The sequence below is a fragment of the Corallococcus macrosporus genome (genome assembly GCF_017302985.1).
GTDB lineage: Bacteria > Myxococcota > Myxococcia > Myxococcales > Myxococcaceae > Corallococcus > Corallococcus macrosporus_A.
This window is the reverse complement of the sequence record NZ_JAFIMU010000017.1, coordinates 572338-687107: the sequence shown is the minus strand read 5'-3', so window position 1 is coordinate 687107 and position 114770 is coordinate 572338. Positions and strand designations below refer to the sequence as shown.

General features: G+C 70.7%; 95 protein-coding genes (2 of these 95 only partly in view). 64 read left to right on the top strand and 31 right to left on the bottom strand.

Annotation, left to right across the window (positions count from 1 at the left end; all coding sequences use genetic code 11):
* From JYK02_RS39100 to JYK02_RS39085, 4 genes are all read left to right on the top strand, one after another.
* Positions 1–1199 carry the 3' portion of a serine/threonine-protein kinase gene (locus JYK02_RS39100; protein WP_207058101.1) on the top strand. The gene continues 409 nt to the left of window position 1, outside the view, so only the last 1199 of its 1608 coding nucleotides appear in the window; its start codon lies beyond the left edge, outside the window; its stop codon occupies positions 1197–1199.
* Positions 1196–3757, top strand: coding sequence for a TonB-dependent receptor domain-containing protein (locus JYK02_RS39095; RefSeq protein WP_207058099.1), 2562 nt, complete (start codon positions 1196–1198; stop codon positions 3755–3757). The genes JYK02_RS39100 and JYK02_RS39095 overlap by 4 nt, the downstream gene beginning before the upstream one ends.
* Positions 3754–4926: a hypothetical protein gene (locus JYK02_RS39090; protein ID WP_207058091.1), complete on the top strand. Its 1173-nt coding sequence runs from the start codon at positions 3754–3756 to the stop codon at positions 4924–4926. The genes JYK02_RS39095 and JYK02_RS39090 overlap by 4 nt, the downstream gene beginning before the upstream one ends.
* Positions 4927–5052: 126 nt before the next feature.
* On the top strand, positions 5053–5535 hold the full coding sequence (locus JYK02_RS39085; RefSeq protein ID WP_207058089.1) for a response regulator: 483 nt from the start codon (positions 5053–5055) through the stop codon (positions 5533–5535).
* Positions 5536–5544: 9 nt separating this feature from the next.
* Here JYK02_RS39085 and JYK02_RS39080 read toward each other — a convergent pair whose 3' ends face one another.
* The 4 genes from JYK02_RS39080 to JYK02_RS39065 form a co-directional block, all read right to left on the bottom strand.
* Positions 5545–6162 carry a sulfite oxidase heme-binding subunit YedZ gene (locus tag JYK02_RS39080; RefSeq protein ID WP_207058087.1) on the bottom strand — a complete coding sequence of 206 codons (618 nt, stop codon included), beginning with the start codon at positions 6160–6162 and terminating at the stop codon, positions 5545–5547.
* A 4-nt stretch (positions 6163–6166) separates the two neighbouring features.
* A complete protein-coding gene (gene msrP, locus JYK02_RS39075) occupies positions 6167–7156 on the bottom strand; it encodes a protein-methionine-sulfoxide reductase catalytic subunit MsrP (RefSeq protein ID WP_207058085.1) in 990 nt (329 codons plus the stop codon).
* A 34-nt stretch (positions 7157–7190) separates the two neighbouring features.
* A complete protein-coding gene (locus JYK02_RS39070) occupies positions 7191–7916 on the bottom strand; it encodes a fatty acid desaturase (protein WP_207058069.1) in 726 nt (241 codons plus the stop codon).
* A gap of 75 nt (positions 7917–7991) precedes the next feature.
* The gene (locus JYK02_RS39065; RefSeq protein WP_207058066.1) at positions 7992–9701 is read right to left on the bottom strand and encodes a dipeptidyl-peptidase 3 family protein; all 1710 of its coding nucleotides are present in this window, start codon (positions 9699–9701) and stop codon (positions 7992–7994) included.
* A gap of 133 nt (positions 9702–9834) precedes the next feature.
* Between JYK02_RS39065 and htpG the strand changes: the two genes are divergently transcribed.
* Positions 9835–11802, top strand: coding sequence for a molecular chaperone HtpG (gene htpG / locus JYK02_RS39060; protein WP_207058064.1), 1968 nt, complete (start codon positions 9835–9837; stop codon positions 11800–11802).
* A gap of 52 nt (positions 11803–11854) precedes the next feature.
* Here htpG and JYK02_RS39055 read toward each other — a convergent pair whose 3' ends face one another.
* The 4 genes from JYK02_RS39055 to JYK02_RS39040 form a co-directional block, all read right to left on the bottom strand.
* Positions 11855–12871: a 2-dehydropantoate 2-reductase gene (locus tag JYK02_RS39055; protein ID WP_207058062.1), complete on the bottom strand. Its 1017-nt coding sequence runs from the start codon at positions 12869–12871 to the stop codon at positions 11855–11857.
* 24 nt (positions 12872–12895) lie between these two features.
* Complete coding sequence (locus JYK02_RS39050) at positions 12896–13549, bottom strand: CPBP family intramembrane glutamic endopeptidase (protein WP_242589636.1); 654 nt, start codon at positions 13547–13549, stop codon at positions 12896–12898.
* Positions 13550–13626: 77 nt separating this feature from the next.
* A complete protein-coding gene (locus JYK02_RS39045) occupies positions 13627–16089 on the bottom strand; it encodes a S8 family serine peptidase (protein WP_207058061.1) in 2463 nt (820 codons plus the stop codon).
* Between the two features lie 125 nt (positions 16090–16214).
* Positions 16215–17465: an NAD(P)/FAD-dependent oxidoreductase gene (locus JYK02_RS39040; protein WP_207058049.1), complete on the bottom strand. Its 1251-nt coding sequence runs from the start codon at positions 17463–17465 to the stop codon at positions 16215–16217.
* 188 nt (positions 17466–17653) lie between these two features.
* On the opposite strand from JYK02_RS39040, the gene aroF reads away from it, so the two are divergent.
* The 7 genes from aroF to trpA are packed head-to-tail and all read left to right on the top strand — an operon-like array spanning position 17654 to position 23378.
* Entirely contained in the window at positions 17654–18679 is a 1026-nt protein-coding gene (gene aroF, locus JYK02_RS39035) for a 3-deoxy-7-phosphoheptulonate synthase (protein WP_207058047.1), read from the top strand.
* 3 nt (positions 18680–18682) lie between these two features.
* Positions 18683–19699 carry an anthranilate phosphoribosyltransferase gene (trpD, locus tag JYK02_RS39030; protein WP_207058046.1) on the top strand — a complete coding sequence of 339 codons (1017 nt, stop codon included), beginning with the start codon at positions 18683–18685 and terminating at the stop codon, positions 19697–19699.
* On the top strand, positions 19696–19929 hold the full coding sequence (locus JYK02_RS39025; protein ID WP_207058045.1) for a hypothetical protein: 234 nt from the start codon (positions 19696–19698) through the stop codon (positions 19927–19929). The genes trpD and JYK02_RS39025 overlap by 4 nt, the downstream gene beginning before the upstream one ends.
* Positions 19926–20744: an indole-3-glycerol phosphate synthase TrpC gene (locus tag JYK02_RS39020; RefSeq protein ID WP_207058044.1), complete on the top strand. Its 819-nt coding sequence runs from the start codon at positions 19926–19928 to the stop codon at positions 20742–20744. Before JYK02_RS39025 ends, JYK02_RS39020 begins: the two co-directional genes overlap by 4 nt.
* On the top strand, positions 20741–21373 hold the full coding sequence (locus tag JYK02_RS39015) for a phosphoribosylanthranilate isomerase (protein WP_207058043.1): 633 nt from the start codon (positions 20741–20743) through the stop codon (positions 21371–21373). Before JYK02_RS39020 ends, JYK02_RS39015 begins: the two co-directional genes overlap by 4 nt.
* An 11-nt stretch (positions 21374–21384) precedes the next feature.
* Complete coding sequence (gene trpB, locus JYK02_RS39010; protein WP_207058042.1) at positions 21385–22590, top strand: tryptophan synthase subunit beta; 1206 nt, start codon at positions 21385–21387, stop codon at positions 22588–22590.
* Positions 22587–23378: a tryptophan synthase subunit alpha gene (gene trpA / locus JYK02_RS39005; RefSeq protein ID WP_207058041.1), complete on the top strand. Its 792-nt coding sequence runs from the start codon at positions 22587–22589 to the stop codon at positions 23376–23378. The genes trpB and trpA overlap by 4 nt, the downstream gene beginning before the upstream one ends.
* Before the next feature lie 12 nt (positions 23379–23390).
* Here trpA and JYK02_RS39000 read toward each other — a convergent pair whose 3' ends face one another.
* A complete protein-coding gene (locus JYK02_RS39000; protein WP_207058040.1) occupies positions 23391–23891 on the bottom strand; it encodes a hypothetical protein in 501 nt (166 codons plus the stop codon).
* Positions 23892–23923: 32 nt separating this feature from the next.
* Here JYK02_RS39000 and JYK02_RS38995 point away from each other — a divergent pair, with 32 nt between their 5' ends.
* Positions 23924–24475: a GNAT family N-acetyltransferase gene (locus JYK02_RS38995; RefSeq protein ID WP_207058038.1), complete on the top strand. Its 552-nt coding sequence runs from the start codon at positions 23924–23926 to the stop codon at positions 24473–24475.
* Positions 24476–24489: 14 nt separating this feature from the next.
* Entirely contained in the window at positions 24490–25086 is a 597-nt protein-coding gene (locus JYK02_RS38990) for a histidine phosphatase family protein (protein WP_207058036.1), read from the top strand.
* Positions 25087–25090: 4 nt separating this feature from the next.
* Here the strand turns inward: JYK02_RS38990 and JYK02_RS38985 are convergent, their stop codons facing one another.
* From JYK02_RS38985 to JYK02_RS38975, 3 genes are all read right to left on the bottom strand, one after another.
* Positions 25091–25654, bottom strand: coding sequence for a glutamine amidotransferase-related protein (locus JYK02_RS38985; RefSeq protein WP_207058035.1), 564 nt, complete (start codon positions 25652–25654; stop codon positions 25091–25093).
* Positions 25651–27147, bottom strand: a complete 1497-nt coding sequence (locus tag JYK02_RS38980; RefSeq protein ID WP_207058369.1) for an anthranilate synthase component I family protein — start codon at positions 27145–27147, stop codon at positions 25651–25653. Before JYK02_RS38980 ends, JYK02_RS38985 begins: the two co-directional genes overlap by 4 nt.
* Positions 27148–27217: 70 nt before the next feature.
* Positions 27218–28129, bottom strand: coding sequence for an SH3 domain-containing protein (locus JYK02_RS38975; protein WP_207058368.1), 912 nt, complete (start codon positions 28127–28129; stop codon positions 27218–27220).
* A 202-nt stretch (positions 28130–28331) separates the two neighbouring features.
* Here JYK02_RS38975 and JYK02_RS38970 point away from each other — a divergent pair, with 202 nt between their 5' ends.
* The 17 genes from JYK02_RS38970 to JYK02_RS38890 all read left to right on the top strand — a co-directional run bounded on the left by JYK02_RS38970 (position 28332) and on the right by JYK02_RS38890 (position 47777).
* The gene (locus tag JYK02_RS38970; RefSeq protein WP_207058034.1) at positions 28332–29354 is read left to right on the top strand and encodes a ligase-associated DNA damage response exonuclease; all 1023 of its coding nucleotides are present in this window, start codon (positions 28332–28334) and stop codon (positions 29352–29354) included.
* A gap of 3 nt (positions 29355–29357) precedes the next feature.
* Positions 29358–30956, top strand: coding sequence for an ATP-dependent DNA ligase (locus JYK02_RS38965; protein WP_207058033.1), 1599 nt, complete (start codon positions 29358–29360; stop codon positions 30954–30956).
* A gap of 19 nt (positions 30957–30975) precedes the next feature.
* On the top strand, positions 30976–33501 hold the full coding sequence (locus JYK02_RS38960) for a ligase-associated DNA damage response DEXH box helicase (protein WP_347402687.1): 2526 nt from the start codon (positions 30976–30978) through the stop codon (positions 33499–33501).
* Positions 33471–34124: a ligase-associated DNA damage response endonuclease PdeM gene (pdeM, locus tag JYK02_RS38955; protein WP_207058031.1), complete on the top strand. Its 654-nt coding sequence runs from the start codon at positions 33471–33473 to the stop codon at positions 34122–34124. The genes JYK02_RS38960 and pdeM overlap by 31 nt, the downstream gene beginning before the upstream one ends.
* A gap of 6 nt (positions 34125–34130) precedes the next feature.
* Entirely contained in the window at positions 34131–34496 is a 366-nt protein-coding gene (locus tag JYK02_RS38950) for an HNH endonuclease (RefSeq protein WP_207058030.1), read from the top strand.
* Between the two features lie 448 nt (positions 34497–34944).
* Positions 34945–35607 carry a cytochrome c3 family protein gene (locus JYK02_RS38945; RefSeq protein ID WP_207058029.1) on the top strand — a complete coding sequence of 221 codons (663 nt, stop codon included), beginning with the start codon at positions 34945–34947 and terminating at the stop codon, positions 35605–35607.
* A complete protein-coding gene (locus tag JYK02_RS38940) occupies positions 35604–38819 on the top strand; it encodes a TAT-variant-translocated molybdopterin oxidoreductase (RefSeq protein ID WP_207058367.1) in 3216 nt (1071 codons plus the stop codon). The genes JYK02_RS38945 and JYK02_RS38940 overlap by 4 nt, the downstream gene beginning before the upstream one ends.
* A gap of 5 nt (positions 38820–38824) precedes the next feature.
* Entirely contained in the window at positions 38825–40264 is a 1440-nt protein-coding gene (gene nrfD, locus JYK02_RS38935; RefSeq protein ID WP_207058028.1) for an NrfD/PsrC family molybdoenzyme membrane anchor subunit, read from the top strand.
* Between the two features lie 4 nt (positions 40265–40268).
* On the top strand, positions 40269–40814 hold the full coding sequence (locus JYK02_RS38930; protein WP_207058027.1) for a DUF3341 domain-containing protein: 546 nt from the start codon (positions 40269–40271) through the stop codon (positions 40812–40814).
* Positions 40811–41371, top strand: coding sequence for a c-type cytochrome (locus tag JYK02_RS38925; RefSeq protein WP_207058026.1), 561 nt, complete (start codon positions 40811–40813; stop codon positions 41369–41371). Before JYK02_RS38930 ends, JYK02_RS38925 begins: the two co-directional genes overlap by 4 nt.
* Positions 41368–42567 carry a hypothetical protein gene (locus JYK02_RS38920; protein ID WP_207058025.1) on the top strand — a complete coding sequence of 400 codons (1200 nt, stop codon included), beginning with the start codon at positions 41368–41370 and terminating at the stop codon, positions 42565–42567. Before JYK02_RS38925 ends, JYK02_RS38920 begins: the two co-directional genes overlap by 4 nt.
* Positions 42564–43049, top strand: coding sequence for a hypothetical protein (locus JYK02_RS38915; RefSeq protein WP_207058024.1), 486 nt, complete (start codon positions 42564–42566; stop codon positions 43047–43049). The genes JYK02_RS38920 and JYK02_RS38915 overlap by 4 nt, the downstream gene beginning before the upstream one ends.
* 40 nt (positions 43050–43089) lie before the next feature.
* Entirely contained in the window at positions 43090–43965 is an 876-nt protein-coding gene (locus JYK02_RS38910; RefSeq protein WP_207058023.1) for an SCO family protein, read from the top strand.
* Positions 43962–45008, top strand: a complete 1047-nt coding sequence (gene coxB, locus JYK02_RS38905) for a cytochrome c oxidase subunit II (RefSeq protein ID WP_207058022.1) — start codon at positions 43962–43964, stop codon at positions 45006–45008. The genes JYK02_RS38910 and coxB overlap by 4 nt, the downstream gene beginning before the upstream one ends.
* Entirely contained in the window at positions 44992–46671 is a 1680-nt protein-coding gene (locus JYK02_RS38900; protein WP_207058021.1) for a cytochrome c oxidase subunit I, read from the top strand. Before coxB ends, JYK02_RS38900 begins: the two co-directional genes overlap by 17 nt.
* Positions 46664–47326 carry a cytochrome c oxidase subunit 3 family protein gene (locus tag JYK02_RS38895; protein WP_171421749.1) on the top strand — a complete coding sequence of 221 codons (663 nt, stop codon included), beginning with the start codon at positions 46664–46666 and terminating at the stop codon, positions 47324–47326. The genes JYK02_RS38900 and JYK02_RS38895 overlap by 8 nt, the downstream gene beginning before the upstream one ends.
* Before the next feature lie 10 nt (positions 47327–47336).
* Complete coding sequence (locus JYK02_RS38890; RefSeq protein ID WP_207058020.1) at positions 47337–47777, top strand: cytochrome C oxidase subunit IV family protein; 441 nt, start codon at positions 47337–47339, stop codon at positions 47775–47777.
* 96 nt (positions 47778–47873) lie between these two features.
* On the opposite strand, the gene JYK02_RS38885 is transcribed toward JYK02_RS38890, so the two are convergent.
* Complete coding sequence (locus JYK02_RS38885; RefSeq protein WP_207058019.1) at positions 47874–48941, bottom strand: DUF481 domain-containing protein; 1068 nt, start codon at positions 48939–48941, stop codon at positions 47874–47876.
* A gap of 169 nt (positions 48942–49110) precedes the next feature.
* Here JYK02_RS38885 and JYK02_RS38880 point away from each other — a divergent pair, with 169 nt between their 5' ends.
* Together JYK02_RS38880 and JYK02_RS38875 are read left to right on the top strand one after the other, a co-directional pair.
* The gene (locus JYK02_RS38880; protein WP_207058018.1) at positions 49111–49782 is read left to right on the top strand and encodes a hypothetical protein; all 672 of its coding nucleotides are present in this window, start codon (positions 49111–49113) and stop codon (positions 49780–49782) included.
* Between the two features lie 43 nt (positions 49783–49825).
* A complete protein-coding gene (locus JYK02_RS38875) occupies positions 49826–50782 on the top strand; it encodes a GNAT family N-acetyltransferase (protein WP_207058017.1) in 957 nt (318 codons plus the stop codon).
* Between the two features lies 1 nt (position 50783).
* Here the strand turns inward: JYK02_RS38875 and JYK02_RS38870 are convergent, their stop codons facing one another.
* Positions 50784–51731, bottom strand: coding sequence for a ferritin-like domain-containing protein (locus JYK02_RS38870; RefSeq protein ID WP_207058016.1), 948 nt, complete (start codon positions 51729–51731; stop codon positions 50784–50786).
* 94 nt (positions 51732–51825) lie between these two features.
* Between JYK02_RS38870 and JYK02_RS38865 the strand changes: the two genes are divergently transcribed.
* From JYK02_RS38865 to JYK02_RS38855, 3 genes are read left to right on the top strand one after another with little or no spacing between them, the layout of a single operon-like run.
* A complete protein-coding gene (locus JYK02_RS38865) occupies positions 51826–52965 on the top strand; it encodes a hypothetical protein (protein WP_207058015.1) in 1140 nt (379 codons plus the stop codon).
* Between the two features lie 23 nt (positions 52966–52988).
* The gene (locus tag JYK02_RS38860) at positions 52989–53291 is read left to right on the top strand and encodes a YkgJ family cysteine cluster protein (RefSeq protein WP_207058014.1); all 303 of its coding nucleotides are present in this window, start codon (positions 52989–52991) and stop codon (positions 53289–53291) included.
* On the top strand, positions 53288–54265 hold the full coding sequence (locus JYK02_RS38855; RefSeq protein WP_207058013.1) for an alpha/beta fold hydrolase: 978 nt from the start codon (positions 53288–53290) through the stop codon (positions 54263–54265). The genes JYK02_RS38860 and JYK02_RS38855 overlap by 4 nt, the downstream gene beginning before the upstream one ends.
* Here JYK02_RS38855 and JYK02_RS38850 read toward each other — a convergent pair whose 3' ends face one another.
* Positions 54266–54787, bottom strand: a complete 522-nt coding sequence (locus tag JYK02_RS38850; protein WP_242589634.1) for a hypothetical protein — start codon at positions 54785–54787, stop codon at positions 54266–54268.
* A gap of 1199 nt (positions 54788–55986) precedes the next feature.
* On the opposite strand from JYK02_RS38850, the gene JYK02_RS38845 reads away from it, so the two are divergent.
* Both JYK02_RS38845 and JYK02_RS38840 read left to right on the top strand, forming a co-directional pair.
* Positions 55987–57078: a hypothetical protein gene (locus JYK02_RS38845; RefSeq protein ID WP_207058011.1), complete on the top strand. Its 1092-nt coding sequence runs from the start codon at positions 55987–55989 to the stop codon at positions 57076–57078.
* Complete coding sequence (locus JYK02_RS38840; protein WP_207058010.1) at positions 57075–57680, top strand: outer membrane beta-barrel protein; 606 nt, start codon at positions 57075–57077, stop codon at positions 57678–57680. The genes JYK02_RS38845 and JYK02_RS38840 overlap by 4 nt, the downstream gene beginning before the upstream one ends.
* Positions 57681–57701: 21 nt before the next feature.
* On the opposite strand, the gene JYK02_RS38835 is transcribed toward JYK02_RS38840, so the two are convergent.
* On the bottom strand, positions 57702–58112 hold the full coding sequence (locus JYK02_RS38835) for a response regulator (RefSeq protein WP_120552676.1): 411 nt from the start codon (positions 58110–58112) through the stop codon (positions 57702–57704).
* 295 nt (positions 58113–58407) lie between these two features.
* Between JYK02_RS38835 and JYK02_RS38830 the strand changes: the two genes are divergently transcribed.
* The gene (locus tag JYK02_RS38830) at positions 58408–59811 is read left to right on the top strand and encodes a DEAD/DEAH box helicase (protein ID WP_207058362.1); all 1404 of its coding nucleotides are present in this window, start codon (positions 58408–58410) and stop codon (positions 59809–59811) included.
* On the top strand, positions 59798–61012 hold the full coding sequence (locus tag JYK02_RS38825) for a DUF790 family protein (RefSeq protein ID WP_207058009.1): 1215 nt from the start codon (positions 59798–59800) through the stop codon (positions 61010–61012). The genes JYK02_RS38830 and JYK02_RS38825 overlap by 14 nt, the downstream gene beginning before the upstream one ends.
* Positions 61013–61026: 14 nt before the next feature.
* Here the strand turns inward: JYK02_RS38825 and JYK02_RS38820 are convergent, their stop codons facing one another.
* Complete coding sequence (locus JYK02_RS38820; RefSeq protein ID WP_120528580.1) at positions 61027–61392, bottom strand: helix-turn-helix transcriptional regulator; 366 nt, start codon at positions 61390–61392, stop codon at positions 61027–61029.
* A gap of 129 nt (positions 61393–61521) precedes the next feature.
* On the opposite strand from JYK02_RS38820, the gene JYK02_RS38815 reads away from it, so the two are divergent.
* The 4 genes from JYK02_RS38815 to JYK02_RS38800 all read left to right on the top strand — a co-directional run bounded on the left by JYK02_RS38815 (position 61522) and on the right by JYK02_RS38800 (position 65546).
* The gene (locus JYK02_RS38815) at positions 61522–61884 is read left to right on the top strand and encodes a response regulator (RefSeq protein ID WP_207058008.1); all 363 of its coding nucleotides are present in this window, start codon (positions 61522–61524) and stop codon (positions 61882–61884) included.
* Positions 61885–61961: 77 nt separating this feature from the next.
* Positions 61962–62801, top strand: a complete 840-nt coding sequence (locus tag JYK02_RS38810; protein WP_207058007.1) for a metallophosphoesterase family protein — start codon at positions 61962–61964, stop codon at positions 62799–62801.
* 84 nt (positions 62802–62885) lie between these two features.
* Entirely contained in the window at positions 62886–64190 is a 1305-nt protein-coding gene (locus JYK02_RS38805) for a DUF418 domain-containing protein (RefSeq protein ID WP_207058006.1), read from the top strand.
* A gap of 66 nt (positions 64191–64256) precedes the next feature.
* Positions 64257–65546 (top strand): DUF418 domain-containing protein, encoded by a 1290-nt coding sequence (locus JYK02_RS38800; RefSeq protein ID WP_207058005.1) that lies wholly within the window; start codon positions 64257–64259, stop codon positions 65544–65546.
* A 97-nt stretch (positions 65547–65643) separates the two neighbouring features.
* On the opposite strand, the gene JYK02_RS38795 is transcribed toward JYK02_RS38800, so the two are convergent.
* Positions 65644–67902: a M4 family metallopeptidase gene (locus JYK02_RS38795; RefSeq protein WP_207058004.1), complete on the bottom strand. Its 2259-nt coding sequence runs from the start codon at positions 67900–67902 to the stop codon at positions 65644–65646.
* Between the two features lie 364 nt (positions 67903–68266).
* Here JYK02_RS38795 and JYK02_RS38790 point away from each other — a divergent pair, with 364 nt between their 5' ends.
* The gene (locus tag JYK02_RS38790; protein ID WP_207058003.1) at positions 68267–69241 is read left to right on the top strand and encodes an NADPH:quinone oxidoreductase family protein; all 975 of its coding nucleotides are present in this window, start codon (positions 68267–68269) and stop codon (positions 69239–69241) included.
* A gap of 9 nt (positions 69242–69250) precedes the next feature.
* Here the strand turns inward: JYK02_RS38790 and JYK02_RS38785 are convergent, their stop codons facing one another.
* Positions 69251–69670 carry a hypothetical protein gene (locus tag JYK02_RS38785; protein WP_207058002.1) on the bottom strand — a complete coding sequence of 140 codons (420 nt, stop codon included), beginning with the start codon at positions 69668–69670 and terminating at the stop codon, positions 69251–69253.
* A 393-nt stretch (positions 69671–70063) separates the two neighbouring features.
* Here JYK02_RS38785 and JYK02_RS38780 point away from each other — a divergent pair, with 393 nt between their 5' ends.
* Positions 70064–73072, top strand: coding sequence for a non-ribosomal peptide synthetase (locus JYK02_RS38780; RefSeq protein ID WP_207058001.1), 3009 nt, complete (start codon positions 70064–70066; stop codon positions 73070–73072).
* Positions 73073–73090: 18 nt separating this feature from the next.
* Here the strand turns inward: JYK02_RS38780 and JYK02_RS38775 are convergent, their stop codons facing one another.
* The gene (locus JYK02_RS38775; RefSeq protein ID WP_207058000.1) at positions 73091–74362 is read right to left on the bottom strand and encodes an endonuclease/exonuclease/phosphatase family protein; all 1272 of its coding nucleotides are present in this window, start codon (positions 74360–74362) and stop codon (positions 73091–73093) included.
* A gap of 287 nt (positions 74363–74649) precedes the next feature.
* Here JYK02_RS38775 and JYK02_RS38770 point away from each other — a divergent pair, with 287 nt between their 5' ends.
* On the top strand, positions 74650–75762 hold the full coding sequence (locus JYK02_RS38770; protein ID WP_207057999.1) for an XdhC family protein: 1113 nt from the start codon (positions 74650–74652) through the stop codon (positions 75760–75762).
* Positions 75759–76346: an NTP transferase domain-containing protein gene (locus JYK02_RS38765; protein WP_207057998.1), complete on the top strand. Its 588-nt coding sequence runs from the start codon at positions 75759–75761 to the stop codon at positions 76344–76346. Before JYK02_RS38770 ends, JYK02_RS38765 begins: the two co-directional genes overlap by 4 nt.
* Here JYK02_RS38765 and rpiA read toward each other — a convergent pair.
* The 4 genes from rpiA to JYK02_RS38745 form a co-directional block, all read right to left on the bottom strand.
* Complete coding sequence (rpiA, locus tag JYK02_RS38760) at positions 76321–77028, bottom strand: ribose-5-phosphate isomerase RpiA (RefSeq protein ID WP_207057997.1); 708 nt, start codon at positions 77026–77028, stop codon at positions 76321–76323. The two genes, JYK02_RS38765 and rpiA, sit on opposite strands and share 26 nt — an antisense overlap.
* A 25-nt stretch (positions 77029–77053) precedes the next feature.
* Positions 77054–78241 carry an AI-2E family transporter gene (locus tag JYK02_RS38755; protein ID WP_207057996.1) on the bottom strand — a complete coding sequence of 396 codons (1188 nt, stop codon included), beginning with the start codon at positions 78239–78241 and terminating at the stop codon, positions 77054–77056.
* A 119-nt stretch (positions 78242–78360) separates the two neighbouring features.
* Positions 78361–79506: a TPM domain-containing protein gene (locus tag JYK02_RS38750; RefSeq protein WP_207057995.1), complete on the bottom strand. Its 1146-nt coding sequence runs from the start codon at positions 79504–79506 to the stop codon at positions 78361–78363.
* Positions 79500–80126 carry a LemA family protein gene (locus tag JYK02_RS38745; protein ID WP_207057994.1) on the bottom strand — a complete coding sequence of 209 codons (627 nt, stop codon included), beginning with the start codon at positions 80124–80126 and terminating at the stop codon, positions 79500–79502. The genes JYK02_RS38750 and JYK02_RS38745 overlap by 7 nt, the downstream gene beginning before the upstream one ends.
* A 155-nt stretch (positions 80127–80281) precedes the next feature.
* Here JYK02_RS38745 and JYK02_RS38740 point away from each other — a divergent pair, with 155 nt between their 5' ends.
* From JYK02_RS38740 to JYK02_RS38715, 6 genes are all read left to right on the top strand, one after another.
* Positions 80282–80635, top strand: a complete 354-nt coding sequence (locus JYK02_RS38740) for a VOC family protein (protein ID WP_242589633.1) — start codon at positions 80282–80284, stop codon at positions 80633–80635.
* Positions 80636–80756: 121 nt separating this feature from the next.
* Complete coding sequence (locus JYK02_RS38735) at positions 80757–82100, top strand: hypothetical protein (RefSeq protein ID WP_242589632.1); 1344 nt, start codon at positions 80757–80759, stop codon at positions 82098–82100.
* 64 nt (positions 82101–82164) lie between these two features.
* The gene (locus tag JYK02_RS38730) at positions 82165–83106 is read left to right on the top strand and encodes a vWA domain-containing protein (RefSeq protein WP_207057991.1); all 942 of its coding nucleotides are present in this window, start codon (positions 82165–82167) and stop codon (positions 83104–83106) included.
* Positions 83106–84089: a VWA domain-containing protein gene (locus tag JYK02_RS38725; protein WP_207057990.1), complete on the top strand. Its 984-nt coding sequence runs from the start codon at positions 83106–83108 to the stop codon at positions 84087–84089. The genes JYK02_RS38730 and JYK02_RS38725 overlap by 1 nt, the downstream gene beginning before the upstream one ends.
* Before the next feature lie 21 nt (positions 84090–84110).
* On the top strand, positions 84111–86798 hold the full coding sequence (locus JYK02_RS38720) for a heavy metal translocating P-type ATPase (RefSeq protein ID WP_207057989.1): 2688 nt from the start codon (positions 84111–84113) through the stop codon (positions 86796–86798).
* Between the two features lie 165 nt (positions 86799–86963).
* Entirely contained in the window at positions 86964–88376 is a 1413-nt protein-coding gene (locus tag JYK02_RS38715) for an L-serine ammonia-lyase (RefSeq protein WP_207057988.1), read from the top strand.
* A 1532-nt stretch (positions 88377–89908) separates the two neighbouring features.
* On the opposite strand, the gene JYK02_RS38710 is transcribed toward JYK02_RS38715, so the two are convergent.
* Positions 89909–92725, bottom strand: coding sequence for a protein kinase domain-containing protein (locus JYK02_RS38710; protein WP_207057987.1), 2817 nt, complete (start codon positions 92723–92725; stop codon positions 89909–89911).
* A 170-nt stretch (positions 92726–92895) separates the two neighbouring features.
* On the opposite strand from JYK02_RS38710, the gene JYK02_RS38705 reads away from it, so the two are divergent.
* Both JYK02_RS38705 and JYK02_RS38700 read left to right on the top strand, forming a co-directional pair.
* Positions 92896–93906 (top strand): hypothetical protein, encoded by a 1011-nt coding sequence (locus JYK02_RS38705; protein ID WP_207057986.1) that lies wholly within the window; start codon positions 92896–92898, stop codon positions 93904–93906.
* A gap of 445 nt (positions 93907–94351) precedes the next feature.
* Positions 94352–95545, top strand: coding sequence for a FadR/GntR family transcriptional regulator (locus tag JYK02_RS38700; protein WP_207058360.1), 1194 nt, complete (start codon positions 94352–94354; stop codon positions 95543–95545).
* A gap of 219 nt (positions 95546–95764) precedes the next feature.
* Here the strand turns inward: JYK02_RS38700 and JYK02_RS38695 are convergent, their stop codons facing one another.
* Positions 95765–97123: an alginate lyase family protein gene (locus tag JYK02_RS38695; protein WP_207057985.1), complete on the bottom strand. Its 1359-nt coding sequence runs from the start codon at positions 97121–97123 to the stop codon at positions 95765–95767.
* A 31-nt stretch (positions 97124–97154) separates the two neighbouring features.
* Positions 97155–98606 (bottom strand): glycoside hydrolase family 6 protein, encoded by a 1452-nt coding sequence (locus JYK02_RS38690; protein ID WP_207057984.1) that lies wholly within the window; start codon positions 98604–98606, stop codon positions 97155–97157.
* A 215-nt stretch (positions 98607–98821) separates the two neighbouring features.
* Between JYK02_RS38690 and JYK02_RS38685 the strand changes: the two genes are divergently transcribed.
* The gene (locus JYK02_RS38685) at positions 98822–99709 is read left to right on the top strand and encodes an HNH endonuclease (protein WP_207057983.1); all 888 of its coding nucleotides are present in this window, start codon (positions 98822–98824) and stop codon (positions 99707–99709) included.
* Positions 99710–99718: 9 nt separating this feature from the next.
* Here the strand turns inward: JYK02_RS38685 and JYK02_RS38680 are convergent, their stop codons facing one another.
* Positions 99719–100690: a YybH family protein gene (locus JYK02_RS38680; RefSeq protein ID WP_207057982.1), complete on the bottom strand. Its 972-nt coding sequence runs from the start codon at positions 100688–100690 to the stop codon at positions 99719–99721.
* A 181-nt stretch (positions 100691–100871) separates the two neighbouring features.
* Between JYK02_RS38680 and JYK02_RS38675 the strand changes: the two genes are divergently transcribed.
* Complete coding sequence (locus JYK02_RS38675) at positions 100872–103322, top strand: acylase (protein ID WP_207057981.1); 2451 nt, start codon at positions 100872–100874, stop codon at positions 103320–103322.
* A gap of 9 nt (positions 103323–103331) precedes the next feature.
* Here the strand turns inward: JYK02_RS38675 and JYK02_RS38670 are convergent, their stop codons facing one another.
* A complete protein-coding gene (locus tag JYK02_RS38670) occupies positions 103332–103919 on the bottom strand; it encodes a regulatory protein RecX (protein WP_207057980.1) in 588 nt (195 codons plus the stop codon).
* Positions 103920–104012: 93 nt separating this feature from the next.
* A complete protein-coding gene (locus tag JYK02_RS38665; protein WP_207057979.1) occupies positions 104013–104918 on the bottom strand; it encodes an AraC family transcriptional regulator in 906 nt (301 codons plus the stop codon).
* A 100-nt stretch (positions 104919–105018) separates the two neighbouring features.
* Between JYK02_RS38665 and JYK02_RS38660 the strand changes: the two genes are divergently transcribed.
* From JYK02_RS38660 to JYK02_RS38640, 5 genes are all read left to right on the top strand, one after another.
* Entirely contained in the window at positions 105019–105777 is a 759-nt protein-coding gene (locus JYK02_RS38660; RefSeq protein ID WP_207057978.1) for an SDR family oxidoreductase, read from the top strand.
* A 49-nt stretch (positions 105778–105826) separates the two neighbouring features.
* Entirely contained in the window at positions 105827–106741 is a 915-nt protein-coding gene (locus JYK02_RS38655; RefSeq protein WP_207057977.1) for an SMI1/KNR4 family protein, read from the top strand.
* 82 nt (positions 106742–106823) lie between these two features.
* Positions 106824–107252 (top strand): YciI family protein, encoded by a 429-nt coding sequence (locus JYK02_RS38650; RefSeq protein ID WP_207057976.1) that lies wholly within the window; start codon positions 106824–106826, stop codon positions 107250–107252.
* A gap of 79 nt (positions 107253–107331) precedes the next feature.
* Positions 107332–108522 carry a hypothetical protein gene (locus JYK02_RS38645; protein ID WP_347402683.1) on the top strand — a complete coding sequence of 397 codons (1191 nt, stop codon included), beginning with the start codon at positions 107332–107334 and terminating at the stop codon, positions 108520–108522.
* A gap of 80 nt (positions 108523–108602) precedes the next feature.
* A complete protein-coding gene (locus JYK02_RS38640) occupies positions 108603–110189 on the top strand; it encodes an SDR family oxidoreductase (protein ID WP_347402682.1) in 1587 nt (528 codons plus the stop codon).
* Between the two features lie 10 nt (positions 110190–110199).
* Here JYK02_RS38640 and JYK02_RS38635 read toward each other — a convergent pair whose 3' ends face one another.
* Positions 110200–111372 carry a glycosyl hydrolase gene (locus JYK02_RS38635; protein ID WP_207057975.1) on the bottom strand — a complete coding sequence of 391 codons (1173 nt, stop codon included), beginning with the start codon at positions 111370–111372 and terminating at the stop codon, positions 110200–110202.
* A gap of 166 nt (positions 111373–111538) precedes the next feature.
* On the opposite strand from JYK02_RS38635, the gene ileS reads away from it, so the two are divergent.
* Positions 111539–114770, top strand: the 5' portion of a protein-coding gene (ileS, locus tag JYK02_RS38630; protein WP_207057974.1) for an isoleucine--tRNA ligase. Its footprint extends 512 nt past the window's final position; only the first 3232 of its 3744 coding nucleotides appear in the window; its start codon is at positions 111539–111541; its stop codon lies beyond the right edge, outside the window.

The following is a 114770-nucleotide window of genomic DNA, read 5'->3' as shown; positions in this document are numbered from 1 at the left end:
GCCAGCAGGTGGCCCGCTCGCTGCGCGAGGCGCACAAGGTCGGTCTCATCCACCGCGACCTCAAGCCCGCCAACGTGATGATCCTCAACCAGGAGGCGGACCACGACGTGGTCAAGGTCCTGGACTTCGGCCTGGTGAAGTCGTTCACCGGCGACGCCGCCATGAAGGAGGACACCACCCTCACGCAGGCGGGCGTCATCCTGGGCTCGCCGCAGTACATGGCGCCGGAGCAGGCGCGCAACATCGCGGATCCGCGCAGCGACGTGTACAGCCTGGGCGTGGTGCTCTACCAGACGCTGATGGGCCGGCCGCCCTTCCAGGCGGCGCAGAGCATCGACGTCATCGTCAAGCACATCAACGACCCGCCGCCGCCCTTCCACACCGTCTGGCCGGACCACAACGTGCCCGCGGAGGTGGAGTCGCTGGTGATGAAGTGCCTGGCCAAGCGCCCCGTGGACCGCTACGCGTCCATGGACGCCGTGCTCCAGGGCATGCGCACCGCGGCCTCCGCGTCCGGCGTCAGCGGCGTGTTCGCCACGCGCACCGGCCTCAACGCGGTGGGCTCCGGCCCCCACAGCGGTCCGCACAGCGGCATCCACAGCGGGGCCCACTCCGCGCTGGGCTCCGGCCCCACGCCCGCGCCCAACACCATGGCGCTGGACATCTCCGTGGACGAGGCCGGCGGCCTCCCGCAGAAGAAGTCCAACAAGGGGCTGGGCATCGCCCTGTTCGGGGTGTCCCTGCTGCTGGGCCTGGTCGCCGCGGGCCTCATCGTGCTGCGAGGCGCCCAGAATCCCCCCGTGGAGCCGGCCGTCACCGCTCCCGTGGCGCGCGCGCCCGTCGCGGCGCCGCCGCCCGCCGCCGTCGAGAAGGCCCCGGCGGCGCAGCCCGCGGCCACGCCCCTCCGGCCCGTCCGCTTCGACGTGGACAGCGAGCCGCAGGGCGCGGAGGTGCTGGTCGACGGCAAGGTGCGCGGCACCACGCCCATGACCATCACCCGCACTCCGGACGGACCGGGCCTCGCGGAGCTGCAGGTGACGTTCGCGCTGGACGGCTACCAGTCCCAGAGCAAGACCTTCGCGGGTGAGCCGGGGCACACCGTCCCCGCGACCATCAAGCTGAGTCGCATCAAGAAGCAGCCGGGACCCAAGCCCCCCAAGGCCCCGAGCTCCCAGTACAAGGACGATCCGTACCAGTGAATCCCCCGACAGCCTTCCGACGTGGAGCGCTCCTCGCGCTGTGTCTTTGCGCGACCGAGGCCCTGGCGGACGCGCGCCTCGAAGCGCGCCGCCACTTCCGCAACGGCATGAACCTCATCGAGCAGAAGCAGTTCGATGAGGGCATCGCCGAACTGGAAGAGGCCTACAACATCAAGCCGCACCCCAGCGTCCTCTACAACATCGCCCGGGCGTACCAGGACGCGGGCCGGTTCGACGAAGCGTTGGACCGGTACAAGCGCTACCTGGCCACCAACCCGCCGGACGCCGCCAACGTGCAGGCCCAGGTGACGCGCCTGGAGGCCACGCGCCAGGCCGCGCAGGCGGAGGCCCCCGCCCCCGGCGCCGAACCCGGCACGTCGGGCACGGGCACCACCGGGCTGCCCATGCCCCCGCCGCCCCCCACGAGCATCCAGGCCCAGCAGCAGCTGGCCTCGCTCATGGAGCGGCTGGAGAAGGCCGTCAACCGCGCGGAGTCGCTCACCGCCCAGCCCCAGGCCCCGCAGCGGCCCGCGGCCACGCCGGGCCCCACCAGCGCCTCCAGCGACAACGCCGGCTCGGGTGACACCTCCGGCGACGAGGGCCTGGTGCCCTACGAGGAGCGCGTGGTGACGGCGAGCCGCCGCGCCCAGTCCTCGCTGGAAGCCCCCAACGCCACCACCGTCATCACGGCGGAGGACATCCGCCTGTCCGGCGCCACCACGCTGCCGGAGCTGCTGCGCCGCGTGCCCGGCGCGGACGTGATGGCCATGGGCGTGGGCAGCGCCAACGTCAGCCTGCGCGGCTTCAACCAGCGACTGGCCAACAAGGTGCTGGTGCTGGTGGACGGCCGCACCGAGTACCAGGACTTCCTCGGCCTCACGGTGTGGGCGGGGCTGCCCATCGGCCTGGAGGAAATCGACCGCATCGAGGTCATCCGCGGTCCGGGCAGCGCGCTGTACGGCGCCAACGCGATGCTGGGCGTCATCAACATCATCACCCAGGCCCCCGGCACCGGCCGGCGCGCGCGCTTCGGCGCCATGGCGGGCGGTGGCAACACCGTGCAGGGCTCCTTCGTCAGCCACGGCCAGAACGGCGCCCTGCGCTACCGCGCGTCCGCCGCCTACCGGCAGGAGGACAAGTGGAGCCGCGATTATGCGTCCGGCCGCCCGGACTTCGCGCTGGAGGGGCCCGCGGATCCGGACCTGGGCCAGCGCGGCGCTCGCGCCAACCTGTCCACCGTGTACTCGTTCGAGGAGGGCCGCGAGATCGGCCTCTCCGGTGGCGTGCACCGCTACCTCACGGAGATCTACCCGCTGGGCCTCTTGCGCAACTACTACATCGACGGCCTGGGCGCGTACGCCAAGGCCGACGTGGAGCTGGGCGCGGTGAAGCTCAAGGCGTTCTGGAACCACCTGTCCGGTGACGCGGGCCCGCAGTACGAGGCCATCGGGCAGCGCTCGCTGGGCATCCAGGTCGCGTCCAACGTGTTCAACGGCGAGGCGCTGTACGCGCGCAGCTTCGAGCTGGCCGGTGAGCACCAGGTGAACATCGGCGTGGAGGGGCGCCTGAAGCGCGTGGCCTTCACGTACCTGGACGGCCTGCGCGAGGAGTTCCACGCGGCGGCCTTCGTCCAGGACGAGTGGCGCATCGTGCAGCCCCTGCGCCTCATCGTCAGCTACCGCGTGGACCGCCACCCGCTGCTCGACAAGGGCAACCCGGGCATCGCGCAGTCGCCGCGCCTGTCCGCGGTGTTCCAGCCCATTGAAGGGCACGCCTTCCGCGCGTCCGTGGCCACCGCCTTCCGCGAGCCCACGTTCCTGGAGAGCTACACCCGGCTGCCCGTGCCCGTGCCGGGCGTCAACGGCGTGAGCCTCTTGACCACCGGCAACCGGACGCTGCGCCCGGAGCGCCTCAACGCGCTGGAGCTGGGCTGGCGCGGTGAGTCCCCGCGCCTGGGTCTGGACTGGGACGTGGCCCTCTACCAGAACACGGTGAAGGACCTCATCGCGCTATCGCCCGTGCAGCCCCTGCCCGCCGGCGAGTCCTACGACAGCGGCAGCGGCAGCTACCTCCTGGGCCGCTCGCTGTTCACCAACGAGGCCGCCATCTACACCGCGCGCGGCGTCGAGGCGGGCATCAACGTGTCCCCCATCGACGGCCTGGGCGTGAAGGCGAGCGCCGCGTACCAGCACATCAGCTCCGACCTGCGGGACGAGGGCCAGTGCGGCACGTGCAGCCAGACGCCGGCGTTCCGGCTCTTCGGCGGCGTCACCTACCGCACGCGCACGGACCTGGAGTTCGGCATCGAAGCGGCGTTCACGTCCTCCACCACCTGGGTGGAGCGCGAGCCCTCCGCGTCCGACCCGACGCGCGTGGACCTGACCGCCAACAACCTCCCCGCGTACACCGTCGTCAACGCCCGCGTGGGCTACACCGTGGTGAAGGACTTCGTCTCCGTGGCGCTGCAGGGCAGCCAGCTCGGCGGCAACCACTCGGAGCACCCCTTCGGCAACCGCATCGAGCGGCGCGTGTTCGCCAACCTCACGGTGACCCCATGAAGCGCCCCCTTTCCCTCCTCGCCTTCGCGCTCGCGTCGCTGCTGTCGGGCGGCTGTGACTCCCCGGACGTGGTGCCCACGGCGGACGGCCGCCAGAACACGCGCTCGGCCCGCATCGAGGGCAGCCTCGTGGTGCAGTCGCGCGCGCGCGGCAACGCCATCGTGTTCCTCTACGACGCGGCCAACCCGCCGCCGCCCGCGGGCTCCGGCCGGCCGCTGGCCTTCACCGTCGTCACCGCCGCGGAGCTGTTCGGCGCGTCCCTGGGGGACAACACCCCGGGGCCGTTCACCGCGCCGTTCTCGCTGAGCCTCGTGGACCCGGGCCGCTACCTCCTGCGCGGCTTCATTGACGCGGACACCTGCCGCAACGTGCCGCAGCCCTGCCACGTGTCCGACTTCAACCCCTGGTACGGCGTCACCTCCGAGCCCAACGCGGGCGACGTGGGCGGCGGCGCCGTGGACCCGGCCACCGGCGCCACGCGCATCCTGGAGGTGACGACGGACGCGGACGGCTGGCCCCAGCCCCTCACCGGCGTCTCCGTGTCCTTCGCGGACTCGGCCACCGTGCCCTTCGACCGGCCGGCCTTCCAGACCGCGGACGCGCGCGAGTTCAACACCGCCGGCACGGCCACGAAGCTGGTGACGCTCACGCCGCAGCCCCTCACCGGCGCGGTGGACCAGCGGCCCCCGGGCTTCTGGGTCCAGTTGGGGGACGCCAACAAGGACGGCGTCCCGGACGACGCCAACGCCGACGGCAAGCCGGACGTCGTCTGGCCACGCGTCGTCGTGCGCAAGCTGGCGGACGGCGTGACGGGCCACGTGGACGACACGGACTACGACCGCGACGGCAAGGCGGACACCGTGGTGCTGGCGGCCGGCCTGGTGCCCGACGGCCCGCTCGCCGCGCTGCTGGACGCGGAGGGCAAGCCCCGCCCGCAGCCCGTCTTCGTGCCGCAGCTGACCGTGGCCATCCGCGCGCAGGCCCTGGACGCACACGACCCCGCCGCGCCCGTGCCGCTGACGGCCGTGCCCCCGGGCCGCTACAGCGTCATCCTGCTGCAGTCCACGGGGCAGACGTGGCGGCTGCCCAACGAGCTGGACCCGGCGCTCGCCGAGGCCGTGGGGCTGCCAGGCGTGCCGTCCCAGGCCTTCGTGCTGGAGGTCCGCTGAGGTCGTTTCGCCCCTCCTGAAATCGCGGCGTGGAGCCCTGGGTTGCTTTGACTTCGCAGGGCCCATCCGCGACCATGGGGTGGAGCTGCTGGAGGCGTTCCCCCCTCCGTGAGGTTTTTGATTCCGATGAAGGCCGGCCCCCTCTCCGCCCCCGAATCCGCGCCCTCCCGTCCCACGGGAAGCACGCCCACGGTCCGCCCGGCCGGGAGCACTGGCCCGCAGCGCGTGCTGCTGGTGGACGACAGCCGCTCCATCCGGACGCTGCTGAAGATCTACCTCATGGCCCGCAGCTTCGAGTTCCTGGAGGCCGAGTCCGCCGAGGAGGGCCTCAAGGTCGCCGAGGCGGAGCACGTGGACCTCATCCTCACCGACTTCCACATGGACGGGATGAACGGCGCGGACTTCGCCGGGCAGATCCGCGCCAGCACCAACGCCAGGCTGTCCAAGGTCCCCATCCTGATGATGACGGGCGACCCGAACGTGGCGGAGGTCCGCGCCCTGGGCCAGAAGGCCGGCATCAGCGCCTTCGTGCGCAAGCCGGTGAGCTGCGCGCAGCTCATGACGCTGGTGGACACCATCCTCCCGCTGCCCCGCGCCGCCGCGAAGTAGCGCCCCGCTTCAGGCCGGGCGCTGCTGAGCCAGCGCCCGCCGCTTGCGCACGGCCTCTCCCACGCGCACGGCGAACAGCAGCGCCAGGACGGCCCCGTAGAGCACCGGCTCCGTGACGTCCTTCTTCACCCGCCACACGAAGTGCACCACGCCCAGCACCGCGGCCACGTAGGCCAGCCGGTGCAGGCGCTGCCACGTGGGGAAGCCCAGCCTGCGCACCCACTTGTTGGTGGACGTGACGGCCAGCGGCACCAGCAGCATCAGCGCGGTGAAGCCCACGGTGATGAAGGGCCGGGTGAAGACGTCCTCCGCCATGGCGCGCACGTCCAGGCGGTGATCCAGCACGGAGTACGTGAGGAAGTGCGCCGCCGCGTAGGTGAAGGCCAGGAGGCCCAGCGTGCGGCGGATGCGCGCGGGCCACGTCCAGCCCGTCACCAGCCGCACGGGCGTGCACGCCAGCGACGCGATGAGCACCGCCAGCGCGAAGAGGCCCGTCTGGTTGAGGGCGAACTCGATGCCGTTGGCCCCCAGCTCACCCCGGGCCCCCAGCACCGCGAGCTGCACGAGCGGCGCCAGGCCTCCGACGGCGATGGCGGGGTTCAGCCAGGGGAGCTTGGAGGAGGCCATGGTTTTAGAAGTCCCGCTTCAGGTCCATGCCGCGGTAGAGGCCGGCCACCGCGTCCGCGTAGCCGTTGAAGGGCAGCGTGGGCCGGCGTGAGCCCTCGCCGATGCGGCGCTCCGAGGCCTGGCTCCAGCGCGGGTGGTCCACCGCCGGGTTCACGTTGGCGTAGAAGCCGTACTCGCGCTTGTTGGCGAGGTTCCACGTCGTGGGCGGCTGCTCGCGCGTGAGCGTGATGCGGACAATGGACTTGATGCCCTTGAAGCCGTACTTCCACGGCACCACCAGCCGCAGCGGCGCGCCGTTCTGCGGCGGCAGCTGCTTGCCGTACAGGCCCGTGGCCAGCAGCGTCAGCGGGTGCTGGGCTTCATCCAGCCGCAGCCCCTCCACGTAGGGCCAGTCCAGCACCGGGCTCTTCTGGCCGGGCATCTGCTCCGGGTCCTCCAGCGTGGTGAAGGCCACGTACTTCGCGAAGGACGTGGGCTGCACGCGGTCCAGCAGCTTGCCCAGGGGCAGGCCCAGCCACGGAATCACCATGGACCAGGCCTCCACGCAGCGCATCCGGTAGACGCGCTCCTCCAGCGGGAAGGCGGAGATGAGCTGATCCACGTCCACCGTCCACGGCTTGTGCACCTCGCCGTCGATGACGACGGTCCACGGCCGCGTCTTCAGGGTGTGGGCGCGGCGGGCCGGGTCGTTCTTGTCCAGGCCGAACTCGTAGAAGTTGTTGTAGGTGGTGATGTCCTCGTAGGGCGTGCGCGGCTCGTCCGTGACGAAGACGCCCTGGGCGGGGGCCACCGGCTGCTCCACCACGCCCGCGTCCGGCACGAAGCCGTCCATGGGCCGGGTGCGCTTCATGCCCAGCAGGTACAGGCCGCCGCCCACCACGGCGGCGGTGCCCGCGAACAGGCCCGCGTTCTTGATGAACTCGCGGCGGCGCAGGTAGAGCTTCTCGGGCGTCACTTCGGAGCCGGGGGGCTCGGGAGGGAGCTTGTCGCGCATGGCTCCCTCTATAACGCTCCAGGGCCTTTTCCGGTTACCGCCGGGCGTCCTTCACCCGCCACAGCCGCCACCAGGGCGTCCCGGGGGACTGATGGTGCTCCCAGTGGTAGCCGAAGAAGAAGCACGACAGCAGGGCCCACAGGTGGTTGCGCGGCAGGGTGCGCGCGTGGTGCGGCGCCATGGCTTCCGTGTCCGGACGCCGGTGCGGCAGGTACGTGCCGAAGTAGAACAACTGCACGGTGGCCAGCACCGACGGCAGCACCCAGAAGGCCAGGATGCGCGCCTGGGACACGCCCAGGAGCAGCAGCAGGTTGAACTTCAGGGCCATCACCGCGATCTGCGGCCACGTGGTGTAGCGGACCATGAAGGCGCCGAACCACGGCCAGAAGGACCGGCCGTGCGCCGCGAAGTCCGGGTCGTGTTCACCGGTGGGGTCCGCGTGGTGCGCGCGGTGGTTCACCACCAGCCGGCGGTAGGACAGCCCCGCGAAGAGGAAGCAGGCCAGCGTGCCCACCGCCGCGTTCACCCGGCGGTGCAGGGACACGGTGCCGTGCATGGCGTCATGGCCGGTGATGAAGAGGCCGGTGGACAGCCACATCTGCAGGGCGACGTGCAGCCAGGGGAGCGGTGAAGCCCACGGCAGGTCCGGACCGGCCAGGAGCCACGCCAGGTGCCCGCCCCACGCGCCCACCACCGCGAGCGCGAGCACGACGCCCCACGGGTCGGGGGGAACGGGACGGGCTGGGGACTCGGACGCCATGGCTCCCTTACTGGCCATGCCCCGTCCCCCGCGCATGGGAAAAGCACGCGGGTGGGACGGGGTGTGGCCGGGACGCTACTTGGACCCGGCCGGAGCGCCGAAGTCCTTCACCAGCGAGTCGGCGGTGACGTAGCGCGGCTCGATGTCCACCGGCACGTTCTTCAGGCGCTCCAGCACCTTCTGCACGGGGGGACGCACCACGCCCTGCTTCGCGAGCAGCGCCTCCGCGGCGGCGCGGTCGCCCTTGGCCTGGAGGGACATGAGCTGGCTCGTCAGCGACGCGACGGACGCCTGCATCTTGTCCGGGACCACCTCGAACGTGCCGTCCGCGTTCACCTTCACCGCGCCGGTGTCCAGGAAGTGGTTGAGCTGCAGCGCGATGCCCTTGCCGTGCGCCTCGTCGATGCCGAAGCGGATGGAGCGGAACGCGGACGCGAGGAACGTCGTGTACATGGTCCGCTGCAGCCCCTTGTCCAGCGTGCCCTTGTCCACCAGGCGCTGGAGCGCCCACAGGCCGGAGATGTCCGCCTTGGCCTCTTCGATGGCGCTGGAGGACGCCTGCAGCGCCTGACGCACCGTCGTCTGCTTCCCGGCCACGGTGACGTTGTGGGGCCCCAGGCCGTGCATCAGCTCGTGCATGAGGATGTGCGTGAAGAAGGCGTCGAAGGACACGTCCTTGCGGTCCTTCGCGGGCAGCGCCACCTTCGCGATGGGCAGCAGCACGCGCTGGAACTTCGCCTCCTGGATGTTCTTCAGCATCACGCGCTTGGTGCCCTTCTCCGCCGCCACGCGCTCGTCGTTGGGCAGGTTGAAGGCCGCCGTCTGCACGCCGCGGTTGCCGTCACCGGAGGAGTACAGGCTGTTGATGACGCGGATGGGGGCCAGCGCGCCCAGCTTCGGGTTGCGGAGGCCCGCGTCGATGGGGAGGTTGTTCTCCAGCTCCTGGAGCTCCGCGCTGAACTTCGCCAGCTTCTGCGTCTCCGCGTCGTCGCGCACGCCGATGAAGGCCTCGAAGGCTGCCTTGTAGTTGAACCAGCCGTCCTCGTAGACCTCGTAGGGCCCGATGGTGGGCTCCACGCTCGCGTCCAGCTCCATCCACGCGACCTCGCTGGCGTAGTAGTCGTTGGACAGGAACGCCGCCGCGCGCGTCTCCAGGAAGCGCTTCAGCGTGGGCTGCTGGGTGAGCGCCGCCGCCTCACGCAAGAGCTGCGCGGCCTGGCCCAGCTCGCCCTGGTACTCCACGCTGTAGGGCACGCTCACGAACTTGCCGTCCGGCCCTTTGCGCAGCGTGGTGAAGAAGCCCGTGGCCGCGTGCTGCTGCGCCTCCGGCAGGCCCTTCACCCACGTCTCCACCTCCGCCTTGGTGGCGCCGGCGGGATAGAAGTTGCCCTCGTCCGGCTTGGCCGGCACGCCGGGGATGAACGGCTTCGCCTCGTCCAGGCGGGACCAGGGGCCCTTGTTGAGCAGGAACGCGTGCAGCCGCTCCTTGCCCAGGGGCGAGGTGTCCTCCACCAGGTCCAGGAGCAGCGTCTCGTTGCCCGCCCACGCCTGGCGCAGGAACAGGGGGTCCATGATCTTCGCGGCCTGGAGCACCTTGGCCAGGGCGCGCTTCTCCGCGTCCGGCAACTGGGAGACGTCCACCTTGACGTCCACGGGGGCGAAGCGCGCGGTCATCCGCTTCAGCGTCGGGGCGTCAGGCAGGCGGGCGGGGGCCTCCTGGGCGGGCGCGGCGCCCGACAGGAGCAGCGCCCCGAGCAGGGGCAGGAACGTCGTGGACTTGGGCATGCCCCCTTCCCTACCCCAACCCGCCCCCGTCTCCCAGCAACCGGTGGGGGCGGATTCTCTCTTCTCGACAAGTCGGCGGGCATGGTTATGGGGAAGGGCATTGGCGCGTGTCCCTCGGCGCCCGGAGGCCTTCATGTCCGCAGAGACCCACCCCCAGCGGGAAACCCATTCATTCCAGGCGGAGATCCAGCAGCTCCTGAGCCTGGTCATCAACTCGCTCTACAGCCACAAGGAGATCTTCCTGCGTGAGCTGGTGTCCAACGCCTCCGACGCGCTGGACAAGCTGCGCTTCCGCTCCATCACGGAGCCGGAGCTGCTCAAGGACGAGCCCGCGCTGGAGCTTCGCATCGTCCCCGACGCCGACAAGGGCACCCTCACCATCGAGGACACCGGCATCGGCATGACGCACGACGAGCTGGTGAAGAACCTGGGCACCATCGCGCACTCGGGCTCGCGCGAGTTCATCCAGGCGCTGGCGCAGAAGGGCAAGACCGACGTGCAGCTCATCGGCCAGTTCGGCGTGGGCTTCTACAGCGCGTACCTCGTGGCGGACCGGGTGGAGGTGGTGAGCCGCGCCGCGGGTGAGACGGCCGCGTGGAAGTGGTCGTCGGAGGCGCACGGCACGTTCACGGTGGAGCCGGCGGAGCGCTCCTCGCGCGGCACCGCCATCACGCTGCACCTGAAGGAGGACCAGAAGGAGTTCCTGGACGAGTGGAAGCTGAAGCAGCTCATCACCCAGTACTCGGACTACGTGGGTCACCCCATCAAGCTCCAGGTGACGAAGCACGTGGGCAGCGGGGACACGCAGGCCACGGAGACCGCGCTGGAGGTGGTGAACAAGGCGAGCGCCCTCTGGCAGCGCGCGAAGAGCGAAATCACGGACGAGCAGTACCAGGAGTTCTACAAGCACCTGACGCACGACTTCGACAAGCCGCTGGCGTGGACGCACTTCAAGGCGGACGGCACCCAGCAGTTCACCGGCCTGCTCTTCGTGCCCAAGCACCCGCCGTTCGACCTGAACTCGCAGCAGCAGCGCGGCGTGCGGCTGTTCGTCAAGCGCGTGTTCATCATGGACCGCTGCGAGGACCTGGTGCCGCAGTGGCTGCGCTTCGTGCGCGGCGTCATCGACTCGGACGACCTGCCGCTCAACGTGTCACGTGAGATGTTGCAGGACTCGGCGGTGGTGCGCGCCATCCGCAAGCACGTGGTGAAGAAGTCGCTGGACCTGCTGGAGAAGCTGGCCAAGGACAAGCCGGACGACTACCGCACGTTCTGGGAGTCCTTCGGCACGGTGGTGAAGGAAGGCCTGACGCTGGAGACGGAGTACCGCGAGAAGCTGGGCGCGCTGGTGCGCTACGAGTCCTCGCGCGAGGAGGGCCTGACGTCGCTGGCGGACTACGTGGGCCGGATGAAGGAGGGCCAGGAGGCCATCTATTACGTCTACGGCGAGAGCCGGAAGGCGGTGGCGGACAGCCCGCACCTGGAGGCGCTGAAGCAGCGCGGCTACGAGGTGCTCTTCATGACGGACCCGGTGGACGAGTGGGCCGCGCAGGGCCTGCGCGAGTTCCAGGGCAAGCCGCTGGTCTCCGCGCTCAACGCGGACCTGAAGCTCCAGTCCACGGAGGAGGAGAAGAAGGCGAAGGAGCAGGTGTCCGAGGGGCTCAAGGGCCTGACGGAGAAGATGAAGGACGTGCTGAAGGAGGACGTGCGCGAGGTGCGCGTGTCCGACCGCCTCACGGATTCGCCGGTGTGCCTCGTCGTGTCGGAGGGCGGCACGCCCGCGTACCTGGAGCGCCTGCTGAAGGAGCGCGGAAAGGGGATGCCGCGCATCAAGCGCATCCTGGAGGTCAACCCCAAGCACCCGGTCATCGAGCACCTGCGCGGCCTCATCGCGAGCAACCCCTCCGCGCCGCAGGTGGGGGAGTGGATTGAACTGCTCCACGACCAGGCCCTGCTCACCGAAGGAAGCCCGCTGAGCGACCCGAACCGCTTCGCCCGCCGCATGACGGCGCTGCTCACGCAGGTGGCCATGGGGAGCAGCATCCCGGCCGCCCAGGTGCCGCAGCCTGCCGCGACGGCGACGCAGACTCAGACCAGCTGATCAGGGGTGCGCGGCGTGGCGGGAGCAACGAACCCGCCACGCTGTACGTCATCTAGGCCTTCGTCAGTTCCGCCAGCAGTGCCTCTCCGGTCCACTGGCGGCGCTTGCCCTCCTCCGCCTCACGGATGAGCGCCACGAGCCGTGAGTTCACCGGCGTGGACACGCCGTGCTGCTGGCCCAGGCGGACGACCTCGCCGTTGAGGTAGTCCACCTCCGTCTTGCGCCCCGCGTGCAGGTCGTCCCACATGGACGAGCGGGCCTTCGGATCAATCGCCAGCATCTTCTTCGCCAGCACTCCGAACACCGCGTCCGGTGCCCCCAGCAACAACGGAATCCATCCCGGCGGCAGCGGCGTCAGCTTCGCGGGCTTCACCCCGGCACGCCCCAGCACCGCCAGCGCCTCCTGCTGCGCGAGCGCCAGGCACCGCCTCCACGCGCGCTGCGACAGTTCCTGCTTCAGCGGCAGGTCCGCCAGCGCATTGAGCGAGTTGTTCAGGTTGAACAGCAGCTTCGCCCACTGCACCGCGACGATGTCCGTGTGCTGCTTCAGCGGCAGCCCCGCGCGGTTGAAGGCCTCCACGAACGGCGCGAGCACCGCGTGCTGCTCCACCTCCAGCGTCCCCTCCGAACCCGCGTGGAAGTGCCCCTGCCCCTGCGCCGCGACGTTGAAGGGCACCATCCCCGTGAGCACCGTGCGGCCGGGCAGCAGTCCTCGCAGCACCTGCGCGTTGTGCAGCCCGTTCTGGAAGCTGATGACGATGGCCCCCGGCTTGAGCCGCGACGCGAGCGTCCGCCCCGCCTCCTCCGTCGCCGCGGACTTCACCGTCACGAGCACCAGGTCCGCCGTGGCCAGCGCCTCCGGCTCCGTGTCGATGCGCGCGTCCGATGCGGGCACCTTCAGGTCCGCGTCCTGCCAGTCCGTCAGGTGCAGGCCATGCGCGCGAACCTCCGACACCACCCGCTCGCGGCCAATGAAGCGCACCGCCGTGCCCGTCGCGGCGAGCCGCCCACCCACGTAACAGCCGATGCTGCCCGCGCCGAAGACACAGATTTCAGGAGACGAAGCCATGGGCGCGCATTGTGGCACGCACGCTCACGTCGCGGGCCACACGACGACGATGAGCACGTCCCACAGCGCATGGCTCACCCAGGAGGCCACGGGCGTCCGGCGCCACTCGGCCAGCGCGCCCCAGGCGAGCGACGTGGGCAGCGCGGCCAATGCCAGCAACGGCTCTCCGAAGGCCAGCAGGACGATGCTCGACAGCAGCGCCGACCCGGCGACCGCGCCCCACCGCCCCATCCGGGGACGCAGCGCGCCCTGCACCCACCCGCGCCAGAACAGCTCCTCCGCGGGAGTGAGCAGCAGCACCAGCGCCAGCGCCGTCCCCAGCGCCCCCGTGCCGAACGTCGCGTAGATGGATTGCAGCGGCCCGCAGAGCGCGTCGGTGAAGCCGCCGCAGAAGGCCCACAAGAAGGCCCTCGCGCCCGCGTACAGCACCACCGCCTGGGCTCCCGCCCACGCGGCATCCGGAAGGGACAGGGAGGGAGGCGTCCTCCGCCAGGGGCCCATCGCCCGCCACGTCACCGCGAGCCAGAGGGCGCAGAAGGCGGAGGCGACGGCGAAGAAGCGCGGCGGATGCACGTGCACCAGCGCCGTCCAGGCCAGCACGCCGCCCACGGCCGCGGCCCTCCACAGAGGCAGGGCCGCGTCACGCGCCAGCGGCGGTTCCACGGGAGAAGCGGTCATCGCGCCCGGCAGCGTACCCCGGCGCGACGAAGGCTGGCGGGCACGTTCATCCGCGCACCGCCAGCCCGGACGTCACCTCACGGGGTGAGGCACACGCCGTTGCCCGAGCCGTCGTCGCCGCACACGTAGCCGGAGCGGCACGCCCCCGGAGCGCCCGGCGTGCAGGACGCGAAGCAGAAGGCGCTGGTGCCGGTCGAGTTGGCGTAGCAGGCCGAACCCGACGGGCACTTCGCCGACAGGCAGTCCTGGGTGCAGTAGCCCCCCGGGAAGTACTCGCCCGTGGCGCACAGGCCGCCGCTGCCGCACTCGCTGCTGCTGGTGCAGGGCTTGCCGATGTTCGAGCTGGGAGCGGGGTCTTCTTCCGACTGGTAGGGCACCAGCGTGAAGCTGATGCCGCTGGTCGTCTTGCCCTTCGTGACCGACACCGTCTCCACCTGGGTGGTGTCACGCCAGAAGCCCACGCGGTCGCCGTCATCGAAGTAGTCGCCCTCGCCCGTGTCGTCGATGGACGCCAGCACCAGGTAGTCGCGAGGCGTCAGCTTCAGGCTGTAGTCGTACCCGCCGGACGCGGACACCGGGGCGATGCCGTCGTCGTCGATCTGCACCTCGCCCGCGGCGTCCAGGTACGCGAACGCGATGTACGCGTCCTTCTCATCCGAGGCGCCCACGCGGAACTTCACCAGCACCTGCGCGTTACCCGCGCCGGACGCACCCGTCAGGTCGATCTGCGCCACGTAGCTGCCCGCCGGCAGCGAGCCCGGCGTGACGCTCACGTTCAGCGACCCGGACTTGTACGCGGGGATGGACAGCGACGTGTTGGAGACGGACACCGAGGAGGCGTTGGCGCCGGTGACGGCCACGCCCACCTGCAGCGTGCCACCGCCGTTGTTGCGCACCGTCAGCGTCTGCGACGCCGTGCCGGTGAAGGACAGCTGCGTGGTGCTGATGGCCAGCTTCGGCGGCAGCGACGGGTCCCCACCGCCCTTGGCGCGCAGCACCGCGGCGTACGCGTCCACCAGGCCCGCGCCGCAGCCCTCGGAGCACTGGCTGGTCGTATCCGAGGTGTCGCGCAGGATGCCCTCCACGTCCGCCACCTTGAGGTCGGGGTTCTGCGCCAGCATCAGCGCCACGATGCCCGCCACGTGCGGGGTGGCCATGCTGGTGCCCTGGTACCAGTCATACGAGGGCTGGTTGCTGCTGTTGGGCAGCGTGGACAGCACGCCGTCCGGGAAGCCGTCGCCGTTGCGGTCCTCGCTCGTCTGGCCGCCGGTGGCCATGATGTCCACCTGCGTGCCGAAGTTGGAGTAGCTGGCGCGCTTGCCGTTGAAGCGCACCGCGCCCACGCAGATGACGTTCTGCTGGTTGCACGGGAAGCTGGAGGAGGTGTTCGCGTTCTCGTTGCCCGCCGCCACCACCAGGATGGCGCCGCGGTTGGAGGCCGCGTTGATGGCGGCCTGCATCTCCGCCGACGCGGAGCCGTTGCCACCCAGGCTCATGTTGATGACCTTCGCGGGCGTGGTGTTCACCCGCACGCCCGGCACGCTGCCGCCGCTGGCCCAGGTGATGCCCGCGATGATGTCCGCCAGCGAGCCGCCCTGCGTGCCCAGCACGCGCACCGGCAGGATGTTGCGCCCGGACCAGGTGACGCCCGCCACGCCCACGCCGTTGTTGGACGCCGCGCCGATGGTCCCCGCAACGTGCGTGCCGTGGTACGATGAGCCGCCGTTGGGCAGGTCCTTGCCGTTGTCCGTCGGGTCGGCGTCCACGCCGTCACCGTCGCCCGCGTTGGCGGTGCTGGAGATGAGGTCCACGCCCTGCAGCACGCGCGAGTTCAGGTCCGGGTGGTTCGTGATGCCGGTGTCCAGCACCGCCACGACGATGGACTCCTTGCCCGTGCCCAGGTCCCAGGCCGCCGGCAGGTTCATGTTCTTGTAGTGCCACTGCCGCGAGTAGAGCGGGTCATTGGGCACCGCCAGCGCATGCACGCGCAGGTTGCTCTCCGCGTTCTGGACGCCCGGCACGGCCTGCACCTGGGAGAGCACGCGCACGTGCTCCGCCTGGGTGAGGGCGCGCACGGCGGGCGTTCCGCCGGACATCGCCTGCGGCTGGCTGACCTCGTAGCGCAAGAGGTGCTGCGTCTCGCTCAGGAAGGCCTGGTGCACGACGTGGTAGCCCGCGATGCGCGCCTGCGCGACGGCCTCTTCCGCGGACAGGTTCGGCGTGTCGAAGTGGACGATGAGCTCCCCGGGCAGCAGCGACGCCTCATGCGTCAGCGGCTTGGACGGGATGCCCGTGCGCCACACGCCCCGCGCCGCCAGCGCGGTGGAGACCTTCTTGGACAGGTCCTTCGCGCCCGGCAGGGAGAAGAACGCATCCAGCGACGACCCGGCGTTCGCGGCGGCGGAGCCGGACTGGAACGGCTGCAGGGTGCCGGTGACGGTCCCCTTGGTGGACGTGGTGTCGTCGTCATCGTCGGTGCTGTTGTCACCGGGACAGGCCACGAGACCGAGCAACCCCAGGAGGGCAAGGCGGCGGAGCATGAACGGATTCCTTGGAAGAGCGAGTGCGCTTCCGACCCTAGGTCCGCTGCGGGCAACGCGTCCAGCCGCCAATCGCCTGTCTGGCTGCCCTTCATGAACGGCAATATTCCCCGGACGCGCACGCCTCAACGTCCCAGGTCCAGCAGCACCGCTTCCGCCGCGCGGCGCCCCGACGCGAGCGCCCCGTCGATGGACGCGTTCTCGCGGTGGTCGCCGCACACGTAGAGCCCCGCCGCCAGCCGCACGGGCTTGTGCGGCTCCACCAGCGCGGCCGGAGGCTGCGCGGGCAGCGCCTCCGGGAGGTCGTACGTGCGCAGGTGCCGCCACGCGGACACCGCCGCGCCGAACCACTCCGTGAGCTGCGCGCGCACCCGCGCCTCCAGCGAGTCCGCGCCGCCCGCGTCGCCCACCACCGACACGGACACCAGCGCCTGCCCCTGGGGCGCGTACGCGGCGGACACCTCGCTCATCACCGCCACGTTGTTCACCGGCCCGCGCCCCTCGCCGTTGAGAACGAGCCAGGGCCCCTCCACCGGCGGCTCCGGCGCGGCGAAGTACAGGCACGACACGCGGTTCATCCGGGGCGCCGGCATGCCCACGAGCAGCGACGCCGCGGTGCCCGGATCCGTCGCCACCACGACCGCGTCCGCGTGCAGCACCTCCCCGCCCGGCAGGCGCACGCGGTGGCCCCACACCTCCTCCACGCGCACGCGCATCCGCAGCGCGGCCGACGGCAGCTTCGCCGACAGTTGCTCGGGGATGGCGCGCATGCCGTTCGCCGGCACGGCCGCGTGGCCCCTGGAGAACATCCGGAACACGAACTCCAGCATCCGGCTGGACGTGTTCAGCTCGCGCTCCAGGAAGATGCCGCCGAAGAAGGGCGTGAAGAACGCCTCCAGCATCTCCTCGGAGAAGCCCAGGTCGCGCAGCAGGTGCCGCGACTCCTGCTGGGGCCGCTGCCACAGGTCCCCCAGCTCACCGGACGTGGCCAGTTGCCGCAGCTCCAGCACGCGCAGCTTGTCCGCCAGGCCCCCGGGCGCGTCGAACAGGTGTGACACCGCCGTGACGGGCCGCCGCGCTGGGTCCGCCAGCGTGTGCAGCCGCCCACCCCGCCACACCTTCGCGCCTGGGATGAAGCGCTGGAGCGACAGGGCGTCGAGGTCCAGCACCCGCCGGCCCTCGGGGTAGGCCGTGAGGTACACCTGGAAGCCCCGGTCCAGCAGGAACCCCTCGTACGAGTCGGTGCGCACCCTTCCGCCCGGTGCGTCCCCTGCTTCCAGCACGTGTGCGTCCACGCGCGCCTCCAGCAGCGCCGTCGCGCACGCCAGGCCCGCGAGCCCTCCTCCCACGACGATGACCCCGGGCCGCTTCGCCATGGTCCGCCTCCCGTCCAGCGAGCGTGCGGACCCTGGCTTGATAACGCGACAACGTGCAAGCAAGACTCTGGTTCGGTTGCGGGCATCCGACAGTTACGGCAAACGTTTGCCGTGTGCCGGATGCTCCAGGCACACCCACGTCGGCATCCGCCGGCGTGCCCTTTGGAGAGAAAGAGCAGGAGTCCCCCATGTTGATCGTGATGCGCCCAGACGCGACGGCCCAGGACATCGAGCGAGTGAACGATGAGATCCGCCGCCGTGGCTGGCATCCGCATGCGATCCCAGGGGGCTCACGCACCGCCATCGGCATCACGGGCAACCCCGGCGCGGTGGAGCCGGAGCCCTTCCGCGTGCTCCCGGGTGTCGCGGACGCCATCCCCATCTCCCAGCCGTTCAAGCTGGTCAGCCGCGAGGTGAAGGCGGAGGACAGCCAGGTGCGCGTGGGCGACCTCACGCTCGGCGGCGCCGCCATCCACGTCATCGCGGGCCCCTGCTCCGTGGAGTCGCGCGAGCAGATCATCTCCACCGCCCAGGCGGTGAAGAAGGCCGGCGCCACCATGCTGCGCGGCGGCGCGTTCAAGCCGCGCACCAGCCCCTATGAGTTCCAGGGCCTCAAGGGTGACGGCCTGGCGCTGCTGGCGGAGGCTCGCAAGGAGACGGGCCTGCTGGTGACGACGGAGGTGAAGGACACGGCGACGCTGGACGCCGTCGCCCAGCACACCGACATCCTCCAGGTGGGCGCGCGCAACATGCAGAACTTCAGCCTGCTGGAGGCCGTGGGCGAGACGCGCAAGCCCGTGCTGCTCAAGCGCGGCATCAGCGCCACCATCAAGGAACTCCTGATGGCGGCCGAGTACATCGTCGCGCGCGGCAACACCCAGGTCATCCTCTGCGAGCGCGGCATCCGCACGTTCGAGAACATGACGCGCAACACGCTGGACCTGAACGCGGTGCCCATGCTCAAGGCGCTGACGCACCTGCCCGTGTTCGTGGACCCGTCGCACGGCATCGGCGTGCGCAAGGCCGTCCCCGCGATGATGCGGGCCGCGGTCGCCGCGGGCGCGGACGGCCTCATCGTGGAAGTGCATCCGGATCCGCCGCGCGCGAAGTCGGACGGCTTCCAGTCGCTGGACTTCTCCGAGTTCGAGAAGGCCATGGGCGAGGTGCGGGCCATCGCCGCCGCGATGGGCCGCGAAACGGTCCGGCTGGGATAGGCCATGACGCTCAAGGAAGCGCTGGGCAAGGTGGTGGGCCGGCGCGACCTCTCCCGCGAGGAGATGGCCTCTGTCATGGGCCAGATGCTCGCGGGCGAGGCATCCGCCGCGCAGGTTGGCGCGCTGGCGGCCGCGCTGCGCATGAAGGGGGAGACCGAGGACGAAATCCTCGGCGCGGCGGAGGCCATGCGGGCCTGCGCGGCGAGGATTGCTCCCCAGGCGGAGGTGGTGCTCGACACCTGCGGTACGGGGGGTGATGGGGCGCACACCTTCAACATCTCCACCGCGGTGGCCTTCGTGGCCGCCGGGGCGGGGGCGACGGTGGCCAAGCACGGCAACCGCGCGGTCTCCAGCCGCTGCGGCAGCGCGGACGTGCTGGCGGCGCTGGGCGTGTCCATGGAGCGGGCGCACGCGCAGGTGGCGCGCGACATCGACGAGCACGGGGTGGGCTTCCTCTTCGCGCCCTCGCACCACAGTGCCCTGAGGCACGTGGCGCAGGCGCGCCGGGATCTGGGCTTCCACAGCGTGTTCAACCTGCTGGGGCCGCTGACGAACCCGGCGGGAGCGCGCTACCAGCTCCTGGGCACGTTCGACCGGCAGCGCGTGGAGCAGACCGCGCGGGTGCTGGGGCGGCTGGGAAGCCGGCGCGCCTGGGTGGTGCACGGGCACGACGGGCTGGATGAGATTTCGCCGTGCGCGCCCACGGAGGTCGCGGAGCTGTGCGCGGACGGCACCGTGCGCCGCTTCACGGTGACGCCGGAGGACGCGGGCCTGTCCATGGTGCCGCGCGAGTCCATCGCGGGAGGCGACGCGGAGGAGAACGCGAAGCGCCTGCGCGGGCTGCTCGCGGGGGAGCGTGACGGAGTGCGCACGGCGGTGCTGCTCAACGCGGCCGCCGCGCTGCTCATCGTCGGGCTGGTGGACACCCTGAAGGAGGGCGTGAAGCGGGCCGAGCACGCCATCGACTCCGGGGCCGCCGAACGCAAGCTCGCCGCGCTCATCCAGAAGGCCGCGGCATGACGGCGCGCACTTCGAACACGAAGCGGGCGGCAGGCCTCCGCACGCGAGGCGTCGTCATGACGAGCGGCACTCCTGCCGCGACGTTCATGGCTGTCGCCAGCACGCAAGACATCGCCATGGCGAGCGGTGCTCCCGCCTCGACGCGCATGCCGACTGGCGGCACGCGAGGTGTCGTCACGGTGGGCATTGCCCTGGCGGCGAACGCCAGCACGCGAGGCGTCCCGACATGACGACCTCGTCATCCGCCGCGAAGACCGCGGAAGCGCCCGGCACGCTGGACGTCATCATGGCGCGCAAGCGCCGGGAGCTGGGGACCCGTCCTCCTCCCACGCACGGCGCGCATCCCCCCACGCGGGACTTCGCGCAGGCGCTGGTGCGCCGCGTGCCCGGACATCCGGTCAACGTCATCGCGGAGGTGAAGCGCAAAAGCCCCTCGGGCGGCGCCTTCCCTCACGCGGACGTCGTCGCGGTGGCCCGTTCCTATGAAGCCGCCGGCGCCTGCGCCATCAGCGTGCTCACCGACGGGCCGGACTTCGGCGGCAGCCTGGAGGACCTCGTCGCGGTCCGCGCCGCCGTCTCCATCCCCGTCCTTCGCAAGGACTTCCTCGTCGCCGCCAGCGAAGTGGAGGAGAGCGCGGCCTGGGGCGCGGACGCGGTGCTGCTCATCGCGGACGCGCTGACGGACGCGGAGCTCCGGGAGATGGTCGCCGCAGCGAAGCAGGTGCGCGTGGCCGCCCTCGTGGAAGCCCACACGGAGGCGCACGCCGAACGCGCGCTCGCCGCGGGCGCGAGCATCGTCGGCCTCAACAACCGCAACCTCGCCACGCTGAAGACGGACACCGGCACGGCGCTCCGGGTGATGCCCGCGCTGCGCTCCCGGTCGACGGCGCTGGTCGCGGAGAGCGGCCTCAAGCACCTGGCGGACCTCACCGCCGCGCGCGACGCCGGCGCCGACGCGGTCCTCGTCGGTGAATCCCTCCTGCGCGACGCCGACCCGGGCCGGGCCCTGCGCCGGCTGCTCGGGCTGGAAGGCGGCGGGACATGAACGTCCTCGTGAAGGTCTGCGGCGTGACGCGCGTCGAGGACGCGAAGGGCGTGTGGGCCGCGGGCGCGGACGCGATGGGCCTCAACTTCCATCCGGCCTCGCCCCGCTTCGTGGACCTGGCCACGGCGGCGACGCTCGGGCGCACGCGGCCCCCGCTGGCCGCCATGGTGGGCGTGTTCGTCAACGCGACGCCGGAGGACATCCGCGTGCGCGTGCGCGAGTGCGGCCTCACCGCCGTGCAGCTCCACGGCGACGAGCCCCCCGAGGCCTGCTCCGGCTACGGCGTGCCCGTCATCAAGGCGCTGCGCGTGCGCGGTCCGGACGACGTGGCGAAGGCGCGCACCTACGTGGGCGTGGGCGACGTGGCGGGGCTGCTCCTGGACGGCGCGGCCCCGGGCTACGGCGGCGGCGGCGTCACCTTCGACTGGTCGCTGGTGAAAGAGCTGGCGGACTGCGGCCTGCCGGTGCTGGTGGCGGGCGGCCTCAAGCCTTCGAACGTAGCCGAGGCCGTGAGGGCCACCCGGCCCTACGGTGTGGACGTGGCCAGCGGGGTGGAGTCGGCCCCCGGCATCAAGGACCTGGACGCGGTGCGCGCCTTCGTGCGCACCGTCCGGTCCCTCAACCCCTGAGGAGTCGTGCCATGACGACGGACACTGCCGTGGGCCGCTTCGGCCGTTACGGCGGACGCTATGTGCCGGAGACCCTGGTCCCGGCGCTGCTGGAATTGGAAGAGGCCTACGCGAAGGCGCAGGCGGACGCGTCCTTCAATGAAGAGGTCACCCGCGTCCTGCGCGAGTTCGTGGGCCGCCCCACCACGCTGACGCCCGCTCACCGCCTCACCGAGTCCTGGGGTGGTGCGAACGTGTGGCTCAAGCGCGAGGACCTGGCGCACACGGGCGCGCACAAAATCAACAACACCGTGGGCCAGGTGCTGCTCGCCCGGCGCATGGGCAAGAAGCGCATCATCGCGGAGACGGGCGCGGGCCAGCACGGCGTGGCCACCGCCACCGCGTGCGCCCTCTTCGGCCTGCCCTGTGAGGTGTTCATGGGCGCGCTGGACGTGGAGCGCCAGGCGCTCAACGTCTTCCGCATGCGCGCGCTGGGCGCGGTGGTGCGGCCGGTGGAGTCCGGCTCGCGCACGCTCAAGGACGCGATGAACGAAGCCATGCGCGTCTGGGTGTCGCAGGTGCAGGACACCTACTACGTCATCGGCAGCGCGGCGGGCCCGCACCCCTACCCCACCATCGTGCGCGACTTCCAATCCGTCATCGGCCGGGAGATCCGCACGCAGACGCAGGCCGCCATCGGCCGGCTGCCGGACGCCATCATCGCGTGCGTGGGCGGCGGCTCGAACGCCATCGGCGCGCTGCACCCCTTCATCGGAGACACGTCGGTGCGGCTGGTGGGCGTGGAGGCGGCGGGCCACGGCCTGGACTCCGGCCAGCACGGCGCGTCGCTGACGCTGGGCACGGAGGGCGTGCTGCACGGCTCGCGCTCGCTGGTGCTCCAGGACGAGCACGGTCAGATTCAAGAGGCGCACAGCATCTCCGCGGGCCTGGACTACCCGGGCGTGGGGCCGGAGCTGGCGCACCTGGCGAAGACGGGCCGCATGGAGGTGCGCACCGCGACGGACGATGAAGCGCTCGCGGCCTTCTACGAGGTGGCGCGCACGGAGGGCATCCTCCCCGCGCTGGAGACGTCGCACGCGTTCGCGGCGGCGCGCGCGCTGGCTCGCGACCTGGGCAAGGGCAAGCAGCTGGTCATCAACTGCTCGGGCCGGGGCGACAAGGACGTGGCGACCATCTCGGCGCGCGGCGTGCCGCCCGCCACGGGGGTGAAGTCATGAGCGCGGAACTGGGCAAGGCGTTCGCGAAGGCGAAGGCCCGGGGAGAGGGCGCGCTGGTGGCGTACGCGATGGCGGGCGACCCGGACCTGCCCCGGTCCGTGGACGTGTTCGCCGCGATGGTGGAGGGCGGCGCGGACGTGCTGGAGATTGGCGTGGCGTTCAGCGACCCCATCGCGGACGGCCCCGTCATCCAGGCCGCGTCGGAGCGCGCGCTGAAGGCCGGGGCCACGCTGCGCCGGGTGCTGGACGAAGTGGTGCCGGAGGTGCGCCGCCGCTGCCCGGAGACGCCGCTGGTCATCATGACGTACGTCAACGTGGTGATGGCCATGGGCGAGGAGCGCTACGCGAAGCTCGCGCGCGAGCGCGGCATCGCGGGCACCATCCTCCCGGACCTGCCGCCCGAGGAGAGCGCGGGCATCCGCGCCGCGTTCGACAAGGAGGGCGTGGACCTGGTGCCGCTGTGCGCGCCCACGACGCCGCCCGCGCGCGCGGAGGCCATCGCGAGGGATGCACGGGGCTTCGTCTACTGCGTGTCCGTGGCGGGCGTGACGGGCATGCGCGCGGAGCTGCCTCCGGACCTGTCGCAGCGGCTGGACCTGGTGAAGCGCGCCGCGTCCGTGCCGGTGGTGGCGGGCTTCGGCATCTCCAACGCGGAGACGGCCCGGCCGCTGGTGGCCCACGCGGACGGTGTCGTGGTGGGCAGCGCGCTGGTGAAGGCCGCCCACTCGGACGGCCCGGCCGCGGCGAAGCAGCTCTGCGCGGACATCAAGCGCGGCCTGAAGCGCTGAAGGCCGCCGTCCTCAGTACGGCACCGGCGGCTTGGGAGACACGGCCTCCTGGTACAGGCGCCGCGTCAGCGCGAAGTCGTTGAACCGCCCGCCGTCCAGTTGCTGGTTCCTGGCGTCGTAGAAGATCATCTGCTGGCAGGTGAAGCAGATGACGACCGCGGCCCACTCCTGGCCCCGCCAGAAGCGCAGGGCCAGGTCTGGGTTGAAGGCACAGAGCAGCCGGGGCTGCGGCGGCGTCGCGGCCGGCGACGTCCAGCTCGCCCCCAGCGCCTGGATGTCCTCCGGCTTCAGGTCCTTCCCCTGCTTGCTGAAGAGGAACATCCCCACACGCGGCCGGCGGTCCTTCTTCGACGGCGGGGAGAGGGACCCGTCCACGTCGGCCTCGAAGGTCTCCACCCGGTCCGGCTTCTGGAAGAAGTCCGCCAGCGCCACGGGCCGGGCAGGCGCGGACGCCGTGCCCGCGTCCGGCGGATTCACGGCCACCAGCCACAACGACAGGAGTACGTTCACCATGCGAGTCAAAGCCTGACACCCGGAGACCGGACATGCAAAGCCTCCCAAGCCTGGGACCCACCCTCGAAACGCCGCGCCTCATCCTGCGCCCGCCCACGCTCCAGGACCTGGATGGCTTCGTGGCGATGATGGCGGACGAGGAGACCGCGCGGTACATCGGCGGCGTCCAGCCGCGCTCCAACGTGTGGCGCGCCGTCTGCGCCATGGCCGGCTCCTGGGTGCTCCAGGGCTTCTCCATGTTCTCCCTCATCGAGAAGTCCACCGGGAAGTGGGTGGGCCGGCTGGGGCCCTGGATGCCCGCGGACTGGCCGGGCACGGAGGTCGGCTGGGGCCTGTCACGCGACGCGTGGGGCAAGGGCTACGCGACCGAGGGAGCCACGGCCGCCATCGACTGGGCCTTCGACCACGCCGGGTGGACGGAGGTCATCCACTCCATCTCCCCGCCCAACGAGCCGTCGAAGCAGGTGGCCCGCCGGCTGGGCTCGCGCTTCCTGCGCATGGGCATGCTGCCGGCGCCCTACAACGACCACGAGGTCGAAATCTGGGGGCAGAGTCGCGAGGAGTGGCGGACACGCAAGCGGTAGTACAGATTGGCGCCATGAAATCCCGCGCGCCCCAGGTGGTCCTCGTCCGTCACGGTGAGACGGAGTGGAGCCGCAGCAGCCAGCACACCGGCCGCACCGACCTGCCCCTCCTGGAGGAGGGCCGCCAGATGGCGGAGCAGCTCCGCGCGCCCCTGAGCGCGTGGCGCTTCGCCGCCGTATGGACCAGCCCGCTGACGCGCGCCCTGGAGACGTGCGTGCTCGCGGGCTACGGCGACGCGGCCCAGAAGAAGAACGACCTGCTGGAGTTCAACTACGGCGACTACGAGGGCCGCACCGGCGCGGACATCCGCACCACGCGCCCGGACTGGACGCTGTGGAAGGACGGCGTGCCCAACGGGGAGACGCTGGAGGAGGTGGGCGCCCGCGTGGACCGCGTCATCGAGGAGGCACGCGCCCTCGACGACGACGTGCTCCTCTTCTCCCACGGGCACCTCTTGCGCATCCTCGCCGCGCGCTGGCTGGGCCTGCCCCCGGACGGAGGCAGGCTCTTCCACCTGGGCACGGCGTCCATCAGCGTGCTGGGCTCCGAGGCCGGCGGCAAGCAGCCGGTCCTCGTGAGCTGGAACGACACCACGCACCTGAAGGGCTGAAGCGCTACAGCTTCCCCTCCAGGAAGTTGCGCACCAGCGACGGGCCCTCCGGAGTCAGCACGCTCTCCGGATGGAACTGCAGGCCCACCACCGGCCGCGTGCGGTGACGCAGCGCCATCACCAGGCCGTCCTGGCTCCACGCCGTGGCCTCCAGCTCCGCGGGCATGGAGTCCGCGGCCACCACCAGCGAGTGGTAGCGCGCCGCCTGGAAGCCCTGCCGCACGCCCGTGAAGACGCCGGTGCCTTCGTGCCGGATGAGCGCCGCCTTGCCGTGCACGGGCTCCGGCGCGCGCACCACCTGCCCGCCGAACGCCGCGCCAATGGACTGGTGCCCCAGGCACACGCCCAGCACCGGCACGCGCGACTGGGAGATGGCCGCCACGCTCACCCCGGCCTCGTGCGGCGTGCACGGTCCCGGAGAAACCACCAGGTGCGACGCGCCCGACGCCGCGATGCCCGCGACGTCCAGCGCGTCGTTGCGCACGACCTTCACCTCCGCGCCCAGCGTGTAGAGCAACTGCACCAGGTTGAAGGTGAACGAGTCGTAGTTGTCGATGACGAGGATCACCGCCCACCTCCTTCGCGCGCCAGGCGGAGCGCGGCGGCCATGGCACCCGCCTTCGCCTCCGTCTCGTCCGCTTCCTTCATGGGGTCCGAGTCCGCCACCAGCCCCGCGCCAGCGGTCCACATCGTGCGGTCGCCATCCACGAAGAAGGTGCGCAGCGCGATGGCCACGTCCAGCGTGCCGCAGAAGGACAGGTAGCCCACCGCGCCGGCATAGGGACCGCGCCGCATGGGCTCCAGCTCGTCGATGATCTGCATCGCGCGAATCTTCGGCGCGCCCGACACGGTGCCCGCGGGGAAGGTGCTCGCCAGCGCGTCCAGCGCGTCGAAGCGCGTGGTGTCCAGCTTGCCGCGCACCTGGGACACGATGTGCATGACGTGGCTGTAGCGCTCGATGATCATCAGGTCCTCGATGCGCACCGTGCCCGGCGCGGCCACGCGGCCCACGTCGTTGCGCCCCAGGTCCACCAGCATGATGTGCTCGGCGCGCTCCTTCTCGTCCGCGAGCAACTCCTTCTCCAGCCGCTGGTCCTCCGCCTCGGAGCCGCCCCGGCGGCGCGTGCCCGCGATGGGCCGCACCACCACGTCCCCATCGCGCACCTGCACCAGCAACTCCGGCGACGCGCCCACCAGCGCCCGCGCCTCGCCCAGGTCCACGAGGAACAGGTACGGCGACGGGTTCACCCGCCGCAGCGCCCGGTAGAGCGACAGCGGCGGGATGGCGCCCTGCGCCTCGAACCTGCGCGCGAGCACCGCCTGGAAGCAGTCCCCCGCGCGCACGTACTCCTGCACCTTCTCCACCGCCCGCGCGTAGCCCTCGCGGTCCCAGCACGCGACCGGGGCCGGCGCGTTCTTCTGCGTGGGCGCGGGCGCGTAGGCCTCGGGTGGCAGCGGCCGGCGCAGCCGCTCCGCCATGGCCTCCGCGCGCGCTTCCGCGTCCTTCAGCGCCTGCGCCACGCTGCCGTGCAGCGCGGGCCGGGCGATGGCGATGGCCTTGAGCGTCTGGGTGCGCGTGTCGTGGGTGACGAAGTCCTCGGCCACCAGCCACTCGGAGTCGGGGAAGCCGGTGTCGCGCGGGTGGCGGTCCGGCACGCTGGGCTCGAACCAGGACGTGGCGTTGTAGCCCAGGTAGCCCACGAGCCCGCCCAGGAAGGGCGCCTCGCCCGGCAGCGTCGCCACGGAGAGCTCACGCCACAGTGTGCGCAGCACGTCCAGGGGGCGGCCCTCGCGGCGCTCCTCGTGCGAGCCACGCCACAACGTGAGCCCGTCCCGGTCCAGCCGCACGCGGCCCGCCGGGTTCACGCCCACGTGGCTGTAGCGCCCGAAGCGCTCGCCGCCGTAGCACGACTCGAGGATGAAGCCGCGGCTTCCACCGCCCAGCTTCAGGTATGCCGACAGCGGCGTATCCAGGTCCGCCGGCAACTCCACCGACACCGGCACCGCCTGGCCTGCTTCCGCGCGCTGCCGGTAGGCTGCCTTCCGCTCCTGCGCATCCATGGTCATTGCCCTGACCCCTCTGCCACTTCCCGGAGGGGCGCCCGGGTGCCCGGCCTTCCGGGCCCTGCGACTACGGCTTCGCGACGGGCTTCGCCTGAGCGAACACGCCGTCCTGCCACTGATAGACCTCGCGCTCCGTAACCTTCTGGGGCTTTCCTTCTTCCTCTTCTTCCACGCTCGTGCGCACCACCACCGCGCGCTTCGCGGCCGGCTGGAAGGAGACCTTGAAGGAGCTCTCATTCGGCGGGTCCATCAGCCCGCCCAGCTCCAGCGCCAGCTTCGCCTTGCCCAGCACCCCCGCCTTCCCATTCGAGCCGGTGTAGCTCACGTAGGACGTGACGTAGTCGCCGCAGCGCTCCGGCGTGGAGTCCAGTTGCAGCAGCGTCACGCCCGCCTGCTTCGCGGGGACGAGCGTCACCTTCACCGGGCCGCCCCGCCCTCCTCCGTAGTCCGTGGACGCCACCGCCACGTCCACGCTGCTGACGCGGCGAGGCGGCTTCACGTTCGGCTCCAGCACGCGCACGCGCGCCTTGAACTCGTTGCTCATCACCACCGTGGCCACTTCCAGCTCGCCGTCCCCGTCCAGGTCGGCCTCGAAGCGGAACGGCGTGAGCGTGTTGCCGAAGACCCAACCGGACACCGGCGCCGTGCCCGGAGCCGCCTTCGCGTCCACGACCGCCACCTGGTACCAGGTGTTGATGTACTCGCCGACCTTCGCGCGTGTCCCCACCTTCAGCACGCGCACGGGAGTGCCCAGCATCAGCGTCTTCACCACGCCCGCGTCCGCCGCCGCGCTCGCGCGCAGGTTCGCCTCGTCCACGCCCAGGTAGACCGTCTGTCCCGCCGTGAAGGCGGTGAACGAGAAGCCCTCCGGATCCGGCGCGCTGTCCTCCGTCAGCGGCGAGCTGTATTCGAGCACCGCGTCCGAAGCAGGAGTGGACTGCGCCAGGGTGAGGGACAGGAGGAGCGCGGGCGTCAGCATCACGAAAGGGTCCGGAAGTGGGAGGTTCCCGGGTTTATCCCCCGTCCACGCCCACCATCCAAGGGGCCCTCCGGTCCCTGGCTTCGTCGTTTGGATCGCAAGCAGCGCCTGGAAGGACGCCCGCCCCCTTGTCAGCGGAGCGCGGAGGACAGCCGGGCTGTAGGTAGCCCCCGGTCCAAGGCCTCGTTACCTCTAGAGGACCGTGGCCACCGCGACCCACCAGGAACGAACGCCGCTGGTTTCCGTGACGCCGCAGGGGCTCTACTGCCAGGCGGGGAACTTCTACATCGACCCCTGGCGTCCGGTGGAGCGGGCGCTCGTCACGCACGCGCACGGCGACCACGCGCGCAGCGGCAGCAAGAGATACCTGGGCGCGCGCGCCGGCTTGGGGCTGTTGCAGCGCCGGCTGGGCGCGGACGCGGTCATCGACACGCTGGAGTACGGCGAGAAGCTCACCGTCGGCGACACCAGCGTGAGCTTCCACCCCGCGGGCCACGTGCTGGGCAGCGCGCAGATCCGCATCGAGCACCGGGGCGAGGTGTGGATCATCTCCGGCGACTACAAGCGCACGCCGGACCCCACGTGCGCGCCGTTCGAAGTGGTGCGCTGCCACACCTTCATCACCGAGGCCACGTTCGGCCTGCCCATCTTCCGCTGGGAGGACACGGGCCTCGTGGCCCAGGAGATCCTGCGCTGGTGGGACGCGAACCGCGAGGCGGGGCGCTCGGCGGTGCTGTTCTGCTACGCGCTGGGCAAGGCGCAGCGGCTCCTGGCGGAGCTGGGCAAGCTGACGGACCGGCCGGCCTACGTGCACGGCGCGGTGAACGGGCTCGTCACGGCGTACCGCGAGGCGGGCATCCCCATGATGCCCACGCAACTGGTGTCGGAGACGGAGAAGGGCACGTCCTTCGCGGGAGCGCTGGTGCTGGCGCCGCCAAGCGCGGCCGGCTCCACGTGGATGCGCCGCTTCGGTGAAGCGGAGACGGGCTTCGCGTCGGGGTGGATGCGCGTGCGCGGCAACCGGCGCCGCCGTGGCTACGACCGCGGCTTCGTGCTGTCGGACCACGCGGACTGGCCGGACCTCCTGCGCACGGTGGCGGACACGCAGGCGGAGAAGGTGCTCGTCACGCACGGCTACACCGACCCTTTGTCGCACTATCTGCGGGAGCGGGGCGTGGATGCCTCGCCGCTCGCCACGCCCTTCGAGGGCGAAGCGGAGGACTGACCCGTGCGAGCACTGGCCGACCTGTACGACACGCTCGACCAGACGACCTCCACCAACGCGAAGGTGGAGGCGATGGCGCAGTACTTCCGGAAGACGCCGCCGGAGGACGCCGCCTGGGGACTGTTCTTCTTCACGGGCCAGAAGCTCAAGCGGCTGCTCACGTCGAAGCTGCTGGTGGGCTGGACGCAGGAGCTGACGGGCATCCCGGACTGGCTCTTCGACGAGGTCTACGCGTCGGTGGGAGACCTGGCGGAGGTGATTGCCCTGCTGCTCGACGGCGCGAACCTCCCGCCCGAGCACGCCGAGGAGCTTCCCCTCTCACGCTGGCTGGAAGAGCGCCTGTTGCCGCTGCGCGGACTGGAAGCATCGGAGCAGCGAGAGCGCGTGGTGGGCTGGTGGAGGTCCATGCCCCGCCGCGAGCTGTTCCTGCTCAACAAGATGCTCACGGGTGAGTTGCGCGTGGGCGTGTCCAACACGCTGGTGGTCCGCGCCATCGCGCAGGTCACGGGGTTGCCAGCGCCCAGCGTGGCGCACCGGCTGATGGGCACGTGGTCGCCCACGAAGGCGTTCTTCGAACAGCTCGTCGCGCCGGACGTGTCGGACGGGCACGTGTCGCGCCCGTATCCGTACTACCTCGCGTCCCCGCTGGAGCAGCCGCCGGAGTCTCTGGGCGAGCTGAGTGACTGGCTCGTCGAATGGAAGTGGGACGGCATCCGGGGCCAGCTCATCCGCCGCCAGGGCGACGTGTTCCTCTGGAGCCGGGGTGAGGAGCTGATCACCGAACGCTTCCCTGAAATCACCGAGGCCGCCCGCGCCCTGCCCGAAGGCACGGTGCTGGACGGCGAGGTGATGGCCTACGAGGACGGCACGCCCCTGCCCTTCGCCCGGCTCCAGCGCCGCATTGGCAGACAGAAGCTCACGCCCAAGGTGCTGGCGGAGGCCCCCGCCGCGTTCGTCGTCTACGACCTGCTGGAGCAGGACGGCAAGGACCTGCGCGAGCTGCCCCTGCGTGAGCGCCGCGCGAGGCTGGAGGCCCTGCTCAAGGACCACCCGCGCTTCCCCATCTCCCCTTCGGTGACGGCGCCGTCGTGGGAGGCCCTGGCGGAGCTGCGCAAGGAGTCGCGCACGCGCAACGTCGAGGGCCTGATGATCAAGCGCCTGGACTCCGTCTACCAGACGGGGCGCAAGCGCGGTGACTGGTGGAAGTGGAAGATCGACCCGTACACGGTGGACGCGGTGCTGCTCTACGCGCACCCGGGCCACGGCCGGCGCGCGGCGCTCTACACGGACTACACGTTCGCGGTGTGGAACGGCGAGGACCTGCTGCCGGTGACGAAGGCCTACTCGGGCCTCACCGACGAGGAGATCAGCCGGCTGGACCGGTGGATCCGCGCCCACACGCGGGAGAAGTTCGGTCCGGTGCGCTCGGTGGATCCAGAGCAGGTGTTCGAGCTGCACTTCGAAGCCATCGCCCCGTCCCCGCGACACAAGTCGGGCATCGCCCTGCGCTTCCCCCGCATCGCCCGCTGGCGCGCGGACAAGACGGCGCGAGACGCGGACACGCTCGACTCGCTGAAGGGGCTGCTCCATGCAGCCCACTAAGCCGCGCCGCCGCAATCGCATGCGCGGCAAGCACGCGCCGGAGAATCAAACCGAAGCACCGAAGCGCACCCGAGCGAAGCGCCCTGTCCCCCGAAGCCCTTCTCCCTACCAGGGCGCGCCGATGGATCAGCTCCGTCAGTGGTTCGCCGCCAAGGGCTGGACGCCGTACGCCTTCCAGGAGGAGGCCTGGGCCGCCTACGCGCGAGGAGACAGCGGCCTCATCCACGTGCCCACCGGCGCGGGGAAGACCTACGCGGCCTACATCGGTCCGCTGGCGGACGTGGCCGAGCGCAACGAGAAGGGCCTTCAAATCCTCTACCTCACGCCGCTGCGCGCGGTGTCGCGCGACGTGGAGCAGGCCCTGCGCGAACCGTTGAACGCGCTGGACGCGGACCTGGAGGTGGAGAGCCGCACGGGAGACACGTCCTCCTCCGTGCGCCAGCGTCAGCGCGAGCGCCTGCCCCAGGTCCTCATCACCACGCCGGAATCCCTCTCCCTGCTGCTGACCCAGGAGCAGGCGGCGGAGAACTTCGCGTCCCTGCGCGCGGTCATCGTGGACGAATGGCACGAGCTGCTCGCCTCCAAGCGAGGCACGCAGGTGGAGCTGGCCCTGGCGCGCCTGCGCCACTTCGCCCCGGGCCTGCGCATCTGGGCGCTGTCCGCCACGCTCGCCAACCTGGAGGAGGCCGCGCGCACCGTCGTCGGCACGGACCGCAAGCCCACGCTGGTGAGCGCGGATCTGCAACGCCCGGTGGACGTGGAGACGCTGCTGCCGGAGGAGGTGGACACCTTCCCCTGGTCTGGCCACCTGGGCTTCACCATGCTCCCGCGCGTGGCGGAGTGGCTGGACCCCACGCAGTCCACGCTGCTCTTCACCAACACGCGCTCGCAAGCAGAGCGCTGGTTCGAAGGGCTGCGCTTCCTGCGCCCGGAGTGGGAGCACCTGCTCGCGCTGCATCACGGATCCATCGACCGCGAGGAGCGCGAGCGCGTGGAGGGAGGCCTCAAGGACGGCAGCCTGCGCCTCGTCGTGTGCACGTCCTCGCTGGACCTGGGCGTGGACTTCGGCCCGGTGGAGCGCGTCATCCAGATTGGCAGTCCCAAGGGCATCGGCCGCACCCTCCAGCGCGCGGGCCGCAGCGCGCACCGCCCCGGCGCCACCTGCCGCATCCTCTTCGTCCCCACGCACGCGCTGGAGCTGGTGGAGATGGCCGCCGCGCGGGACGCCATCGCGAGCCGCGAGGTGGAGCCGCGCACGCCGCTGTCCAAGCCGCTCGACGTGTTGGCCCAGCACCTGGTGACGTGCGCGCTGGGCGGAGGCTTCACCCGCGAGGCCCTGCGCGACGAGGTCCGCACCGCCACGAGCTACGCGTCCCTCACGGACGAGGAGTTCGACTGGGCCCTCACCCTGGTGCGCGAAGGCGGCCCCACGCTGCGCGCCTACCCGGAGTTCCGACGCGTGGTGGAGGTGGACGGCCGCTTCCGCGTGCCCGACGTGCGGCTCGCCCGGCTGCACAAGCTCAACATCGGCACCATCACCTCGGACGCGTCCGTGCAGCTGCGCTACTGGAGCGGCGGCAACCTGGGCACGGTGGAGGAGTCCTACGTCAGCCGCCTGAAGCCCGGGGACACCTTCCTCTTCGCGGGCCGCCGTCTGGAGTTCAGCCGCTTCAAGGACATGACGGCGTACGTGAAGCCCGCGAAGGCCAAGGCCACGCAGACGCCGCGCTGGGGCGGCAGCCGCCTGCCCCTCTCCACCTCGCTCGCGTCCGCGATGCGCCGCACGCTGGAGGCCGCGCGTCAGGGCGACGTCACACGGGATGAGATCGCCGCCGCGTGGCCCATCCTCGACGCGCAGGCCCGTCTGTCGCGCATCCCCGGCGACGGCCGCTGTCTGGCGGAAGTCTGCCGCACGCGCGACGGCCACCACCTCTTCCTCTATCCCTTCGAAGGAAGGCTCGTGCACGAGGGCCTGGCCGCGCTCCTCGCCCTGCGCCTGACGCGCCTGCGGAAGGCCACCTTCAGCCTGTCGGTGAACGACTACGGCCTGGAGCTGCTCACCCCCACGCCCTTCCCCTTCGATGAAGCCCTGCGCCCGGCCCTCTTCACCCGCGAGCGGCTGGTGGAGGACATCCTGGAGAGCGTGAACCTGAGCGAGCTCGCGCGCCGGCAGTTCCGCGACATCGCCCGCGTGGCCGGACTGGTGATGCCGGGCCTGCCCGGAGCGCGCAAGTCCACCCGCCAGGTGCAGGCCAGCTCCGCGCTCCTCTATGACGTCTTCGTGAAGTACGACCCGGACAACCTCCTGCTGCGCCAGGCACGCCGCGAGGTCCTGGAGCAGCAGTTCGAACAGGGCCGGCTCGCGCGCACCCTGGAGCGCCTGGAGGCACGCCCCGTCGAGGTCGTCCACGTCCACCGGCCCTCGCCGCTGGCCTTCCCGCTCGTCGTCGAGCGCATCAGCGCGAGCGTGTCCAACGAATCCCTGCTGGACCGCGTGGAGCGCCTCAAGGAGCGATGGTCCCAGGCCGATGCCAGACCCGCGTAGCGGACGCGGACGTGGAGCTGCTCCCGGAACGGGCTCTGCACTGGCCTGAAGCCGGCGTGCTCGCCGTGGCCGACCTGCACTGGGGCAAGACCGAGTCCTTCCAGCAGCACGGCATCCCCCTGCCCCTGGGCGTCCTGGAGGACGACCTGGCCCGTCTGTCCTCCGCCCTCACCGCCACCGGTGCCCGGCGTTTGCTCCTGGTGGGAGACCTAGTCCATTCGAAACAGGGGCTCACCGCCGACGTCATCCGTCGCGTGAATGCCTGGCGCGAAAACCATGCATCATTAGAAGTCGTGCTGATACGCGGCAATCACGACCGCCACGTCCGGGCCCTCCCTCCCACCTGGCGGATGGAGGATCGCGAGGACGCATGGGATGAAGGCCCGTTCCGCTTCGCCCACCACCCGGAGCCCGCTACAGGCCGCTACGTGTGGGCCGGGCACCTCCACCCCATGGTGCGCCTGACGGGCGGGGCGGACCGGCTGCGGCTGCCGTGCTTCCACCTGCGCCCCGGGGTGGGCGTCCTGCCCGCGTTCAGCGCCTTCACCGGGGGCCTGGACGTGCGGCGGGGCAAGAAGGACCGCGTCTACGCCGTCGCCGGCACCGCGGTGGTGGAGGTCTAGCGCGCCATGAGCCAGGCCAAGCGCCGCCGCGTCCTGGGCATCATCGCCACCGACGCCACCTTCGAGCGCGTCCCCCACCGGGGCGCCGAGGTGTGGATGGGCAAGTGCCTGCACTGCAACGCCCACCTCACCGTCGGCCTGGACGGCGAGCCCATCAGCCGCGCCACCATCGAGCACATCGTGCCCCGGAGCGCCGGCGGCACCGACGCGCTGGAGAACCTGGGCCTGGCCTGCGCCCGCTGCAACCAGGGCAAGGGCAGCCGCCACGACGCCCACTTCCACCGCGACGCCCGCGTGCGCGAGCTGGTGGACCGCCTGCTCCAGAAGCGCCGCGATCGCTGGCGCGACCCTGGCGACCCGGACTCCGAGTAGCCCCGCTTCAGACGTGGCGCGCACCGTCGCACCCTGTAGCGCGCCGCCTGAAAGGGATTGATCCCAGAGGGAGGAGACCCCTCGCGCAAAGCTCCCTTCCGATCGCCAGAAGCGGGATTCATCCCCCCGCGCGGGCAACTTGTCGCAACCGCCCCGGAAGATGCTAAGCGCTCCTTATTCCCACTCCCCACAGAATGGTTGACACTGCCGTGCTCATGAATGATGGTCCCGCGCCGCATTGGGTCGGGAAGTTCATGAGGGACCCGCGCCCACGGCACCATCCTAGAGGTTCGTTGGACGTGACTGCCTTGCCGTCTGAGCGCCAGGAGCCACCGCCCGCCCGGTCCACCGGGACCGGGACGGCCCCGCTGACTTCCGCGCCGAACGGTTTCCCCGCGTCCACCCCTGCTTTCATGTCGCCTTCAGTCCCCTTGCCCCTGGTCCTGGTATGAGCGGCCCTCTCTTCCCACGCTGGACGAATACGGTGTCGCGCCTGTCGGCCGCGATGCTCCTCGCCGTGCCCGCCATCGCCATCGGCGGCCTCCTGGCCTACGTGCGCTCGCCGCTCGTGACCAATCAGGCCCGCCCGGTGGAACAGCCCATCGAGTTCGACCACCGGCACCACGCCGGCGACGAACAGATTGACTGTCGCTACTGCCACTGGACGGTGGAGAAGTCCCCGTCGGCGGGCATCCCCTCCACCACCGTGTGCATGTCCTGCCACGCGCAGGTGTGGAACAAGAGCCCGTACCTCACCGAGGTCCGCAAGGCGTTCTTCGCTGACCAGCCCATCCCCTGGGTCCGCGTCCACAACCTGCCGGACTTCGTCTACTTCAACCACTCCATCCACGTGGGCAAGGGCGTCGGCTGCGCCACCTGCCACGGCCGCGTGGACCAGATGGGCGCCATCGAGCAGGCCGCCCCGCTGACGATGAGCTGGTGCCTGGACTGCCACCGCAACCCCGGCCCCAACCTCCGCCCCCAGGAGTTCATCACCAGCATGACCTGGGCGCCCCCGACGGAGAAGGCGGAGGCCTCGGCCCTCGCTGAGAAGCTCTCCAAGGAATACGACGTTCACTCGCGCACGAGCTGCTCCACATGCCACCGATGAACACCAAGCCTGACAGCGCGCCCGCGCAGGACACCCCCTCGTCGTTCGCGCTCCCGGTCGTCTCGGGCCGCAACGAGGCCGCCCCCCACGCGCACGCCCACGACGACGTCGTGACCGAAGCGCTCGAGCACGCCTCCACCCGCGCCGTCGCCGCGGAAGGCGCGTACGGCAAGACGTACTGGCTCGGCCTGGAGGAGAAGCTCGCCACGCCGGAGTTCCTGGAGGAGACCCGCCCGGAGTTCCCCGTCGGCGCGGACCTGCCCCCCACCGGCTTCGCCCGCCGCGAGTTCATGCAGCTGCTGGGCGCGTCGCTCGCCCTGGCCGGCGCCACCGCGTGCAGCACCCGTCCCCAGGACGAGCGGCTGGTCGCGTACACGAAGACGCCGCCGGAAGTCACTCCGGGCAACCCGCTGCACTACGCGTCCGGCATGACGCTGGCGGGCCACACCTCCGGCCTGCTCATCACCGCGCGTGAAGGCCGCCCGGTCAAGGTCGAGGGCAACCCCCAGCACCCCATCAACAAGGGCGCCGCGGGTGTGTTCGAGCAGGCGTTCCTGCTCTCCCTCTATGACCCGCAGCGCGCCCGCGTGCTGCGCAAGGGCAACAACCCCCGCTCGCTGCGCGTGCTGGCCGAGGAGGTCTCCACCCTCGTCAGCCAGAAGGCCGCGGCCGACGGCGGCAGCCGCCTGCGCTTCCTCACCGAGCCCATCAGCTCCCCGCTGCTGCGCGACGTGAACGCCCGCATCCAGAAGAAGCTGCCCAACGCGCGCTTCCACACGTTCGCGTCCACGGCCCACGAGTCCGCGGCGCAGGCCCACCGCGCCCTCTTCGGCCAGCCCGTGCAGGCCGTCTACGACCTGACCCGCGCGGACATCATCGTCTCCCTGGACGCGGACTTCCTGGAGAGCCGCCCGGAGAACCTGGCCCTCAACCGCCAGTTCGCGGACCGCCGCGACCCGAAGAACGGCGAGCTCAACCGCCTGTACGTGGCGGAAGCCCGCATGTCCATCACGGGCGGCATGGCGGACCACCGCCTGCGCGTGAAGTCCGCCGAGGTCTTCGGCATCGCCGCCGCGCTGGCGCAGGCCGTGGGTGGCCCCGCCGCCAGCCTGGGCTCCGCCGCGTCCGGCAAGGCCGGCACGGTGCGCCCGGAGGTCTCCTCGTGGGTGCAGGCCGTGGCCCAGGACCTGCGCTCCAAGACCGGCCGCAGCGTGGTCATCGCCGGTGAGCGTCAGCCCGCCGCCGTGCACGCGCTGGCCCAGGCCATCAACGTCGCGCTGGGCAACGTGGGCGCGACCGTGCAGGTCGTCCCGGCCGCCGCGCCGGAGGCCACCGGCCTCGCGGAAGTGCGCGCCCTGGTGGAGGACATCAAGGCCGGCCGCGTGGACACGCTGGTCATCACCGCCACCAACCCCGTCTACGCCCTGCCGGTGGACGCGGGCCTGGCGGAGGTGCTGGACCCCAAGCAGAACGCCAACCGCAAGTCGCTGTCCGTCCTGTACGCGGGTCACTACGAGGACGAGACCTCCCAGTTCGCTGACTGGTTCGTGCCCCTAGCGCACCAGCTGGAGACCTGGAGCGACGGCCGCGCGGTGGACGGCACCGTCAGCATCGCCCAGCCCCTCATCCAGCCGCTCTTCAACGGCGTGCCGGAAGCGGAGCTGTTCGCGCTGTTCCTCGACGAGCCGTTCCGCCCCGCCTACCAGATGCTGCGCGACTACTGGACCGCGCAGGGTGGCGAGGCCGGCCGCGCCGACTTCGAGACCCGCTGGGAGACCTGGGTCTCCGAGGGCGTCGTCCCCGGCAGCATCTCCGCCGCGGTGACGGCCACGCCGGACCTGAACGCCGCCTCCTCGCTGGTGGCCGCGTACCAGCCGCCGGCCGCCGGTGAGCTGGAGATCAACTTCGTCCACGACTACAAGGTCCTGGACGGTCGCTTCGCCAACAACGCGTGGCTCCAGGAGCTGCCGGACCCCATCACGAAGATCGTCTGGGAGAACGCGGCCATCCTCAGCCCCGCCACCGCCAAGCGGCTGGGCCTGGAGAACAACCACGTCGCGGAGCTGGAGTACGGCGGCCGCAAGCTGCAGGTCCCCGTCACCGTCCTCCCCGGCCACGCGGACGACACCGTGACCGTGGCCCTGGGCTACGGCCGCACCGGCCTCCACGAGGTCGTGGCCAAGGGCGTGGGCTTCAACGCCAACCAGCTGCGCAGCGTGAACGCCCCCTGGTTCGACGGCGGCGCCAAGCTGACCAAGGTCCGCGGCAGCCACAAGTTCGCCCGCACCCAGTACCACTGGCGCATGGAGGGCCGCCCGCTGGCGCTCGACATGGCCGTCAGCGAGCTCAAGCACCCGTCGAAGGCGACGGAGCACACGCTCGAGCGCGTCCAGGCGAAGTACGAGCTGGGCAAGCAGAACAACCTGCCCGACTTCCAGTACGCCACCAAGCCGGACGAGGGCTACAAGTGGGGCATGTCCATCGACCTGTCGCGCTGCACGGGCTGCAACGCGTGCGTCGTGGCGTGCCAGGCGGAGAACAACATCCCCGTCGTCGGCAAGGAGCAGGTGGGCCGCGGCCGTGAGATGCACTGGCTGCGCATCGACCGCTACTTCGAGGGCAACGAGAACGACCCCACCATGGTCATGCAGCCTGTCGCGTGCGTGCACTGCGAGAAGGCCCCCTGCGAGTACGTCTGCCCGGTGAACGCCACCGTGCACTCGGACGAGGGCCTCAACGACATGGTGTACAACCGCTGCATCGGCACGCGGTACTGCTCCAACAACTGCCCGTACAAGGTCCGCCGCTTCAACTACCTGCACTACACGCAGGGCAAGACGCCGACCGAGAAGATGCTCATGAACCCGGACGTCACGGTGCGCAACCGCGGCGTCATGGAGAAGTGCACCTACTGCGTGCAGCGCATCGAGCGGGTCCGCATCAACGCCCGCGTCGAGAAGCGCCTCATCCAGGAGACGGAGCTCCAGACGGCGTGCCAGCAGACCTGCCCCACGCAGGCCATCGCCTTCGGCTCCCTGGCGGACCCCGCCCAGCGCGTCACCCAGCTCCACGAGGACGAGCGTGCCTACCGGCTCCTGCACGAGCTGGGCACCCGCCCCCGCACCGCCCACCTCATCCGCCTGCGCAACCCCAACCCCGCCCTCGTGGCCGCTGCCCCTGCTGAAGCGCCGGCGCACGAAGGAGGTCACTGACCGTCATGGCCGAGACCGCACACCTCCCGCTCGACCCCCTCGAGCCCCGGGACCTCGTCGCGCCGCACCACGACGACAAGTCCCTCAATGAGACGCTGCTGGACCATGTCTGGCGCAAGCCCGGCAAGGGCTGGTTCATGCTGCTGGGCATCACGTCCGCGGCGCTGGGCCTCCTGGTCGTCGGCGTCACGTACACCCTCGCGCGCGGCATCGGCGTGTGGGGCAACAACCAGCCCGTCGGCTGGGCGTTCGACATCATCAACTTCGTCTGGTGGGTCGGTATCGGCCACGCCGGTACGCTCATCTCCGCCATCCTCCTGCTCTTCCAGCAGAAGTGGCGCACGAGCATCAACCGCTTCGCGGAAGCCATGACGCTGTTCGCGGTCATGTGCGCCGGCCTGTTCCCGCTGCTGCACACGGGCCGTCCCTGGTTCGCCTTCTGGCTGTTCCCCTACCCCAGCACCCTGGGCGCCTGGGCGCAGTTCCGCTCGCCGCTCGTGTGGGACGTGTTCGCCATCTCCACGTACCTCACGGTGTCCGCGCTCTTTTGGTACGTGGGCCTCATCCCGGACCTGGCCGCCCTGCGTGACTCCTCCAAGGGCAAGCTGCAGCGCACCATCTACGGCCTGTTCGCCCTGGGCTGGCGCGGCTCCGGCCGTCACTGGCACAACTACAAGATCGGCTACCTGCTGCTCGCCGGTCTGTCGACGCCGCTGGTGGTGTCCGTGCACACCATCGTTTCGTTCGACTTCGCCGTCTCCCAGATTCCGGGCTGGCACGCGACCATCTTCCCGCCCTACTTCGTGGCCGGCGCCGTGTTCAGCGGCTTCGCGATGGTGATCACGCTCATCGTGCCCGCCCGCAAGTACCTGGGCCTCCGGGACGTCATCACCGACCGCCACCTGGAGAACATGAACAAGGTCATCCTGGCGACGGGTCTGCTCGTGTCCTACGGCTACCTGATGGAGCACTTCATCGCCTGGTACTCCATGAACCAGTACGAGTTCTGGACCTTCTACGTGAACCGCGCCACGGGCCCCTACGCCGGCGTGTACTGGCTGATGATCACCTGCAACGTGGTCACCCCGAACATCTTCTGGTTCAAGAAGGCGCGCACCAGCATCCCCATCATGTGGGTGGCGTCCATCGCGGTGAACATCGGCATGTGGTGCGAGCGCTTCATCATCATCGTGACGTCGCTCTCCCAGGACTTCCTCCCCTCGTCGTGGGACATCTACACGCCGACCTGGGTGGACTGGTGCATCTACATCGGCACCCTGGGCCTGTTCGGCACCCTGTTCCTCCTGTTCCTCAAGTTCGTTCCCGCCGTCGCGGTGAGCGAGGTGAAGGAGCTCCAGCTGGAGCTCAAGCACGCCGCCCACGCTGCCCACGGCCACGGCGCGGACACCGCCGGGGCGGGTTCCCTCACCCACGGAGCGCACTAGCATCATGGAAGCCAAGGTCCTTGATTCCTGGGTGTTGGCCGAGTTCGCCACGCCGGAAGCCCTCGTCTCCGCGACGCAGCAGATGCGCGAGAAGGGCTTCCAGGGCATGGACACCTACTCCCCCTACCCGCTCCACGGCGGGTCGGAGGCGCTGGGTCTGCCGCCCTCCCGCATGCCCTTCATCGCCCTGGGCGGCGGCCTCACCGGCATGGTGACCGCCCTCACGATGCAGACGTGGATGAACACCATCGACTATCCGCTCAACGTCGGCGGTCGTCCGCTCCTGAGCCTCCCGGCCTGGGTGCCCATCACGTTCGAATTGAGCGTGCTGTTCGCCGCGTTCGGCATCTTCTTTGGCCTGTTGGGCCTCAGCAAGCTGCCGCAGCCCTACCACCCGGCCTTCGAGTCGGAAGAGTTCCGCAGCGCGTCCACGCACGGCTACTGGCTGAGCATCCCGCACCCCACGGGAACGGACGCCGCGGACGTCAAGAACCAGCTGACGGCCCTGGGCGCGACCCACGTGACCATGGTCTCGGGAGAGAACGAATGAGGTGGCTCATCCCCGCCGCCGGGCTCGTAGCGCTCACGGGCTGCAACGTCAGCTCCGAGTTCCTCCAGCGCATGGAGACCCAGGCCAAGTACGAGTACTACGAGACGTCCGAGTTCTGGCCGGACGGCCGCGCCATGCGCGTGCCCCCCGTCGGCACCGTCCCGCGCGAGCGGCCGGTGGGCAACCCGGGCATCTCCACGGGCCGCGCCAACGGCGTCGCCGTGAACGCCATCCCGCTGCCGGTGGACAAGCAGCTGCTGGCCCTGGGCCAGAAGAAGTACAACATCGTCTGCTCGCAGTGTCATGGCGTGCTCGGCGACGGCAACAGCGTCGTCGCGGAGAACATGGCGCTGCGCCTGCCGCCGTCCCTGCTGGAGCTCGCGGACAAGCCGGCCGGCCACTTCTACACCGCCATCAACGAAGGCTACGGCATCATGCCGTCCTTCTCGGGTGAGCTCGACACGCGTGAGCGCTGGGCCGTCGTCGCCTATGTGCGCGCGCTGCAGGCCGCCCGGAGCACCGCCGGGACGCAGCCCGTTCCGCAGGAGAACCGATGATTGCCATGGAGCGCTACACCGGCACGCCCAAGCTGATGGTGCCCGCGTTCGGCCTGGGCGTGGTGGGCCTCGTGCTCACCGCCGTGGGCTTCTTCATGAACCCCGAGGCGACCAGCTTCAGCTTCCTCTTGGGCTTCACCTACTGGGTCGGCATCAGCGTGGCCGCCCTCATCATGCTGGCCATCTTCCACACGGCCAAGGCGAAGTGGCCCATCGTCCTGCGCCGCGCCATGGAGACGATGTCCATCGCGGTCCCCGTCTTCGCGGTGCTCATCCTCGCCCTCATCCCGATGATGAAGTACCTCTACCCCTGGGTGGATGGCTCGCCGCTGGCCGCCCACATCCACGGCATCGAGGTGGAGCACCTGGCGCACAAGAAGCACGGCTACCTGAACGGCACCTTCTTCGCCGTCCGCCAGGTCATCTACTTCGCGGTGTGGATCTTCGTCTCCCACCGGCTGTACGCCTGGAGCACCCAGCAGGACGAGTCCGGCGCGCTGGAGCTCACCGTCAAGCAGCGCCGCTTCTCCCCGGGCGCCCTGCCCTTCCTGGCGCTGACCATCACCTTCGCCGCCTTTGACTGGCTGATGAGCCTCACGCCGCTGTGGCAGTCCACCATCTTCGGCGCCTACTACTTCGCCGGCAGCTTCCTGGCCGCCTTCTGCGTCCTGGCGCTGGCCACGGTGCGCGCCCAGGGCAAGGACCTGTACGGCAGCCTGGTGAAGACGCCGCACTACCACAACCTGGGCAAGCTCATCTTCGCCTTCACGGCGTTCTGGGCCTACATCGGCTTCTCCCAGTTCCTGCTGGTGTGGATCGCCAACATCCCGGAAGAGGCCCCCTGGTACGGCCTGCGCATGTACGGCCCGTGGCGCGGCGTCTCCTACGTCATCTTCTTCGGCCACTTCGTGCTGCCGTTCTTCACGCTGCTGTCACGCAAGCTGAAGGAGAAGCCCGGAACCCTGGCGGTGGCCGCCACCTACCTGCTTCTCATGCACGCCGTGGACCTGTATTGGCTCATCTGGCCGGCGTTCTCCGGTGAGGCCGGTCCGACCTTCCACTGGACGATTCTCACGGCCTTCGTGGGCGTGGGCGGAGTCGCGGTGGGCTACGCCCTGTTCCGGGCGCGCGGCCGGTACACCTTCCCGGTGAAGGACCCCTACATCGCGGAGTCCCTGAGGTACGTGCAGCCATGAAGAAGACCCAGTCCGAAGTCGAATCGCGGGTCATCGTCGGCGCGCATGGCGTGGCGGCCGAGGAAGACCACCTCGTCATGGGGAAGATCATCGGCGTCGGTGTGGGCGCCATGGTCCTCTTCCTCGTGGGCGCGGTGTGGGCCTGGCGCATCCAGGTCGTCACCATGGAGGAGGCCCAGCCCAACGGTCCTCCGCCCCGTCCGGCCGCGGTGGGCCAGTACGAGGTCGGCATCGTGAACCAGCGCCTGTTCGAACAGGACTGGCGCGCGACGGAGAAGCTTGGCGGGCAGCACCAGGCGCTGAAGAACGGCTGGGGCGACCAGCCGGGCGTCGCCGCCCACAAGCCGCTGGAGCAGGCCATGGACCAGGTCATCACGACCGAGACCCAGAAGGCCCGCGAGCCGGCCCCGGCCCCCGTGCAGCCCCAGGCCCCGGCCCCCGCGCCCCACACGGCGCCCCCGGCCCCGGCCCCGAAGAAGTAGGCTCCCACCCGCTCCTCCTACCCCCGAGCCGTCCCCCGCCATGCCGTCCCTTCTTCCGCCCTCCTCCGCCCGCGCCGCCGGGCTCCTCGCGGCGCTCGCGCTGGTGCTCGTCAGCACCACGCCCGCGTTCGCCCTGCCGGGTGGCGGCAAGACGCCCCGTGCCATCGTGGAGGCGGACTCCGACCTGCCCCCGCCCGTGACGGGCGTGGACGTGGTGGAGCACCTGGGGGAGCCGCTTCCCCTGGAGACCCGCTTCCAGGACGACTCCGGGGAAGAAGTGCGGCTGGGCACGCTGCTGTCGAAGACGCGCCCCACCCTGCTCACGCTCGTCTATTACGAGTGCCCCATGCTCTGTAACCTCGTCATCAACGAGCAGGTCCGCGTGATGCGCGAGCTGGGCCTGGAGCTGGGCAAGGACTACGAGGCGGTCACCGTCAGCATCGACCCCAAGGACACCCCGGCGCAGAGCCACGAGCGCAGGCGCAAGTACCTCCAGTCCATGGGCCTGCCGCAGACGGCCCCCTGGCACTTCCTCACCGGCACCGACGAGAACATCCACAAGCTCGCCGATGCCGTGGGCTTCAAGTACACGTATGAGCCGAGCACGAAGCAGTACGCCCACCCCGCGGTGGTCACCGTGCTCACGCCGGAGGGGAGCATCTCCCGCTACCTCTACGGCACGTCGTTCGACCGCAAGGACGTGAAGCTTTCGCTGCTGGAAGCAGCGGGCGGTCGGGTCGGGACGAGCGTCGATCGCATCGTCATGTCCTGTTTCAAGTATGACACCGCCACGCGGCGGTACGGTTTCTACATCTTCGGGTTCATCCGCCTGGGCTCCCTGGCTGTCTTCGGCGCCCTGGCCACGATGCTGATCTATTTCTGGAGGCGCGAGCTGAAGAAAGGCGCGACTACATGAGCGACCTGGCCAACCAATTCCTGTTCCTCCCGGAGCGCGCGTCCACGTTCGCGGAACGGGTCGACTTCCTGCACTACTTCGTCGTCGGCACGACGATGGTGATGTCCGCGGGCGTCGGCCTCGCGGCGCTCTTCATGTTCTTCCGCTACCGCCGGCGGGAGTCCCACCAGCACACCGAATACGTGGTGCCGGACCTGAAGACGGAGTTCCTCTTCGTGTCCGTCCCGCTGGTGTTCTTCCTGGCGTGGTTCGCCATCGGGTTCCGGGACTTCACCTGGTACACCACTCCGCCCAAGGACTCGATGGATGTCTACGTCATGGGCAAGCAGTGGATGTGGAAGTTCTCCTACCCGGAGGGCCCCAACGGCGTGAACGTGCTGCACGTGCCGGCCAACCGCCCGGTGCGCCTGCTCATCACGTCCCGCGACGTCATCCACTCCTTCTACGTCCCGTCCTTCCGCATCAAGATGGACGCGCTGCCGGGCCGCTACACGCAGGCCTGGTTCGAGGCGACGAAGCCCGGCACGTACCAGGTGCTCTGCACCGAGTACTGCGGCCTGTCGCACTCGAAGATGCTGGCGGAGGTCGTCGTGCTCTCGCCGGAGGACTACGAGAACTGGCTGAAGGAGCAGCAGCGTGGCCGCCTGCAGGACCGGCAGGACGCGCTGGCGGACACGTCGCTCGTGCCGCCCGTCGCCCGCATGGCCGAGCAGGGCCAGAAGCTGGTGGGCACGCAGGGCTGCCTCAAGTGCCACTCGGTGGACGGCTCGAAGCACATCGGCCCCACCTTCCTGGGCCTCTACGAGCGCAACGAGAAGCTCGAGGACGGCCAGAACATCCGCGTGGATGAAGCCTACATCACCCAGTCGATGATGGACCCGGGCGCGCACATCGTCGCCGGCTACCAGAACGTGATGCCGACCTACCAGGGCAAGCTGCAGGGCCCCGAGTCGGCCGCCATCGTCGAGTACATCAAGACGCTGCGCACCGCGAACGTGCGCGAGACCGCTTCCGAGGGCCCCGCCTATGACCCCATCCAGTAGCATCGCCGCGCCGGGGGCCGCCGTCCCCGGCCATGAGGCGCACGACGACCACGGCCACCACCCGAGCTACCTGACGGACGGCACCACGGTGAAGTCGTGGCTGCTGACGGTGGACCACAAGCGCATCGGCATCATGTACATGGCGTGGATCCTGCTCTTCTTCCTGGTGGGCGGCATCTTCGCGCTGCTCATCCGGATCGAGCTGCTCACGCCGGGCCCGACCATCATGGACGCGATGACGTACAACCGCGTCTTCACGCTGCATGGCGTGGTCATGATCTTCCTGTTCATGATCCCCGCCATCCCGGGCATCTTCGGCAACTTCATGCTGCCGCTGATGCTGGGCGCCAAGGACGTGGCCTTCCCGCGGCTGAACCTGCTGTCGCTCTACGTGTACCTGGCGGGCGCGGGCTTCGCGCTCTGGGGCATGCTCAACGGCGGCCTGGACACCGGCTGGACGTTCTACACGCCGTACAGCGCGCACACGACGACCACGGTGGCGCCCGTCCTCTTCGGCGCGTTCATCATCGGGTTCAGCTCCATCCTCACGGGGATGAACTTCATCGTCACCACGCACACCATGCGCGCGCCGGGCATCACCTGGTTCAAGATGCCGCTGATGGTGTGGGCGCTCTACGCCACCAGCTGCATCCAGGTGCTGGCGACGCCGGTGATTGGCCTGCTGCTCCTGCTGGTGACGGCGGAGAACCTGTTCAGCCTGGGCATGTTCGACGTGGCCCGTGGCGGTGACCCGGTGCTCTTCCAGCACCTGTTCTGGTTCTACAGCCACCCGGCCGTGTACATCATGGTGCTGCCGGCGTTCGGCGTGATGAGCGAGGTCGTCTCCGCCTTCAGCCGCAAGAACATCTTCGGCTACCGCGCGGTGGCGTACTCCAGCGTGGGCATCGCGTTCGTGGGCTTCTTCGCCTGGGGCCACCACATGTTCGTGTCCGGCCAGTCGACCTTCAACGCCGGTGTGTTCGGCGTGCTGTCGATGCTGGTGGGCGTGTTCACGGCCATCAAGGTCTTCAACTGGGTGGGTACGGTCTACAAGGGCGCGGTGGAGTTCAGCACCCCGTTCGCCTACTTCTGCGGCTTCCTGTTCTTCACCGTGTTCGGTGGCATGACGGGAATCGCGGTGGCGACGGTGTCGCTGGACGTGCCGTGGCACGACACCTACTTCGTCGTGGCGCACTTCCACTTCATCATGGTGGGCGCGACGATCATGGCCTTCCTGGCCGCGCTCCACTACTGGTTCCCGAAGATGTTCGGGAAGATGTACCACGAGGGGTGGGGCCTGGTGTCCGCGGCGCTCATCATCCTGGGCTTCAACGCGACGTTCATCCCCCAGTTCCTCGTGGGCAACGCGGGCATGCCGCGCCGCTACTACGAGTACCCGGAGCGCTTCCAGGCGCTGAACGTGGCGTCCACCGCCGGAGCGTCGCTGCTGGCGTTCGGCTTCATCATCATCGCCATCTACCTGACCTACGCGCTCATCTACGGCAAGCGCGTGGACAACCCGTGGAACAGCAAGGGCTACGAGTGGCTGACCATGTCCCCTCCGCCCACGCACAACTTCATCGGGCCCCAGCCGACGTATCCCGAGGAGCCGCACTTCTACGTGGATCCGAAGAAGGCCCAGGGCGAGGTGTCGGATGTCTAGCGCGCACGTGACGCCGGGCTCGGTGCCCGGTCCCAAGCTGGCTGCCCACTTCGCGTCGCTGGAGGTCCAGAAGCACGCGGCGCGGCTGGGCATGTGGCTGTTCCTCGCCACGGAAATCCTGCTCTTCGCGGGTCTGTTCGCGTGCTACGCGGCCTACCGCTTCCTGTTCCCGGAAGCGTGGGCGGCCTCCAGCCGCAGCCTGGACCTGACGATGGGCACCATCAACACGGTGGTGCTCATCACCTCCTCGTTCACCGCCGCCATGGCGGTGCACTACGCCAAGGAGGGGAAGAACAAGATGGTGGGGCACATGAACGTGCTCACCCTCCTGATGGCGATGGGCTTCCTCGTCATCAAGTTCTTCGAGTACAAGCACAAGTTCCACATCGGGACGCTGCCGGGCCGCTACTACTTCTACGAAGGCATCCAACTGCCGGGCGCGCCGCTGTACTTCACGGTGTACTTCGCCTCCACCGCGCTGCACGCGCTGCACGTCGTCATCGGTATGACGGTGCTCGCGTTCGCCACGGTGCGTGCGTACCGCGTCGGGGACTTCAGCGCGAACAACTACACGCAGGTCGAGCTGGGCTCCATGTACTGGCACCTCGTCGACCTGGTGTGGATCTTCCTCTTCCCGATGCTGTACCTGGTCTGAGGGTTACGACATGGCCATCGCCAACGAATCGCGTCAGGAAGAGCACAACATGCAGGAGCACCACGGCGCCGGGCGCTACGTGGTCATCTGGATTGCCCTGCTGGTGCTGACGCTTGTCACGGTCTTCACCGGCCGCATGCACCTGCCCAGCTTCGGCCTGCTGCTGGCGCTCGTCATCGCCAGCGTCAAGGGCACGCTGGTGGCGCTGTACTTCATGCACCTGTCGGAGCACCAGGGCGCCAACCGCCTGGTGTTCGGCGTGTCCATCCTCTTCGTGGTCCTGCTCATCGGATTCTCGCTGATGGACCTGGGCACCCGCTTCCGCCTGGCCAACCCGCCGGGGTCGCAGTACAGCGACCTGCAGGCGGTGGACATCGGCGCGAACCCGACGGAAGGCCGTCACGGCGGCCACCAGCAGATCGAGAAGCAGGGCCACGAGACGCACGAGTAGCCCCGCTTCCCCAGTCTCCTGAAGCATGAACGCGGCGCCCGGGATTCTTCCCTGGCGCCGCGTCGCTTTTGGCGGACCTGCTTGCCGCGCGGGGGACTACAGGGCGACGGTCAGGTTGAAGGAGAGCGCCGTGTCGGTGGACACCTTGCCCGGGGGCGGGGCGCTGTCGGACTTCACGAGGAAGCCCACGCCCAGGGCCAGCGCGTCGGTGAGGTTGGCCATCACCTGCGTCTGGCTGCTGAAGAGGATGCGCGAGTCGCTGATGACGCTGACCAGGATCTCCGCCTCTTCCTGGAAGGTGATGTCCTTGGAGACGCCGTAGCGGAACAGGGCGCCGAAGCGCGGACCGCCCAGGTCCACGTCCGGCAGGTCCACGCGCTCCGGGTAGTACTGGAAGCGCGTCTCGCGGGCGTAGCGGAAGGCGAAGTCGGTGCGCAGGACGGTCTCGCGCACGCTGGCCTTCTCATCCCGCTTGGTGTCGAACCAGAAGATGCTGGCACCGGCTTCACCGTAGGGCCGCGCCTCCACGCTCTTGATGTGGTCCGTGTCCACGCCGGCCAGCAGGTAGCCGCTGATCTCCTGCGTGAAGCGGCGGTCCCCGCGCAGCTCGACGCCCGCGTTGAGGGCCACCACCTGGGACAGGGACTCCACCTCCCCTTCCACCTGGGGCGGGCGGCTGCGGCCGTACGCGCCGAAGGCCTTCACGGAGTAGATCCACTTGTCCGTCTTGCGCAGCGCGCTGGCCAGGCCGCTCACGGTCAGCGTGGACGCGTTGCCGGTGAGGGAGATGAGGCTCAGGCCCACGCTGACGTCCCAGACGCTGGGCTTCTTCTCGGGGGCTGCCGCGGCGGCCGCGGCCTCGGGGGCGGGCGCGGCGGGCGGCGGCGGCGGGGCAATGGGCCCGCGCGTGGTCACTTCGGACAGGCGCTCGATGGCCTCCGCGAGCCGGGCGCTGGCCTCGGCGGCGCGCTCCGCGGCGATGGCGGCGCGCTCAGCCGCGGCGGCGGCGCGCTCGGCGGCGGGGGCGTCCGCGGGGAGGGCGGGCGGCGCGGGCGGCGCGGGCGCGCGCACGGCGGCCGGAGGCGGAGGAGCGGCGGGACGCGGGGCGGGCGCCGGCGTCTGGGATTGCAGCGACGAGGCGAGCAGCAGCGCAACGGGGACCATCTGAGTTCCTTGGGGTGAGGCAGGTGCGGCAGCGGACCTGCAAGGGAGCGTGAAAGGGCCGGCTCCCTTTCCGGCGCGAACTTCATAGCGCATGCGGGACAGGGAGCGTCCTGACCTTCTAGGCTTGGCATGTGGGTCCTCTCCGGACCCGGTACGTGAGGACCCGCCCTTGAGGCCCACCCTGCTCCCGCTGCTGCTCGCGCTGTCGTTGTGGCCCGCCGTCGTCCCGGCGGCCCAGAGGGTCACGGTGCCGGTGGACGTGGGCGTGGGGCCGGCGGTGTTCGTGTTCTCCGGCCCCATCGCGGACGACCAGCTCCTGCACACGGGGCTGAAGCTGTCGGTGGACGCGGTGCTGGACAGGGAGTGGCTGCGCAAGAACCAGCGCGCCATCCCCGCGCGCTACCGCAAGCAGGCGAAGCAGATGGATGAGATTCGCATCTCGCCGTCCATCTTCATCCCGGACTCGTTCATCATCTCGCCGAAGTACCGCGACACGGGGATGTACGGCGTGACATTCAAGCCGCTGGGCCTGGGGCTGCCGCTGTCGTCCAGCCCGGTGCGCTTCAAGCTGGGCGTGGGGCTGGTGTTGACGTACGCGTACATCTTCTCCGACACGCTGCCGGACACGCACTTCCTGCGGCCCGGGGCGAGCCTGGGCGCGGACCTGGAGTTCCAACTGGCGAAGAGCTTCCTGGTCAGCGTGGGCTGGGAGTCCACCTTCTACGTGCCGCAGGAGCTGGGCGGGCTGGGGCTGCCGGACTCGCTGGGGGACGGCATCTTCCACGTGGGGCAGGCGTACCTGCAGCTGCATTTCCGGTTCCCGTACACCACGACGCTGTAGCGCTCGCGCGCGGGCCGGGCGCGTGGCTAGCGTGCGCGGCACCATGTCCCTCGTCCTCGCCACCGACGCGCAGAAGGCGCAGCGCGACGCCGTCACCCATGCCGCGTGGGGTTCACCCCTGAGCGTGCCGCAGTACCAGGAGCGCGAAGCCCGGCTGCGCGCGCACCCGTGGAGCCGCGAGGGCATGAACACCTGGCTGTGGCTGGCGGACGACGGCCGGGTGCTGGCCTCGTGCGAGACCTTCCACACGGACAGCTTCCTCCGGGGCCCGGACGGACAGCTCGCGCCGGGGGACAGCTACGCCATCGCCAGCGTCTTCACCGAGGAGCCCCTGCGCGGCCGGGGACACGCCACGCGGATGATGGACGCCGTGGCCGCGGAGCTGGAGCAGGTGGCGCCGCGTCCGCACTCGGTGGTGCTCTTCTCCGACGTGGGCGCGCCGCTGTACCGCCGGTCCGGCTACGTGGAGGTGCCCGCGTGGGACTGGCAGCTGGACGCGGTGGATGCGCCGGGCGGGCGGCCGGTGGACGGCGGGCTCCAGGAGACGGACGTGGCGGCGGCGCTCGCGCGGATGCGCAAGCCGGACGTGCCCTTCTTCCTGTGGCCCAGCGCCACGCAGGTGGACTGGCACCTGGAGCGGGAGCGCATCTACGCGGAGCTGCTGTCGCGGCCCCGGCCCCGCTCGTGCGGCGCGGTGGTGGGCACTTCCACCGCGCTGTGGGTGATGAACGCGCGCTACGGCGAGCTGGTGGTGTTGATGCTGGACGCGCGAGACGCGTCCTCGGCGGAGGCGCTGCTCACCGAGGCGCGCCGCGTGGCGCACCACGCGGGGCTCAAGCGCGTGGTGTGGTGGGAGGAGGCCGCGACGGCGCCCCTGCTCACGGGGGTGCCCGGCGCGGTGCGCGTGCAGCGGGACGGGTCGCTGCCCATGCTGCGCCCGCTGCGTCCGGGACTGCCTCCCGCGCCGGAGGTCCCCTTCCCTCGCGCCCTCTGGGTGTGAGCTACGCGGTCAGCCCCGCGAGCCCCTGGAACAGGGCCCGGGCCTGCTCGCGCGAGGGCAGACCCGCGCCGTGGATCCACGGCTCCGGCGGCTGGTGACGTTCCACCTCTTCGCCCAGGCTCCGCAGCGCGTCCAGGCGCGCCTGGTGCAGATGCTCCCGCTGCGCCGCGCTCAAGCGCGTGTGCGCCCAGGCATCCACGGCCCACGCCAGCTCCGCGTGCCGCACCTCGTCCCGCGCAATGGCGCGCAGCGTGCTCCGCACCTCCGGGTCCTCCGCGGTGCGGCCCTGCCAGCCCGCCACGAAGGCGCCGAAGGTCTCCCGCACGCAGCCCTCCACGGCGTTCTCCCGCAGCATCTCCTCCAGCGAGCGGGGCTCGAACGGCGGCAGGTCCACCTCCGGCATCGTCGCGCCGTGACGCTGTGCGAGCGCCTGCATCACACGCGTGTGACGGACCTCATCCCCCGCGGAGCGCCGCGCGGCCCTCACCAGGACCTCCGGTGCGCTGTGCGCCTTGAGCTCGTCCGCGAGCCGCAGGAAGGCCGGCACCGACGCCGCCTCCAGCCAGGCCGCGTGCGCGAAGAGCGCCCCCAGCGCATCAGCGGGTCCGGCGCCTCTGGGTTCGCGCAAACCTTCGGGCCTGCGGCCATCGTTCGAACATGTGTAGTAGGTGCAGCGGAGCTCCGCGTCCCCGGTGCTCGTGGTCGTGGCGAGGCAGTAGGCCAGCGGTGCGTCCTGGTCGGGACACGTCTCGCATGACGGATTCTCGGGAAGGCTGCCGTCCGGCAAGCGGGCGAGGGGGCCTCCGCTCAGGAAGGGAGCGCCATGCTCGCACTCCTTGACTCCGCAGGCCATTCCCCCTGGCAGCAGGGGCGCGGCCAGCAACAGCCCGTAGAGGGTGCGGCGCAACAGCCGGTGCTTCGGAATCACATCCAACGTCCGACGAGACATGGAAACCCCCTCTGATTCCCCCTCGCCGGCCCGGAGGGGACGGCTACCTTAACCCGGATGTGTCAGGCGCCGACAGGTCCCCTAGGATGCGCCCATGGCCGAGCGAAGGCGCATCATCGAGGGGTCCTGGAACTGCACGTCCTGCGGCGCCAGGAACATCCCCGCCCGTCACAAGAACTGCCCCTCCTGCAACAACCCGCGGGAACTCAGTGGCAAGGAGTCCGAGTTCGACTTCGGTGACGTGGACGCGGCCTCCGGCAAGTCCACCCGCGAAGGCGTCAGCGACGAACAGGCGCTGGACATGGCCGGCGCCGGCGAGGACTGGTTCTGCGCCTACTGCGGCGCGGCCAACCGGGGTGACGGCACGCGCTGCCGGCAGTGCTCCGCCGAGCGGGGCTCGGATGCGAAGGCCGCGCCCATCGCGGACCTGGGCCCCCAGGCGCCACCGAAGCCCGCGCCCAAGCCCCGCCGCTTCGGGAAGGTGGCGCTCATCGTGGTGGGCATCCTCAGCTCCTGCTGCCTGGGCACCTGCGCGGTGGGCTTCTGGGGCAACATGAAGCATGAGCTCAAGGGCGAGGTGGTGGCGACGAACTGGCGCCGCGCGCTGGTGCTGGAGCGCTTCGTGCCGGTGACGCGCACGGGCTGGCGCAACGAGCTGGTCCCCACCGAGCCGCGCATGCCGGTGAACGGCACGGGCGAGCTGCTGGGCGTGACGAACATCCGCGACTGCGTGTCCCGGCAGCGGGGCACCCGGCAGGTGGCGGACGGCACCCGGCGCGTGTGCCGGACGAAGACGCGCAAGGTGGCCTGCGGCACCGAGGAGAAGTGCACCCGCCGCGACAAGGGCAACGGCTTCGCCGAGGAGGTCTGTCGCGACGTGACGAAGTACTGCAACGAGTCCTACGAGGACTGCGACACGGAGACGCGCTACCGCGACGAGCCCATCTACGCGCAGCAGTGCACCTACGACTCGTACGCGTGGAAGCCGGTGGACACGCGCGAGCTCAAGGGCACGGAGGAGCCGCCGCGCTGGCCGGAGCTCACCGCCGGGACGAACGAGCGGCTGCGGCGCGAGGAGGACTACACCGTGCTCGTGCGCTACGACGACGACGGCGTGAAGCAGCACGAGGTGACGCCCACGCGCGAGGAGGAGTTCCGCGCGTGGAAGAAGGGCCAGGGCGTCACGCTCACCGTGACGAACCTGGGCAAGGTGGAGCAGGCCGTCCCCCGCTGAAGACCGCATCCCCGAGGAGCTTCATGGAGTGCACCTGCTGTGGCGCCTGCTGCGTGGCGCCGGACATCGCCGCGCTGGACAAGCCGCTGGGGTTGCGCTGCCCGCACCTGGGCGCGGACAACCTCTGCACCGTCTATGACCGGCGGCCCCAGGTGTGCCGGGACTACGCGGCGGACGAGGTGTGCCGCCGCATCGAGGCCCCCACGCTGGAGGAGCGCGTGCACAACTACCTGGCGCTGTTCCAGCTCACCGCGGAGGCGAAGGCGGTGCGCGAGTCCGGCTGCGCCTCCATGCGCATGGCGCGCGCCCTCCGGGAGCGGAAGTGACGTTCCAGCCCACCGAGCCGTTCGTCCCCGCGCCGGGCCTTCGTGGCCCGCATGCGCAGACCATCTACGCGTCCGTCGTGCGCCCCACCCGCGTGCCGCCCCTGCGACGGGAGCGGCGCGATCTGCCGGACGGGGACTTCGTCGACCTGGACACCTTCGACGGCCCGACGGGCGCGCCGCACGTGGTGGTGCTGCACGGCCTGGAGGGGTCGTCCCAGGCGGGCTACGTCACGGAGGTGCTGCGGGGCGCGGCGAAGCGCGGCTGGGGCGCCACGGCGATCAACTTCCGCTCGTGCAGCGGCGAGCCGAACCGCCTTCCGCGCGCATACCACTCCGGGGACACGGCGGACACGCTGCTGGTGATGGCGGACGTGCGCGCGCGCATCACCGGGCCGATGCTCGCGGTGGGCTTCTCGCTGGGTGCCAACGTGCTGTGCCGGCTGCTGGAGGAGACGGGAGACGGGGCGCCCGTGGTGGCCGCCGCGTCCATCAGCGCGCCGTACGATCTGGACGCCTGCTGCCGGAAGCTGGATGGCGGCAGCAGCGGCTACCATTGGCTCTACCGCGAGCGATTCCTGCGCACGCTCAAGAGCAAGGCCCGCGCGAAGCTGCAGCGCTTCCCCGGCGCGTTCGACGGGGTCCGCATGGAGGCGGCGCGCACCATCCGGGGCTATGACGACGTGGTCACCGCGCCGCTGCATGGCTTCCGGGACGCGACGCACTACTACCGGGAGGCTTCAGCCGGGCCGCGGCTCGCGGACATCCGCCGGCCCACGCTGCTCTTGAGCTCCGCGGATGATCCGATGCTGGAGGCGCCGGTGATTCCGCCCTCGGCGCGGGACAACCCGTTCCTCAGCGTGGTGCTGACCGGACAGGGCGGCCACGTGGGCTTCGTCGCGGGCAGCGTGTTCCGTCCGTACTTCTGGGCGGAGGCGCAGGCGCTCGCGTTCTTCGAGCGGGTGCTCGCCGGCTGATCAGCCGAAGAAGAACATGAAGCCGAGCTTTCCGGACGGCTCCAGCTTGCGCATCATCCACGACTGCGTCTCCACGGGAGACAGCGAGTCGCGGAAGGGCTCATCCAGCTTCTGGAGGCTGGGGACGTCCATCTCCATGACGCTCATGCCGCCGCGCACGAAGAAGCTCAGGCGCCGGGTGGCGTTGAACTCCAGGCCCAGGTGCGTGCTGAAGTACGTGTAGCCCACGCGCTCCATGGAGGAGGCGGGCAGCTGCGTGCGATCCCCGAGCCGCTGGTTCAGCGTCTTCATGCTCGCGGCCTGCGCGTGCCCGAACTCCCATGAGAACGAGGGCGAGAACTTGCCCCTGAGCGGGAGCAGCGTGAGGCCCGCGCGCAGGGCGCCTCGCAGCCCGTTGTGCGCGCCACCGATGTGCAGCCGCAGGTGCGGCGAGGGGCGGATGACGCCGGAGAGGCCCGCCCCTTCGGGCATGCCCGCGTCGAGCATCAGACCGAAGGGCGCCAGCCGCTCCGGATCATTCATGCGACGACGGGCTTCCCCCTGTTGCACTTGAGCCTGCGGCAACTGCACCCGCTGTGCAGTCTGAGCCATGGCCGCGTGAGCAGCCAGGACCGCTACCGCCGCGGTGACGATGGACACCGCTCCCATGAGGCTTCTCCCCGTTCCAGACATCGCGCCCCTGCGCGATGAGATTTGCGAGGTACGCCGGATCCCGGGAGCGCTCCCTCCTCGAGACCCGGCTGCGTGTTGCTCCCCCCGACCCGCCACTCCACACCCGCCACCGCCACACGTCCGGTGCTGACTGTCGCGTCGCCGGATACCGCCGTCGGCTGGATCGCGAAGCGCTCGCACCGCCACGTCTTGATTCACTGCCCTTCACGTCTCCCGTCCGGCGACCACGACCGCTTTGCCGGACTCCCCCAAACTGCGCACTGCCCCGTCCCGCCGCCCAGCCCCCGTCCTGCGTGCTGCCTGCTGCCTTGCTCGACCGCACTGCCTGCTGATCCGTGCTGCGTGCTGCTGTTGCGTCCCCCTCCTCCGTCCCGCCCGTCCTGCCCCGTGCTGCCCCAACCCCGTCCCGCCCGTACTGCCCGTGCTGCGTGCTGCCCCAACCCCGTCCCGCCCGTACTTCCCCAACCCCGTCCCGCCCGTGCTGCCCCGTGTTGCCCTTGCTGCCCCGACCCGCCCTACCCCGTCCCGCCCGTACTGCCCCGTGTTGCCTTTGCTGCCCCGACCCCGTCCCGCCCGTACTGCCCCGACCCGCCCTACCCCGTCCTGCCCGTACTGCCCCGTTCAACCCTTGCTGCCCCGACCCGCCCTACCCCGTCCTGCGTGCTGCCCCGTCCCGCCCGTCCTGCCCCGTTCAACCCTTGCTGCCCCGTCCCGCCCTGCCCCGTCCTGCTTTGCTCCCCCAACCCCGTCCCGCCCTGCCCCGTCCTGCCTTGCTGCCCGTCCCGCCCTGTTCCCCCCGAAGCAGTGCGGCTTCCCCCCCACCGACTCCGTCCCCCCCGCCGTGCTGCCCGTTCCTGATGCCGGAGAGCCTTAGCATTCGCCGTGCCGACGCTTCTCTCCGAGATATTCCCCTTTGATATCAAGCACTTGAACCATCCAGCCTGGAAGAACGGGCCAGGCTGTGGGCGCGGAGCCGGAAAAAACTCCTGACCCTTCGGGGCCCCGGCCTAACGTGTGACAGCCTTGTTGACGGGATGATGGAGGAACCCGTGCGCCTTCCAGTCGCCGCCGCGCTGCTCAGCCTGGTCGCCTGCTCCGAATCGACCGAAGGCACCACCCCGAAGCTCGAGGGCCTCATCAATCCGCTGCAGCGGCTGGTCACCCCCGCGCGCGTCTGCAACGCCGGTGGCGGCGCGGCGGGATGGCGCCTGGAGCTCATCGGCAGCCGCTTCACCCCCGTGCCCCGCGACGCGCTCACCGACACGCCCTCCGTGGAGCTGCCCCAGGTCTCGCTGAGCGGCCCGAGCGACTACACGCTCCCCGCCGACCACCTCTTCTTCGCGCGCACCGAGCTCATGCGGATGGACCTGCCCACCCGCGACAGCACGCCGTCCAACGTGCTGCCCCCCGGCGCCTATACCGTCTCCGTGACCAACCCCCTGGGCGGCACCTCCGAGCTCGAGGACGCCCTGCGCGTCGTGCCGCCGCCGGTCATCACGAACGTCACCGCGCCCCAGGGCTTCCACTACAGCGCCGGCAGCCCACTCATCCTCGAAGGCAGCGGCTTCCGCTCGGACGCGCTGCCGCTCATCGTCCTCCAGCGTGAAGGCCAGGAGGACCAGCCCCTCTTCACCCTCGCCGTCGTCTCCGACACGCGCATCGAAACCGAGGTGCCCCCCGCGACGCCCGAAGGCACCTACGCGCTCACCCTCACCAACCCCGAGGGCTGCGCCACCACCCGGCCGCAGGCGCTCACCGTCGACTACGCGCAACTGGGCGCCCTCGGCGTGGCACCGCGCAGCGGATCCGCCACCAGCGACACCACCCTCACCCTGACCAACCCCACGTCCCCCGGCTCGACGCCCTTCACGTCACCCGGCACCCACGAGGTGTACCTCGTCGCGCCCGTGAAGACGGACCCGGGCCAGACGGTGAACATCCCGCTGTACGACGTGCAGTTCGTCTCCGCGACGCAGCTCAAGGCCACCGTGCCCACGTGCTCCGGCTTCGACCCGCGGCCCGTCACCGACCCCGCGTGCCCCGGCGGCGTCGTGCCCGGCACCTACGGGCTCATCGTCGCGGACCCCAGCGGCGCCTTCGGAACCATCCCCGCGTCCTCCGGCTTCACTGTCTCCCCATGAACGCGCTCGCACTGCTCGCGGTCGCGGCGCTGGCCGCCGCTCCCTCCTCCAAGAAGGACAACGGAGGCCCCTTCTTCATCGCGCCCAAGGCAGGCTTCATCAAGCCCGTCACGTCCCTGGGCGGCGACCTCTTCCTGGGCGCCGAGGTGGGCTACGTCACGCCCCTGCTCCAGCGGCGGCTCGCGCTGGTGCTGGAGGTGAACTACCACCGGCCCTCCACGACGGGGACGCTGCGCGGGCCCCAGTTGGACAACCTGGGCCAGCCCATCGAGTCCCCGTACACGCTCGCCGAGCGCGAGGTGGCCATCCAGCTGTCCGCCGTGTTCCGCTTCCCGCGCGCGTTCGGGCCGCTCACGCCCTACGTGGGCGCGGGCCCGGGCCTGTACCTGCACCGTGCGACGGTGGAGTCGTTCGACAGCACCGCGTCGGAGAGCGGCGGCGGGCTCGGCTTCCAGGCGCTCGCGGGCGCGGAGCTGCCGCTGGGTCCGGGCGGCGCCTTCCTGGAGGCGAAGTACCACTTCGCCCCGGTGGACTTCCTCACCACCGGCGACGTGAACGCGGGCGCGGTGCTCGCGGCCGTGGGCTACCGGCTGCGCCTGTAGTCGCGCGAAAGCCCCAGGCCCTCAGGCCCGGCCCACCGGCGGGCGCAACATCCGCAAGAGGTGCTGGGCCAAGAGGTCGCGCGTGGCCTGGAGCACGGAGCCCATCAGGTGGTGCAGCGCCTCCGCGGTGTCGCCGTGGGCTTCGCGCACGCGCTCCGAGCGGCCGTCGAAGATGCGCAGCCGTCCGGGCACCAGCGAGATGACCGGCAGCGACGGGTGACGCTTTCGCAAGAGGCCCAGGAACAGCGGGTGGTCCTCGTCCGGGCGGCGCAGGTCCACCACCACCAGCGCGGGCTTGTTCTCCTTGATGGAGGCGAAGGCGTCATCGGGCTCGCCGGTGGCGGACACCTCCACGTCGGGCTCCGCGTCCAGGAAGCGGCTGAGCAGCGCGCGGGACGCCGGATGCGGACTGACGACGAGGACCCGCATCAGCGCGACGCCCGGAAGGACACGGGCCTCCAGCCGGCGGGCGGAACACGGCGAGCAGCGGCGGGGCGGGTCCAGGCCATGGGGGAAGCAGGTAACGCCCTGGCCCCCCACAAAGCAATCCGTCCCGCGTGCGGAAGGGCTCGCAGTGCCTCCAGGCAGCCAGCCGCCCGCGCCCGTGGTTTCCTCCCGCCGTGCGGGCCACAGTGGCGGAGCGCCCTCCAACCCGCTACTTCCCTTCCCGCGCGCATCTCCCCCCACGTCGGTTCCCCTCGCGTCCCGAGCCTCCGCCATCGAGCCCCTGCCCTCCCCCCTCACCGAGCTGCACTACGACAGCGGCACGCTGGTGGCGCCGACGCTGCCCGACGATGAGCGCCTGCATGCGCTCTTCCAGAAGGACGGGCGCACGGGCGTCTTCCGCGCCCCCGCGCTGCACTACCGCGACGTCGTCCTGCGCCTGCGTGAATGCGGGCTGCCCTACGAGGACCGCGCGAAGCGCTTCGAACCGGTGGAGCTGCCCCTCACCGTCCCCATCGAGCCGTTCCCGCACCAGCGCGCCGCGCTGGAGGCCTGGACGCGCGCGGGGGGCCGGGGGCTGGTGGAGCTGCCCACCGGCGCGGGCAAGACGCTGCTGGCGGTGCTGGCCATCGCGTGGGTGAAGCGGCCCACGCTGGTGGTGGTGCCCACGTTGGATTTGATGGCGCAGTGGCAGGGCGTGCTGGCGAAGCACTTCTCCGGCCCGGTGGGCATGGTGGGCGGCGGCGTCAACGACCGGCAGACGCTCACGGTGACGACGTACGACTCCGCGGCGATGCAGATGGAGTTCACGGGCAACCGCTTCGGCCTGCTCATCTGCGACGAGTGCCACCACCTGCCCGCGCCCAGCTACCGCTTCATCGCGGAGGGGACGCTCGCGCCCTACCGGCTGGGGCTCACCGCGACGCTGGAGCGCGCGGACGGCGGCGAGCGCGTCTGTGAAGAACTGTTGGGCCCGCTGGTGCACCGCACCGGCATCGACGAGCTCCAGGGCCAGTACCTGGCGCCCTATGAAGTCCGCCGCATCGAGGTGCCGCTGACGCCCGACGAGAAGACGCGCTACGACGAGGCGCGGGGCCGCTACCTCACGTTCGTGCGCAGGCTGGGCGTGCCGCTCGCGTCGCCGGAGGGCTGGGCGCGCTTCCTGGCCCAGAGCCAGCGCAGCGACGAGGGGCGCGCGGCGTACCGCGGCTACCGCGAGCAGCGCCGCATCGCGCTCACCTCCAGCGGCAAGCTGGACGCGCTCTGGAAGATATTGCTGGAGCACCGCGAGGACCGCGTCATCGTCTTCACGGACGACAACGAGACCGTCTACACGCTGGCGCGCAGGCTGCTCCTGCCAGCGCTCACGCACCACACGCCGTTGCCGGAGCGCAAGGCGCTGCTGGCCGCGTTCGCCAGCGCGGAGCTGCCGGTGCTGCTCACGTCCCGCGTGCTCAACGAGGGCGTGGACGTGCCGGAAGCGCGCGTGGGCGTGGTGCTCAGCGGCAGCGGCAGCGTGCGCGAACACGTGCAGCGCCTGGGCCGCATCCTGCGAAAGCGCCCCGGCAAGCGCGCCCTGCTGTACGAGGTGTGCTCCGCGCAGACGGCGGAGAGCGGCATCAGCGAGCGGCGCAGGCAGCACCGCGCCTACCAGGAACCGGAGGGCCCGCCCGATGCTGACGCGTGAGCTGCTCGCCTCGCGCGTGCGCGAAGGCATCCTGCGGCCGTCCTTCGTGAAGACGCACGACCCGTCCCTCCAGGCGCTCGCGAAGGAGCTGCTCGCGGACGCGGAGGCCTTCCGGGGCCAGAGCCGCGACGACGTGGAGGAGGCCTTCAGCCTCAAGGCCGGCGCGTTCAGCCGCCCCAAGGTCGCGCGCGGGCTGGTGAAGCTGCTGCTGGACCGGCTCCTCTTCGACGAGGCCGGCGAAGGCGCCACGGAGGCGCGCTGGCGCACGCTGCTCGTGGGCGCGAAGGTGCTGCGGACGCTCTCTCCAGACACGACGCTGGAGGCCTACGAAGCGCGCCTCACCGAGGCCTTGGACGCGCCACTGCCCGACACCCGCGAGGCGCTGTACTCGGACCTGCCCGGCAACCGGAAGCTGCTGGGCTGGGACGGCGAGGCGCTCACGCCACAGGGGCTCCTGGACCGCTACAACCTGGCGCTCGCGCAGGGGCCGCTGCTCAACGCCCGGCGCCTCACGCTGCGCGCCCGGTCGCCGGAGCTCTTGCGCGTGCGCAAGCTCCTGCGGTGGCTGAAGTTCTGCCGGCTGGTGGCGGAGGTCCGGCGCGACGGCGAGGACTGGTCCCTGGAGGTGGAGGGCCCTGGCGCGATGCTGTCCCTGCAGAAGAAGTACGGCCTGCAGCTCGCGAGCTTCCTCTCCGTGGTCCCCGTCCTGGAGCGCTGGGAGCTCTCCGCGGTGCTGGAGGACGCGCGCAAGCGCTCCACGCTCCAGCTCTCCCACGAGGATCCGCTGGTGTCCCCGCTGCCCGCCGCGCTGGGGCACGTGCCGCCGGAGGTGGCCGCGCTGGCGCAAGGCTTCGAGGATGACGCCTGGGCGCTGGACCTGACGCCCCTGCCCCGCCACACCGGCGCCGCCGGCCTGTGCGTGCCCGACCTCACCTTCCGCCACCGGAAGACGGGCCAGGAGGTCGCGCTGGAGCTGTTCCACCCGTGGCACGCGGCGCCGCTGTCACGCCGGCTGGCGGAGCTGCGCGCGCGCCCCGACGCGGGGCTGCTCCTGGGCGTGGACCGCGCGCTGGCGAAGGAGTCGGCGGAGCGGCAGGTGCTGGAGGATCACCCGCAGGTGGTGCTCTTCAACGGCTTTCCCTCCGTCCGGAAGCTGCGGGAGCGGCTGTCGCGCTGGGACGGCGCGGCGGAGGCCGGATGAGCCCCCGCGGGTCTTCAGCTGCGCGGTTTGAACTGCGAGGCCAGCACGCTGAGGATGCGGATGGAGCCCCGGTCCAGTTGCTTCGCGCGGCGCAACAGCCGGCGCAGCTCCGCGGACTCGCCATAGTCGGACGGAGGCTCCGCGGCCCACTTCACGTCCTGCGACGGCTTCAGACCCAGCGCCTCGTCCGCGGAGATGGACAGCACCACGCACAACCGACGGAAGGTCTGGATGCTGGGCAGCATGTGCCCGCGCTCCAGCCGCCCATAGACTTCACTCGCGATGCCGATGCGCTCCGCCACGTCCGCCTGGGTCAGGTTCAGGCGGGTGCGGGCGACGCGGGCCGCACCTCCGAGCCGGGATGCGAGGGTCTTTTCCATGGGGTCGTTAACCTACCGGGTTCGCCCATGTCGATATGACTTGAGAGGTTGGCTTCCAAGAACTTCCGGGGTAGGCTTTTCGCGACACAACCTCTTGCGTCAAGCCTGTCCGCACCACCCACTGCCTTCATGCGAGAGCCCTCCAGCCCCCCTCCCAGCTTCCTGTTCGTGGACGCGGATCCACGCGCGCTCGCGGCGCTGCGGCGGCTGTCCCGTCACCTGCCCGGCGACAAGCGCTTCGCCCAGGGCGTGCGCGAAGCGGAGCGGCTGATGGGGGAAGCACCGCCGTCCGTGGTGGTGAGCGGATACGGCCTGCCGGATGGTGACGGCCTGTGCCTGCTCACGTGCGTGCGCGCCCGGCATCCGCGCGCCGCCTGCGCGCTGCATACCTCGCTTCCGCCGTCGCGCGGGCTGCGGGAGAAGGGCATCACCTGGATGGACCGCGCCGCGCCTCCGCAGCAGGTGCTGGCGCTGCTGGCGTCGTTGGGTTGACGGCGGGGTTGGCGGCCCGCCGTTCCCATGGCGCGCGCGGCCGTGCGCGTTAAGGTAGGGCTTCCCGTGCGCACACCATGAAGCTCTACGCCATCAGCGACCTGCACCTGCGGCACAAGGAGAACCACGAGGCGCTGGCGGCATTGCAGCCGCGCCCGGACGACTGGCTCATCGTCGGCGGAGACGTGGGCGAGACGCTCGCGGACATGGAGCTGATGCTGCGCACGCTCACCGCCCGCTTCCGCCAGGTCGTCTGGGTGCCGGGCAACCATGAGCTGTGGACCATGCCCTCGGAACAGCCGCCGCTGAAGGGCGAGGCGCGCTACCTGCGCATGGTGGACCTGTGCCACCGCTACGGCGCGCTCACGCCGGAGGACCCGTATCCGCGCTGGCCGGGCGAGGGGCCCCACCGCGTCGTCGTCCCCATGTTCCTGGGCTACGACTACACCTTCCGCCCGGACACCGTGCCCGCGGACAAGGCGCTGGAGTGGGCCTGGGAGGACGACCTGATGTGCACGGACGAGGTGCTGCTCCACCCGGAGCCGTACCCCACCCGTCAGGCCTGGTGCCACGCGCGCGTGGAGCGCACCCGCGCGCGGCTGGAGCGGCTGCCGCCGGGGTGCTCCACCATCCTCATCAACCACTACCCGCTGCGGTACGAGCACGTGCGGCTGCCGCGCATCCCGAGATTCTCCATCTGGTGCGGCACGCGCCTCACGGAGGACTGGCACACGCGCTACCGCGCGGAGGTGGTGGTGACGGGGCACCTGCACATGCCCTCCACGCTGTGGCGCGACGGCGTGCGCTTCGAGGAGGTGTCGCTGGGCTACCCCATGCAGTGGCGCCACCGCGGCGGACTGGAGCGCTGCCTGCGCGAGGTTCTGCCCGGTCCGGAGAAATCCATCCCGCCGCTGTGACGTCGTGAGTCACCGGGCGAAGCGGCGTGCGTCACACCCCGTGCGTTTGACGGTGCGGCGCACGCGGGCGTGTAGTGGCGCCCCATGTCCGAGCCCTCCTCCGCCGGTCCCGTCGACGCCTCCGAGCGCGTGCACCTGCTGGACGCCCTGCGCGGCTTCGCGCTCTTGGGTGTCTTCATCTCCAACAGCCTGAGCTGGTTCAGCGGCCGCTCCCTGCTGCCGCGCGAACAGGCGAAGGCGCTGACGGCGTCCACCCTGGAGACGGTGGTCAACTCGCTCTACGGCTTCTTCGTGGACCAGAAGTTCATCACCCTCTTCTCCCTCCTCTTCGGCATGGGCTTCGCGCTGCAGATGACGCGCGCGGAAGGAAGGGGCACGTCCATCGTGCCGGTGTACCGGCGCCGGCTGCTGGTGCTGTTCGGCATCGGCGCGGTCCACATGTTCGGGGTGTGGGTGGGGGACATCCTCAGCACCTACGCGATGGTGGGCTTCGCGCTGCTGCTGTTCCGCAGGCGCTCGGACCGGACAGTACTCACCTGGGTGGCGGTGCTCTTCGTCGTGCTGCCGCTCACGCTGTCCATCGCGCAGCGCTACGGCCCGGAGCTGCTGCACGGCAAGGAGGCCGCGGAGGCCTCCGCCAAGGCCACGCGCGAGGAGGAGGCCGCGCACCGCACGGCGTTCTTCACCGGCCTGTCCAGCCACTCGGTGGTGGCGTCGCAGCAGGCCAACGCCGTCTATGCCTGGCAGAACCTGCCCAACCCGGGCCGCCCCATCTGGCTGTGCATCATCCTGGGCCGCTTCCTGCTGGGCCTGTGGGCCGGACGCCACCGGGTGCTGGAGGAGGTGGAGCGCCACCGCAAGCTGCTCGTCCGGGTGATGGCGTGGGGGCTGGCGGTGGGCGGCGCCGTCGCCACCCTGTCGCTGGTGCTCAACCTGATGTACCGGAACGTCCCCGGCGGCGGGCCCCTGGGCGGGGTCAACCCGCCGGTGTGGATGGTGGGCATGCGCACCCTGCGGGAGGTGGGCTTCCTCTTCATGGGCACGGGCTACGCGGCGGCCTTCGCGCTGCTCTTCCAGAAGGCGCGCTGGCGCAGGGTGCTGGGGGTGCTCACGCCCGTGGGCCGCATGGCGCTGACGCTCTACCTCATGCAGTCCGTGGTGAGCATCTGGCTGTATGACGGCTGGGGGCTGGGGCTCGTGGGGCACACGCCGCCGTCGCGCACGGTGCTGCTGTGCCTGGGCGTCTTCGCGGCGCAGGTCGCCTTGAGCCACTGGTGGCTGGCGCGCTTCCGCTTCGGTCCGGTGGAGTGGCTGTGGCGCTCGCTCACCTACGGCCGCGCGCAGCCCATGCGCCTGGCCTCCGCTGGCGAGGCGCGCGCCGCGCACTGAGCGCCTGCTGGCCGTGCAGGGGGGCTCGATTGACGCTGCCGAGGACGACAGCGTGTAGTCCCCGGCATGTCTGAAACACCCTCCGCAGGTCCCACCGAGCGCTCCGAGCGCGTCCACGCCCTGGACGCCTTGCGCGGCTTCGCGCTGGTGGGCGTCTTCATCTCCAACAGCCTGAGCTCCTTCAACGGCCGCATGCTCCTGCCGCGCGAGGAGGCCCTGGCGCTGGCGTCCGCCCCGCTGGACGTCGCGGTCAACTCGCTCTTCGGCCTCCTCGTCGACCAGAAGTTCGTCACCCTCTTCACCTTCCTCTTCGGGCTGGGCTTCGCGCTGCAGATGACGCGCGCGGAGGCGAAGGGGGCGTCCATCGTCCCGATGTACCGGCGCCGGCTGGCCGTGCTGTTCGGCATCGGCCTGGTCCACATGTTCGGGGTGTGGGTGGGGGACATCCTCGCCACGTACGCGGTGGTGGGCTTCATGCTGCTGCCGTTCCGCAAGCGCTCCGACAAGGCGGTGCTCGTCTGGGCGGCGGTGCTGCTGTTCGCCTTCCCCATCACCTTCACCGTCGGACAGCGGGTGCTCCCCACGGTGCTCCACGGCGCGGCGGAGGCGGAGCGCGCCCAGAAGGCCACGCGGGACGAGGAGGCGGCGCACCGCGCGGAGTTCCTCGCCGGCCTGTCCAGCGACTCGGTGGTGACCAGCCAGTGGGCCAACGTGCGCTTCGGCTGGGCGGGGATGAACAACCCCAGCCGCCCGCTGCTGCTGTCCATCGTCCTGGGCCGCTTCCTGCTGGGCCTTTGGGCCGGACGCCGCGGGCTCATCCAGGACGTGGAGCGCCACCGTCCGCTGCTGCGGCGGCTGGCGGCCTGGGGGCTGGGGGTGGGCAGCGTCATCGGGCTGCTCGTGATGGTGCTCAACCTCGTCTACCGGGGCGTGGCCAGTCCGCCGGGCTGGCTGGCGTGGCTGCGCACCCCGCGCGACGTGGGCTACCTCTTCATGGGCACGGGCTACGCGGCGGCCTTCGCGCTGCTCTTCCAGAAGGAGCGCTGGCGCAAGGTGCTGGGCGTGTTCACGCCCGCGGGCCGCATGGCGCTGACGTGCTACCTCATGCAGTCCGTGATGGGCCTGTGCCTGTATGACGGCTGGGGACTGGGGCTCATCGGCCACACGCCGCCGTCGCGCACGGTGCTCTACTGCGCGGTCCTCTTCGCGGCGCAGCTCGCCTTCTGCCACTGGTGGCTGGCGCGCTTCCGCTTCGGCCCGGTGGAGTGGCTGTGGCGCTCGCTCACCTACGGCCGCGCGCAGTCCATGCGCCTGGCCCCCGAGGGCACGGCGAGCCCGGCGGGCGCGGCGCACTGAGGCAAAAAAAGAACCCCGGGTCCCGCGAGGAGGCGGGAGCCCGGGGTCTTTCAGGAGCGGAGCGCGGCGGCTTCGCCGCGCCCTGCGCCTTCAGGGACTACGGGACCTTGTAGGAGGCCGCCATCACGGTCTTGATGTAGCCGTTGACCGTGGTGTCCACCAGGCTCGGCACGCCGACCACGCTGATGTAGTACTTGCCCGCCGGGATGTTGCGCAGGATGCAGCTCTCCGTCGCGCTCTCCTTCACACCACGGCAGTTGTACTCGAACTGCGTCGGGGCGGCGGCGGCGCGGACGTAGAGGTCCGCGTTGCCCTCACCCTCGCCCAGGGCGACGGACAGGGTGTTGATGCCGGAGTCCTTCTTGAACTCGGGCACGTCGATGATGAACGTCTGCACGGAGCCCGGCACGCCCGAGAGGTTCTCGATGCGGGTCTCGTTGCCGATGTCCACGAAGCCGCCCTTCCAGGTCACGGAGAGGCTGGTGTTCGCGTAGGACGTGAAGCCCTTGATCATCACGTACCAGATGCCCTTGGCGCCGGACGTCGGGAACGTGCAGACCTCGCTGTTGCCGGACTTGTACGGACGGCAGTCGTACAGGGAGTCCGTCGGGGCGTTGTTCTTGCGGACGTAGAGGTCCGCGTCACCCGTGCCACCGGACATGGTGAAGGTCACGTCCGTGGCGCCCTCGGGGATGGTCACCGAGTAGTACGCGCGGCTGCCGGAGGAGCCGGAGATGCCCGTCACGGGCACGCCCTTCTCGATCGGCGTGGTCACCGGAGGAGGCACGGGCACGCCCACGCCCACGGCCTTCCAGGCGTTGCCCACCGAGGCGATCTCCGCCGCGGTGAAGCCCAGCTGCGTCGCGGCCTGCTCCGACGCGGTCTTCGCCGCCTCGAAGTTGGAGGACGAGGTCAGCAGGTCGGCGTTGATCTTGTAGAAGACGCGAGCGGCCTTCTCGAAGCCGATGCCGGTGACGACCTGGGTCGTCTTGCCGCGCACGTGCGTGCCACCCTGGGACATCAGGTAGAACGCGTAGTTGGAGATACCCGAGCTGTAGTGCACGTCCACGCCGGAGGAGTAGTCCGGGTAGTAGTCGAGCGAGTCCCCGTCCTTCGTGGGGTTGTCCATGTAGCGCAGGCCGTCGCCCGGGATGCTCGGGGTCCAGACGTCGTCACCGACGATCCAGGTGTTGGCGTCGATGACCTTGCCCTTGCTGTACCACTCGCAGACCGCGCCGAAGATGTCGGAGAGCGACTCGTTCAGGCCGCCGGACTCACCGGAGTAGATGAGGTCGGACTCGTTCTCCGTCACGGCGTGCGTCAGCTCGTGCGCCGTCACGTCCAGCGAGTTCGCCAGGTTGGAGGCGTTCACGCCGTCGCCATCGCCGTACACCATCTGGGTGCCGTCCCAGTAGGCGTTGACGTAGTTGTTGCTGTAGTGGACGAAGCTCTTCAGCGTCGCGCCCGCGTTGTTGATGGAGTCGCGGCCGAACAGGTTCTGGTAGCAGTCGTAGACCGTGCCCAGGTGGTCGTAGTTGTTGTTCACGACCGGGTCGGCGTGGGCGGCATCACCCTCCCACCGGGCGCGCACGCCGCCCGTGGGGACGTTCGTGCGGTGCTGCATGTCGTTGACCTGGCGGTTCTTCGCCGAGTGGATGTGCGGAACGCGCTCGAAGACGTCGCCCGTCTTGGCGTTCACGTACACGGAGTCGTCCACCGGGGTGGTGTCCTTCAGCTCGCCCTGGACGCGAACCTCGTAGGCCAGGACCAGCTCGTTGCCCGAGCGGCGGTAGACCAGCTGGGGCTCCGCGTTGGAGGACGCGCGCTCCGGGGAGCTGCGGTCGCCGATGGCCGCCGCGAGGGCCGCCTCGGCCGCGATGGAGGCCTTGGCATCCGCCTTCAGGTCGCCGCGGGCGTTCGTGTTCACCGCGAACACGGAGCCGTTGCGCGCGTGCAGACGGAGCTCGGCGCCCTGAACCAGGATGCCGTTCTTGGTCACGCCGTAGCGGAAGTGGGTGTCACCGTCGAAGCCGACGTAGGCCTTCTTCAGGAACAGGTCGTTCGGGTCCAGGCGGAACAGCGGCGCCACGCCCGCGAGCACCGGCGCCAGCTGCTGCTGGGCCGCGATGCCCTGAATGGCCGAGGGCGCGGGGACGGAACCAAAGGAACCGGTGAGGAAGGTGGGGACCGCGTCGGAGTCCGCCGCGATGACCTTCTGGCCCGCCGCCAGGTTGGCGGAAGCCTTCTGGACGTTCGCGTCCTCCGTGTTCGAAGCAGGAGCGCCGTCGGTGCAAGCGCCAACCATCAGGGACAGGGCCGCGGCACCCAGGGCGCCGAATACTCGCTTCTCGTACATGCAATCCTCCTAAGGGGAAAGATTAGGAAAACACTGTGACACAAGAGAGGCGCGTTTTTCAAGTACAGGCGAGATTTCCAGCTTTACGTCTCTTCTCAGACTTCGAGAATATCTCGCAACTGCTTGAAATGACGGAGGGACTCACGCAGCCCGGCTGAAACGGGGTGGATGCTTCAAACCGGTAAGGCGGTTACTTCATGGTTGAAGCACCTGTCGGCGGATGCGTGCAATGAGTGAACGACGGGGAGAAATTGCCGTCTCATTTATTCCTGACCCGGGCGGGTCCCGTGTCACCGCTGACACTGGGCGGCCCCTCCGGCCCGGGCGGGCGGGCTAGCGTCCCGGCCTCCAGGAGGCGACACACATGCGCGCGTTGCAGCTTCAGCGGCTGGCGGGGCCCGAGGGACTGGTGATGGTGGACGTCCCGGAGCCGGAGGCCGGGGACGGGGTGCTCATTGATGTGGTGGCGGCCGGGGTGAGCTTCCCGGATCTGCTGCTGACCCGTGGCCAGTACCAGATGAAGCCGGAGCTGCCCTTCGTGCCGGGGGTGGAGGTGGCGGGCGTGGTGCGCAGCGCGCCGGCGGGGGCGCGGGTGAAGGCCGGAGACCGGGTGATGGGCTTCTCCTTCACGCTGGGCGGCTTCGCGCAGGTCTGCGTGGTGCCGCCGGAGCTGGCCTTCCCCATCCCGGAGGCGTGGAGCTTCGAGCAGGCGGCGGGCGTGGTGATGAACTACCACACGGCGCACTTCGCGCTGCACCGGCGCGGGCAGGTGCGCCAGGGCGAGACGGTGCTGGTGCACGGCGCCGCGGGAGGCGTGGGCACCGCGGCCGTGCAGGTGGCGAAGGGGGCCGGGGCGCGCGTGCTGGCGGTCGTGAGCGACGCGCGCAAGGTGGAGGTGGCGAAGCGCGCGGGCGCGGACAGCGTCCTTCTCTTGAAGGACTTCCAGGCCGGCGTGCGCGAGGCCACGGACGGCCGGGGCGCGGACGTGGTGCTGGACCCGGTGGGCGGAGACGTCTTCGACAAGAGCCTCAAGGTGCTGGCGCCGGAGGGACGGCTGCTGGTGGTGGGCTTCGCCAGCGGTCAGATTCCGTCCGTGGCCGTGAACCGGCTGCTCCTGCGCAACGTCACCGTGGTGGGCGTGGCGTGGGGCGCCTTCCTGATGCAGGCGCCGGAGCTGACGGGTGCCATCGCGAAGGACCTGGAGGCGCTCGCGGCGCGCGGCATCGTCAACCCGGTGGTGGGCCGCGTCTTCCCCTTCGAGGAGGGCGCGCAGGCGCTGCGCGAGCTGGAGTCGCGCCAGGCCGTGGGCAAGGTCGTCCTGAAGGTGAAGGCCGGCTGAAGCCTCGCGTCACTCCTCTAATAAAGGAGGCAGGGGTGACGGCGTCCCGGCCTCGCGCTCCAGGACGTCCGCGGCGCGGGCGTCCCGGGGCAGGCCGAAGCGGGCCCGCGAGCACATGAGGAGCTGGCCCGCGTAGACGCTGTCCGCCAGCGCGTCCGCGTACCGGCCATGGGCCTCGCACAGCCGCGCCCGCTCATCCACCAGCCGGGCGAGGATGCGCGCCTGCTCCGGGTGGGTGAAGAGGCTGACGACGGAGCGCGCGTCGAAGCGGGCGAGCGTGTCGTACTCCATGCCCAGCGTCGTGGTGCACGTCTCGCGGATCCGCTCCATGCACGCGTCCCAGGAGGCTCGCGTCCGGGCGATGTCCGTCACCGAGCGGCCAAGCTCGCGAACGGCGTTGAGCAGGAAGGCGTGTCGTAGCGAAGGCATCCGGTCCTCCACTACAGCCCAGCGCGCCTGAATCATCCAGCGCGTCAGGGGGTGTGTCCCCACCCCGACGGATCAGGTTGCACCCACCCGGGCCGGACCGCGCGCGCGCCCGCGGCACACCCCCACGGGAAAAAGGCAGACATCGTCACAACGGCGTGACGACGCGCGCCCGCGGCGTTCCAAAGATATATCCAGGCAGGAATGACAGACGCCGGACGTGGACGTCCTCCGGGAGAGACGGGGGCGCGGATGACCCGAACGGCGTGTCGCAATCAAGACTTGAGATGTATCAGCGCGTGGTTCCCACGTATTGCGCACGCGCTGCCAGTCTTTAGACTTTTCACGCGCGAAATCCCCCCGTCGCGCGAGTCACTACATCCCAAGGAATGCACCATGGCCCGTCCGTCCACGCTGCGTCTGCCCCCGACCGCGGAGGTCGCCTTCGGAGCCACGGTGCTGAAGCAGCCAGAGCTGCTGCGCCGGGCCTCCCGTGTGGCTCGGCGGCTGCGCACCGAGTGGAACGTGCAGCCCGGGGACCGCGTGGGGCTGATGGTGGTGCCCGGGCCGGAGGTCATCCCGGCCATCCTGGGCATCTGGATGGCGGGCGCGGCCTACGTGCCGTTGGATCCGTTCCTCCCCGACGAGCGGCTCCTGCGCATCCTGCGCGACGCGGGCCTGCGCGGCGTCGTCACCCAGCGCATGCACCGCGTCTCCGTGGGGCTGCTCGAGACATGGCTGGGCTCTCCCCTGCCCTTCCTGGAGGCGGACGCGGCGGTGGTGGACGGCAAGGAGGACGCAGAGGTCCCGGACTTCATCGACGCGCCGCCGGACCGGCCCGCCTACCTCATCTACACCTCGGGCAGCACCGGTGAGCCCAAGGGCGTGGTGTGCACGTTCCGGGGCCTGGTGAACCTGGTGCACGGCGTGGCGCCGCTGTTGGGCCTGGGGCCGGACACGCGGCACCTCCAGTTCGCCAGCATCAACTTCGACGCGTCCGTGTGGGAGGTGTTCCCGACGCTGTTCGCGGGCGGCGCCGTGGTGCAGGGCTCGCGCGAGGACCTGCTGCCCGGCCGGCGCATGGCGGAGTACCTGAGCCAGCAGCGCGTGACGCACCTGTGCCTGCCGCCGTCGGTGCTGGGCCAGTTGGGCCCGCACGTGGACACGCTGCCGGACGTGGCGTGCGTGGTGATGGCGGGCGAGCGCTGCCCGGCGCCGCTCGCGGAGCGGTGGCATGCGTCCGGCCGCCGCGTCTTCAACGCCTACGGCCCCACGGAGGGGACGGTCTGCGCGACGGCGTACCGGGTGAAGGGCGGCGAGTCCCCCGTGCCCATCGGTCAGGCGCTGCCGGGCGTGCGCCTGCGCGTGGTGGGGCCGGATGGCCAGGACGCCGCGGAGGGCGTGACGGGCGAGGTGTGGATTGGCGGCGAGGGCGTGGCGGAGGGCTACCGCAACCAGCCCGAGCGCACGCGGGAGCGCTTCCCCACGGACGCGGACGGCGCCCGGTGGTACCGCACCGGAGACGAGGCCCTGCGCCGCGCGGACGGGGCGCTCGTCTTCCTGGGCCGGATGGATCAACAGGTGAAGCTGCGCGGCTTCCGCATCGAGCTGGAGGCCATCGAGCAGGCGCTGTACGCGTATCCCGGCGTCGCGCAGGCGGCGGTGACGGTCTTCGAGCACACGGACGCGCAGGGCCAGACGACGGGCCTGCTGGTGGCCTACCACAGCGTGCAGGAGGGCCACACGGTGGACCTGGACGCGCTGCGCGCGCACCTGGGTGTCGTGCTGCCGGACTACATGGTGCCGCACCGCTTCGTGGCGCTGCCGCGCCTGCCGCTCATGCCCCACCTGGGCAAGGTGGACCGGCAGGCCCTGCCGCCCCCCATGGACTGGGTGGGCACCACCGCGTCCGAGCCCCGCGCCGCGGCGTCCGAGGCTCCCACCACGCCAATCGACAAGCTGTGCCGCGCCTTCGAGCGGGGCCTGCGCGCGGCGCCGGGAACCGTCACGCCCTCCACGCACTTCTTCCAGGCGGGCGGCGACTCGCTGGGCGTGGCGCACGTGCTGGCGCGGGTGGAGGAGGACTTCGGCGTGTCGCTGCCGTCGCGCCGCGTGTACTCGCACCCCACGCCCCAGCTGCTCCTGCCCTTCTGCGAGGCCGGCGCTGTCCCGGCGGAAGGCGGCCCCCAGAGCGTGCGCGCCACGCTGCTCACCGACGCGCGCTCCACGGCCCTGCCCCAGCTCGCGACGCCCGCGCGGGTGACGCAGCCGCCGCGCACGCTGCTGCTCACCGGGGCGACGGGGTTCCTGGGCATCCACCTGCTGGCGGCGCTGGCGCCCCGCGTGGAGCGCATCCACTGCCTCGTGCGGGCCCGCGACGACGCGGAGGCCGGCGCCCGGCTTCGCGCCACCGCGCGCAAGTACGGCGTGCACCTGCCCTGGCGCGACGGGCGCATCCAGGCGGTGGCGGGCGACATCACCCGGACGCGGCTGGGCCTGGAGGCGTCCGTGCATGACGCGCTCGCGCTCCAGTGCGACGCGGTGGTGCACTCGGCCGCGAGCATCAGCTACATCCTGCCGTACGCGGACGCCGGGCGGCCCAACGTCGCGGGCACGCAGCAGGTGCTGGCCTTCTGCGCGTATGGCCGCGCGAAGCCGCTGCACCACGTGTCCTCGCTCAGCGTCCACGGCGCGGTGGGCACGCTGCTGGGCGTGGAGGAGGTGGCCGAGGACTTCGCGCTGGAGCGCTCGCTGGACCTGATGGTCTACGAGAACGGCTACACGCGGGCCAAGTGGGTCGCGGAGCGCATCGCCGCGGACGCGCGCGACAGCGGCCTGCCCGTCAGCATCTACCGGCCGGGCTTCATCCAGGGCCACAGCCGCACGGGCATCGGCAACGCGGACGACATGCTGTGCCGGCTGCTGGTGGGCAACGCGCAGTTGGGCATGTCACCGGACCTGCCGGACAAGTACTGGCTGCCGGTGCCGGTGGACTACGTGGCCAGCGCCACCGCGCACCTGGTGCTCACCCAGGCGCCGGGCGGCACGTACAACCTGACGCCGGAGCGCGAGCAGGAGCCTTCGCACAACGCCCTCTTCGACATGCTGGGCGAGCACGGGCACCCGGTGCGCCGGGTGGCTCCGGCGGTGTGGCTGCGGGAGCTGGGCCGGGTGGGGCCGGACAACGCCCTCTTCCCGCTGGTCGCGTTCCTGCGGGAGAAGGTCTACCACGGCACCCGCACGGTGCTGGAGCTGCACCACCGCACGCCGCGCGTGCGCACGGACCACACCCGTGCCGCGCTGGCGGGCACGGACCTCCAGTGCCCGGACATCGACGCGGCCCTGCTGGGCCGCTACGTGAAGGACCTGTTCGCGCGCCACCGCTGCGCGGCCATCGCCGCGTAGCGATGGCCGCACGGGACGTCAGTGGTGCGACGGGTACTGGGTCTGTCCGTCGGAGAAGCGGTAGTGGGCCACCACCGGCTGGTGGTCCGAGGACTCGGTGGAGCGGTCCACCTCGAAGAGGACGGGGACCAGCGAGCGCGTCGCGTAGAAGTTGTCGAAGCGCTTGCCCGTGGCGTGCACCACGCCGTGGCTGTCCGGGTGCGAGGTGAGCGTCGCGCAGTCCGCGATGTCCTGCAGGCGCCACCACGCGGGGCTGTGCTTGGGAATCTGGCCGGAGCTCAGCTCCTGACGCGCGTGGTGCGGCGTCGTCAGCGAGTGGTCCGCCAGCCGCACGCGCACCGTCGCCGCGTGGCACACCGTCTCCGGCAGCTCCTGCTCCAGCACGTGCAGCTCGTGGCGCAGGCGCGGATCCGAGATGTTGCCCACGCCCCGGTCCCCCACGGTGACGTTGTGCATGTCGTCGCCGTAGCGGAGCCGGAACTCCTCGATGGTGTCCGTGTCGTCGTCCTGCTTCGCGTGCAGCAGGTGCGCCACCAGCCAGGAACCGCCGCGCTTGATGGCGGTGTTGGCGTTGAAGTCGCCCAGCACCACGGCGGAGGCGCCCTCGCGCCGGCGCAGCAGCGCGTTGAGCTGACGCAGGTTGAGGGCGTTGATGGCCGAGTCGCCCAGCGCGTGGTGCAGGTTGTAGAGGTAGAGCGGCTTGCCGGCCACCTCCAGCTTCAGCCAGAGCACGCCGCGGTCCTCCACCAGCTCACCCGCGTAGCCCTGCCGGGAGATGGCTTCGTTGCGCTCGGCGTCGCTGAGGACGTAGGTGAAGTGCGCGGCGTCCACGATGGGATGGCGGCTGAGCCATGCCTTGCCGTTCACCAGCCGCGTGCCGTCATCGCCGTCGTTGCCCTGGTAGGCCAGGTGGAAGCCGAAGCGGGACGCGAGCAGCACCGACATGGGGACGCCCGCCTCCTGCAGGCCGATGACGTCCGGCATGCGGCCCTGGGCCTCCAGCTGGGTGAAGTACTCCAGCAGCGCCTCCTGGCGCTCGCCGCCCATGAGGATGTTGTAGCTCATCACCGTGAGGCCCGGTCCCCGGGGCGCGCGCGGTGAGGGGTGGTGCACGATGAAGGTGCGGCCGTCTCCCAGCCGGCGCTCGCTGGCGGGCAGCGGCACGGCGTGGAAGTCCGGCAGGGTGAGGGTGGGGTCACGTCTGGGCAAAACGTCCTCCTGCCCGCCCGGCTTGCGGCCGAGCAGGTGTCCCACGGCGGGCAGGTGTTCCAGCACTTCGGGCATCTTCATGCCGCCCTCCCCTTGCTGGGGCGCCAGGCCCTCGGGGTGCGATGAGCAAAGGGGAAGCGATGTCGGGCGTCATGCCGTCGCGCTGTGGATTCCACCGGGCCTCCGTCAAAAGTCCTCCGCTCAAGTTCGTGGCGACAGGCCACGTCCGCCAGCGTCATGCAGGGGACGGGCGGTCGGCTGGATGGCTGCCCTGCGTGCGCCGGGCATGAAAGGCGCGTCGGGCGGTGCACATCCGTCCCGCGTGGAATCGCCCCGGTGTCGAGACGCGGGTGGTTAGATGGCGGGCGATGAAGGAACTCGATGACCTCATGCGGGCCTGCGGGCGCGCCTCCGGCCCGGTGGTGCTGGCGACGGTGGTGGCCGTGTCCGGTTCGTCCTACCGGCGCCCGGGCGCCCGCATGCTGATGGGCGCGGACGGGTGGCTCGCGGGCGGGGTGAGCGGCGGGTGTCTGGAGGGCGACCTCGTGCGCAAGGCGTTCTTCTGGACGTCGGGCGGGCCGCGCGTGCTGCGCTACGACACCACCGGCGACAACGCGGAGGACGAAGGCGGCCTGTCGTTTGCGCTCGGGTGCAACGGCGTGGTGGACATCCTGCTGGAGCGCTGGGAGCCGGGCCCCGGTGACGCGCTCGGCTTCGCGGCCGAGGCGCGCAAGCAGTCGCTGCGCGCGGTGGTGGCCACCGTGTACCGGGGGCCCGCGGACGCGGTGGGCCTGCGGCTGATGCTGCGCGAGGACGGCGTGTCGGCGGGAAATCTCACCGGCGCGCTGCTCGAGCCGGTGCGCGAGGCGGCGACGGAAGCGCTGGTGCGCGGCGTGCCGTGGAGCGGCGCATGCGGGGGCGCGGAGGTGCTGGTGGAGGTGGTGGAGCCGGCGCCTCCGGTGGTGGTGTTCGGCAGCGGCTTCGACGTGGCGCCGGTGGTGGCGCGCGCGCAGGGATTGGGCTGGCACCTCACGGTGGTGGCGGACCGGCCCGTGGAGCTGCTGCGCCGCAGGTTCCCGGGGGCCCAGGCGCACGTCGCGTCCCGGGCCAGCGAGGTGCTGGAGAAGGTGCCGCTGTCCGCGCGCAGCGTGGTGCTGGTGATGACGCACAGCCTGCCGCAGGACCGGGAACTGCTGGAGCGGCTGGTGCCGCTGCCGGTGCGCTACCTGGGAGTGCTCGGGCCCCGTGCGAGGACGGAGCGCATCCTGCGGGAGCTGGCGCGCACGCCCACGGATGCGCAGCTGGAGAAGCTGCACGCGCCCATGGGGTTGGACCTGGGCGCGGAGGGCGCGGATGAGATCGCGCTCTCCATCATCGCGGAGGTGCAGGCAGTGCTCGCCGGACGCGACGGAGGACGGCTGCGCGAGCGGCAAGCCCCCATCCACACGGATGCCGTGGCGCCGGAGCGCAGGTCGGCGTGACCGTCGCCATGGTGGTGCTCGCCGCGGGGGGTTCGTCGCGGCTGGGACAGCCGAAGCAGTTGCTTCGTCACGAGGGCACTTCACTGGTCCGGCGCGCGGCGGAACTGGCCCTGGCCGCGAGCCCGGTCGTCGTCGTCGTGCTGGGTGCTCGCCGTGACGACGTCGCCGCGGAGCTGGAAGGGCTCAGCGTGCGGTGCGTGGACAATCCGGACTGGGCGCTGGGTCAGGGCTCCTCCCTGCACGCGGGCCTGCGGGCCCTTCCGCCAGATGTGGCGGGTGTTGTCCTGATGCTCTGCGACCAGCTCCGCGTGGACGCGGCCCACCTGCGCTCGCTCATCTCCACGTTCGAGCGCACGCACGCGCCCATCGTCGCCTCCGCCTACGCGGGCACTCGGGGCGTCCCTGCCCTCTTCTCCCGCGCCCTCTTCCCCGAGCTGGCGGCCCTCCCGCCCACGGGCGGCGCGCGCGGGCTCATCGCCCGGGACCCTTCGCGCGTCTTGGAGGTTCCGCTGCCCGGCGGCGAGGACGACGTGGACACCGCCGAGGACGCCCTGCGCCTCACGCGCCCCGGACGCGGTGGGTGATGCCTTCGGGCCCGGCCACCACCAGGTCGGTGGTCAGGTTCAGGAACAGGCCGTGCGCCATCACCCCGGCCCGCGATTCCAGCTTCGCGGCCAGCGCCGCCGGGTCGCTGATGGGACCGAAGTCACAGTCCAGCACCACGTTGCCCTGATCCGTGTGGAACGGCGCCCCGTCCAGCGCGAGCCGCACCACCACGCGCGCGCCCAGCGACTCCAGGAACAGCGCCTGCGAACGCCAGCCGAAGGGCAGCACCTCCACCGGCACCGGCCACTTCGTGCCCAGCCGCGGCGACAGCTTGGGCGCGTCCACCACGATGATTTCGCGGCGGCTCGCCTGCGCCACCACCTTCTCGCGCAGGAGCGCCCCGCCACCGCCCTTGATGAGCGACAGGTCCGGCGCCACCTCGTCCGCGCCGTCGATGGTGAGGTCCACCACCGGGTGCACGTCCAGCGTGGTGAGCGGCACGCCCAGCGACGCGGCCAGGGCCTCGGTCGCTTTCGACGTGGGGACACCCACCACGTCCTTCAACGTCCCGGCGGACAGGAGCGCGCCCAGCCGCCGCACCGCGTACGCGGCCGTGCTGCCCGTGCCCAGCCCCACCACCATGCCCGGCTGGATGAAGTCCACCGCGCGCTCCGCCGCCGCGCGCTTGAAGGAAGCCGAAACACTCTCGTCGGAGGTCATGGGGTGCTCGAGGGAGGGGGCCTGCTCAGTGCGGCGTCCCAGGATGCCCGGAGTCGGGCGGGGGCGCACGCCGCGCTTCCTTCCCTGACGCGGCGAGTGGACCCGCCAACAGTGCCTCGTCCACGTTCCCCAGGCCGGAAGGCAGGGCCGCCGCGAGGCGCCGCTCGCGCTTCCACGCCTTGCGACGCTCGCGCTGCACCTCCGTGAGCAGCACCTGCCCCGCCGCCGCCGCCGGCACCGCGAGGATGACGCCCAGGAGCCCCGCGACGGAGCCGCCCACCAGCGCCACCAGCGAGATGAGCAGCGGGTTCATCTTGATGGCACGCCGCTGCACCAGCGGGCTCAGCAGGTGGGATTCAATCTGCTGGTAGACCATGAACACGGCCAGCGCGATGAGCGCGCGCTTCGAGCCCACCGACGCCAGCGTGGTGACGGTCACAAGCAGCGCGGTGATGACGCTGCCGATGTACGGGATGAGCCCCAGCACCATCGCCACCAGGCCCAGGGGCAGGAAGTACGGCACGCCCAGCGCCAGGGACATGAGGGCCGTGAACGCACCGCCCACGCTGACGATGAGCAGCGTGCCGACGAGGTAGTTGCCCACCGCCTCGCGCATCCGGCCCACCACGCGGCGCACGCGAGGACGGCTGCGGGGACGCACCCAGCCCAGGATGCTCGCGTAGAGGTCCTGCCCGAACAGCAGGCCGAACACGGCCAGCGCCAGCACGGTGATGCCCGCGCCCATCAACTCCACCGTGGACGACAGCACGGTGATGAGCGGCTTCGCCAGCGTGCCGGGCTCCATGCCCAGTGCGTCCTGCGGGTGCGACAGCACGCCGAAGTGCTCATCCAGCTTCCGCACCCAGGGCGCCTGCGTCAGCTCCGTCAGGAAGCCCGGCGCCGCCTGAACCAGGTGCTGGAGCTGCTCCACCAGCAGCGGCACCAGCGTGAGGATGAGCAGGCCGGTGACGCCCAGCAGCGTCAGCGCGATGAGCGCCACGCCCAGCCCGCGGCGCAGTCCCCAGGACTGCATGCGCCGCACGACGGGCTCCGCCGCGAGCCCCAGCAGCAGCGCCACCGCCAGCAGCGTGAGCACGGGACCCAGCCGCTGGAGGGCCGTGCCCAGCAGCACGAGCAGCACCACCTGGGCCCCGACCGACCACACCGTCCGGGGCGGCACGTAGACCGGAACCCCCTTGCGCGAAGCCTTCATGCCCCCAAGGTAGGGAGTGCTCCCCAGGCAAGCGACTCGCTCCCGGAGGCAGGCTTCGGGATGTCAGGTGCGAAACGCCGCCCGCGAGGAGGGCAGGCGGCCAGACAGGCGCCAGGGGGCTACCAGGAGTCGCTGCCGCCACCGCCGCCGGAGGAGCCGCCGCCCCCGCCCCAGTCCGAGGAGGACGAACTGGACGAGTCACTGCTGGAGGACGACGACCAGTCGGAGCCCGACGACGATGAGCCGACGCTCCAGCCCCACGAGGAGCTCTCGCTCGAACCGGAGGAGGAAGAGGAGCCCCAATCCCCCAGGACATTCTGGCTCCGGACCGCCCCGTAGATCAGCAGCCCCACGAACAGGAATGGGATGGAGGCGGGGATGGCCAAGAGCGAGCCCAGCACGATCCACCGGAAGAAGTCCGACAGCTCCAGCAGGGGTTCATGTGCCCAGAACTGGCCGACCAGCGCGCTCCAGACGGGGAGGAGGAGCAGCAGCAGGCCCCAGACGGTCTGCTTCCGCCGGACCAGGGACCACCCCCAGAAGAACAGGCCCACCAGCGCGCCATACGCGACGAAGGTGAACACCGGGGTCCGGGGGCCGGACCAGCCGATGGCGACGAACATGGCGGCCGGCAAGAGCACCACCATCGCCGCCAGCACGGAGTTCTTCGGGTCCCGGAGGCCCGCGACCTGGAGCTGGAGCAGCAGCCGCGCCGCCACCCACGCCGTCATGAACAGGGCCATGAGGAACATGCGCGACTCGGACTGCGTCCAGGCCGTCGGCGTGGCGCCGGGCGCTGGCAGCGCGTCCGGGGACACCTGCTCGCGCACACCCGCGATGATGGCGAGCAGCGCCGGTTCGAACCGTCCCTGGCGCAGCAGCGGCCCCTGCGCGTGCAGCAGGTCGGTGGTCTCGCCGTCCGTCAGCGACGACTCCAGCCCGTAGCCCACCTCCAGCCGCGAGCGGCGGTCTCCGCGCGCGATGACGAGCAGCAGGCCGTTGTCCCGGCCCGCCTCCCCGCCCTTCCATTCGCGGAACACTTCCTCCGCGAAGTCCTCGATGGGCTGGCCGTCGGTGGTCTCCACCAGCAGCACCGCCATCTGCACCTGCTTCCGGGCGCGCAGGTCCACCAGGGCCCGGGAGACGACTTCCGTCTCCTGGGGCGTCAACATCCCCCGCGGATCCGTCACCGGCCGCGTGATGGTGGGAACGGCGGCCAGCACCAGCATGGGGAACAGCAGCGTCAGCAAGACGGTCTTCACCATGAGGAGACCTCCGGGGACAGCGGAAGCACCGGGGGCAGGCCGCTCAGGCGCACCACCCAGCTTGCGGGAAAGGAGGCCGCGGAGGCGTTGTAGGCAGCGGCGCGTTCGTCGTAGCGGCGCCGCTCCACCGCCACGCGGTTGTCCGCGCCCACCAGCTCCGCGTCGCGGTTCAGGCCGGGCGTGAGCTGATCCGCTCGAGCGCGCAGGGACTCGCGGCGCTCCAGCACGTTGCGTACCTGGGCCCGCTTCTGCGCCACGTCCGCCAGGGTGGACGTGAGGCCGTTGCGCACGACGAGCCCCGACACGGCCAGCACGCCCGCGAGCGCCACGCCCACCCACGCCCCCTGCCGGAGCCTCGCGCGGCGCTGACGCGACAGCCGCTCGCGGGCCTGGGCCTCGCGGGCCTGCTCCTCGCGGCGGCGGGCCAGCGCCTCCAGCGCCTGGTCCACGTAGCGCGCGGGGATGTCCAGCTCCTCGCCGATGCGCCGCAGGTCGTCCGGGGTGAGCGTGTCCGGCGCGGCGTCCTTCTGCATCAGCCGCGTGGCGGTGGCGATGAGCTCGTTGACGTCGTCGTAGGCCACGCTGCCCGGGGCCTGTCGCGTGCGTGTCACGTCACCCATGAGCCCGTCCCCCTTGCGCTTCCGGCCCGGCCCCACGCCGGATCCGCGCCCGACGATATGTCATTCCGTCCCGGGCCCGATAATGGCCCTCCGCGAGCGTGGCGCCCCTCCAGCGCTCCGGGCAGACTGCCGCGCCCATGGACAAGCCCCAGACAATGCGGTCGTTCGTGAAGCTGCTCGTGACGGATGCGCAGGCCTCCGTGCGCTTCTATGAGGGCCTCGGCTTCGAACGCATCGCGTCGGAACCTCCCATCCTCCGCCTCCAGTGGGGCGGCGAGTCGGACGTGTACCTCGTGAGCCACCCTTCAAGCCTGAAGCTGGAGGGACGAAAGGGCATGGGCGTGCTCGTGGGCTTCCGCGCGGGCTCGGAGGGCGTGGACGCGGTGGCCGCGAAGGCGGCGGCGCTGGGCGCGCACGTGGAGGGCCCCACGGAGCAACCCTGGTACACCCGCGAAATCGTCATCACGGACCCGGACGGCTACCGGCTCAACTTCATCGAGCCCGCCTGACGCACCGGCGGCCCCTTTCGCTCCACGCCCCGGGCTTTTAAGGGGCGCGGAACGAACGATGGATTCGACGCCGTTGCGCGGACCCGGGGACGCCGCCCCGCCACTTGATTGCCCCAGCGGCTTGCGCCAGCCTGTCGCGGCCTCCGTGAGCACACCCCGCTACTTCGTTCCCCACGCCGCCAGCCCGGTTGAACCCGTGCCGTGCGATGCCTCGGAGGTCGTCCACGTCCTGGACGCGTTCCGGCTGGAGCCCGCGTACCTCGGCGAGCCCGAGTGGTTCGTCTGCACCGACGTCGTGGGCCAGCTCCAGCTCATCCCCGGCAGCGAGCGCGCGCGGCTGCCCGCGTCCGTGCAGGCGCAGCTCGCGCACCACGAGGTCGCCTCCGGCCGTCCTCCGCGCCGCCTGGCCGCGACGGAGCTGTTCTTCTTCTCCCCGGAGCTGGTGGAGCACCCCGCGGACGCGGACGGCTTCAACGACCCCGTCTACCTCTACGGCACGCTCACGGGCCCGTGGCCGGGCAACGCCGTCACGCGCGTGAACGGGCAGCTCACCGTGACACGCGGCGACGTGCTCGCGGGCTTCGCGCATGGCGCGCAGGACGCCTTCCACTACGTGAAGGACGCGGAGAGCCGCGACGTGCCCCGCGCTTACCACGCGCTGCTGCCGGGCGACCGCGCGGATCAGCTCGCGCAGGGACGCGGGCTCGTGCTCACGTACCCGGCGGTGCCCGCGGAGCTGCAGGCCCACCACGCGGCCAACGGCGCGCAGGTCGCGAGCGTGCTGCACGCGGTGCTCACCCAGTTGCAGGAGGACGCGCGTACGCACCAGGGGCCGAAGGAGCTGGTCGCGCTGGACCTGCCCGCCGCGAGCCGCGCCATGGCCATCGCGGACCTGGAGCTGCGCGGCTACGAGGTGAAGGGCGACATCGCCACGCCGCGTCCCACGAAGGGCGGGCTGGTGGGGAAGCTCGCCGGCTGGCTCCAGGACGAGGCCGTGCGCGTGCCCCGCGAAGCGCCGCCGCCGGAGTTCCTGGAGCTCGCGCGCCGCGTCCTTCCCCTCATTCCCGGCTGGCCCACGGAGACGGAGCGCACGCTGCGCGCCCACGTGCTCGCGGGCACGCTGTCCCCGGGCACACCGCTGACGCGCGCGACGGTGCCTCGCGCGCCCACGCCACCCGCGGCCATCCCGCCGCGCCTGCCCACGCCGCCCGTGCGCTCCAGCGACTGGATGCAGGACTTCATCAGCGCGCACGGCAAGCCGGGCGGCACGAAGCCTCGCCTCACGAGCCTTCAGCCGAAGCCCGCGCCCCGGCCGGCCCCCGCGCCTCCTGTTTCAAAAGCCTCGTGGCAGGCGGACTTCGGCCCGGCTCCGGCCGCGCCCGCCCGTCCGGCCTCCAAGCAGCAAGAGAAGGCGCCCGCCCCGCCCGGCAAGAAGCCGGATTGGATGAGCGACTTCGAGGACTGACCCGCTCGGTTTGCGGTGCTCGTACGCCGAGCGATAGCGTTTTCACCCTCCAGAAAGGCAGACCATGGGACACGAGAAGCCGATCGAGCCGTTTTCGGACCTGCACCGCGAAGGGGACCACGTGCGCGCGGTGCTGCTGCACGACCCCACGGTGGAAGGCCTGGACATGGCCATCTACATGGACGCGTCCGGCAGCATGAAGGAGGAGTACGCCTACAAGACGCAGCAGCGCGGCTTCCTGGAGTGGCTGCGTGGCGCGCCGATGAAGGAGGCCTCCAACGACGTGGAGCCGCAGGTCCGGTGGATGCTGGAGTACCTGGCCACCAAGGACCGCAACGGTCTGCTCCGCGTGGCCTACTGGGCCTGTGGCACCAACGGCCGCCAGGTGGAGGCCGTGGGCGAGCTCAAGGGCACCGACGTGAAGCAGTACAAGTTCCCCGGCGCGAAGCAGCTGGGCGGCTACACGTACCTGGAGCCCGCGCTGCGCGACTACGTGAAGTACCTGGAGGAGCAGGTGAAGGTGGGCGCGAAGCGGGGCTGCGCCATCATCGTCACCGACGGCCGCCTCCATGACGCCGAAGCGGTGGAGAAGTTCTCCGAGGAGGTGGCGAAGAAGATCGCCTCCGGCCGCCTGCCGCGCATCAACTTCGTGCTGGTGGGCGTGGGCGACGACATCGACGAGGAGCAACTGGAGCACATCGCCCACGCGGAGTACCCGGGCGTGGGCCACCTCTGGTGCCACCGCATCGCGAAGGAGATCACCCAGGTCGCGGAGCTGGTCGCCGTGCTGGTGGACGAGACCATGACGGTCGCCGCCGGCGGCACCATCTACGACGACAAGGGCAAGATCCTGAAGACGTACGAGGGCCGCCTGCCCGCGGTGCTGGAGTTCGAGGTGCCGGAGGAGGCCAAGAGCTTCACGCTGGAGGTCAACGGCCAGCGCTACACCCAGCCGCTCCCCGACGAAGAGCACCACGACGGGGACGAAGACGAGGACCACCACTGATGGCCGGCCACGAAGTCATCAACCGCCCCTTCTCCGACGTCCACCGGATGGGCAACAAGGTCGTCGCGACGCTGTTGCACGACCCCACCGTGGAGGGCCTGGACGTGGCCCTCTACATGGACGGCTCCGCGAGCATGGAGAACGCGTACGGGCCGCGCGGCATCCTGGCGAAGCTCGCCCCGGTGAAGAACCAGGTCGAGCCGCAGATGCAGTGGATGCTGGAGTACCTGGCCAACAAGGACCGGGACGGCAAGGTGCGCGTCACCTACTGGGCCTGCGGCGACGGCACCCAGCTGGAGATGGTGGGCGACCTCACCGGCCCGCAGGCCAAGGGCTACCGCTTCCCCGGTCCGAAGTCCTACGGCAAGGCCACGGTGATGCTGCCGGTGCTGCGCGACTTCGTGGCGCACATCAAGCAGCAGGTGGGCGAAGGCGCCAAGCGGGGCCTGGCGGTCATCATCACGGACTCGCAGATCAACGACGCCCATGACGTGACGGCCTACGCCACGCAGGTGGCCAAGGAGATCGCCTCCGGACGGCTGCCGCGCATCAACTTCGTCTTCATGGGCGTGGGCGAGCACGTGGACGAGGAGCAGATGGAGGAGATCTCCCACACCACCTATCCGGGCGTGGGCCACCTCTGGTGCCACCGCCACGCGGACCGCATGGAGGAGATGGCGGAGCTCGTCGCCGTGCTCGTGGACGAGACGATGACCGTCGCCGCCGGCGGCACCGTCTACGACGAGAAGGGCACGGTGCTGAGGACGTACGAGGGCCGCCTGCCCGCGGTGCTGGAGTTCGAAATCCCCCCCACGTGCAAGCAGTTCACGCTGGAGGTCGCCGGCCAGCGCTTCGACCAGCCCGTCCCGGAAGAGCACGAGGACGAGGACCACCACGACGAGGACGAGGACGAGAAGCCCCAGGCGGCGGCGCAGCCCCCGGCCGCCGCGTCCTCGCATTCACGCCGCGGACACCGCCACTAGGGCGACAGGAAGAGCCAAGCCATGTCGGAGCAGAAGAAGAGCGGGTCGCGGTTCGGTTCGTTGAACATCAAGGGCCTCAAGGAAGCGCAGCCCGCCGGCAACGCCGTGCAGCGCCACGTCCACGGCCCGGGGTGCAACCACGACCACGGTCATGACGGCCACGGTCATGACCACGACGAGGCGGACGGCTTGACGCACGTCCACAGTGCCTCCTGCTCCCATGGCCACGACCACGGGCATGACCACCACGGCCATGCCCACTCCCAGCGCGTCATCCGTCCGCCGGCCCACCGTCCGGCGGAAGGAGGCGGCGCCGCGCTCCAGCTGGACCTGGAGGGCACGCTGCCGGGAGAGACGGACGACCAGGGCCGCTTCGAGCGGCTGGAGGCGGCCCTGGAAGCGCAGCACGGCATCACCGACGTGCACCTGCGCCGCGACGCGGGCCACGCGGAGGTGTGCATCCACTACCAGCCGTCGCTCGTGAGTGTCTCGAAGCTGGTGACGCTCGCGCAGAAGACGGGGGCGCAGGTGGCCGCGCGCTACCTGCACCACACCTGGTTCGTGCGCGGGATGGACTCCGCGGACGCGGCCCAGGTCATCGAGCACGCCGTCTCCAGGATGAAGGGCGTGCTCACCGCCAGCGTCGCGTACGCCAGCGAGCGACTGGTCATCGAATACGACAAGGAGGAAGTGAAGCTGCCGGACGTGGAGGCCCGGGTGAAGGCGCTCGGGTACGGGCTGGAAGTGCCCATGGCGGGCCACGCCTGTTCGCACCACGCGCACGGCGGCGGCCTGGCTCCGCTCCTGGAGCTGCCCCTGGTGGTCGCCTCCGGCGTGCTGCTGGCGGCGGGCTTCGTGGTGGACCACTTCGCGCTGGCGCCGCCGCTGGTGGCCACGGTGCTCTGGGCGCTGTCCATGGCGAGCGGCGGCTTCTTCGCCATCCGGGGCTCGGTGCAGTCCATCGCGCAGCTGCGCATCGACATCGAGACGATGATGGTGGTGGCGGCGCTGGGCGCGGCGGTGCTCGGCGCGTGGTTCGAGGGCGCGTTCCTGCTCTTCCTCTTCAGCGCGGGCCACGCGCTGGAGCACCGGGCCATGGAGAAGGCACGCCGCTCCATTGAAGCGCTGGGCCAGCTGCGCCCGGAGGTGGCGCGCGTGCGCCGGGGCTCGGAGGTCGTGGAGGTGCCCGTGGCGGACGTGAAGCGCGGCGAGCGCATCGTCGTGCGCCCAGGCGACCGCGTCCCGCTGGACGGCGTCATCCGCGAGGGCAAGAGCTCCCTGGACCAGGCGGCCATCACCGGCGAGTCCATGCCGGTGGCGCGCAAGCCGGGTGACGAGGTGTTCTCCGGCACCATCAACTGCGAGGCGGCGCTGGAGGTGGAGGTCACGCGCCTGTCGTCGGAGTCCGTGCTGGCACGCGTCGTGGACATGGTGGCGCAGGCGGAGGCGCAGAAGGGCAAGCGGCAGCGCTTCGCCCAGCGCCTGGAGCGCACCGTGGCGCCGCTCGTGATGGCGTCCGCGGTGGTGTTCCCGGTGGTGCTGGTGCTGACGGGCACGCCGCTGAAGGAGGCGGTGCTGCGCGCGGTGGGGCTCCTGGTGGCCGCGTCGCCGTGCGCGCTCGCCATCTCCACGCCGTCCGCCGTGCTCTCCGCGGTGGCGTCGGCCGCGCGCGGCGGCGTGCTGATCAAGGGCGGCATCTACCTGGAGCTGTTGAGCGGCATCCGCGCCATCGCCTTCGACAAGACGGGCACGCTCACCGTGGGCCGCCCCCGGCTGCTCACCACGTGGGCCGCGCCGGGCGTGACGCGCGAGGATCTGCTGGGCACTGCGGCGGGCGTGGAGGCGCTGTCCGCGCACCCGCTGGCCAGGGCCGTGGTGGACGGCGCCGCCGAGGCGCGCATCCCCGTGCCCGAGGGCCGCGACCTGGAGGCCATCCACGGCCAGGGCATCCGCGCGAAGGTGGGCAACGACGCGGTGGAGGTGGGCAGCACGGCCCTCTTCGCGGGCGAGGCGATTCCCTCGGAGGTCACCGCCGAGGTGACGCGGCTGGAGGAGGCGGGCCAGACGACGATGGTGGTGCGCCGCGCGGGCCGCTACCTGGGCGTGCTGGGCGTGGCGGACACGCTGCGCGGCGGCGCGCGGCAGGTGGTGCAGGCGCTCAAGGCGGGCGGCATCGAGCGCACGGTGATGCTGTCCGGCGACAACGCGCTCGTGGCCCGCTCCATCGCGCAGCAGGTGGGCCTGGACGAGGCGAAGGCGCCGCTGATGCCCGCGGACAAGGTGACGGCGGTGAAGGACCTGGGCCGCACGCACCCGGTGGCCATGGTGGGTGACGGCGTCAACGACGCGCCCGCGCTGGCCGCCGCCGCGGTGGGCGTGGCCATGGGCGGCGCCGGCAGCGACGCGGCGCTGGAGACGGCGGACGTGGTGCTGATGAGCGACGACCTGGCGAAGCTGCCCTTCGCGCTGGAGCTGTCCCGGCGCGCCACCGCCGTGATGAAGCAGAACCTGGTCATCGCGCTGGGCGTGAGCGCGGTGCTCGTCGTCGCCGCCGTGCTGGGCCTCACGCGCATCAGCCAGGCGGTGGTGCTCCACGAGGGCAGCACCCTGCTGGTGGTGTTCAACGGCCTGCGGCTGCTCGCCTTCCGGCCGAAGGCGCCCGCCTCGCCGCCCCAGCCCGCCACGGGGCCGCAGCCCGCCGCCGGTTAGCCCGGACGCGTCATGCTTGGGATGGCAACTTCCCCCACGCCCGGAGGGACGAGCGCACGCGCGACGTGTTGCCTTGCGGCCTGCATGACTTGAACTGGATGCATGCAGCGCGTCGTGAGCGGGGTGTGACAGGCGGCGCGGGTTGGACATGGCATGGTGGCCCCCATGCCTGTCAGCGTCTTCGACCTCTTCAAGATTGGGATTGGACCCTCCAGCTCGCACACGGTGGGGCCCATGCGGGCGGCCCGCATGTTCGTGGTGGGGCTGTCGGACGCGGGGCTGCTGGAGCGGGTGACGCGGCTCAAGGTGGAGCTGTTCGGTTCGCTGGGCGCGACGGGCAAGGGGCACGGCAGCGACAAGGCGGTACTGCTGGGGCTGCGCGGCGACACACCGGAGGACGTGGACGTGGAGCTGGTGCCGTCCATCGTCGCGCACTGGCGCGCGGAGGGGCGCGTGTCGCTGCTCCAGCGGCTGGTGCTGCCATTCCGGGACGGCGAGCACCTGGTGATGCACAAGCGCAAGGTGCTGCCCTACCACCCCAACGGGATGCGCTTCAGCGCCTTCGGTGAGGGCGGGGAGTCGCTCGCCTGCCGCATCTACTATTCGGTGGGCGGCGGCTTCGTGGTGGACGAGCAGGCGACGGCGGGCGCGGATCCGCTGCGCGCGGAGCAAGGGTCCGTACCCCTGCCCTTCAAGTCCGCGGCGGACCTCTTGGAGCACTGTGAGCGGGAGCGGCTGCCCATCAGCTCCGTGATGATGCGCAACGAGCTGGCGACGCGGAGCGAGGAGGAGATCCGCGCGGGGCTCTTGCGCATCTGGGCGGTGATGCAGGCGTGCGTGACGCGCGGGTGCACGACGGGCGGCATCCTGCCCGGCGGCCTGAAGGTGGAGCGGCGTGCGGCGGCGATGTACCAGCGGCTCCTCAGCCGTCCGGAGGCGGGGCTGACCAACCCGCTGACGGTGCTGGACTGGGTGAACCTGTACGCGCTCGCGGTGAACGAGGAGAACGCGGCGGGCGGGCGCGTCGTCACCGCGCCCACGAACGGCGCGGCGGGCATCATCCCGGCGGTGCTGCACTACTACTGGCGCTTCGTGCCGGGGGCGAACGCGGACGGCGTGGTGCGCTTCCTGCTCACGGCGGGGGCCATTGGCGCGCTCTACAAGGAGAACGCGTCCATCAGCGGCGCGGAGGTGGGCTGCCAGGGTGAAGTGGGCAGCGCGTGCTCCATGGCGGCGGCGGGGCTCGCGGAGGTGCTGGGCGGCACGCCGTTGCAGGTGGAGAACGCGGCGGAGATCGCCATGGAGCACAACCTGGGGCTCACCTGCGATCCGATTGGCGGGCTGGTGCAGGTGCCCTGCATCGAGCGCAACGCGATGGCGTCCGTGAAGGCCATCAACGCCGTGCGCATGGCGCTGTCCGGTGACGGGCGGCACTTCGTGAGCCTGGACAAGGTCATCAAGACGATGCGCGACACCGGCCGAGACATGAAGGACAAGTACAAGGAGACCGCGCGAGGAGGCCTCGCGGTCAACGTCCTGGAGGTCGCGAACCTCAGCGTCGGCCTGCCGGAGTGCTGAGACATCCGGCGGCTTGAGAAGCGCCCCCATCCGTGCTGGCCGCCGAGCACCGCGAACGCCGGTGCCACCGGTACGGGCCACGCGGAGACGGCCCAGGTCCCGGCCCGCCATGCCGGGCACGCCCGCCCGACGCGGCCCCAACCTATCGGACCAGTCCCGAGTTCCAGATGGAGCGGCCTCGCACGGTCGCAGGGGCTCAACGGGTCTGACTGTCGGACAGGTTCCGCTGCTCGGATGGAACGGCCACCTCCGGCCCGAGGCGGATCCAACCTGTCCGACTGTCGGACCAGTCCCGCTATCCAGACGGAGCGACCTCGCCCTGCCACAGGGGCCAAACCTGTCCGACTGTCGGGTTCAGTTCCGCGCTTTGGATGAAGCGGCCACCTCCTGCCCGACGCGGCGGCAACCCACCCGACTGTCGGACCGGTTCCGCTGCTCGAATGAAGCGACCATCTTCTGCCCGACGCGGCTGCAACCTGCCCGATTGTCGGACCGGTTTCGCTGCGCGGATGGAACGACCATCTCCTGCCCGACGCGGTTGCAACCAGTCCGACTGTCGGACCGGTTCCGCTGCTCGGATGGAACGACCACCTCCTGCCCGACGCGGTTGCAACCAGTCCGACTGTCGGACCAGTTTCGCTGCTCGGATGGAACGACCACCTCCTGCCCGACGCGGTTGCAACCAGTCCGACTGTCGGACCAGTTCCGCTGCTCGGATGGAACGACCCTCTACCGGCTGAGGCGGCCCCAACCAGTCGGACTGTCGGACCTGCTCTGCTCTCCGGATGGCGCGGCCTCGCCCTACCGCAGGGTCCCAACGGATCCGATTGTCGGACCAGTTCCGCTCTCCAGAGGGTGCGGCCACCTCCCGCTCAACGCGGCCCAACTCATCCGACTGTCGGACCAGTTCCGCCCTCCGGATGGAGCGGCCACCTCCCGCCCGACGCGGCTTCAACCTGTCCGACTGTCGAACCAACTCCGCAGCCCAGCTGGAGCAGCCTCCGTCCTGAGGGAGGGGCTGAACCCGTCCGACTGTCGGACCAGTTCGGCTGCCCGGCTGGAGCGGACACCTCTCGTCCGAAGCACCCTCAAGCTGTCCGACTGTTGGACCAGCTCCGCGGCTCAGGCGGAACGGCCACACCTCAGCCACGGGGGGCCAAACTTGTCCCACGAACGGAGCAGTCCAGTTGCCTGGCTGCAGCAGCCATCCCAGCCACAGGGGGTCAAACCTGTCCGACTGTCGGACCAGTTCCGCGGCTCGGCTGCAGCGGCCATCCCAACCACAGGGGGTCAAACCTATCCGACTGTCGGACCAGTTCCGCTGCTCGGCTGCAGCGTCCACCCCAGCCGACCGGGGGTCAAACCTATCCGACTGTCGGACAGGTTTCCGCTGCTCGGATGTAGCGGCCGCTTCAGACGCCCGTGGGGTCAAACCTGTCCGACTGTCGGACAGGTTCGTGCGGGGCACCGCTGACGGGAAGCCCCAGCGGGCGGACCTCCGTCCCCCTACGAACCGTCTTTCGTTCGCAGGCCTACCGCCGGCGCTTGCCGCCGCGCACGCCGGACACCTGCACGGCCTTCACCGCCGGAGCGGGCCGGGCGGAGAGCCAGGCCTCCACCTCCTTCGACTGCGCGGTGCGGCCCGCGGATGTGAAGCGCGCGAGCGCCTGTGAGGCCATGTCTCGCGCCTCCGCCTCCTCGCCTTCCTTCCACAACGCCTGCGCCAGCGCGAAGCCGGACTCGCCCAGCGAGTCCTCCTGCGCGTCCTTGAACGACAGCGCCTGCTTCAGCGGGGCAATCGCGTCGTGCGTGCGGCCCAGGCCCAGCAGCGCCTGCCCGACGCCGTCCAGCGAGTAATAGACCAGCTCGTCGTCCGGCCCCAGCTTGGCCTGCTTCACCTTCAGCGCTTCCTCGTAGTCCCGCAGCGCGTCCTCGTAGCGCTTGAGCGCGAGCAGGCTCATCCCCTCCTCGTCCAGCGCCTCCGCCAGCTTCACGCTCTGATTCCCCAGCAGCGTGCGGTGCAGCGACACGGACACCCGCGCGTGCTCCAGCGCTCCGGCGAAGTCCTTCTCTTCGCGCAGCGCCATGGACAGCGCCTGATGCCGACGCGCCGTGTCCAGGTGCACGGGGCCCACGGCCTTCTCCGTCTGGGCGAGCGCGTCCTTCAGCACCGTCACCGCCTGCGCGCTCTTGCCCGTCTCCAGCAGCGTGCGCCCCAGCGTGAACGCCACCCGAGCCCGCTTGGGATGTCCCTCTGGCAGCGCCTTCGCCAGCAGCCCCGACGCCTGCTCCAACAGCTTCAGCGCGTCGTCCGGGTGGTCTTGCATCAGCGCCAGGTTGGCCGCGTTCACCTTGAGGTCGGACTCGAGCACCGCGTCGCCGCCCACGCGCTTCAGCGTCGCCTCGCCCAGCCGGCCCCAGCGCTGCGCGAGCGCGAACTGCTCCTGCTCGCCGTCCACGAAGAGCAGCTTGTTCATCACCGACACGGCCAGCCGGTCCGCCCGGCCCGCCTCCGCGTCGTAGACGGCCTGCTCCAGCACCGCGCCGCCCGCGGCCTTGTCGCCCAGCACCGCCTGCGCCCAGCCCAGGTGGAAGCGCAGCTCCGCCATCAACGGCAGGTAGCCCGTGGCCATGACGCGAGCCTCCGCCGCCTTCGCCAGCTCCAGCGCCTTGGGCATCCGGCTCAGGTCCACGCGCGCCTTCACCTCCGCCAGCTCGCCCTCCAGCGCCTCCAGCTCCGCGCGCCTCGCGGGGTCCGCTGGCCGGGGCTGCAGCTCCGTCAGCGCCTCCACGTCCGCGCAGTCGCCCGGCGAGGGCAGCGCGTAGGCGGCGTCCAGCGACTTGTCCACCAGCGCCACGTCCGCCGTCTGGAGCGTGGCCACCAGCGCGCCCAGGTCCTTGCGCCGCCGCTCCAGGCACACGAAACGCTGGGACAGCAGCGCCTCCGTCTGCACCTCGCGCACGCGCGTGTCCTCGCACGCCACCGTGTGCTGCTTCGCCCACTCCAAGCCGTAGCCGTCCAGCACCTCGCCCACCCGGCGCGCCATGTCCTGCGCCACCGGGCTCTTCGTCGCGAGGAACGCCTGCGTCACCTTCTCCCGCGCGTCCGGGCTCCAGCGCTCCGCCACCAGGTCCGCCGCGCCCTCGCACACCTGCGAGCGGGACCACGCCACGCCGCCCGCCACGCCCAGCACCACCGTGGCCGCCACCGCGGCGCCCGCGCGGCGCTGGAGCAGGGCCCGCCGCTCCCGCTGCCCCAGCACCGTCAGCAACTCCTCCATGGAGCGGAAGCGGTCCCGAGGCTCCAGCGACAGCCCCTTCATCAGCGCGCGGCGCACCCACGCCGGCACCTTCGAGTCGCGCGGCGGCTCCAGGATGGGCGACGGCGGCAGCACCTGCACCGCCGCGGCCTCCGTCACGCCCGGCTCGTCATCCGTCCCGCCCCGGGCCCGCAGCTGCGACGCCACCCGCGACAGCTCGTCCGGGTCGAAGGGGCGGATGCCATACAGCGCGCGGTACAGCGCCGCGCAGAAGCTGAATTGATCCGACCGCGAGTCCAGCAGCTCGCCCCGGAACTGCTCCGGCGACATATAGGCGGGCGTGCCCATCACCAGCCCCGCCTGCGTGAGCTGCGAGTTCAGCGGCGAGTCGTCCCCCACCGGCCGAGTGCGCTCGCCGTCGTCCTCGTCGTCCTCCACCTCGCCCATGGGCCGCGCCAGGCCGAAGTCCGTGACGTAGACGCGCCCGTCCTTGCCCACCAGCACGTTGGCCGGCTTGAAGTCGCGGTGCACCAGCCCCGCCACGTGCGCCGCCTCCAGCCCCCGGCCCGCCGCCAGGTACTTGTCCAAGAGCTCCTGCCACGTCCGGGGCTTCGCTTTCGTCCAGTCCCGCAGCGTGCCGCCGTCCACCAGCGCCATCGCCACGTAGATCTGCTGCTCCCACTGCCCCACCTCGAACACGGGGATGACGTTGGGGTGGGAGATGCGCGCCATGGCCTGCGCCTCGCGCAATAGCCGTGCCCGGCCCTGCTCCAGGTCCTCGTGGCCGCCCTTCACCCGCAGAAGCTTCAGCGCCACCTTGCGGTCCAGGTCCGGATCATAGGCGGCGTACACCACCCCCATGCCGCCCTGCCCCAGCACCTTCAGAGGGACGAACCGGCCCACCTGCCGCGACGAAAGGCGCTGCGACTCGCCCCCCGCCCCGCGCGAAGGCGCCGAGGACTCCGCCCCACCCCGCCCCGTCGCGGAGGCGTTCGCTCTACCCGTACCGTAGGATTCCCGCGACGCCGAAACTCGCGGTGCGGAGCCAGGCGCCGAAGGCCCGTCGTCCCTGTCATGCCGGTTCGCCATGGGTCCAGTGTACCCCTCATTCCAGGATTCCATGTTCTTCGGCCCGGACGCCCGCCTGGTTGCGTCGGAAATCGCGCGTTCCCTTCAGATCCTGTAATCCGGAAGCAACCTCCGAAGTCTCCCGCGGATAATGCGGGAGAAAAAAGACCCAGAAGCGACAGGAGACCCCCGTGGCCCTCAACATTGGCTCCAAGATCGATTCGGTCATGGCCCGCATCCGCCAGGCCCAGGAGCAGGCCCGCGCGGAGATGGCGGCCGCCGCCAAGTCCGTGAAGGAGCCCTTGCCGGACGCACCGGACGCCAAGCCGCTCAACGCCGCCGAAGGGCGTTACCTGGACTCCTTCGAGGCGGAGCGCGCCAAGAAGATGGGCCTGCCGTCCCTGGCCGCCCCCCCGCCCCCGGGCACCGACCCGGCGGCCCAGCCCAGCGCGGTCCCCGCCAACCTGGCGACGGACGCCCAGAAGGAGGAGGGCTGGAACGCGCCCCAGACCACCGTTGCCCAGACGAGCAAGAAGGGCTGCGCGGAGGCCACCCTCACCTACCTGGAGCAGGCCGGCGCGGAAGAAGCGGCCCCGCTGACGCAGCAGGAGGCCCGGGAGAAGGTGCGCAACAAGGCGGACACGCTGGCCACGTCGGAGACGGCGGGCGTGAAGGACCGCGTGCAGGTGAACCTGGACGACGGCGCCACCCCGGACGAGATGGGCGCCATGCTGGGCTCCATGGGCATCAAGGTCACCAACGGCTTCGACGAGTGCAACACCGACGCGCTCAGCGGCGCGCTGAAGCGCGGGCAGATGGCGCTGGCGCTGGTGGACTCCAACGCACTGCTCAACACGACGCTGGAGGAAGGCGAGAAGGGCCCGGAGAGCGGCGAGTTGCACTGGCTCACCATCGACGGCGTGAACCCGGGCCTGACGAACAGCACGGAGGACGACCTCTACCGCGTGCGCGACCCCGTCAACGGCGCCTACTGGGTGAAGGCCAGCGACCTGAAGAAGAGCATCGACCAGGCCCAGGAGAAGCACGACAGCGGCGGTGTGATGACCGTGAAGAAGGACCGCTCCGCGAACACGAAGGAAGAGCGCGAGGCCCTGGCGCGCACGAACCTGGAGCACACCCAGCCGCTGGGCAAGGGCAACGGCGGCGCCAGCCGTCGCCTCAGCGTGAGCGAGTCCAGCTAGGCTTCACGCGAGCATTCCCTGTGCCACCCAACGCCTTCCCCAGCCATCACGCGGGGGAAGGCGTTTGCCTTTCCGAGGGCCCGTCAGGTCGGCAAAGGTTCGTGGGCGAGCCGTGCGGCCTGGAATCCTCCACGAAGACGCGAGCCTCGCGCAGCGCAGCAGCGGTGTGCGCAATGGGATGCCAGGACGACGCGCGAGGGGCAGAAGCCCCGCAGGGAGCGGCGCCGCCCGACGAGTCTGCCTTGTCGGACCACGAGGTGCGCAATCGGCTACCAAGGTAAAGCCGCGAACAGAGGCGCCTGCCGGGACCGGCGTCGCCCAACTGGTCCGACTGTCGGACCAGTTCGCATCGCCCGGCGCCGGAGGGCGGGTCCCCCAGTTCGTCCCGTCCATGTCAGACCCCTCTGGTTGGATGCGCAAAGCATCGGCGAGAAGGGCGGCGGAGATGGTGAGGGTGGGGCTGGTGGCGTATGTGGAGCAGCAGATTGAGCAGGACATCGCGCTGGGACGGCTGCCGAGGAACGGGCGGCTGGCCTCGGAGCGGGTGATGGCGCACTGGTATGGCGTGAGCCGTGGCACGGTGCGCGAGGCCTTGCGGCGGCTGGCGGCACGGGGCCTGGTGGTGCAGCACCCCGGACGCCAGGCGCGAGCGGTGGCGCTGGACGAATCGCTCACGCTGGAAAATCTGGGCCTGGCGCTGCATGCCGCGCGCTCCGAGGAGGGCCGGCGGCTGCTGGAGGGCTTCTTCAGCCTCAAGCGTCAGGTGCTGGCGGAGCTTCTGGCCGACTGCTGCGCGAACGCCTCCGAGTCGGAGGTGGGCCGGTTGGAGTCCGTCTGCTACGCGCTCTGGGACGCGGCGCGCTGGCACCCCGGCGAGCGCTGCGCCCAGCTGGAGTTCGAGTTGCTGCGGCTGGCGGCCCAGGTGGCTGCGCGTCCCGGGCACCTGCTCCTCATCCAATCGCTGCAAAGGGCCTTCAGGGGCATTGAGGCCCGGCTGCTGCCCGTCATGGGCGGCGAAGCCCTGGGCCAGTGGGCCCGGTGCGCGATGCACGCTCTGAACGAGCGCGACATGCAGGCTCTTCAGCACCAACTGCCGGTGTTGCTGAAGGCGTGTGATGCGCGGGTGCTCGGCTCTTTCGCCCCACGTCCTCGGGAGAATGTCTCTGCCGAGGCCCCTGAAGCGCAGGAGTGCAGCCCCGGCGCTCACACGTCGACCTCGGCACAGGACAATGCGCCCGAGGCTCTCACCCGCATCGAGATGCTTGAGCCTGGCAATTGCCAGTCCGTTACCGGGCAGGCCGAGTCATTCGAGGAGGGCACCAGCATTGAGACTCGTGGCTCCAGCGCCCCTCTCTCCGCTGCCGAGCAGGATGAGGCATTAGCGGCCATCTCCTGCGTTGAGGAGCATGGCATTGGCGTCAACGTGCAAGCCGATGCGGCGCCTGGTGCTGTCCCCTGTGCTCCCGAACATGCCGTCTCAATGGAGCCGGACAGCGAGGTACCGGGGTTTACATCCGCTCCGGGGCTCTCCCCTCGCGAACCCGGTGGGGAGGGCACTGGCGGAATCCAGTCGAGGGCTTCCCACCCATCAATTCCTGCGGACAAGCCCATAGGGCGATGTGCAACACCGGCGGATTGATTCCTGGCGACACAGATCCACCGGTCCAGTGAACCGCGTGCTACCGGCTCCTCCGGGGCCTGCGCCCCGAGTTCATCTCCTTCTGGCAGCAACGACTCTTCACGTCGCCCGTGAAAGCAACACACGCGCTCCTGAGTGGGGCGCGTGCGTCGATTGAACGTGGACACATCCACACCATGATTGCGCGTCGGATGTATCCACGTTCGCTTGGCGGCCTGACTAGAGGGCCGCGCCCACCACCAGCGTGACGGGGCCGATGCTCTGGAGGATGTACTGGTTGCGCGTGCCCACCTGGATGACGCTCTTCAGCCGCGCCTCCTGCCACTTCGCGTACCCCAGCTCGTACAGCCACCGGTAGTCCTTCGGCGGGCCTTCGGAGGCCTGGGGCGAGGCGCGCTCGCCCAGGATGAAGGCCGCGTAGCGCGTGTAGGCCTTGTGGATGCTGCCTCCGCCCGTGCCCGCGTAGTCCCAGAAGCCCGGCCGCGCGTAGTTCACCTCCGCGCTACGCGCGACCAGCGACATGGCCCACAGGTGGAAGAGCGAGTAGCCGATGGGCGGGTCACGGAGGATCTTCTCCTCGTAGACGCGGCCCTCGTTGGCGGTGCCCGTGCCGGACTCGATGGCGCGGTTGATGACGTCCTTGATGAAGGACGGGTTCGCGTACGCACCGTTGCGGCGGTCCGTCCACGCCGTGCCGTCCAGCACGTAGCCCGCCAGCGCCGTGTCCTGCAGCGCCACGGACGCGGCCATCAGGCCCGCCAGGCCCCAGCTCAGGTGGTTGTCGGAGCGGTAGCGGGTGAAGGCGCTGGAGGTGGGGTGCGCGTCCGCCCAGCGCGTCCAGGCCTGGAAGCTGGAGTTGACCGCTTCCGCTGTCTTGCGCAGCCACTCGCGCACGGCCGCGTCGTCCGCGGCGGAGAGCGCGTAGCCGTTGCGCTTGAGCAGCACGTACGCGTCGCTGGCGTTGATGAGGCCGTATGCCTGGAAGACGCCGTCCAGCGCGAAGTTCCACGGGCGGTCGGAGCAGTAGTCCTGCGTCTGACCGTCCAGCTTCGCCGCCGCGTAGTCCACGTGCAGGTCGTGCAGGTTCACGGGCGTGTGCTGCGATGCCCACGTCTTCAGGAACAGCGCCGCGCGCGCCGCGTACTTCGTGTCCCCGCCGACGGCGTACTGGAGCGCCAGCGTGCGCATCCGGTCCGCGTCGTCCGTGAATTTGCCCGTCGCGTCCGCCAGCGAGTTGTCGATGCCGTCCGTGTCCGGCGAGCACCAGTGGTACGTGATGGTGGAGACGTCCGTCATCCGGAACGGCCGGGGCGTCGCCGTCAGCGCCGCATCCGCGCGCCCCTTCAGGATGCGAGCGTTCTCCGCGTAGGGCTCCGTCGTGGCGGTGGCCCGCGTCCTGGCGCGGGTCAGCTCCGCGGCCGTGATGAAGATGCCGCCGCCCGCCGTGGGCAGCGCCGTGGCCTCCGCCTCGGATTGCGCGAGGGCCGGCTCCGTCCCGTCTTCGGGTCCGCAGGCCGCGCCGCCCACCACCACCACGCCCAGCACCAGGGTCCGCAGCCACCGTGGATTCAGCGTCATGTCGTCGGGTCCTTTCGGGAGCGGGCGCGGATCACGTGCCGTCGATGAGGCGGGTGGCCAGGTCCGGGCTGAACTGTCCGGCGGGCGTGCCCGGCGCGATGCCGCACTGGCCATCCGAGTCCCCCGGCGTCTTCACCCACAGGAGCAGCTCCGCGCCGCCACCTGTCTGAGAGGGGACGCCCAGCTTGCGGCCCGCGGGGTTGCACCACTCGCCGTTGGAGCCGTTGCCGTTGCGGCTGGTGTCCACGACGTACTGCCGCGTATAGCCGTAGCGGCTGCTCAGCGCGGCGTTCACCGCGTTGCCGTACGTGGCGGACTCCGCCGTGGGGTAGAAGTTGGAGACGTTGATGGAGAAGCCACGCACGTTGCGCACGCCCGCGGACTCCAGGCGCTGCGCCATGGTGTCCGCGGCAATCCAGCGCGCGTTGCCGCCGTCCAGGTACGTCCAGGTGTTGGGCGCGCGGTCGCGCAGCTGCTCGGAGGCGTAGCGGATCAGGCTCAGGCGCGTGGCGCGCTCCGTGTCGTTGGGGAGGCAGTCGAGCTGCGCGACGCCGTCCGGCTCCACGATGACCACCGCGGGCCGGTTGCCGATGGCCGCCGCGAAGGCGGCGATCCAGGTGCGGTATGCATCCGCGCTGCCGGCCCCGCCACCAGAGTGACTGCCGCAGTCGCGGCCGGGGATGTTGTAGGCCACCAGCACCGGCAGCTTGTCCGCCGCGTCCGCCGCGGCCACGAAGCCGGACACGGCCTGCGTGATGTCGCCACTCCAGTTGCCGAACCAGCGCGCCATGGGCTTCGAGGCGATGGACGCGTTGATGCGCGCCGCTCGCCCGTCCCCGCTGTTGTTGCGCGCCCACACGGCCGGGTTGGAGTTGGGGTCCACGTAGAAGCCGCTCGTCATCGCCACCGGACCGGAGCCCGTGCCGCTGCTCTCCGTGGTGAGCGAGATGTCATCCAGCCGCACCGTGACGGCGTTGGCGCGGCCGCCCAACTGGAACGTCACCTGCCCCTGCCCCGATGAGAACGACGACGTGAACGGGAAGGTGAACCGCCTCGACGTGCCGTCCAGCGTGAAGGACTGCGTGAGCGTGGACGCGTACGGCGCCACCTCCTGCTGCACGGTGGTGCGCGCGGTGATGGTGGCCGTGGCGGTGGCGGTGAACGCCAGGGTGTACGTCTTCCCGGCGGTGAGCGTCAGGCCGCTCTGCCCGACGATGGCGTCCCACGGGTTGGCCGTGTTCGCCGCCACGTCCACGCGCCACCGGCCGCCCTCCACATACGACTGCGTGCTGGCGTTGTTCCACCACGGCGCCGTCGCGCCGGAGCTGAAGCCGCCGTTGACGAGCAGCTCGGTGAGCGCGGCCTCCTGTGCGCTGAGCGCGGGAGACCCGGAGGTGACGGACTCGGAGGGACCGCAGGCCGCGAGCACGAACAGCGGCACGAACGGAAGCGACAGCCGACGCAGGAAGCGGAGGGAACGCATGAAGGGGGAAGCTCCTCAGCACGGGGAGTTCCCTTCATGCGGCGCACCAGTCCGGAATACAAGACTAAGCAGCTATTTCGGCTCTTGGCGGAATATTGCCGGGACAGGCCCGGCGAGGGGCCAGCCATGTGGGGACAGCGCCGGGGCTGGTGGGCATGTACACCCTGGATCCAGGGCTCTAACCTGGCGCTCCCGCGACCTTGGATGGGGCCCGCATGGCGAAGGCTGTCTTCACCACCTCGGAAGGCTCGGCGTATGACGACCAGCCCGAGGTGCGCTACCACTTCCCGCGCACGTATCTGCGGCAGGTGGAGGCCGCCGTCGGGGAGCTGATTCTCTACTACGAGCCCCGCAGGGCCAGCGGCCCGAGAAGCTCGAACGGGCGGCAGGCCTACTTCGCCGTCGCGAGGGTCCGCGACGTGGAGGAGGACAGGACCCAGCCCGGTCACTTCTACGCGCTCATCGAGGACTTCCTCGAGTTCGACCACGCCGTGCCCTTCCGGGAGGGGGACCGCTACTACGAGGAGGCCTTGCGCAAGGCGGATGGCAGCACCAACAAGGGCGCGTTTGGCCGCGCGGTCCGGCCCCTGGAGGACGCGGAGTTCGAGCTCATCACGCGCCTGGGTTTCCGCCGGGACTACGCCCCGTGGGAAGCGCCCGTGCCCGGCGTCGCGGAGCCGCTTCCCGTCTATCCGGAGCGTCCGCTGGAACAACTGGTCGTCTCACGCCCCTTCCGGGACGACGCCTTCCGGCACAACGTGCGCCGAGCCTATGAACAGACCTGCGCCATCTCCGGGCTGAGGCTCATCAACGGTGGCGGACGGCCCGAGGTCCAGGCGGCGCACATCCAGCCCGTCGCCTCTCACGGCCCCGACTCCGTCCGCAACGGGCTGGCGCTGACGGGCACGGTGCACTGGATGTTCGACCGGGGCCTCGTCTCTGTCGACGACGAGCACCGCGTCCTGCTGGCGACCCACGGCGTGCCCGAGGACCTGGGCCGGCTCGTCCAGCCCCACCGCCGGCTGCGGCTGCCGGAGCGGCCTGAATGGCGGCCCCACCCCAGCTACCTGAGGTGGCACCGCGAACACGTCTTCAAGGGCTGAGCGCGAGCCTCACGGCCCCTGGGGGCCGGGGCTGGAGTTGCCTCCGTCGGTGACGTAGCGCCACTGGCCGTCGGCCTGCCGGCGCCAGATGGTGAGGTACTTCACGTGGTCCACCTCCGGCTGGCCCTGCTCGTTCTTGCCGGTGGCGACGGCGCGGCCCACCGTGTACGCGAGGTCGCCGGAGCCCGCCGCGTCGCCCAGCACCGGCTCCCAGCGCAGGTCGATCTTGTCGGGCGTGAACGGCGCGTACGCCTTCGCGACGGCATCATGGCCGAAGATGCCGGCGGCCCCGAGCGGCATCACCACGTCCTCGGCGGCGTAGGCGATGAAGGCCTTGCCCATGCCCTCGGCCACGGACTGCGCGGCGAACGCGCGGTCGGCGGCCTTCGCCTCCTCCAGCACCTGCGCGGGCGCCAGCGCGCGCGGCTCCGGGGCCGGCAGCGTGGAGGACGGCGTGAAGCCCGCGGGCGGCGTCAGCGCCGCCTTGGAGGCGTTGTGCACCGCCGCCACCACGCGCCACTGCCCGTCCGGCTGACGCTTCCACGCGGTGATGTAGCGCCCGACCGGCCGCACCGACGTGCCGCCCGACTCCACGGACACGTTGCCCAGCGAGTACCCCAGCGTCCCGTCCGCGCTGACGTCCCAGCGCACCGGCGCCAGGCGCACCTTGCCCTCCGCCTCCAGCGGGTGCGCGGCCAGCCACGCGCGGAGGGCCTCCCTGCCCTTCTGGGCGTACGCACCGTCCACCAGCAGCACGGCATCCTCCGCGGCGAAGTCCGCGTACGCCTGCGCCGAGCCGGCCTTCTCCGCCGCGTCCGCCAGGGCCTGCTCCGCCGCCCTCAGGCCCCCGCGCAGGTCCTCCAGCGACTGCCGCGCCGTGGCGGCCCCCGCCTCCGCGCCCGGCCCGGAGGCCTTCGCCCCACCGCACCCCAGGGTCCCCAACGCCGCGACGACGAGCGCGCCCGCGAACATCCGTTTCATGTGCTGGTTTCCTTTCGTGAAACACCGGGCCCGCGCGCCATGGCCGGCACCCCGGGCTCCCGGCCCCGAGCCATACACGTAAACACGGGATTCCGCTCGGCCCGCGGCGGGGGCGATCCAGGAATCATGCGTTTCTACAATTAGGAGGGAATTTCTCTCCCCCGTGAAAGGAACTCCTCGAATGGATGGACGTAACGGAAGGACTGGCGGCGCCCGGCTGCTGCCGCTGGTGGCGCTGATGTGCGCCACGGCGTGCGAGCCGCGCGCGGCGGCGCCCCCGGCGCCGGAGGGGCCCAAGGCGTCGGTGAAGCTGGCGGCGGGCAGCCTCTCCGCCACCGTGCGCAGGACGTCACACGGCATCCCCCACGTGCTGGCGGACGACTTCGCGGGCGTGGGCTACGGCTACGGCTACGCGTTCGCGCAGGACAACTTCTGCGCGCTGATGGACGCGCTGGTGACCGTGAACGCGCAGCGCGCGCGCTACTTCGGGCCGGACGGCACGTACCTGGCGGCCCTGGGCAGCCAGTACAACAACCTCAAGAGCGACTTCTTCTACCAGGCCATCATCGACGACGGCACGGTGGACGCGCTGCTGGCGAAGCCGCCGCCCCTGGGCCCCTCCCCGGACGCGCGCGAGCTGGTGCGCGGCTACGCGGCGGGCTTCAACCGCTACCTGGCGGAAGTCGGCGTGGACGGACTGACGGACCCGCGCTGCCGCGGCGCCGCCTGGGTGCGCCCCATCACCGAGCGCGACCTGTACCTGCGCTACTACCAGCTGAGCCTCTTCGCCAGCTCCCTGTACTTCCTGGACGCGCTGGTGGACGCGAAGCCGCCGTCGCTCCTGCCGGACGGCACGCTGCCCCTGCCCTTGCCCGTGCCCGCGTCGCTGGACCGCAACGTCTTCCCGAGCTCCGAGTCGCTGGGCCTGGGCAGCAACGCGTTCGGCCTGGGCGCGCAGGCGACCCGCAACGGCAAGGGCATGCTGCTGGCCAACCCGCACTTCCCCTGGGAGGGCTCGGAGCGCTTCTACGAGGCGCACCTCACGGTGCCGGGCAAGCTCAACGTCAGCGGCGTGAGCCTGCTGGGCGTGCCCGCCATCCTGATTGGCCACAACGAGACGCTGGCCTGGAGCCACACCGTCTCCACCGCGTACCGCTTCACCCCGTTCGAGCTGAAGCTCGTCCCGGGCGCTCCGACGAAGTACCTGTACGACGGGCAGATCCGCGAGATGACCACCCGCACCGTGACGGTGCAGGCGAAGGAGGCGGACGGGACGCTCACGTCGCGCCAGCACACCTTCTACCGCTCGCACCTGGGCCCCATGCTGGAGTACCCCTCCGGCCTGATGACGTGGAACGGCCTCACCGGCTACGCGTTCCATGACGCCAACGCCACGAACCTGCGCCTGCTGGACGCCTTCTTCGCCATGGACCGCGCGGCGAACGTGGACGAGCTGCGCACGGCGCAGGACACCTGGCAGGGCATCCCGTGGGTGAACACCCTCGCCGCGGACGCGCAGGGCCGCGCGTACTACGCGGACATGAGCGTGGTGCCGCACGTCAGCGACGCGAAGCTCGCGCGCTGCGTGCTGTCCCCCATCCCGCTGCTGGTGCTCCAGTCCGCGGGGCTGCCGGTGCTGGACGGCTCGCGCTCGGACTGCGCGCTGGGCACGGACGCGGACGCGGTGGAGCCGGGCATCTTCGGGCCCGGGAGCCTGCCGCGCCTGCAGCGCGCCGACTACGTCACCAACTCCAACGACAGCTACTGGCTGCCCAACCCCGCGCAGCCGCTCACCGGCTTCCCGCGCATCCTGGGCGGTGAGAAGAACCAGCGCAGCCTGCGCACGCGCCTGGGCCTGAAGATGGTGCAGGGCCGCCTGGCGGGCACGGACGGCCTGGAGGGCCAGGGCTTCACGCTGGAACAACTCCAGACGGTGATGTTCAACAACCGCAACTACTCCGGCGAGCTGCTGCGCGACGCCGCGGTGGCGCTGTGCCGCCGCACGCCCTTCGTGCTGATGCCGGACCTCACCTTCGAGGACCTGCGCCCCGCCTGCCCCGTGCTGGCCGCGTGGGACCTGAAGGGCGACGTGGACAGCCGGGGTGAGCTGCTCTGGCGCGTGTTCATCTTCAACACGGTGGGCATCACGGGCGGGCCATACGTCGTGCCCTTCAACGCGAACGACCCCGTCAACACGCCGCGCACGCTCAACACGCTGAACCCGCAGGTGGCCCAGGCGCTGGGCACCGCCATCCGCACGCTGCGCGAGCGCGGCGTCGCGCTGGACGCGGCGACGGGCGCCGTGCAGGGCAAGCGCAAGAACGGCGTCTTCTACCCGGTGCACGGCTGCAGCCACGACGAGGGCTGCTTCAACCAGATCTCCAACCAGATCCTGCCGGACGCCACCTACGAGCCCGTCCTGGGCTCCAGCTTCGTCATGGCCGTGTCCTTCACGGACTCAGGCCCCGTGGCGAAGTCCGTGCTCACCTACTCGCAGTCCTCGAACCCGGCCTCGCCCTGGTACGCGGACCAGACGGCGATGTTCTCCCAGAAGCAGTGGGTGGACCGGCGCTTCACGGAGGCGGAGATCGCCGCAGACCCGGCGCTGAGCGTCACGCACCTCCAGGAGTAGTCCAGGCCGTCAGGCGCGGGGCGGCAGGTCGTCCGCCGTCCCGTCGATGACGCGCTTCGCGATGGCGAAGGAGAAGCCCGCGCGTGCGAGCGCCGCCAGGTCCTTCTGGCGGTGCTCCGCGCGCGTGCTGAGGTCACGCCGGAAGGGCCCCAGCCGCTTCTTGCGCGCCCAGATGCGGGCGGCGGCGTCCTCGGAGACGTCCTGCGTGGCCTCCGCCAGCTTCTCCTGCACCAGCTCCGGCGCCACGCCCTTCATGCGCAGCTTCTGGGTGATGACGCGCGCGCTGCGGCCGGACGCGCGCAGCGAGTGCACGCGCGTCTCCGCGTAGGTCCGGTCGTTGATGAGGCCGTTGCGGATGAGCTTCTCCGCCAGCGCGTCCACCCAGCCCACTCCTTCCGCGCGGTCGGTGCCGTGGAACTTCACGGAGCGGTCCACCCGGCGCATCAGCACGCGCTTGAGCTGGCTCACCGTGGCCGCGTAGCGCTTGAGGTAGTGCAGCGCCGCGTTCTCCAGGTAGCGCGGCGACACCTTCCGGGGTGGCTTCGGCTTGCGAGGCTCCCGGCGGCGCTCCGTGTCCCTGTCCGTTGGATCATCCATGGCGGGACAGCTCTACCACCCGGGTCCGACCCATGGGGCCACGTCCGGTGTCCCCCCAGGGAATCCGACCGGGGCCCGTCCGTCCGGTTGCTCTCACGACGCCGCCTGTCCTCGCGCGTAATGCGTGGGCGGCAGTCCGACGTGGCGGGTGAAGGCCACACTGAAGGTGCTCGCGGAGCCGTAGCCGACCTGCTCCGCGACCTCCGCGACCGTGACCTCCTTCTTGCGCCGCAGCAGGTCCTTCGCCAGGGCCATGCGCCAGCCGAGCAGGTACTCCATGGGGGCCACCCCCACCGCGCGGCTGAAGCGCTCGAAGAACGTCGAACGCGACAGCGCGGCCTCCTTCGCCAGCTGCGCCACGGTCCACGCCCGGGTCGGGTGCTCGTGCATCCGGCGGATCGCGACGGCCAGGCGCTCGTCGGCGAGCCCGCGCAGCAGGCCCGGTGACGCGGCGGTGCCCGCCGTGGAGCGGAGCGCTTCGATGAGGAGCACCTCCATGAGGCGGGCGAGGATGACGTCGCGCGCGGGCCGCCGCTCCCGCGACTCCTCCCGCAGCAGCTCCACGAGGGAGGCGAGCCGCGGCTCACCGCGGACGAGCACGAACTGGGGCAGGAGCGACACGAGCAGGCTCGCGTCCGGAGAGGCGAAGACGCAGTAGCCCACCATCAGCCGGACATCCGGCGGACCGTGGTGCTCCCCGTTCCGGATCTCCCCATCGGGCAACACGAGGCGCGGCGTCTCCTGCTTCCCCTTGGGCGGCTCGACGCTCGTCGTCGTGAAGTCGAACGCCGCGGGGACGAGGACGAAGTCGCCCTTCTCCAGGATGACCGGCTCGCGCCCGTCGATGGCCAGGCGCATCCGCCCCATGAGGACCGCGCAGTAGAAGGGCCGCCCCGCTTCCGCGCGCCGCACCCTCCAGCGGCCCGCGGCGCTGACGAGCTTGGAGAACGGCGCGCCCGGCTGGAGCAGCGTGACGACTTCGGCGAGCGGATCCACCATGGCCGGACTCCTGCGAATGAAATCTGGACTCCCTGTTGTAGCAGGTCCGGAAACCGCTCCGTATATCCGTCACCGGAAACCGCACTCCCCAGGAGACACCATGAAGACGATTCTGATCACCGGCTGCTCGTCCGGCTTCGGCCTCGACACCGCCCGCTACTTCCTCGAGCGAGGCTGGAAGGTCATCGCCACGATGCGCACGCCGCGCGAGGACGTCCTGCCCCGCTCCGAGCACCTGCGCGTGCTCCCGCTCGACGTCAACGACCCGAAGAGCGTCCAGGCGCTGGCGGAGGCCGCCGGCCCCATCGATGTGCTGGTCAACAACGCGGGCGTGGGCCTGATGAGCGTCTTCGAAGGCACGTCGATGGAGACGGTCCGCAACACCTTCGAGACGAACGTGTTCGGCGTGATGGCGCTGACGCAGGCGTTCCTGCCCCAGTTCCGGCAGCGCAAGGCGGGCGTCATCGTGAACGTCTCGTCGGGCACGACGTTCAAGCCGCTCCCGCTGCTCGCCGTCTACACCGCGAGCAAGGCGGCGCTCAACGCGTTCACGGAGTCACTCGCGCTGGAGCTCCAGCCCATCGGGGTGCGGGTGAGCCTGGTCATTCCGGGCCGGTCCCCGGAGACGCCCTTCGGGCAGAACGCGCAGGCCCGGATGCGGGACCAGGGCGTCACCGTCCCGGAGGCGTACGCGGACTTCGTGCGGGGCATCTTCGAGCAGAGGACGGCGCATGCCTCGGGGCCGGTCACCCGGTCGCAGGACGTGGCGGAGGGCATCTGGCGCGCGGTGAACGACCCGTCGGCTCCGCTCCGCCTGCCCGCGGGCGCGGACGCGGTGGCCATGGCCAACCAGCGCTGAGCCCGGAGGGTATGCTTCAGGAGCCCCGCCTCCTGAGGTCCCCATGCCCATGACGGTCCCGAGCCCACGCTCCCTGCTTCTTGTAACCACGCTGCTGCTCTCGCTGAGCGCCGTGGGCCGCGTCCAGGCCCAGCCCGCGCCGGAGTCCACCCGGACGACCGTCGCGCAAGGCAAGCAGGTCCCCGCTGTCCTCCAGGAGTGGCGGAAGTACAAGGCCTGGCTGCGGCGCAACGTTCCGGCGTACCACGCGCAGCTCAACGGCCCCGCCACCCTCGCGCAGATCCAGGCACTGGAGGCCGAGCTGGGCGTCAAGCTGCCCGAGGACTTCAAGCAGCTCTACCTGGAGAACAATGGTGAGCAGGACCCCTTCGCCGACGAGGGAAGCATGCTGGGACACTCCTTCCTCTCCCTCCAGCAGATCTCCTTCTTCTGGAAGCAGGACGTGCTCCCCGGGATCGAGGGGCTCGCGGACGCGGACTGGCAGACCCGTTCCTTCACACCGGGAACGGTCCAGGACCACTTCCTCGTCCGCCAGTGGATTCCCCTCTTCACCGACACCCAGGGGGACTTCCTCGGCTACGACTTCGCGCCCGGGCCGAAGGGACAGAAGGGGCAGATCATCAACTTCGGCACCCGCGAATACGTGCACCATGTCATCGCCAGGGACCTGACGGACTTCCTCCGGCGCATCAACGCGCAGCTGGCGAAGACGGACGTCAAGAAGGCCGTCTTCACGGACGAGAAGGGCACCCGGCTCATCTCCGGCTTCAGCGGTGAAGGACACCTGACGGATGACCTGGTGGCGCTGCAGACCCGGGGAGTTACCCGCGACGTGATCGACGGACCGACCCAGTTCATCATCCGGCCCACGAAGCAACCCGGCGCCCCCGCCGTGGACCAACAACTGCCCCAGGGCCAGCCCCCGCCGCAGTCGGAAATCCACGTCCGCTACCCCAAGCAGTGACCCTTCCCTGAAGTCCCGTGTCGATCCGCGGCGCGGCCGTTCGTCGTGCGGATGGAGTCACGCCCCCATCCCAGGAGCCCCCATGCGCTTCATGCTCATCCCCCGCCCGTCCACCATCGAGCCCACGCACTCGGACGTCCCGTTCGACGAGGCCGTCTTCATCGCGCAGATGAAGTTCAACGAGGAGATGCACAAGGCCGGCGTGCTCATCGCCTCCGAGGGCCTCAGCCCCTCCCCGGGCGCGCACGTGGTCTTCAAGGACGGCAAGTCCACGGTGAAGGACGGCCCCTACGCGGAGACGAAGGAGCTCATCGGCGGCTTCTACGTGCTGGAGGTGAAGTCGAAGGAAGAGGCCATCGCGTGGGCACGCCGCTACCCGGGCGGCATGGGCAACGACGACGTGATGGAGGTCCGTCCCCTCACGGGCACCGGCGACATCCCGCCGGAGCTGGTGACACTCATCGAAAAGGTGGCCCCCACCTGGAGCCAGACGTTCAAGAAGTCGTCGTGACCCCTCCGTGACGTGGGAGCGCCCTGAGCCTCCCCGCCCGCTGACCTGGGGAGGAGGCCCGCTGGAGCCTCCCCGTCCCGTGCGCGTCTATACTGCCGCGCGCATGGCCACCCTGCCCGCCCCCGCGCTCGAAGCCTCCGAAGCCCCGGCGTCCCTGCGCTTCCAGGGGCTGTGGCTCTTCTCGCCCCGGGCGGACCTGAGCATCCTGCTGCTGCCCGCGCTGCTGCTCCTCGCCTCCGTCTGGCTCGCCAGCCTCACCGGCGAGGGCTCGCACGGGTTCGCCCAGCGCATCGGCCGGTGGACGTCGCAGTACGTCTTCCTCAACGGCACGCACGTCATCCTCACCTTCCTGCTGGTGGGCACCCGGCGCGAGCTGCTGCACACCACGCCCACCCAGTCCCGGCTGCTCGTGGGCGGCTCGTCGGCGGTGTTCCTGCTCACCGTCGGGCTGCTCTGGTACGGAGACGCGCACGCCCCGCTCCTCGCGCTGCTCCTCGGCGCGGGCATCCATGTCCTCGCCGCGCACCACACGCTGTCGCAGGTGAAGGGGCTGTGGGCGCTGCATGGCCTGCGGGCCCGCGCCGCGGGCGCCCCGCCGCTCTCCGAAGCCGAGCGCACACTCCAGCGCCACTTCGTCCCCGTCGCGCTGACGCTGATGATGCTCCGCTCGCTGGCCCTGCCCGTCACCGACGCGCTGGGCGCACGGCCGATGCTCAACATCGGCCAGGCCGAAAGTGGCTCGCTGCCGCACGGCCTCACCTGGGTGCTGCTCGCCGTCTGGGGCGTCTTCGCGGCGAAGCTGGTGCTCGCGCTGCGCGGGCCTCCGGGCCAGAGCGGCCCCCGGCGCGTCTACGTCCTGGCGCACGTGGCGGTGGTGGCGGTGTACATCGTCTGGCCGCTGTGGGGCTCCATCCTGACCGCGGGCATCCACGGCCTGGAGTACTTCTTCCTCACCGGCCGGATGCTCCAGCCCACCCCCCAGGAGACGACGGCCCGCCTGCGCGGCCCGCGCGTGTGGGCGGCGATGCTGGCCCTCATGGCGCCCATCATCGTGGTGGGCCTGGTCAACAGCCCCTTCGTCACGCTGGTGGACGGGGTGACGCAGGGCGCGGCCACGGACTTCTTCCTGCGGCAGCAGCCGCTGTGGTCGCTGGCCGTGCTCGCCACCAACGGCGTGGTGCTGGCGCACTACTTCGCGGACGCGTTCCTCTACCGCTTCCGCATCCCCCGCGTGCGCGAGGTGACGCTCCCCCGCCTGGGCCTGGGCTGAAGCAGGCCCGGCCGCCCGCCCTCCAGGCCCGCGTGAGCCGCGCCTTTCCCTGGAGCGCCCGGGAGGGTAAGCACCAGGGCGTGAAGAACCCGGCCGTCGAGAACCTCCCGCCCCCGTCCGCCACCGACCCGGCCCCGCCCCCCGACGTGTCCGTGGAGGACGTGCGCCGCGCCACGGCGCTGCTCAGCACGCTCGCCGAGCACCGCGCGCTCCTGCACCACCTGCCCCAGGAGGACCACCACGCGCTGATGGCCGCCGCGGGCCGGCTCATCCACCCGGACAAGGCCACGAAGTCGCGGATGGTCAACGCGCTCCGCAAGGAGAAGAAGGACGTGGTGCGCGCCAACGACCGCGCCGTGCGCTCCAGCACGGAGATCCGCGTGCTGCGCAAGGCGCCGGTGCTGACGCTGCCCGTGCTGCCCGCGCCGCCGCCGGAAGCGGCGCCGGAGCGCCTGCTCGAAGTGCCGCGCAAGTGCTACGTGTGCAAGGTGGAGTTCCGCAAGGTCCACTTCTTCTACGACGCCATGTGCATCCCCTGTGGCGACCTGAACTACGCCCGGCGCACGCAGCGCGCGGACCTCACCGGACAGGTGGCGCTCATCACCGGCGCGCGGGTGAAGATTGGCTTCCAGGCGTCGCTGATGCTCTTGCGCTCGGGCGCCACGGTCATCGCCACCACGCGCTTCCCCAAGGACGCGGTGCACCGCTACGCGCGCGAGCCGGACTTCGCGGACTGGGCCCACCGGCTCCAGGTGCACGGCCTGGACCTGCGGCACGCGCCCAGCGTGGAGCTGTTCGCGCGCCACATCGAGCAGACCCACGAGCGGCTGGACATCCTCATCAACAACGCGGCGCAGACCGTGCGCCGGCCGCCGGGCTTCTACCAGCACCTGCTGGACGGCGAGCTGCGCGACCTGAAGACCCTGGCCCCGGAGCTGCGCCCGCTGCTCGCCGGCCACGAATCCTGCGTCGCCGCGCTCCGGCCCGCGCTGGGCTCGGGCGACGTCGGGAACACCGCGCTGCCTACCGCCACCTGGCGCAGCAGCGACCCCGCGCTGGGCATCCACTCCTCCGCGGCGCTGTCGCTCATGCCCTACGCCATGGAGCAGGAGGGCGACACGCGCGCCCTCTTCCCGGAGGGCCGGCTGGACGCGGACCTCCAGCAGGTGGACCTGCGGGCGACGAACTCGTGGCGCCTCAAGCTGTCGGAGGTGCGCACCGCGGAGATGCTGGAGGTGCACCTGGTGAACGCGGTGGCGCCCTTCATCCTGTGCGGGAAGCTGAAGCCGCTGATGTTGAAGGACCGCTCGCGCCCGGGCCACATCGTCAACGTGTCCGCGATGGAGGGCAGCTTCTCCCGCTGGACGAAGACGGACCGGCACCCGCACACCAACATGGCCAAGGCCGCGCTGAACATGATGACGCTGACGTCCGCGCCGGACTACGCGCGCGACAACATCTTCATGAACGCGGCGGACACCGGCTGGGTGACGGACGAGGACCCCGCCCGCTTCGCCGACCGCAAGACGCAGGAGCTGGACTTCCAGCCCCCGCTCGACATCGTGGACGGGGCCGCGCGCGTGGTGGACCCCATCATGACCGCCGTGAACACCGGCGAGTACGTCTGGGGCAACTTCTTCAAGGACTACCGCCCCACGGACTGGTGAGCGCTGGCGTTCAGCGCAGCGCGCCCCAGTTGTAGGTCGCGTTGCTCCCGCCGGTCAGCACGCGCCAGTACGAGCTGTAATACCCATACGTGTCCTTGATGGCCTTGTAGCTGCTGGACACATTCCAGTCGTTGGGGCTCGTCGTGCCCAGGTTGTAGACGAGCGAGTCGCCCCACACGGAGTAGATGGCCCACGGACGCGCGTCCAACTCGGACACCGTGCCGTAGCGGCTGTCACCCCAGCGCACCGGCAGCTTGTCCGTCTCCGCCACCATGCGCGGTTTGTTGTAGCCCGCGAGCCCCGTGTAGAACTGCGCCGGGAAGTAGGGATTGCCGTGGTAGATGTCCACGGCCACCACGTCCACGCGGTCGTTGCCCGGGTAGTAGTTCCACGGGTCCCCGCCGTACGTCCCGTCCCACTCGTACGGCGACCAGACGAAGACGAGGTTCTTCAGGCCGCGCGTCTTCACCAGGTAGTCGTGCGCGATGATCCAGAGCTGCTTGTACTGGGCGGGATCCTGATTGGCCCACCAGAACGGCGACGCGCTCCCCTTCTTGTTCATCTCGTGGAAGGGACGGAACAGCACCGGCACGCCCTGCTGCTGGAGGTACGCGAGCTTGTCCGCCGCGAAGGACAAGTCCCTCAGCAGCGCCTGGTACTCCGCCGTGTTCGCCTGCCAGTTGATGACCCGGCCGAACCAGTTCGAGTCCATCCACGACTGCCGGAAGGTGTTCTCCCAGCTCTTCACCGACGCACCCGGGTAGGACTGGTGGAAGCTGAAGCCCACGATGCCCTCGCCGTAGATGAAGCGGTCGCGCGCGAAGCCCACCGCGTAGTCCACGTACGGCTCCGCGTACGTCGCGTGGTAGTTGCCCGGCCCGAAGTCGAACTCCACGAAGCCCGGGCGGCGGCCGGAGATGTCCCCCACCTTCACCCAGTACTCCCCGGCGTAGGCCTCCTTCTGGGCCTCGCAGTGCTGGCCCAGGATGGTCTGCTTCGTCCCACCGTTGCGGCTGTTGTTCTCCAGGTCCGTCAGCAGGTTGTAGACCCGCTGCGCCTGCGCCGTGGGGCCCGGCGTGCTCAGCGTCCGGGACACCTGCGCGCTCGCGGGGCCCGCGCCCAGGCAGAGCACCAGCGCCGCCAGGAGGGAGATGAGGGATGGCTTCGGGGGGACGTGCGTCACGTGGGGACCTCCAGCGGCTGCCCGGGGAGCGGCCAGGGTGCCACCAGCCCAGCACGAATTACACGTATTTCAGCTTAGGCAAATCTGTCCACCGGCGTGCGGGCGGGTTCGCAAGGCCCTGGATTCACTGCCAAAGGGCCGGGCCGGTGGTATCAAGCACGCCACCATGCCTGAAACGCCTTCGCCCCTGTTCAACGCGGTCCCCGTGGAGATGGACTTCCCGGCCGAGGAGCGCCGCATCCTGGCCTTCTGGAAGGAGCGCGGCATCTTCGAGAAATCGCTCAAGGCGAACGAAGGCAAGCCCTCCTTCGTCTTCTACGAAGGCCCGCCCACCGCGAACGGCCTGCCCCACAACGGCCACGTCCTCACGCGCGTCATCAAGGACCTGTTCCCGCGCTACCAGACCATGCGGGGCCACTACGTGCCGCGCAAGGCGGGCTGGGACACGCACGGCCTGCCGGTGGAGGTGGAGGTGGAGAAGGAGCTCCGCATCCACGGCAAGGCGGAGATTGAAAAGTACGGCGTGGAGCCCTTCACGGAGCGCTGCATCGAGTCCGTGTTCCGCTACACCTCCGAGTGGGAGCGGCTGACCCAGCGCATCGGCTTCTGGGTGGACCTCAACGAGGCCTACGTCACCTATCACCGCGGCTTCGTGCAGAGCGTGTGGTGGGCGCTCTCCGAGCTCTACAAGAAGGGCCTGCTGTACCAGGGCCACAAGGTGGTCTGGTGGTGGCCGCGCGGCGGCACCGCGCTGTCCGCCGCCGAAGTGGGCCTGGGCTACAAGACGGTGGACGACCCCAGCGTCTATGTGGCCTTCCCGCTGCGCGACGCCCCGGACACGTCGCTGCTCATCTGGACGACGACCCCCTGGACGCTGCCGTCCAACATGTACGCGGCCGTCAACCCGTCCGTGGACTACGTCACCGTGGACGCGGGGGACCGCAAGCTCATCCTCGCCGCCGCGCTGCGCGAGGAGCTGGCCAAGAAGCTGAAGAAGGACCTGCCCGTGCTGTCCACGCAGAAGGGCAGCGACCTCGTGGGCAAGCGCTACACGCCGCCCTTCGACACGTACTTCGCGAAGGAGTCGGACGCCACGCTGCCGCTCAAGGACGGCGGGCAGGACACGGTGGGCTGGCGCGTGATTCCGGCGGACTTCGTCACGCTGGACAGCGGCACGGGCATCGTCCACACGGCGCCCGCCTTCGGCGAGGACGACTACCGGGCCTACCGCAAGGACGCCACGCGCTTCCAGGACCCGGACGCGTTGGGCATGCGCTGCGCGGTGAAGCCGGACGGCACGTTCTCCGAAGAGGTGCCGCTCGTCACCGGCAAGTTCGTGAAGGACGCGGACAAGGACCTGCAGCGCAACCTGAAGGAGCGCGGGCTGCTCATCCACACGGAGCAGTACCGCCACGAGTACCCCTTCTGCTGGCGCGCGGATGAAGACCCGCTCATCCAGTACGCCCGCCCCGCCTGGTACATCCGCACCACCTCCGTCATCGAGCAGGCCAAGGCCAACAACCAGCAGGTCAACTGGGTCCCGGAGAACATCAAGGACGGCCGCTTCGGCGACTTCCTGGCCAACAACGTGGACTGGGCCCTGTCGCGCGAGCGCTACTGGGGCACGCCGCTGCCCCTGTGGATCCACTCGGAGACGGGTGAGACGGAGGCCGTGGCCTCCATCGCGGAGCTGCGCCAGAAGCCGGGCAACAACGTGGCCGCCGTGGAGGCGGAGCTGAAGGCTTTCCTCGCCGGCAAGCCGCACGAGTCCAACGCGGAGCACCTGCTGGTCCACAAGCCGTGGATCGACAAGGTGACGTACGAGAAGGCCGGCGCCAGCGGGAAGTTCCAGCGCGTCCCGGAAGTGGTGGACGTGTGGTTCGACTCGGGCTGCATGCCCTTCGCGCAGTGGGGCTTCCCGCACACGCCGGGCTCGCAGGAGATCTTCAACCGGGCCTTCCCGGCGGACTTCATCTCCGAGGCCATCGACCAGACGCGCGGCTGGTTCTACTCGCTGCTCATGGTCAGCACGCTGCTCTTCGACGAAGAGACGCAGAAGCGCATCGGCCTGACGCCCAAGCGCGAGTGGCCCATGCCGTACAAGAGCTGCATCGTGCTCGGCCACGTCTCCGACAAGGAGGGCAAGAAGGAGTCCAAGTCCAAGGGCAACTACACCCCGCCGGAGATCATCCTGGACGAGGTGCGCATGGACTTCGCGGTGCTCACCGCCACGGAGGCCGGCGTCCCCGCGGAGCCCGGCGTGGCGCTCATCGCGCGCGAGGACCTGGAGGGCCTGGACACGCAGGAGGGCGCGAAGGTGCAGCTCTTCCGCCCGGACCGGCCGGACGCCCCCGTCAGCGTGACGGTGAAGGTGCACAAGAAGCTCAAGCGCCGCGTGGTGCTGCTGGCGCCGCAGGAGCTTCAGCAACTGGACGTGAAGCCCTCCAAGCGCGGCGTGGACGTGATGCCGGTGGAGGTACCCCGGCTGGCGCCTTCCGAGCGCGTGGTGCTCAAGGACCCCGCCACCAAGGCGCCGGGCGCGGACGCGTTCCGGTGGTTCTTCTACGCGGCCAGCCCCACCTGGTCCAACACGCGCCACTCGCTGGCGAACGTGCGGCTGTTGCAGAAGGACTTCCAGGTCAAGCTGCGCAACGTCTACTCGTTCTTCACCATCTACGCGAACATCGACGGGTTCCACCCGGCGAAGGGCAACGCGGGCTCCACGGAGGCCCCGTGGCTGGCCATCCGCAAGAGCCAGGGCTGGCGCGAGGTGAAGGCCCGCCCCGTGCTGGACCGGTGGATCCTCTCCGAGGTGCAGCTCACCCTGCGCGACGTGGCCAAGGCGCTGGACACGTACCAGGTCTACGACGCGGCCCAGCGGATGGTGGCGCTGGTGGACGCGCTGTCCAACTGGTACCTGCGCCGCAGCCGCGAGCGCTTCTGGGCGCCGGGCTTCGAGCAGGACAAGCAGGACGCGTACTTCACGCTCTACGAGGCGCTGACCACCATCACGGCGCTGTCCGCGCCCTTCATCCCGTTCTTCGCGGATGAGATGTGGGGCAACCTGGTGGGCAAGCCGTGGGGCGCGTCGCAGCCGGAGAGCGTGCACCTGGCGCGCTTCCCGGACGTGGACGCAAGCCTCATCGACGAGGGGCTGGCCGCGGAGATGGGCGCGGTGCGCGAGCTGGTGTCGCTGGGCCTCAAGGTCCGCACGGACAACCGGCTCAAGGTGCGCCAGCCGCTGTCGCGCGCGGACGTCATCCTGTCGCGCCGCGAGCTGACGGAGCGCGTGGCGGTGTACCAGGCGCTCATCTCCGACGAGCTGAACGTGCACACCGTGAAGCTGGTGGAGCCGGGCAGCCCGGAGGCGGACGTGGTGCGCTACCGCGTGCGCCCCA

Coding starts and splice junctions, on each gene's coding strand:
- JYK02_RS39090 (WP_207058091.1), top strand. CDS start 3,754: ATGAAGCGCCCCCTTTCCCTCCTCGCCTTCGCGCTCGCGTCGCTGCTG.
- JYK02_RS39085 (WP_207058089.1), top strand. CDS start 5,053: ATGAAGGCCGGCCCCCTCTCCGCCCCCGAATCCGCGCCCTCCCGTCCC.
- JYK02_RS39080 (WP_207058087.1), bottom strand. CDS start 6,162: ATGGCCTCCTCCAAGCTCCCCTGGCTGAACCCCGCCATCGCCGTCGGA.
- msrP (WP_207058085.1), bottom strand. CDS start 7,156: ATGCGCGACAAGCTCCCTCCCGAGCCCCCCGGCTCCGAAGTGACGCCC.
- JYK02_RS39070 (WP_207058069.1), bottom strand. CDS start 7,916: ATGGCGTCCGAGTCCCCAGCCCGTCCCGTTCCCCCCGACCCGTGGGGC.
- JYK02_RS39065 (WP_207058066.1), bottom strand. CDS start 9,701: ATGCCCAAGTCCACGACGTTCCTGCCCCTGCTCGGGGCGCTGCTCCTG.
- htpG (WP_207058064.1), top strand. CDS start 9,835: ATGTCCGCAGAGACCCACCCCCAGCGGGAAACCCATTCATTCCAGGCG.
- JYK02_RS39055 (WP_207058062.1), bottom strand. CDS start 12,871: ATGGCTTCGTCTCCTGAAATCTGTGTCTTCGGCGCGGGCAGCATCGGC.
- JYK02_RS39050 (WP_242589636.1), bottom strand. CDS start 13,549: ATGACCGCTTCTCCCGTGGAACCGCCGCTGGCGCGTGACGCGGCCCTG.
- JYK02_RS39045 (WP_207058061.1), bottom strand. CDS start 16,089: ATGCTCCGCCGCCTTGCCCTCCTGGGGTTGCTCGGTCTCGTGGCCTGT.
- JYK02_RS39040 (WP_207058049.1), bottom strand. CDS start 17,465: ATGGCGAAGCGGCCCGGGGTCATCGTCGTGGGAGGAGGGCTCGCGGGC.
- aroF (WP_207058047.1), top strand. CDS start 17,654: ATGTTGATCGTGATGCGCCCAGACGCGACGGCCCAGGACATCGAGCGA.
- trpD (WP_207058046.1), top strand. CDS start 18,683: ATGACGCTCAAGGAAGCGCTGGGCAAGGTGGTGGGCCGGCGCGACCTC.
- JYK02_RS39025 (WP_207058045.1), top strand. CDS start 19,696: ATGACGGCGCGCACTTCGAACACGAAGCGGGCGGCAGGCCTCCGCACG.
- JYK02_RS39020 (WP_207058044.1), top strand. CDS start 19,926: ATGACGACCTCGTCATCCGCCGCGAAGACCGCGGAAGCGCCCGGCACG.
- JYK02_RS39015 (WP_207058043.1), top strand. CDS start 20,741: ATGAACGTCCTCGTGAAGGTCTGCGGCGTGACGCGCGTCGAGGACGCG.
- trpB (WP_207058042.1), top strand. CDS start 21,385: ATGACGACGGACACTGCCGTGGGCCGCTTCGGCCGTTACGGCGGACGC.
- trpA (WP_207058041.1), top strand. CDS start 22,587: ATGAGCGCGGAACTGGGCAAGGCGTTCGCGAAGGCGAAGGCCCGGGGA.
- JYK02_RS39000 (WP_207058040.1), bottom strand. CDS start 23,891: ATGGTGAACGTACTCCTGTCGTTGTGGCTGGTGGCCGTGAATCCGCCG.
- JYK02_RS38995 (WP_207058038.1), top strand. CDS start 23,924: ATGCAAAGCCTCCCAAGCCTGGGACCCACCCTCGAAACGCCGCGCCTC.
- JYK02_RS38990 (WP_207058036.1), top strand. CDS start 24,490: ATGAAATCCCGCGCGCCCCAGGTGGTCCTCGTCCGTCACGGTGAGACG.
- JYK02_RS38980 (WP_207058369.1), bottom strand. CDS start 27,147: ATGGATGCGCAGGAGCGGAAGGCAGCCTACCGGCAGCGCGCGGAAGCA.
- JYK02_RS38975 (WP_207058368.1), bottom strand. CDS start 28,129: ATGCTGACGCCCGCGCTCCTCCTGTCCCTCACCCTGGCGCAGTCCACT.
- JYK02_RS38960 (WP_347402687.1), top strand. CDS start 30,976: ATGCGCGGCAAGCACGCGCCGGAGAATCAAACCGAAGCACCGAAGCGC.
- pdeM (WP_207058031.1), top strand. CDS start 33,471: ATGGTCCCAGGCCGATGCCAGACCCGCGTAGCGGACGCGGACGTGGAG.
- JYK02_RS38950 (WP_207058030.1), top strand. CDS start 34,131: ATGAGCCAGGCCAAGCGCCGCCGCGTCCTGGGCATCATCGCCACCGAC.
- JYK02_RS38945 (WP_207058029.1), top strand. CDS start 34,945: ATGAGCGGCCCTCTCTTCCCACGCTGGACGAATACGGTGTCGCGCCTG.
- JYK02_RS38940 (WP_207058367.1), top strand. CDS start 35,604: ATGAACACCAAGCCTGACAGCGCGCCCGCGCAGGACACCCCCTCGTCG.
- nrfD (WP_207058028.1), top strand. CDS start 38,825: ATGGCCGAGACCGCACACCTCCCGCTCGACCCCCTCGAGCCCCGGGAC.
- JYK02_RS38930 (WP_207058027.1), top strand. CDS start 40,269: ATGGAAGCCAAGGTCCTTGATTCCTGGGTGTTGGCCGAGTTCGCCACG.
- JYK02_RS38925 (WP_207058026.1), top strand. CDS start 40,811: ATGAGGTGGCTCATCCCCGCCGCCGGGCTCGTAGCGCTCACGGGCTGC.
- JYK02_RS38920 (WP_207058025.1), top strand. CDS start 41,368: ATGATTGCCATGGAGCGCTACACCGGCACGCCCAAGCTGATGGTGCCC.
- JYK02_RS38915 (WP_207058024.1), top strand. CDS start 42,564: ATGAAGAAGACCCAGTCCGAAGTCGAATCGCGGGTCATCGTCGGCGCG.
- JYK02_RS38910 (WP_207058023.1), top strand. CDS start 43,090: ATGCCGTCCCTTCTTCCGCCCTCCTCCGCCCGCGCCGCCGGGCTCCTC.
- coxB (WP_207058022.1), top strand. CDS start 43,962: ATGAGCGACCTGGCCAACCAATTCCTGTTCCTCCCGGAGCGCGCGTCC.
- JYK02_RS38900 (WP_207058021.1), top strand. CDS start 44,992: ATGACCCCATCCAGTAGCATCGCCGCGCCGGGGGCCGCCGTCCCCGGC.
- JYK02_RS38895 (WP_171421749.1), top strand. CDS start 46,664: ATGTCTAGCGCGCACGTGACGCCGGGCTCGGTGCCCGGTCCCAAGCTG.
- JYK02_RS38890 (WP_207058020.1), top strand. CDS start 47,337: ATGGCCATCGCCAACGAATCGCGTCAGGAAGAGCACAACATGCAGGAG.
- JYK02_RS38885 (WP_207058019.1), bottom strand. CDS start 48,941: ATGGTCCCCGTTGCGCTGCTGCTCGCCTCGTCGCTGCAATCCCAGACG.
- JYK02_RS38875 (WP_207058017.1), top strand. CDS start 49,826: ATGTCCCTCGTCCTCGCCACCGACGCGCAGAAGGCGCAGCGCGACGCC.
- JYK02_RS38870 (WP_207058016.1), bottom strand. CDS start 51,731: ATGTCTCGTCGGACGTTGGATGTGATTCCGAAGCACCGGCTGTTGCGC.
- JYK02_RS38865 (WP_207058015.1), top strand. CDS start 51,826: ATGGCCGAGCGAAGGCGCATCATCGAGGGGTCCTGGAACTGCACGTCC.
- JYK02_RS38860 (WP_207058014.1), top strand. CDS start 52,989: ATGGAGTGCACCTGCTGTGGCGCCTGCTGCGTGGCGCCGGACATCGCC.
- JYK02_RS38850 (WP_242589634.1), bottom strand. CDS start 54,787: ATGAATGATCCGGAGCGGCTGGCGCCCTTCGGTCTGATGCTCGACGCG.
- JYK02_RS38840 (WP_207058010.1), top strand. CDS start 57,075: ATGAACGCGCTCGCACTGCTCGCGGTCGCGGCGCTGGCCGCCGCTCCC.
- JYK02_RS38825 (WP_207058009.1), top strand. CDS start 59,798: ATGCTGACGCGTGAGCTGCTCGCCTCGCGCGTGCGCGAAGGCATCCTG.
- JYK02_RS38820 (WP_120528580.1), bottom strand. CDS start 61,392: ATGGAAAAGACCCTCGCATCCCGGCTCGGAGGTGCGGCCCGCGTCGCC.
- JYK02_RS38815 (WP_207058008.1), top strand. CDS start 61,522: ATGCGAGAGCCCTCCAGCCCCCCTCCCAGCTTCCTGTTCGTGGACGCG.
- JYK02_RS38810 (WP_207058007.1), top strand. CDS start 61,962: ATGAAGCTCTACGCCATCAGCGACCTGCACCTGCGGCACAAGGAGAAC.
- JYK02_RS38805 (WP_207058006.1), top strand. CDS start 62,886: ATGTCCGAGCCCTCCTCCGCCGGTCCCGTCGACGCCTCCGAGCGCGTG.
- JYK02_RS38800 (WP_207058005.1), top strand. CDS start 64,257: ATGTCTGAAACACCCTCCGCAGGTCCCACCGAGCGCTCCGAGCGCGTC.
- JYK02_RS38795 (WP_207058004.1), bottom strand. CDS start 67,902: ATGTACGAGAAGCGAGTATTCGGCGCCCTGGGTGCCGCGGCCCTGTCC.
- JYK02_RS38790 (WP_207058003.1), top strand. CDS start 68,267: ATGCGCGCGTTGCAGCTTCAGCGGCTGGCGGGGCCCGAGGGACTGGTG.
- JYK02_RS38785 (WP_207058002.1), bottom strand. CDS start 69,670: ATGCCTTCGCTACGACACGCCTTCCTGCTCAACGCCGTTCGCGAGCTT.
- JYK02_RS38780 (WP_207058001.1), top strand. CDS start 70,064: ATGGCCCGTCCGTCCACGCTGCGTCTGCCCCCGACCGCGGAGGTCGCC.
- JYK02_RS38775 (WP_207058000.1), bottom strand. CDS start 74,362: ATGAAGATGCCCGAAGTGCTGGAACACCTGCCCGCCGTGGGACACCTG.
- JYK02_RS38770 (WP_207057999.1), top strand. CDS start 74,650: ATGAAGGAACTCGATGACCTCATGCGGGCCTGCGGGCGCGCCTCCGGC.
- rpiA (WP_207057997.1), bottom strand. CDS start 77,028: ATGACCTCCGACGAGAGTGTTTCGGCTTCCTTCAAGCGCGCGGCGGCG.
- JYK02_RS38755 (WP_207057996.1), bottom strand. CDS start 78,241: ATGAAGGCTTCGCGCAAGGGGGTTCCGGTCTACGTGCCGCCCCGGACG.
- JYK02_RS38750 (WP_207057995.1), bottom strand. CDS start 79,506: ATGGTGAAGACCGTCTTGCTGACGCTGCTGTTCCCCATGCTGGTGCTG.
- JYK02_RS38745 (WP_207057994.1), bottom strand. CDS start 80,126: ATGGGTGACGTGACACGCACGCGACAGGCCCCGGGCAGCGTGGCCTAC.
- JYK02_RS38740 (WP_242589633.1), top strand. CDS start 80,282: ATGCGGTCGTTCGTGAAGCTGCTCGTGACGGATGCGCAGGCCTCCGTG.
- JYK02_RS38730 (WP_207057991.1), top strand. CDS start 82,165: ATGGGACACGAGAAGCCGATCGAGCCGTTTTCGGACCTGCACCGCGAA.
- JYK02_RS38725 (WP_207057990.1), top strand. CDS start 83,106: ATGGCCGGCCACGAAGTCATCAACCGCCCCTTCTCCGACGTCCACCGG.
- JYK02_RS38720 (WP_207057989.1), top strand. CDS start 84,111: ATGTCGGAGCAGAAGAAGAGCGGGTCGCGGTTCGGTTCGTTGAACATC.
- JYK02_RS38715 (WP_207057988.1), top strand. CDS start 86,964: ATGCCTGTCAGCGTCTTCGACCTCTTCAAGATTGGGATTGGACCCTCC.
- JYK02_RS38710 (WP_207057987.1), bottom strand. CDS start 92,725: ATGGCGAACCGGCATGACAGGGACGACGGGCCTTCGGCGCCTGGCTCC.
- JYK02_RS38700 (WP_207058360.1), top strand. CDS start 94,352: ATGGTGAGGGTGGGGCTGGTGGCGTATGTGGAGCAGCAGATTGAGCAG.
- JYK02_RS38695 (WP_207057985.1), bottom strand. CDS start 97,123: ATGACGCTGAATCCACGGTGGCTGCGGACCCTGGTGCTGGGCGTGGTG.
- JYK02_RS38690 (WP_207057984.1), bottom strand. CDS start 98,606: ATGCGTTCCCTCCGCTTCCTGCGTCGGCTGTCGCTTCCGTTCGTGCCG.
- JYK02_RS38685 (WP_207057983.1), top strand. CDS start 98,822: ATGGCGAAGGCTGTCTTCACCACCTCGGAAGGCTCGGCGTATGACGAC.
- JYK02_RS38680 (WP_207057982.1), bottom strand. CDS start 100,690: ATGAAACGGATGTTCGCGGGCGCGCTCGTCGTCGCGGCGTTGGGGACC.
- JYK02_RS38675 (WP_207057981.1), top strand. CDS start 100,872: ATGGATGGACGTAACGGAAGGACTGGCGGCGCCCGGCTGCTGCCGCTG.
- JYK02_RS38670 (WP_207057980.1), bottom strand. CDS start 103,919: ATGGATGATCCAACGGACAGGGACACGGAGCGCCGCCGGGAGCCTCGC.
- JYK02_RS38665 (WP_207057979.1), bottom strand. CDS start 104,918: ATGGTGGATCCGCTCGCCGAAGTCGTCACGCTGCTCCAGCCGGGCGCG.
- JYK02_RS38660 (WP_207057978.1), top strand. CDS start 105,019: ATGAAGACGATTCTGATCACCGGCTGCTCGTCCGGCTTCGGCCTCGAC.
- JYK02_RS38655 (WP_207057977.1), top strand. CDS start 105,827: ATGACGGTCCCGAGCCCACGCTCCCTGCTTCTTGTAACCACGCTGCTG.
- JYK02_RS38650 (WP_207057976.1), top strand. CDS start 106,824: ATGCGCTTCATGCTCATCCCCCGCCCGTCCACCATCGAGCCCACGCAC.